The sequence below is a fragment of the Ruegeria sp. THAF57 genome, from assembly GCF_903914075.1.
Taxonomy (GTDB): domain Bacteria; phylum Pseudomonadota; class Alphaproteobacteria; order Rhodobacterales; family Rhodobacteraceae; genus Ruegeria.
Map to the genome: position 1 here is coordinate 1 of NZ_CAIWNQ010000011.1, position 115,343 is coordinate 115,343.

84 protein-coding genes, 1 tRNA gene and 3 pseudogenes (1 of these 88 running past the window's edge) are annotated in these 115,343 nt (G+C 56.4%); 57 read left to right on the plus strand and 31 right to left on the minus strand.

Translation table 11 applies throughout. The annotated features are described in order from the left end of the window. Positions 1 to 72: 72 nt before the first annotated feature. On the minus strand, positions 73 to 960 hold the full coding sequence (locus RUESEDTHA_RS19345; protein WP_180888308.1) for an FAD:protein FMN transferase: 888 nt from the start codon (positions 958 to 960) through the stop codon (positions 73 to 75). Further along, on the minus strand, positions 960 to 3,023 hold the full coding sequence (locus RUESEDTHA_RS19350; RefSeq protein ID WP_180888309.1) for a 4Fe-4S binding protein: 2,064 nt from the start codon (positions 3,021 to 3,023) through the stop codon (positions 960 to 962). Before RUESEDTHA_RS19350 ends, RUESEDTHA_RS19345 begins: the two co-directional genes overlap by 1 nt. A 198-nt stretch (positions 3,024 to 3,221) precedes the next feature. On the opposite strand from RUESEDTHA_RS19350, the gene pqqA reads away from it, so the two are divergent. Genes pqqA through pqqE form a run of 5 tightly spaced genes read left to right on the plus strand, consistent with a single transcriptional unit; the run spans position 3,222 to position 6,328 of the window. Continuing rightward, positions 3,222 to 3,329 (plus strand): pyrroloquinoline quinone precursor peptide PqqA, encoded by a 108-nt coding sequence (gene pqqA, locus RUESEDTHA_RS19355; RefSeq protein ID WP_170537497.1) that lies wholly within the window; start codon positions 3,222 to 3,224, stop codon positions 3,327 to 3,329. 26 nt (positions 3,330 to 3,355) lie between these two features. Next, positions 3,356 to 4,243 carry a pyrroloquinoline quinone biosynthesis protein PqqB gene (pqqB, locus tag RUESEDTHA_RS19360; protein WP_180888310.1) on the plus strand — a complete coding sequence of 296 codons (888 nt, stop codon included), beginning with the start codon at positions 3,356 to 3,358 and terminating at the stop codon, positions 4,241 to 4,243. Continuing rightward, positions 4,240 to 4,968 (plus strand): pyrroloquinoline-quinone synthase PqqC, encoded by a 729-nt coding sequence (gene pqqC / locus RUESEDTHA_RS19365; protein ID WP_180888311.1) that lies wholly within the window; start codon positions 4,240 to 4,242, stop codon positions 4,966 to 4,968. The genes pqqB and pqqC overlap by 4 nt, the downstream gene beginning before the upstream one ends. Continuing rightward, positions 4,965 to 5,252 carry a pyrroloquinoline quinone biosynthesis peptide chaperone PqqD gene (gene pqqD / locus RUESEDTHA_RS19370; protein WP_180888312.1) on the plus strand — a complete coding sequence of 96 codons (288 nt, stop codon included), beginning with the start codon at positions 4,965 to 4,967 and terminating at the stop codon, positions 5,250 to 5,252. Before pqqC ends, pqqD begins: the two co-directional genes overlap by 4 nt. After that, positions 5,249 to 6,328, plus strand: coding sequence for a pyrroloquinoline quinone biosynthesis protein PqqE (pqqE, locus tag RUESEDTHA_RS19375; RefSeq protein WP_180888313.1), 1,080 nt, complete (start codon positions 5,249 to 5,251; stop codon positions 6,326 to 6,328). The genes pqqD and pqqE overlap by 4 nt, the downstream gene beginning before the upstream one ends. 21 nt (positions 6,329 to 6,349) lie before the next feature. On the opposite strand, the gene RUESEDTHA_RS19380 is transcribed toward pqqE, so the two are convergent. Further along, a complete protein-coding gene (locus RUESEDTHA_RS19380) occupies positions 6,350 to 7,699 on the minus strand; it encodes a tetratricopeptide repeat protein (protein ID WP_180888314.1) in 1,350 nt (449 codons plus the stop codon). A gap of 169 nt (positions 7,700 to 7,868) precedes the next feature. On the opposite strand from RUESEDTHA_RS19380, the gene gntH reads away from it, so the two are divergent. Genes gntH through RUESEDTHA_RS19400 form a run of 4 tightly spaced genes read left to right on the plus strand, consistent with a single transcriptional unit; the run spans position 7,869 to position 12,509 of the window. Continuing rightward, entirely contained in the window at positions 7,869 to 9,203 is a 1,335-nt protein-coding gene (gene gntH, locus RUESEDTHA_RS19385) for a guanitoxin biosynthesis MBL fold metallo-hydrolase GntH (protein WP_180888315.1), read from the plus strand. A 46-nt stretch (positions 9,204 to 9,249) separates the two neighbouring features. Then, on the plus strand, positions 9,250 to 9,588 hold the full coding sequence (locus RUESEDTHA_RS19390; protein ID WP_180888316.1) for a hypothetical protein: 339 nt from the start codon (positions 9,250 to 9,252) through the stop codon (positions 9,586 to 9,588). Next, complete coding sequence (locus RUESEDTHA_RS19395) at positions 9,569 to 11,242, plus strand: hypothetical protein (protein WP_180888317.1); 1,674 nt, start codon at positions 9,569 to 9,571, stop codon at positions 11,240 to 11,242. Before RUESEDTHA_RS19390 ends, RUESEDTHA_RS19395 begins: the two co-directional genes overlap by 20 nt. A gap of 4 nt (positions 11,243 to 11,246) precedes the next feature. Beyond that, positions 11,247 to 12,509, plus strand: coding sequence for a HupE/UreJ family protein (locus RUESEDTHA_RS19400; RefSeq protein WP_180888318.1), 1,263 nt, complete (start codon positions 11,247 to 11,249; stop codon positions 12,507 to 12,509). 2 nt (positions 12,510 to 12,511) lie between these two features. Here the strand turns inward: RUESEDTHA_RS19400 and RUESEDTHA_RS19405 are convergent, their stop codons facing one another. Then, on the minus strand, positions 12,512 to 13,360 hold the full coding sequence (locus tag RUESEDTHA_RS19405; RefSeq protein ID WP_180888319.1) for a Rossmann-like and DUF2520 domain-containing protein: 849 nt from the start codon (positions 13,358 to 13,360) through the stop codon (positions 12,512 to 12,514). A gap of 209 nt (positions 13,361 to 13,569) precedes the next feature. Here RUESEDTHA_RS19405 and paaA point away from each other — a divergent pair, with 209 nt between their 5' ends. Genes paaA through RUESEDTHA_RS19430 form a run of 5 tightly spaced genes read left to right on the plus strand, consistent with a single transcriptional unit; the run spans position 13,570 to position 17,173 of the window. After that, a complete protein-coding gene (paaA, locus tag RUESEDTHA_RS19410; RefSeq protein ID WP_180888320.1) occupies positions 13,570 to 14,565 on the plus strand; it encodes a 1,2-phenylacetyl-CoA epoxidase subunit PaaA in 996 nt (331 codons plus the stop codon). Between the two features lie 4 nt (positions 14,566 to 14,569). After that, positions 14,570 to 14,860 carry a 1,2-phenylacetyl-CoA epoxidase subunit PaaB gene (gene paaB / locus RUESEDTHA_RS19415; RefSeq protein WP_180888321.1) on the plus strand — a complete coding sequence of 97 codons (291 nt, stop codon included), beginning with the start codon at positions 14,570 to 14,572 and terminating at the stop codon, positions 14,858 to 14,860. Continuing rightward, complete coding sequence (paaC, locus tag RUESEDTHA_RS19420) at positions 14,860 to 15,630, plus strand: 1,2-phenylacetyl-CoA epoxidase subunit PaaC (protein WP_180888322.1); 771 nt, start codon at positions 14,860 to 14,862, stop codon at positions 15,628 to 15,630. Before paaB ends, paaC begins: the two co-directional genes overlap by 1 nt. Before the next feature lie 5 nt (positions 15,631 to 15,635). Then, positions 15,636 to 16,094: a 1,2-phenylacetyl-CoA epoxidase subunit PaaD gene (gene paaD / locus RUESEDTHA_RS19425; protein WP_180888323.1), complete on the plus strand. Its 459-nt coding sequence runs from the start codon at positions 15,636 to 15,638 to the stop codon at positions 16,092 to 16,094. Positions 16,095 to 16,105: 11 nt separating this feature from the next. After that, on the plus strand, positions 16,106 to 17,173 hold the full coding sequence (locus tag RUESEDTHA_RS19430) for a ferredoxin--NADP reductase (protein ID WP_180888324.1): 1,068 nt from the start codon (positions 16,106 to 16,108) through the stop codon (positions 17,171 to 17,173). Here the strand turns inward: RUESEDTHA_RS19430 and RUESEDTHA_RS19435 are convergent. Genes RUESEDTHA_RS19435 through paaI form a run of 3 tightly spaced genes read right to left on the minus strand, consistent with a single transcriptional unit; the run spans position 17,170 to position 19,530 of the window. Beyond that, on the minus strand, positions 17,170 to 17,778 hold the full coding sequence (locus RUESEDTHA_RS19435; protein WP_180888325.1) for a TetR/AcrR family transcriptional regulator: 609 nt from the start codon (positions 17,776 to 17,778) through the stop codon (positions 17,170 to 17,172). The genes RUESEDTHA_RS19430 and RUESEDTHA_RS19435 overlap by 4 nt on opposite strands. A gap of 4 nt (positions 17,779 to 17,782) precedes the next feature. Continuing rightward, complete coding sequence (gene paaK / locus RUESEDTHA_RS19440) at positions 17,783 to 19,093, minus strand: phenylacetate--CoA ligase PaaK (RefSeq protein WP_180888326.1); 1,311 nt, start codon at positions 19,091 to 19,093, stop codon at positions 17,783 to 17,785. Between the two features lie 11 nt (positions 19,094 to 19,104). After that, positions 19,105 to 19,530 carry a hydroxyphenylacetyl-CoA thioesterase PaaI gene (gene paaI, locus RUESEDTHA_RS19445; protein ID WP_180888327.1) on the minus strand — a complete coding sequence of 142 codons (426 nt, stop codon included), beginning with the start codon at positions 19,528 to 19,530 and terminating at the stop codon, positions 19,105 to 19,107. Positions 19,531 to 19,717: 187 nt separating this feature from the next. Between paaI and paaZ the strand changes: the two genes are divergently transcribed. From paaZ to RUESEDTHA_RS19470, 5 genes are all read left to right on the plus strand, one after another. After that, positions 19,718 to 21,763, plus strand: a complete 2,046-nt coding sequence (gene paaZ, locus RUESEDTHA_RS19450; RefSeq protein WP_180888328.1) for a phenylacetic acid degradation bifunctional protein PaaZ — start codon at positions 19,718 to 19,720, stop codon at positions 21,761 to 21,763. A gap of 81 nt (positions 21,764 to 21,844) precedes the next feature. After that, positions 21,845 to 22,582: a hypothetical protein gene (locus tag RUESEDTHA_RS19455; protein ID WP_180888329.1), complete on the plus strand. Its 738-nt coding sequence runs from the start codon at positions 21,845 to 21,847 to the stop codon at positions 22,580 to 22,582. Between the two features lie 112 nt (positions 22,583 to 22,694). Next, a complete protein-coding gene (locus RUESEDTHA_RS19460) occupies positions 22,695 to 23,708 on the plus strand; it encodes a TRAP transporter substrate-binding protein (RefSeq protein WP_180888330.1) in 1,014 nt (337 codons plus the stop codon). Next, positions 23,705 to 24,211: a TRAP transporter small permease gene (locus RUESEDTHA_RS19465; RefSeq protein ID WP_180888331.1), complete on the plus strand. Its 507-nt coding sequence runs from the start codon at positions 23,705 to 23,707 to the stop codon at positions 24,209 to 24,211. The genes RUESEDTHA_RS19460 and RUESEDTHA_RS19465 overlap by 4 nt, the downstream gene beginning before the upstream one ends. 5 nt (positions 24,212 to 24,216) lie before the next feature. Further along, on the plus strand, positions 24,217 to 25,554 hold the full coding sequence (locus tag RUESEDTHA_RS19470; RefSeq protein WP_180888332.1) for a TRAP transporter large permease: 1,338 nt from the start codon (positions 24,217 to 24,219) through the stop codon (positions 25,552 to 25,554). A 63-nt stretch (positions 25,555 to 25,617) separates the two neighbouring features. Here RUESEDTHA_RS19470 and RUESEDTHA_RS19475 read toward each other — a convergent pair whose 3' ends face one another. The 3 genes and pseudogenes from RUESEDTHA_RS19475 to RUESEDTHA_RS19485 form a co-directional block, all read right to left on the minus strand. Beyond that, positions 25,618 to 27,366, minus strand: coding sequence for a SulP family inorganic anion transporter (locus tag RUESEDTHA_RS19475; RefSeq protein ID WP_180888333.1), 1,749 nt, complete (start codon positions 27,364 to 27,366; stop codon positions 25,618 to 25,620). Positions 27,367 to 27,374: 8 nt separating this feature from the next. Then, positions 27,375 to 28,043: pseudogene (locus RUESEDTHA_RS19480) on the minus strand (FAD/NAD(P)-binding oxidoreductase); the annotation flags it as partial. Positions 28,044 to 28,168: 125 nt separating this feature from the next. Next, positions 28,169 to 28,321, minus strand: a pseudogene (locus RUESEDTHA_RS19485) (MBL fold metallo-hydrolase); the annotation flags it as partial. A gap of 476 nt (positions 28,322 to 28,797) precedes the next feature. Between RUESEDTHA_RS19485 and RUESEDTHA_RS19490 the strand changes: the two are divergent. The 7 genes from RUESEDTHA_RS19490 to RUESEDTHA_RS19520 all read left to right on the plus strand — a co-directional run bounded on the left by RUESEDTHA_RS19490 (position 28,798) and on the right by RUESEDTHA_RS19520 (position 42,101). Beyond that, on the plus strand, positions 28,798 to 29,886 hold the full coding sequence (locus tag RUESEDTHA_RS19490; RefSeq protein WP_180888334.1) for a glycosyltransferase: 1,089 nt from the start codon (positions 28,798 to 28,800) through the stop codon (positions 29,884 to 29,886). A 95-nt stretch (positions 29,887 to 29,981) separates the two neighbouring features. Further along, positions 29,982 to 31,142, plus strand: coding sequence for an acyl-CoA dehydrogenase family protein (locus RUESEDTHA_RS19495; RefSeq protein ID WP_180888335.1), 1,161 nt, complete (start codon positions 29,982 to 29,984; stop codon positions 31,140 to 31,142). After that, positions 31,135 to 32,385, plus strand: coding sequence for a HupE/UreJ family protein (locus RUESEDTHA_RS19500; RefSeq protein ID WP_180888336.1), 1,251 nt, complete (start codon positions 31,135 to 31,137; stop codon positions 32,383 to 32,385). Before RUESEDTHA_RS19495 ends, RUESEDTHA_RS19500 begins: the two co-directional genes overlap by 8 nt. Continuing rightward, positions 32,385 to 33,902 carry an amino acid adenylation domain-containing protein gene (locus tag RUESEDTHA_RS19505; protein WP_180888337.1) on the plus strand — a complete coding sequence of 506 codons (1,518 nt, stop codon included), beginning with the start codon at positions 32,385 to 32,387 and terminating at the stop codon, positions 33,900 to 33,902. Before RUESEDTHA_RS19500 ends, RUESEDTHA_RS19505 begins: the two co-directional genes overlap by 1 nt. Beyond that, complete coding sequence (locus RUESEDTHA_RS19510; RefSeq protein WP_180888338.1) at positions 33,883 to 34,149, plus strand: acyl carrier protein; 267 nt, start codon at positions 33,883 to 33,885, stop codon at positions 34,147 to 34,149. The genes RUESEDTHA_RS19505 and RUESEDTHA_RS19510 overlap by 20 nt, the downstream gene beginning before the upstream one ends. A 4-nt stretch (positions 34,150 to 34,153) precedes the next feature. Beyond that, positions 34,154 to 38,266, plus strand: a complete 4,113-nt coding sequence (locus RUESEDTHA_RS19515) for a non-ribosomal peptide synthetase (protein WP_180888339.1) — start codon at positions 34,154 to 34,156, stop codon at positions 38,264 to 38,266. A gap of 1 nt (position 38,267) precedes the next feature. Next, a complete protein-coding gene (locus tag RUESEDTHA_RS19520) occupies positions 38,268 to 42,101 on the plus strand; it encodes a non-ribosomal peptide synthetase (RefSeq protein WP_180888340.1) in 3,834 nt (1,277 codons plus the stop codon). 24 nt (positions 42,102 to 42,125) lie between these two features. Here the strand turns inward: RUESEDTHA_RS19520 and RUESEDTHA_RS19525 are convergent, their stop codons facing one another. The 4 genes from RUESEDTHA_RS19525 to RUESEDTHA_RS19540 form a co-directional block, all read right to left on the minus strand. Beyond that, the gene (locus tag RUESEDTHA_RS19525) at positions 42,126 to 43,985 is read right to left on the minus strand and encodes an adenylate/guanylate cyclase domain-containing protein (protein ID WP_180888341.1); all 1,860 of its coding nucleotides are present in this window, start codon (positions 43,983 to 43,985) and stop codon (positions 42,126 to 42,128) included. A gap of 150 nt (positions 43,986 to 44,135) precedes the next feature. Then, a complete protein-coding gene (locus RUESEDTHA_RS19530) occupies positions 44,136 to 44,612 on the minus strand; it encodes an invasion associated locus B family protein (protein ID WP_180888342.1) in 477 nt (158 codons plus the stop codon). Positions 44,613 to 44,631: 19 nt separating this feature from the next. After that, complete coding sequence (locus RUESEDTHA_RS19535) at positions 44,632 to 57,777, minus strand: autotransporter outer membrane beta-barrel domain-containing protein (protein ID WP_180888343.1); 13,146 nt, start codon at positions 57,775 to 57,777, stop codon at positions 44,632 to 44,634. 405 nt (positions 57,778 to 58,182) lie between these two features. After that, positions 58,183 to 59,001, minus strand: a complete 819-nt coding sequence (locus tag RUESEDTHA_RS19540) for a DUF2189 domain-containing protein (RefSeq protein WP_180888344.1) — start codon at positions 58,999 to 59,001, stop codon at positions 58,183 to 58,185. Between the two features lie 173 nt (positions 59,002 to 59,174). Here RUESEDTHA_RS19540 and RUESEDTHA_RS19545 point away from each other — a divergent pair, with 173 nt between their 5' ends. From RUESEDTHA_RS19545 to RUESEDTHA_RS19555, 3 genes are read left to right on the plus strand one after another with little or no spacing between them, the layout of a single operon-like run. Then, entirely contained in the window at positions 59,175 to 59,999 is an 825-nt protein-coding gene (locus RUESEDTHA_RS19545) for an ABC transporter substrate-binding protein (protein ID WP_180888345.1), read from the plus strand. Further along, the gene (locus tag RUESEDTHA_RS19550) at positions 60,000 to 60,860 is read left to right on the plus strand and encodes an amino acid ABC transporter permease (RefSeq protein WP_180888346.1); all 861 of its coding nucleotides are present in this window, start codon (positions 60,000 to 60,002) and stop codon (positions 60,858 to 60,860) included. Then, positions 60,857 to 61,588 carry an amino acid ABC transporter ATP-binding protein gene (locus tag RUESEDTHA_RS19555; RefSeq protein WP_180888347.1) on the plus strand — a complete coding sequence of 244 codons (732 nt, stop codon included), beginning with the start codon at positions 60,857 to 60,859 and terminating at the stop codon, positions 61,586 to 61,588. Before RUESEDTHA_RS19550 ends, RUESEDTHA_RS19555 begins: the two co-directional genes overlap by 4 nt. A gap of 90 nt (positions 61,589 to 61,678) precedes the next feature. Here RUESEDTHA_RS19555 and RUESEDTHA_RS19560 read toward each other — a convergent pair. Further along, a tRNA-Leu gene (locus RUESEDTHA_RS19560) sits at positions 61,679 to 61,763 on the minus strand. Between the two features lie 376 nt (positions 61,764 to 62,139). On the opposite strand from RUESEDTHA_RS19560, the gene RUESEDTHA_RS19565 reads away from it, so the two are divergent. The 12 genes from RUESEDTHA_RS19565 (at position 62,140) to RUESEDTHA_RS19620 (ending at position 77,861) form a co-directional block, all read left to right on the plus strand. After that, complete coding sequence (locus tag RUESEDTHA_RS19565) at positions 62,140 to 62,547, plus strand: hypothetical protein (RefSeq protein ID WP_255431832.1); 408 nt, start codon at positions 62,140 to 62,142, stop codon at positions 62,545 to 62,547. A gap of 2 nt (positions 62,548 to 62,549) precedes the next feature. Beyond that, positions 62,550 to 64,562, plus strand: a complete 2,013-nt coding sequence (locus tag RUESEDTHA_RS19570) for a dynamin family protein (protein WP_180888349.1) — start codon at positions 62,550 to 62,552, stop codon at positions 64,560 to 64,562. An 8-nt stretch (positions 64,563 to 64,570) separates the two neighbouring features. Beyond that, positions 64,571 to 66,256 (plus strand): dynamin family protein, encoded by a 1,686-nt coding sequence (locus RUESEDTHA_RS19575; RefSeq protein WP_180888350.1) that lies wholly within the window; start codon positions 64,571 to 64,573, stop codon positions 66,254 to 66,256. A 30-nt stretch (positions 66,257 to 66,286) separates the two neighbouring features. Further along, entirely contained in the window at positions 66,287 to 66,688 is a 402-nt protein-coding gene (locus RUESEDTHA_RS19580; protein WP_171123262.1) for a hypothetical protein, read from the plus strand. A gap of 25 nt (positions 66,689 to 66,713) precedes the next feature. Next, the gene (locus RUESEDTHA_RS19585; protein ID WP_180888351.1) at positions 66,714 to 67,559 is read left to right on the plus strand and encodes a hypothetical protein; all 846 of its coding nucleotides are present in this window, start codon (positions 66,714 to 66,716) and stop codon (positions 67,557 to 67,559) included. Between the two features lie 67 nt (positions 67,560 to 67,626). After that, positions 67,627 to 69,669, plus strand: a complete 2,043-nt coding sequence (locus tag RUESEDTHA_RS19590) for a dynamin family protein (RefSeq protein ID WP_180888352.1) — start codon at positions 67,627 to 67,629, stop codon at positions 69,667 to 69,669. Next, a complete protein-coding gene (locus RUESEDTHA_RS19595) occupies positions 69,666 to 70,952 on the plus strand; it encodes a dynamin family protein (RefSeq protein ID WP_180888353.1) in 1,287 nt (428 codons plus the stop codon). Before RUESEDTHA_RS19590 ends, RUESEDTHA_RS19595 begins: the two co-directional genes overlap by 4 nt. Before the next feature lie 338 nt (positions 70,953 to 71,290). After that, on the plus strand, positions 71,291 to 73,465 hold the full coding sequence (locus tag RUESEDTHA_RS19600; protein WP_180888354.1) for a protein kinase: 2,175 nt from the start codon (positions 71,291 to 71,293) through the stop codon (positions 73,463 to 73,465). A 208-nt stretch (positions 73,466 to 73,673) separates the two neighbouring features. Then, a complete protein-coding gene (locus RUESEDTHA_RS19605) occupies positions 73,674 to 74,669 on the plus strand; it encodes an FHA domain-containing protein (RefSeq protein ID WP_180888355.1) in 996 nt (331 codons plus the stop codon). A gap of 3 nt (positions 74,670 to 74,672) precedes the next feature. After that, positions 74,673 to 75,461 (plus strand): PP2C family serine/threonine-protein phosphatase, encoded by a 789-nt coding sequence (locus tag RUESEDTHA_RS19610; RefSeq protein WP_180888356.1) that lies wholly within the window; start codon positions 74,673 to 74,675, stop codon positions 75,459 to 75,461. 19 nt (positions 75,462 to 75,480) lie between these two features. Next, positions 75,481 to 76,710 carry a transporter substrate-binding domain-containing protein gene (locus RUESEDTHA_RS19615; RefSeq protein ID WP_180888357.1) on the plus strand — a complete coding sequence of 410 codons (1,230 nt, stop codon included), beginning with the start codon at positions 75,481 to 75,483 and terminating at the stop codon, positions 76,708 to 76,710. Positions 76,711 to 76,754: 44 nt separating this feature from the next. Beyond that, complete coding sequence (locus RUESEDTHA_RS19620; protein ID WP_171125077.1) at positions 76,755 to 77,861, plus strand: transporter substrate-binding domain-containing protein; 1,107 nt, start codon at positions 76,755 to 76,757, stop codon at positions 77,859 to 77,861. A gap of 163 nt (positions 77,862 to 78,024) precedes the next feature. On the opposite strand, the gene RUESEDTHA_RS19625 is transcribed toward RUESEDTHA_RS19620, so the two are convergent. The 7 genes from RUESEDTHA_RS19625 to RUESEDTHA_RS19655 form a co-directional block, all read right to left on the minus strand. Continuing rightward, the gene (locus RUESEDTHA_RS19625) at positions 78,025 to 80,238 is read right to left on the minus strand and encodes an NADP-dependent isocitrate dehydrogenase (RefSeq protein WP_180888358.1); all 2,214 of its coding nucleotides are present in this window, start codon (positions 80,236 to 80,238) and stop codon (positions 78,025 to 78,027) included. A gap of 207 nt (positions 80,239 to 80,445) precedes the next feature. Next, positions 80,446 to 81,471 carry a proline racemase family protein gene (locus RUESEDTHA_RS19630; RefSeq protein WP_180888359.1) on the minus strand — a complete coding sequence of 342 codons (1,026 nt, stop codon included), beginning with the start codon at positions 81,469 to 81,471 and terminating at the stop codon, positions 80,446 to 80,448. A gap of 9 nt (positions 81,472 to 81,480) precedes the next feature. Beyond that, positions 81,481 to 82,719, minus strand: coding sequence for an FAD-binding oxidoreductase (locus RUESEDTHA_RS19635; RefSeq protein WP_180888360.1), 1,239 nt, complete (start codon positions 82,717 to 82,719; stop codon positions 81,481 to 81,483). Then, complete coding sequence (locus RUESEDTHA_RS19640; protein ID WP_180888361.1) at positions 82,716 to 83,648, minus strand: proline racemase family protein; 933 nt, start codon at positions 83,646 to 83,648, stop codon at positions 82,716 to 82,718. The genes RUESEDTHA_RS19635 and RUESEDTHA_RS19640 overlap by 4 nt, the downstream gene beginning before the upstream one ends. Next, positions 83,639 to 84,598: a dihydrodipicolinate synthase family protein gene (locus RUESEDTHA_RS19645; protein ID WP_180888389.1), complete on the minus strand. Its 960-nt coding sequence runs from the start codon at positions 84,596 to 84,598 to the stop codon at positions 83,639 to 83,641. The genes RUESEDTHA_RS19640 and RUESEDTHA_RS19645 overlap by 10 nt, the downstream gene beginning before the upstream one ends. Before the next feature lie 162 nt (positions 84,599 to 84,760). After that, the gene (locus RUESEDTHA_RS19650) at positions 84,761 to 85,819 is read right to left on the minus strand and encodes an ABC transporter ATP-binding protein (protein ID WP_180888362.1); all 1,059 of its coding nucleotides are present in this window, start codon (positions 85,817 to 85,819) and stop codon (positions 84,761 to 84,763) included. Then, complete coding sequence (locus RUESEDTHA_RS19655) at positions 85,816 to 86,622, minus strand: IclR family transcriptional regulator (RefSeq protein WP_180888363.1); 807 nt, start codon at positions 86,620 to 86,622, stop codon at positions 85,816 to 85,818. The genes RUESEDTHA_RS19650 and RUESEDTHA_RS19655 overlap by 4 nt, the downstream gene beginning before the upstream one ends. Positions 86,623 to 86,761: 139 nt before the next feature. Here RUESEDTHA_RS19655 and RUESEDTHA_RS19660 point away from each other — a divergent pair, with 139 nt between their 5' ends. The 10 genes from RUESEDTHA_RS19660 (at position 86,762) to RUESEDTHA_RS19705 (ending at position 98,015) form a co-directional block, all read left to right on the plus strand. Then, entirely contained in the window at positions 86,762 to 88,021 is a 1,260-nt protein-coding gene (locus RUESEDTHA_RS19660; protein WP_180888364.1) for an ABC transporter substrate-binding protein, read from the plus strand. Between the two features lie 94 nt (positions 88,022 to 88,115). After that, complete coding sequence (locus RUESEDTHA_RS19665; protein ID WP_180888365.1) at positions 88,116 to 89,039, plus strand: carbohydrate ABC transporter permease; 924 nt, start codon at positions 88,116 to 88,118, stop codon at positions 89,037 to 89,039. Between the two features lies 1 nt (position 89,040). Beyond that, a complete protein-coding gene (locus tag RUESEDTHA_RS19670) occupies positions 89,041 to 89,889 on the plus strand; it encodes a carbohydrate ABC transporter permease (protein ID WP_180888366.1) in 849 nt (282 codons plus the stop codon). Positions 89,890 to 89,911: 22 nt separating this feature from the next. Beyond that, on the plus strand, positions 89,912 to 91,252 hold the full coding sequence (locus RUESEDTHA_RS19675) for an alpha-glucosidase/alpha-galactosidase (protein ID WP_180888367.1): 1,341 nt from the start codon (positions 89,912 to 89,914) through the stop codon (positions 91,250 to 91,252). 13 nt (positions 91,253 to 91,265) lie between these two features. Continuing rightward, complete coding sequence (locus RUESEDTHA_RS19680) at positions 91,266 to 92,975, plus strand: IlvD/Edd family dehydratase (protein WP_180888368.1); 1,710 nt, start codon at positions 91,266 to 91,268, stop codon at positions 92,973 to 92,975. Continuing rightward, entirely contained in the window at positions 92,975 to 93,742 is a 768-nt protein-coding gene (locus RUESEDTHA_RS19685; RefSeq protein ID WP_180888369.1) for an SDR family NAD(P)-dependent oxidoreductase, read from the plus strand. The genes RUESEDTHA_RS19680 and RUESEDTHA_RS19685 overlap by 1 nt, the downstream gene beginning before the upstream one ends. 4 nt (positions 93,743 to 93,746) lie before the next feature. Next, the gene (locus RUESEDTHA_RS19690) at positions 93,747 to 94,640 is read left to right on the plus strand and encodes a 2-dehydro-3-deoxygalactonokinase (RefSeq protein ID WP_180888370.1); all 894 of its coding nucleotides are present in this window, start codon (positions 93,747 to 93,749) and stop codon (positions 94,638 to 94,640) included. Continuing rightward, positions 94,637 to 95,242 carry a 2-dehydro-3-deoxy-6-phosphogalactonate aldolase gene (locus RUESEDTHA_RS19695; protein ID WP_180888371.1) on the plus strand — a complete coding sequence of 202 codons (606 nt, stop codon included), beginning with the start codon at positions 94,637 to 94,639 and terminating at the stop codon, positions 95,240 to 95,242. Before RUESEDTHA_RS19690 ends, RUESEDTHA_RS19695 begins: the two co-directional genes overlap by 4 nt. Continuing rightward, positions 95,239 to 96,099: an SMP-30/gluconolactonase/LRE family protein gene (locus RUESEDTHA_RS19700; RefSeq protein ID WP_180888372.1), complete on the plus strand. Its 861-nt coding sequence runs from the start codon at positions 95,239 to 95,241 to the stop codon at positions 96,097 to 96,099. The genes RUESEDTHA_RS19695 and RUESEDTHA_RS19700 overlap by 4 nt, the downstream gene beginning before the upstream one ends. Continuing rightward, positions 96,096 to 98,015, plus strand: coding sequence for a beta-galactosidase (locus RUESEDTHA_RS19705; protein WP_180888373.1), 1,920 nt, complete (start codon positions 96,096 to 96,098; stop codon positions 98,013 to 98,015). The genes RUESEDTHA_RS19700 and RUESEDTHA_RS19705 overlap by 4 nt, the downstream gene beginning before the upstream one ends. A gap of 38 nt (positions 98,016 to 98,053) precedes the next feature. Here RUESEDTHA_RS19705 and RUESEDTHA_RS19710 read toward each other — a convergent pair whose 3' ends face one another. From RUESEDTHA_RS19710 to RUESEDTHA_RS19750, 9 genes are all read right to left on the minus strand, one after another. Further along, entirely contained in the window at positions 98,054 to 99,313 is a 1,260-nt protein-coding gene (locus tag RUESEDTHA_RS19710; protein WP_171123311.1) for an ABC transporter permease, read from the minus strand. Beyond that, positions 99,310 to 100,230 carry an ABC transporter permease gene (locus RUESEDTHA_RS19715; protein ID WP_171125111.1) on the minus strand — a complete coding sequence of 307 codons (921 nt, stop codon included), beginning with the start codon at positions 100,228 to 100,230 and terminating at the stop codon, positions 99,310 to 99,312. The genes RUESEDTHA_RS19710 and RUESEDTHA_RS19715 overlap by 4 nt, the downstream gene beginning before the upstream one ends. A gap of 12 nt (positions 100,231 to 100,242) precedes the next feature. Next, positions 100,243 to 101,355 (minus strand): ABC transporter ATP-binding protein, encoded by a 1,113-nt coding sequence (locus tag RUESEDTHA_RS19720; protein WP_180888374.1) that lies wholly within the window; start codon positions 101,353 to 101,355, stop codon positions 100,243 to 100,245. Between the two features lie 118 nt (positions 101,356 to 101,473). After that, the gene (locus RUESEDTHA_RS19725; protein WP_171123318.1) at positions 101,474 to 102,598 is read right to left on the minus strand and encodes an extracellular solute-binding protein; all 1,125 of its coding nucleotides are present in this window, start codon (positions 102,596 to 102,598) and stop codon (positions 101,474 to 101,476) included. Positions 102,599 to 102,914: 316 nt separating this feature from the next. Beyond that, positions 102,915 to 104,003: an ABC transporter ATP-binding protein gene (locus RUESEDTHA_RS19730; RefSeq protein ID WP_180888375.1), complete on the minus strand. Its 1,089-nt coding sequence runs from the start codon at positions 104,001 to 104,003 to the stop codon at positions 102,915 to 102,917. A gap of 3 nt (positions 104,004 to 104,006) precedes the next feature. Next, complete coding sequence (locus tag RUESEDTHA_RS19735; protein WP_180888376.1) at positions 104,007 to 105,662, minus strand: alpha-glucosidase; 1,656 nt, start codon at positions 105,660 to 105,662, stop codon at positions 104,007 to 104,009. 9 nt (positions 105,663 to 105,671) lie between these two features. Next, complete coding sequence (locus RUESEDTHA_RS19740; protein ID WP_180888377.1) at positions 105,672 to 106,820, minus strand: carbohydrate ABC transporter permease; 1,149 nt, start codon at positions 106,818 to 106,820, stop codon at positions 105,672 to 105,674. Between the two features lie 4 nt (positions 106,821 to 106,824). Beyond that, the gene (locus tag RUESEDTHA_RS19745) at positions 106,825 to 107,832 is read right to left on the minus strand and encodes a carbohydrate ABC transporter permease (RefSeq protein ID WP_180888378.1); all 1,008 of its coding nucleotides are present in this window, start codon (positions 107,830 to 107,832) and stop codon (positions 106,825 to 106,827) included. 63 nt (positions 107,833 to 107,895) lie between these two features. Beyond that, positions 107,896 to 109,164, minus strand: a complete 1,269-nt coding sequence (locus tag RUESEDTHA_RS19750; RefSeq protein ID WP_180888379.1) for an ABC transporter substrate-binding protein — start codon at positions 109,162 to 109,164, stop codon at positions 107,896 to 107,898. Between the two features lie 219 nt (positions 109,165 to 109,383). Here RUESEDTHA_RS19750 and RUESEDTHA_RS19755 point away from each other — a divergent pair, with 219 nt between their 5' ends. From RUESEDTHA_RS19755 to RUESEDTHA_RS19775, 6 genes and pseudogenes are all read left to right on the plus strand, one after another. Continuing rightward, positions 109,384 to 110,415 carry a LacI family DNA-binding transcriptional regulator gene (locus tag RUESEDTHA_RS19755; protein WP_180888380.1) on the plus strand — a complete coding sequence of 344 codons (1,032 nt, stop codon included), beginning with the start codon at positions 109,384 to 109,386 and terminating at the stop codon, positions 110,413 to 110,415. A 2-nt stretch (positions 110,416 to 110,417) separates the two neighbouring features. After that, positions 110,418 to 111,719 (plus strand): annotated as a pseudogene (locus RUESEDTHA_RS20965) (GH1 family beta-glucosidase); the annotation flags it as partial. A 42-nt stretch (positions 111,720 to 111,761) separates the two neighbouring features. Next, positions 111,762 to 112,742 (plus strand): ROK family protein, encoded by a 981-nt coding sequence (locus RUESEDTHA_RS20970; RefSeq protein ID WP_255431833.1) that lies wholly within the window; start codon positions 111,762 to 111,764, stop codon positions 112,740 to 112,742. Positions 112,743 to 112,780: 38 nt separating this feature from the next. Next, complete coding sequence (locus tag RUESEDTHA_RS19765; RefSeq protein WP_180888382.1) at positions 112,781 to 113,707, plus strand: carbohydrate kinase; 927 nt, start codon at positions 112,781 to 112,783, stop codon at positions 113,705 to 113,707. 17 nt (positions 113,708 to 113,724) lie between these two features. Continuing rightward, on the plus strand, positions 113,725 to 114,390 hold the full coding sequence (locus RUESEDTHA_RS19770) for a D-lyxose/D-mannose family sugar isomerase (protein WP_180888383.1): 666 nt from the start codon (positions 113,725 to 113,727) through the stop codon (positions 114,388 to 114,390). Positions 114,391 to 114,796: 406 nt separating this feature from the next. Further along, positions 114,797 to 115,343, plus strand: partial view of an extracellular solute-binding protein gene (locus RUESEDTHA_RS19775; protein ID WP_180888384.1) — the beginning only. It continues 758 nt past the right edge of the window; 547 of the gene's 1,305 nt are visible here — the first part of the coding sequence; it begins with the start codon at positions 114,797 to 114,799; its stop codon lies beyond the right edge, outside the window.

The window sequence follows — 115,343 nt, forward strand, 5'->3', positions numbered from 1 at the left end:
ATGACTAAACGCGCAATCAACGCCTGCTCGTAACACACCAATAAGCCAAGGCCCGGAAACAAAGGGCCTTGGTTAAGCGGTCAAATGTCTGACCCTACCGCCAGAGGACAAGCAGTAGGCGGACGGGTTTCCGTTTGTTTTCGCAAGTGTCCGTTCGATTCCATCCACACTCAGGTAACAAAACGCTGTGGACAGTGCATCGGCGGTTGTTGCATTCGAAGCTTCAACGCTGACAGTCGACCACACCGGCGCGCCGTGGTTTCTGGGATCAAGAATATGGGTGTGCTCTGCGCTCAACCTCATCGCTTGCGGGCTGGATGTTGCGATCGCTCTGTCCTTCAGTTGGACAGTCTGAACTATGCCATGACGAGGGTCGGAAATTCCCAAAGTCCATACCTTACCACCGGCGTGAAACTCTCCGACATTGACCAAAACTTTGGTCCAGCCTGACTGTTTGAGGGCACTGGCAACCATATCTGTCGCATAGCCCTGCGCGATGCCGTTCAGTGTCAATTTCTGACCACGGCCAAGAATAATTCTGTCTGGAGAAATCTTCACACGGTCCCAGCCAATTAAGCCTTTTGCCGCGTCCAGATCTCTGCCCTTGGCCAATGCTTCCCACAACGGTTGAACCGTTGGATCAAATTGGCCACCTGTCAAAGTGTGCGCCTCTTGGCAGGCCAAAAGTAGCTGAAAAAATTGCGGTGATGGGTTGCGCAGGCTGCCTTGGCTGTTCAACTGCGACAAGGCTGAACTGGGGCGATACAGGCTGAATTGGTCCTCACAATCTTGCAGCAACGCGGTCACTTTTTCTATGGCTGCGGCGGCCGTGGCAGGGTCTGCGGCAAAGGTCAGGCTGACTTCGGCACCCAAGGCGTATCCGCGCCAGGTCGTTGTCTGAGCGCCAGCAGGGGCGGCAATTGCAGCGGCAGAGATTGCTAGAAAACGGCGGCGTTTCATCACTTGGCTGCAACCTTTCGTTCCTGGCGGCGGGCGGCAATGATCAATGGGACGCAGCGCTGACGGTCGTCGTGAATTGCGACGCAGTCCAAACATTGGAAGCATTCATCGTACTGGATTTCTCCAGTCTTTTTGATTGCGCCGTATTTACACTTTACCCGGCAAAGTTGGCAGGGTGAACCACAATCAGCCCTGCGGTCGATCCAATCGCGTCCACGTATGAGCCCTCCGATTGCCAGAAACGCGCCTAACGGGCAGACATAGCGGCAAAACCCTTTGAACATGACCATGCCCAGGAACAGCCAAAAGGCGGCATAAGCGACGTAGTACCATTCGCGCACGAAGAAAGTGGTAATAGCGGTTTTGAAAGGTTCGACCTCGGCGGCTTTGTCGATCTGGTCGGGGATCGTAAAAACGACGACGACAAGAGCCGCGAGCACCACGTATTTCAACCATTTCAAACGCTGGTCCCATTTGTCGGACGGTTCTATTTGCGGAATCCGCAGAGCCCTTCCTACATGGTGCGCAAATTCCTGCAGCGCGCCAAATGGGCAGAGCCAGCCGCAAAACAGCCCCCTGCCCCACGCGCCAAGACCAACAATCGAAACCGCCCAAATCAGGAGCGAAAAGGGATCATAGAGAAGAAACGCAAAGCTGCCTCCCTCAAGTGCGGCGCGAAGGGAGCCGAGAACCGTCACGATTGACAATTGCCCCTGACCCCACCACCCGACAAATCCAACGACAACCGCCAGAATGCCCAGGCGGTACGGAGTGAACATTGGCTGGGCGGCAAATGAATTCATTCGGAATCCAAGCGTGGACACCAGCCCAACCAAAAATACCGACAGGATAATCATGTCGGATTGGCGGCTTCTCAGAGCCTCCAACCACGGGGGTGCAGGTTTGATCTGAACGGGCCGGGAAAAGAAACGATCAGGGGTTGTGTGTGAGATTTCGAGTGTTACCGACCCGGTTTCCGGTTGGAATATGCCATGTTCCCGCACAGCCAATACCTTTAGAATCCAGTCCCGCGACGGATCAAAACCCAATCGCCGGTCTGTCCGCAGGATCATGGCAGTGCCATCTGGCGCGCCATCTGCCAATTCAACAAGCAGGTCGGCATCGCGCAGGGCCACTGGCAATCCATCCTGCTCCGCTGAAATCCAATCTGGCGCTGTGTTTCGAACGAATTCATCACTGACAAGGCCGTGTCGGGCGGTTTCGATCAGAAGGATCGGCTCGTCATTGTCCGAAATCTCCATAAAACCCTGCAATTCTTCGAAACTGCCTGTTGAAAGCGCAGCACGGGCAATTGATTTAGGACCCAAGTCCACGATCCACAGGTCGAGATACGGCTCATCCGGGTAATCCTGCGCCTCGGGGTCGTCATCTTCCCACAAAGTGCCAGCAAAAAGTGCTTCCACTTCGGAATTTGACAGCGTTTTGTGGGTTGCGATCCCGGTGGCGATCAAGTCATCCCAAGTCAGGTTTTCGTCATGATCCGGGTTCGGGAAGGCGGGCGGTGACGTTGCCAAGCCCTGCATCTTTTCCCGTGCCACCGCAAGAGCAGCGCCCATGACCGATTCATGCGCGATGCGGACACTGGCCGTGGCCTTGGTCACGCCGTCTAGGTAAACAAGCTGTGATCCCGACGCGGCGTCGCCGTACTGTGTGCCGACCACGATTGAGTCCGAGATCGAATGTCCCCCATACTGCTCAAAGAACTTGTGAAAGGGCGCTTGTCCCAAACCTGAGACAAAGATCGGCTCATTATGCTCAATCAGTTGGACGTCCATGAACCGCCCTTCCAGGTCCAAAACAACCAACATATTGATCGGCGCTCCGGAAAATCCCGGCAAGGGCGCTAAGGGCTCAGTTTCAAAAACAAATCCGGCCTCGATACCGCCCGAATTCAGCAGCGCGTAAACCCCCTTGTCATTCAAGGCATCCCCAAGGGAAAACGGCGCACGAATAAAATCCTCGAGTTTTTCCCGCGGCAGCGGCTCAGCCGCAGCCATCAGGCTGCCGAATAGCAGAATAACAATTGCAACCAGCTTGCGCATGGGCTGAACACTATATTTCCCATCACACTCAGGACATTCGACGAAAGTCCTAAAACGCAGTTTGCCTATCGAGGACCATTGACGATGTGCGTAATGGATCAGACAATGAGATTACAGCCTTACGACCAAAGCAGCATTTTCCCGATAAGGTGCCGGTTGTAGGTTTTTTGCTGTAAGCACCCAGCTGTGGAGGAATCAATGACCTGGAGCACGCCGAAACTGAAGGAAGTGAATTGCGGCATGGAGATCAATATGTATTCTCCGTCCGAGGACGAAGGCCGCGAGCACGAGCGCGACCTGTTCTAATTACTTAAGCTCAGCGGAGGCCCGAGGTGCGATTTTTGGTTCTTGGGGCTTCTGCTGGTGGCGGACTGCCGCAATGGAATTGCGGTTGCCGGAATTGCCGGGACGCTCGTAGCGGGCTTATCCCTCCATCGGGTCAGTCTTCATTGGCTGTGTCACCTGACGGTGAAAGCTGGAGCATTCTGAACGCGTCACCAGACATCCGGCAGCAGATGCTGGACAATCCTCAACTGCATCCCCGATCAATTCGCGACGCACCTGTTGCGTCGGTTCTGCTGACGAATGGGGACATTGACCACATCGCGGGCCTTCTCAGCCTGCGCGAGCAGACGCCGTTTTCGCTGTTTGCCACCGGAGATATTCTTGATGTTTTGGCAGCAAACAGAATTTTTGACGCCGTGAACCGAGAAAAAGTAACACGTTCCCGCATAGCCTTGGACAAAGACTTTGCCCTACAAGACGGTCTGCAGGCACGGTTGTTCGCTGTTCCGGGAAAGGTTCCCTTGTTCATGGAAGGCGAGGCCGTAGACACCGACCTGATGGGCGAACAAACCGTAGGGGTGCGCCTTTCGACAGGTAACAAAGTGGCTTATTATATTCCCGGCTGCGCCCGGGTAACGCCAAAGCTGCTGGATCAGCTTCGTGACGCGGATCAGCTCTTCTTTGACGGAACATTGTATGAAGACGACGAGATGATCCATACAGGCACCGGGGTGAAAACCGGTCGGCGTATGGGACATATCTCGGTCAACGGACCTGAGGGGTCGATCGCGCAACTGGCCGGAGTGACGGCTGCCAAAACGTTCATCCATATCAACAATACAAACCCGATGTTGCAGCCACACAGCCCCGAGCGCGCTGCCGTTGAAAAGGCTGGTTGGTCAATCGCGTTTGATGGGCAGGAGATCGCAATATGAGCCGAGAGACCCTGGAAGCCCGTCTGCGGCAGATCGGACAAGAACGGTATCACGACAAGCACCCCTTTCATCACCGTCTTCACAGCGGGCAGTGTTCACCGGATCAAGTGCGCGCCTGGGTGATCAATCGCTGGGCATATCAAGCCGCAATCCCTTTGAAAGACGCAGCTTTCATGTCGCGTTGCGCGGACCCGGACATTCGCCGTGAATGGCGCTCACGCATCGAAGATCATGACGGCGGCGTTGAAGAAGGTGGCGGCATCCGACGTTGGTTGAAACTGGCCGAAGCCGTGGGGTTGGACCCCGACTATGTTGCATCGGGCCGTGGAGTGCTGCCCGCAACTCAGTTCGCTGTCGATGCCTATGTCCATTATGTCCGTGAACGCCCGATGCTTCAGGCGGTCGCGTCATCTCTGACCGAGTTGTTTGCGCCCAAAATCCACGAACAGCGGATCGAAGGACTGTTGGCTCATTATGAATTCGCAAACGCGGATAGCCTGTCCTATTTTCGTAAACGCCTGACACAGGCACCCAAAGACGTGGCCTTTGGCCTCAACTGGGTGTTGGATCATGCGGATACAGCCGAAAAAGAGGATATGGCCTGCGACGCGCTGATATTCAAAACCAACGTGCTTTGGGCCCAGTTGGACGCGCTATGGGCAGCTTATGTCACGCCGGGCTCCGTCCCTCCCGGTGCGTGGAAGCCCGGAGAAGGCATGGCATGACCCTTACGCTGCGCAAAACCGACCGTCCTTACCTGCCCCGCGGGGTGCGCGTACAACGAGACGAGAAACGCAACCGAACCGTTTTGATGGCGCCCGAAAAAGTCATCGAGTTGGACGATATCGGAGTTGCGATCCTGTCACGGATCGACGGCATAACCAGACTTGAAGACTTGGTTCAGGATTTAGCCGCCACCTACAACGCGCCAGCCGAACAGGTGGAACCTGATGTCCAGCGATTTCTGCAGGCCTTGCGCGGCCGCCTTTACGTAATGGTGCAGGAATGACCCCATCTGCGCCAATAGCCCTGCTTGCCGAGCTGACACATCGCTGTCCGCTTAGTTGTCCCTATTGCAGCAACCCGGTCGAGTTGGAGCGTAAAGAAACCGAACTGGATACGGAAACGTGGAAAGAGGTCCTGGGACAAGCGCGCGACCTTGGTGTTTTACAAGTGCATCTGTCCGGTGGAGAGCCTGCTTCGCGCCGCGACCTCGAAGAACTTACGGAACACGCGGCGGGGCTTGGACTTTACACAAATCTTATCACATCGGGCATCGGATTAACACCTAGGCGTCTGGACAATCTGGAAGCCGCAGGACTGGATCACATCCAATTGTCGCTTCAGGGCACAAACGCCAACCTTGCAGATATTATCGGCGGGTATCGCGGTGGTTTCGATCGCAAGATGAGCGTTGCCAAAGACATCCGCGAAAGGGGCATTCCGCTTACGCTGAACGCGGTAATGCACCGGAAAAATCTGGATGATCTGGACCGGACCATTGAAATGGCCGTCGAACTTGGCGCGCGGCGGCTTGAGGTTGCTTGTGTCCAATTTCACGGCTGGGCGCTGCAGAACCGCGCCGCTCTTCTGCCGACTCGGGAACAGACCCAGGCCGTGAAGGAAACAGTGGCCGAGGCCGCCCGTCGGTTGCAGGGGGTTCTGGCCTTTGACTTCGTCCCACCAGATTACTATTCCGATTTTCCCAAGGCCTGCATGGGCGGGTGGGGATCAACCGGTTTAAACATCACGCCCAATGGTACGGTTCTGCCCTGCCACGCAGCACAGACGCTGACCCATCTCAGGTTTGAAAACGTACGCGACATCGGGCTTGAAGATATCTGGTACAATAGCCAAGCCTTCAACGCCTATCGCGGAACAGATTGGATGCCCGAACCCTGTCAGAGCTGCGACCGAAAAGAGCTGGATTTTGGCGGCTGCCGGTGTCAGGCCCTTGCGTTGGCTGGCGACGCCGGAGCAACGGATCCCGTATGCAGGAAATCGCCCCTTCACGCGAAAGTCACTGAAATTTTGCATCAGGAACCAAACGCGCACGATAGCGACCTAGTTTACCGAAAACTTTGACCCTTGATAATTGGCGGGGCTTTATTGCGACGCCGCTGTTTCTTGCGACGGTCCAGTCCACCCTAATGCGACCAGCCTATCAATGACCGCCGCTGCATGTGCGTCATTCCTGTAGATACTTTTCAACATCGCATCGACCGGCACTTCCGGCCAGGCAAGCTCCAACTCTGCCAGTTTCGCGCGCGCCTCTGACTCGCGCCCCAAAGCCGCTAACGAAGCGGTCACATAAGCCAATGACGGCGCGCTGAGAGGGTCGCCTAGCTCCTTCGCCTCTTCAAACCTTGCGATCGTCGTTTCAAATTCACCTAGATGAAAATGTGCGGCTCCAGAGATGTTGCGATTGGCAAACCGTTGATTGCTGGACTCCAGCAAAGACAGACGATCCGCAATTTCGACCGCTTCTTTGAAGTCACCCGAAAACAGGGCAACGGCACCCAGAAAATCCAGAATGGCACCGTCCGCCGGGTCAAGCTGGGATGCACGCCGCCCAAGCGTCAAAGCCGCTTCATAATCGCCATTGGCAAAATAGGCCCAGCTTTTTGCCGACTGGCTCCACCCTTGCTCGGGTGCCAGTTGCATCGCTTTGTCCGCGAAATCCATAGCGGCCGTCGCATAGTCAGCTTTGGCCTGCAACTCGGGGATCAAGATGGACAGCGTCGCCAGAGTCTGTGCCGCCCCAGCGTACCCTCCGAAATAGGTTCCATCCATTTCGATGACCCGTTCAAACACCGAAAGGACCAGTATCTGTCTTGGCAAATCAAAAATCGGGAAAGTCATAACGCGCGCCTGTTGTGCCAGGTTGTAGGCCTGCAAAGCGGACGGAGACTTTTCATAAATCGCGGCATTCCGTAGCAAGTCGGGCTTTCCCACCGCAACACTATCAGGCTTTGAACCGGAACCCCGCTCCGACGTTACAGGCAAAAAGCTGACCGCCAAGACCGCGCCCAAAATCGCACCTGCGGTAAACGCCGCAAGTGGCAGCCAGAGTGCTTTTTCTGACTTACGGGGATCGGGCTGAATACGTTTCGTCGCAGGTTCAAACCGTGGGCGATACCCTCCTGTGTCGATGTACAATCGAACAGGGTCAAACTTGCCGACACCCTCGTAATACAGTTCCAGAAGCTGCCGAAGTCGCCGTGCGTCTACGCGGACGACATTTTCCGGGTCTATGCCTTCTGTCGTGTCGCGGTCATAGACATCCTGCGCGACCGTCTTTCCGCGAATATCGGCCCCCCGCCCCGCGATCTCTTCCTCAACCACATAGGTTAGAAACGAACGCAACCTATCCGCGCCATCGAAATGCGTATCGTCCAACACGTTGGCAAGCGCACGACGCTTGTCTTGTTCCGAGATTCCATCTGAAGCGGCCATCACATTCAGATAATTGCAATTAATTCGACGTGAGTCACCCGGATTCTCACCGTGAGTCACTTACGTGGGGTGCCATTAAGGTGCAGAATTAAAAGGCTACACCCCGCAGATAAGCCTAACTGGTCTGCGATCCGAATTGCATTGTCATTTGATCACAAAGGGGAAATCCATGTCACGGCGCACACGTTTTTCACATCTCGGCAAACACTTTTCGATCGGGCTGGTCTTTGGCGCGTGGGCCATAGCGCCCCAGACTTTCACCGACGCCATAGAGGCTTTGTTCGTACCAGGTGCCGCCTATGCACAAGAAACCCAGGAAGTTTCGCCAACAATGGTGCGCGACCGCCCGCGTGACGTTTATTACCCGAACACCGAAGATCTGGCTGAAGACGAGATGCGGGTCATCGCCTGCGGCACCGGGATGCCAACCACGCGTGCAGCACAGGCTGCGGCGTGTTTCCTTGTTGAATTGGGGAACGGCGACAAGTTCCTGTTCGACATCGGATCAGGTTCAGCGGAACGGATTTCTTCGTTGCAAATCCCCTACAACTATTTGGACAAGGTCTTTATCGGGCACCTCCACACTGACCATTTCGGGGCCTTGCATGACCTCTTTATCGGCGGGGCATTGATGGGGCGAAACGTGCCATTGCGCGTGTGGGGGCCAAGCGGCCCGGTCGAGGAACTCGGCACGGCATATGCGTTGGAGAACATGCGCAGGATGCTGACATGGGACCTTGCAGCAAGGGCGGGAAACACGGATTTCCGAGGCTATAGCCTCGAGATAAACGAGTTTGACTACACCGGCGAGAACCAGATTGTTTATGAAAGCAACGGTGTGACCATCCGTTCCTTCCCGGCAATTCACGCTATTGATGGGTCAGTCAGCTATTCATTGGAATGGAACGGTCTGAAGTTTGTTTTTAGTTCTGACACGTATCCTAACAAATGGTTCAAGGAACACGCGCAAAATGCCGATCTTGCGATCCATGAGTGTTTTATTGCGGTGCCTGAATTGGTCACGAAAATGAAATTTACGCCCGAGTCCGCCCTTCTGGTGGGAACCCAAGTTCACACGGCGCCCGAAGCCTTTGGAAAAGTAATGAGCGACATAAAACCCCGCATGGCCGTCGCCTACCACTTTTTCAATGACTTCGACACGGCCAACGGTGTCTATGAAAGAATACGCTCCACTTATGACGGACCGTTGACCCTTGCAGACGATTTCATGGTCTGGAACGTCACCAAGGACGACATCTCAGTTCGCATGGCGGTCACAGAAGAACACACATGGGCGCCGCCACTGGCCGCACCCGCACAGGCGCCCGATATGCAAGACCGTATCAATTTCTCGGAAAAAGCAGGCGTACCACAAGAGGTCATGACGTTTTCACAGTTCACTCTGGACGGGATCGACGATGTGGATGATGTGCTCCGCCCAATCTACGAAGAAGCGTCAGAAGTATTGGGTCAAACGTTCCCCTACCCCGGAGATGAACAGTAAATCGACATCGCCGGATTCGGGGCGGGTATGACCGTGGGTGGAACCGATGGTTGCCATTCGCCACGTGTCAGACATAAATGAACGGTGGAACCTCACCGCCCGAGGTGGACTGATCAGGTTCGACGTGAACGGGGATGATCAGCGATACCTCGTTCTGGCCGGGTTTGACTGGGAAGGTTGGGAGGACACACAACTTCGCTTTGGGTATCAGTTCCATGTTGTCGACTTTTCGGCAGATCGGTCTGACGGAGAGTTTGATTATGACGTCGGTCAAAACGGTCTTTATGCAGCTATCACTTTTCGTTTCCAAGACGCTCGCACGCTCGGTGAACTGGTGTTTTTGGGCATTGTTTTTGGCCTGCGTGTTGACCAGGCCCAAGGATAGTGCCGCAGACCTCGTGTCCCCTTATGGCGGCGAAACCGCTCCCAATTTTGCAGAGCTGTTGGTCGAAGCCGACCGCGTTCGCGTCGTGCTGGAAATAGATCTTAGCGACTATCCGTTTTTTGTTGCGCCTGATGACGGAACAGGGCGCACGCTGGCCGCCCGGACGGGGCGGACATTTGGTGTGGCAGCAGACGGCAAAACTCTGACCCCAGTGGTTCGGTCGATAGATGTTCGCAGCAGAACACCCAGATTGACCGCCGCCAGCAAAGTCATAGCCCCGCGCCCCCGAAGCGAAGACGTTGTGTTTGTTGAAATGGAATTCCAATTCCAAGGCCAGCCGACACAGATCACGTTTACGCCGCCACTAAATGAAAACGGCATTCCCTTGGCCTCAATCGGTATGGTCGCCGAACATCTTGGGGTCCCCGTTACCGATTACCGGTACCTGTCTCGCCCGGAAACAATGCTGCCCAACTGGGAAGACCCATGGTTTACAACCTTTGAAAACCCGAATCTGACCCGCCATCACAAATCCCCGCTCATGTCGTTCCTGTCGATGGAGCCCCGAGAGGTTCGCCATGAAATTATCTTTCGACTGAAGGACTTTGAAGCATGGGCAGATCTGAATTTGGGCGCGGCGGAACGCCTTTCACCGGATCAGGTTGCGCAGGTGAAATCGGAAGCTGCATCCTTTTTTGAACAGCACAACCCCCTGTCAATCAACGGTACAAGCGTATTGCCCCGCGACGTTCAGGTCTCGCGGATCGCGGTCGGCGCGGACGGGTTGCGCGTATTACCCGACGAAGCCGAGGCGCAACGGACAACCATGTTGATGGGCGCTGTATTGTCCTATCCACACGCAACGCTGGCTGATCGCGTAGAAATGACCTGGCAACTTTTCCCTGACGGGACCGACATCATTCCTATAACCCTGAGCGATCCTGCCGGGGCCGTCCCCTCGCAAATCTACAAGTCGGACCCGACCGTGGTCTGGAACAATCATCTGACGTCTTGGGAAAACCCCAAAACGCGGCCCGTTGTCGTAAATTCCGCTGGTTTGATATCCCTTCCCATGGTTTCGATCGGCTTTGGCTTGGCTGCCCTAATTTGCGCGGTGCTTGCGCTGCGCGCTGCCGATAGTCGACGAACCGTTTTTGCTGCCATGCTCGGTGCCTTCGCAACGGCGGCTCTGCTGACCATACCAATCCGCTATGCCGTGCCAATGGTGACGGCCACTGCACCTGATGACGCGACCACTCATCAAGTTGTGCAGGGTCTATTGGGCAACCTGAGCGTCGCGATGCTGGAACCCGATATAAAAGGTGTGGAAGCGGCGTTAGAGCCGTTTGTCACACCCGACAATCGCGATCAAATTCGCGATGAGCTGCGTCGAGGCCTATCCGTAAGCCTACCCTCGGGGGCTTTGGCAAAGACCGACAAGATCGTCGATCTGCGGATTGAGGGGCTGTCGTCCGGCGAAGACAGAAACTCGCACCAGATTATCGCGAATTGGACAGCAAGGGTCAGCGGCGGCCATTGGGGACATCTGCATCAGCAATCAGTGCTGTTTCGCGGATTGATGAACGTATCGCGGCATGGCGACCAATGGCATCTGGATGGGCTGACCGTCCTGAACGCGCAGAAGCAAGGATGACATAATGCGATTTGCAATACACTTTGCGGTTCTGGTTTTATCATTTCTGCCTGTCGCAGGTGGGGCCTGGGCGCATTTTAACCTGAACCAGAATGTTCGCATATTTCATATCGTCCAGGACGACAGCGGGCTAAATGTGATGCTGCGCACGCCGATGGCTTATATTCTGGCGGATAAAGTTGGGCCTGCCGGGGCAGACGGCCTGCCCCGCCCTGCACCTTTCACAACCAATGAATTGCAAGACGGTGTTGTCATGCACCTGGTCGATGTTGAGGCACTCAGGCGCGCGCCATTTGCCCTTGCGGATATTGTCCTCGACGAGCTTGTAATCGAGCAGGCCGATGGTCGGCTCCAAGGTCATATCGTCAATCTGAACGTCTATCCCATCGGCCAAGAGCCAGGATTTGCGACAAAAGCCGAGGCAACAGAAGCCTTGGCAGCGACTGCCATCAACATAAGTAGCGATCAGCAAGTTTACGTGGGTGATGCCGTCGTTGATATATGGCTGACGTTCGGGGATGCGTCAGATGCCGCCTATGCGCTGTCGATGTTGTCAAACCCCGGTCTGGCGGGTCAGGACGAGACCGCCAACCTTATACTGAATTATCACAACGGCGAAACGCGAACCTACCGCGCCAAGGGCTTGCTGGCCGAACCTATCGAAATCACTGGAACAGCATCCTCTGCCGCTGCGACTTTTGTCGTTGAAGGCGTCCGGCACATAATTGAGGGCATTGATCATGTTCTGTTTGTCCTGTGCATGGTAATCGGATCGCTGAACTTAAAGGCCCTGCTTGCGCGGGTGACAGGTTTCACGCTGGGCCACAGCGTTACGTTGATCATGGGGTTTTTCGGTCTGGCACCTTCTGCCCCTTGGTTCATTCCGGCCGTTGAAACGGCAATCGCCATGACCATCATTCTAGCGGCCGCCGACGCCGTGTTTCAAAGATCGGGGGGCAAACACTCATATCTTGTTGCGGCTGGCGTAACGGCTGGTGTCGGGCTTTTGCACGGGTTTGGGTTCTCGTTCATGCTGCGCGAAATTCTGAAAGTTGACGCGGACAATGTTTGGCAAAGCCTTCTGGCCTTTAATGTCGGCGTCGAGATCGGACAGTTGATGATCGTTCTGGTGACATGGCCGTTGGTAGTAATCCTCAGGCGAATGCCAACATCCGTTTGGATCGGGGCCCGGGCTTTCATTGCCGCCTCGATTTCGGTTGTTGCATTGATCTGGGTTGTTGAGCGCTTTTCCCTGCTGATCGCTTAAAATCAGCCCCCTGCTGAGCGCGTTTTTCCACCTTTGCTCAGGGACTTTGCCAACGCGCTCAGATCGCCGTAAATGCGCCCAGCCACAGGGTGCCAGTCGCCGACATCCCGGCCTTGCGTTTCGACCACAAAATCATCGCCCCTTGCCGCCGGACCTGTCAGAGCGGCCTTGGGTCCTTGCGCGCAGACATTTTCGCACGTCCCGCTCAGCAGCGTTTCGTTCAACTGTTGGGCGACGTCATCCGGAACGCCAGCCGCGTCCCATGCTTCACGTGCAATCGCTTGCAAAACGACCGTGAAGTTGTTCGAAATGACCGCCGCGGCGTGGTACAGGCTTTTACCTTCAGACTTGATAGGAAAGCACTTGGCACCAAGTGCTTCAAACATCGTTGTCGCCACTGCCGTCGCTTCGGGATCACCTTCAACACCGCAAAGCACCCCATCGAACTGACGCGCGGCGGCACTTTGATCAGCAAAAGACAGAACCGGGTGAACACTGGCCAGCCGCCAGTTCAAGGATCGCAGTGGTGCCATCTGATCGGCAGGAAAGAATCCGCTGCAATGCAAGGCCACCGAAGGCGTCGGGCTGGCTGAATAAGCCTCGGCAATCTGCTCGGCAACGCGATGAATCTGAGTATCCGGTACGGTCAGTATCCAAACATCCGCCGGACGCAACTCAGCAAAATTATCAACGGCCCTGCCCTGACCGATCAGCTCAACAAAATCCTGCGCAGATTGCATACGCGCATTCAAAACATCTTGGAGAATGTAGCCGTCTTTGGCCTGCATAAGCCGGGCAATCGTTTGACCCACCCGCCCGGCACCAATGATATTCACCGTTGAACTGTGCATGCCGGTCACCTCCTGTTCTGGTCGGGTATTTTATTGATTAGGCGTAGAAATATCTCAAGCAAACCCGCGGAGAATTTAATGTTACAAAAACATTGTAACTTTAGTATTTCCGTAACATAATAGGGTCAACAAGACCCAGTTCTGATCCAAAACAGGATCAGACGCGACCTCCGCATATGCGGATTTTTGCGTTTGAGGAGGACGCAAGCATGTATGCACAGATGGTCAAGTCCACCGGTAAGGGCGTTCAATCTCGGGACGATATGAGCCCCGAGGACAAAGCCTTTCAGGATCGTATCGACCGGGGGGAAAAGATTGAGCCAAAGGACTATATGCCCGAGGCCTATCGTAAGACACTGATCCGGCAGATCGGTCAGCACGCCCATTCCGAAATCGTTGGCCAACTGCCCGAGGGCAATTGGATCACTCGTGCACCGACACTTGAACGTAAGGCCAATCTGCTGGCCAAAGTTCAAGACGAGGCCGGGCACGGGCTTTACCTTTATTGTGCGGCTGAAACACTTGGCGTCAGCCGGGATGAGTTGGTTGAAATGCTGCATTCCGAGCGGATGAAGTATTCGTCCATCTTCAACTACCCCACCCTCACATGGGCCGATATGGGCGCGGTCGGCTGGCTGGTCGACGGGGCTGCGATCATGAATCAGGTTCCGCTGCAGCGTACCTCTTATGGGCCTTATGCCCGCGCAATGGTTCGTATCTGCAAGGAAGAGAGCTTTCACCAGCGTCAAGGCTATCACATCATGATAAAAATGGCGAAAGAGGGCACCGCTGATCAAAAACGCATGGCGCAGGATGCGTTGAATCGGTTCTGGTATCCTGCGTTGATGATGTTCGGTCCGTCAGATAAGGACAGCGTGCATTCCGCACAGTCGATGGCCTGGAAAATTAAAATCAACACCAACGACGAGTTGCGACAGAAATTCGTCGATGAAACCGTTCCGCAGGCCGAGTTTCTAGGCCTGACGATCCCCGATGAAAACCTGCGCTGGAACGACGAGACCGGCCATTACGAATTCAGCGAACCAGACTGGTCGGAATTCTTCGAAGTGATATCCGGCAACGGCCCCTGCAACGCCGAGCGCCTGAGCACACGCCGCAAGGCGTGGGATGACGGCGCGTGGGTGCGCGAGGCGATGCTTGCCCACGCGCGCAAATCCCAGAAACGCTCTCAAGCAGCGGAGTAACCCGATGACGCACGAAAACGAATGGCCCTTGTGGGAAGTCTTTATCCGTGGGCAGCATGGCATGAGCCATCGCCACGTCGGATCGTTGCACGCCGCAGATGCCGAGCATGCAATCCGCAATGCGCGCGATGTTTACACGCGCCGCAACGAAGGCGTCAGCATCTGGGTTGTCGAAGCCAAAGAGATCACAGCGTCCAACCCCTCGGACAAAGGACCGCTATTCGATCCGGCCCGTGACAAGGTCTACCGGCATCCAACGTTTTACGACATCCCCAAAGAAGTTGGGAAAATGTGATGACACTCTCTGCTGCTGAAAACCCTCTGTTCGAGTTCCTTCTCAGGCAGGGGGACAATGCCCTGGTGCTGGGGCATCGAACGTCGGAATGGTGCGGGGTCGCTCCGGTTTTGGAAGAAGATATCGCGCTGGCGAACATGGCTCTGGACCTGATCGGCCAGACCCAGTTGTGGCTGGGATATGCCGGTGAGGTCGAAGGCGCCGGGCGAACCGCCGATGATCTGGCCTTCCTGCGTGAGGTCTACGATTATCGAAATCTTCTGATGCTCGAAGTGCCAAATGGCGACTTTGGGCGGACGCAAATGCGCCAGTTCCTGTTTGACGCCTTTCAGGTACCGTGGCTGACACGCTTGCAGGACTCGACAAACACGCGCGTAGCCGAGATCGCAGCCAAATGCTTGAAAGAGGCGCTGTACCACCTCGATCGATCCTCTCACACGGTGATTGCCTTGGGGGATGGCACGGAAGAAAGTAACCGCCGCATGTCGGACGCGTTGACGTTCCTTTGGCCCTACAGCGGAGAAGTTTTCAAAGTCGATGCCACGGATCACGCCATGGCCGAAGCAGGGGTCGCGCCGCTGCCCTCGGACTTACACTCCGTCTGGCTGGAAACGGTTGAACGCGTGTTGACCGAAGCTTGCCTGACATTGCCCGAGGGAACATTTGCCCAATCAGGTGGGCGCACCGGGTTTCGACACACCGAGCATCTGGGACACATGCTGGCGGTTATGCAAACCCTCCAACGCTCTTACCCCGGAGCAGCGTGGTAGCTGCAATGCCTGTGACCGAAGCACAGATTTGGAACTGGCTCGAAGGCGTCCCCGACCCTGAAATCCCAGTGATCTCGGTGGTCGATCTTGGGGTCATTCGGGACGTGTCGGTGTCCGGCAACGCAGCGACGGTGACCGTTACGCCAACGTATTCCGGTTGTCCTGCGATGGCGGTGATAGCAATGGACATAGAAACAGCACTGGCCGCCAACGGGGTTGAAAACCTGCAGATCCAAACCCGTATCGCGCCACCATGGACGACCGACTGGCTTTCGGAAAAAGCCCGCTCTCGACTGGAGGAGTTCGGCATTGCGCCACCGCAACCCGCGGGTGGACCAACGCGGTGCCCGCATTGCAAATCCGACCAGCTTGAGAAAATCAGCCAATTCGGTTCAACCCCCTGCAAAGCGCAATGGCGTTGCCAGAGCTGTCTTGAACCATTCGACTATTTCAAATGCATCTGAGGTCTTGAGCTATGGCGACGTTTCACCCCCTGACCGTGACGGACATCCAAAAAACCATCCGCGACGCAGTTATTGTGACCCTGAACCCCGAAAACCCGGACAGATTTGCCTTTGCGCCGGGCCAGTACCTAACGTTCAAACGGGACTTCGATGGTGAGGAATTGCGGCGCTCCTATTCTATCTGCGCTGCACCGCATGAAGGTGTTTTGCAGGTCGGGATCAAAAGCGTTGATGGCGGCGCGTTTTCCAACTGGGCCAACACTGAATTGCAAGTGGGCGATGTCATGACTGCAATGCCGCCCATGGGTAATTTTCATGCGGCGTTGGATGCTGATGCCCCGCACTATCTGGGATTTGCGGGGGGATCGGGCATCACTCCGGTTCTGTCAATCCTGAAAACCGCCCTGTCCGAAGACCCCTCTGCCCGGTTTACACTTGTCTACGCAAATCGAACCCCAAACACGATCATGTTCCGGGAAGAACTGGAGGACCTTAAAAACCGGTACCTGCACCGGTTGAACATCGTCCACATACTTGAAGATGACAGTCAGGAGATTGACCTGTTCCGGGGGAGGGTCGACGGCGAAAAATGCGCGGCTCTGTTTCGGCATTGGATCGACATAGGCTCTGTCTCGATGGCGTATATCTGCGGGCCGGAGCCCATGATGCTGGCGATTTCGCAATCGCTCAAGGATCATGGTTTGACAAAGGACCAGATCCGGTTCGAGTTGTTCGCCTCATCCCAACCGGGCCGGGCCAAAACCCGCCCAACGTCAAAAGCCATTGACGATGCAGGCATCAAGGGGCGGGTTACACTGGGCGGCGTTAGCCGCAGCCTGACCATTCCAAAGGATACCAGCCTGTTGGAAGCCGCGCTTGCTGAAAACCTCGACGCGCCTCACGCCTGCAAAGCAGGGGTGTGTTCCACCTGCAAAGCACGGGTGATCGAAGGCGAAGTAGAAATGGTGGCAAACCACGCACTGGAAGATTACGAAGTTGAAGCTGGTTTTGTTCTGACCTGCCAGTGTTTCCCAGTCTCAGACAAAGTAGTGTGGGATTACGATGAGGCAGGCCACTAACTGCCGGCCTGAACCCCGGGCAGACCTGCAACAGTGAATTGCGTGACAGTTTTTGCATAACCCTCGCGATCCGATCGCGTCGCCTTTGGGTGCCACATGTAATACCAATTCAACATGCCAAAAACGGACATCGTCAATTCGCGCAACAACCGGGGCTGCGAACTCAACTTGCCGCCGCTCACCGCATCCAGAATACCGCTCATCTGAGTGACCATATCCTTTTGATAGGCTTTCAGCACCGTCTGCATGGCGTCGGGCAGCAGTGAAACTCCTTCGCTCTGGATGTTGTGTTCATAATCCATCCCTTCATAAGCCAGAAGGTATTCGCGCAAGACCAGATGCAACTGTTCTTCGGGCGGTTTGCCTTCCAATTCGACCGAAGAGACGCGGTCGTTCAATTCGGAGAGATAGGAATCCAGAATATCGAACAGCAACGCCTCTTTACTGTCGTAGTAGTGATAGATGTTGGCCTTCGATATGCCCGCGCTTTTTGCCACCTGGTTCATCGAGGCACGTGCAATCCCTTCGCGGGCAAAAACACTGGCCGCAACCGAAAGGATGCTCTGCCGTTTTTTATCGTGGTCTTTTGCGATCGTACGCGCCACGGGCTCACTCCTTTGGTCTGTTGTCAATGACGCGTCGGGCCTTGCCCTGACTGCGTTCGACAGTGCCGGGCACACCGACACTTACTGTGGTTCCGATCCCTATCGTATCTTTAATCTTCTTAGACAAGGCCCCGGCCATGGTATCCCGTGCGTCATCCGCTGCTGCATCAGGCGCGGCTTCGACATGTACGGTCATCGCGTCCATCCGGCCCGAGCGAGACAGTTCAATCTGGAAATACGGCGCGAGTTCGGGGGTCGCCAGAACCAGTTCTTCGATTTGGGTCGGAAAGACATTCACGCCGCGCAGGATGATCATGTCGTCGGAACGTCCGGTAATCTTCTCCATCCGCCGCATCGACCGCGCCGTTCCGGGCATCAACCGGGTCAGGTCGCGCGTGCGGTAACGTACCATCGGCAGCCCTTCTTTGGTTAGCGTTGTAAAGACCAACTCTCCGATCTCACCGTCTGGCAAGACCTCGCCGGTCTCGGGGTCGATGATCTCGGGGTAGAAATGATCCTCCCAGATGTGCAGGCCGTCCTTGGTCTCGACGCATTCATTAGCCACACCGGGACCCATGATTTCCGACAGGCCATAGATATCAACCGCATGCATATCGAACGCAGCCTCGACCTCAGCCCGCATCGCGTTCGTCCAGGGTTCGGCACCAAAAATACCAACTTCCAGCGAACTGTCCCGCGGGTCTATTCCGGCGGCATGAAACTGTTCAAGGATGTTGAGCATGTAGGACGGGGTCACCATGATCGTACTGGGTTTGAAATCCTGTATCAGCATCACCTGCCGTTCGGTCATCCCACCCGAAACAGGTACGACGGTGCAATTCAATTCCTCAGCCCCGTAATGCGCGCCAAGCCCGCCGGTGAACAGGCCATAACCATAAGCAATATGGACGATGTCACCGGGCTTGGTTCCGCTGGCACGCATCGACCGTGCGACCAGTTTTGCCCAGTTGTCGATATCACCGCGCGTATACCCGACAACCGTTGGTTTGCCCGTTGTCCCTGATGATGCGTGCACACGCACGATCTGTTCACGCGGGACAGCAAAAAGGCCAAAGGGATAGTTGGCCCGCAGGTCATCCTTGTAGGTGAACGGGAACTTCGACAGGTCCGCCAGCGATTTCAAATCATCCGGGTGCACCCCTGCGGCATCAAACCTTTGGCGATAAAAGGGGACGTTTTCATATGCGTGCTTTAACGACCATTGCAGCCGTTGCAGTTGCAAGGCGCGAATTTCGTCGGTGGATGCTATTTCGATCGGGTCGAGCCTGTCTCGGGCTGGCGTCAGGTCTTTCATGGGCTCCTCCCCTATTCCTCAAAAAGCTGGCCCGGAATGGCGCGGGAGCAGCCTCGGAATTCTGCGATCACTGTGTTTTTTTGGTTGGTGACGGTGACGTCATAAATGCCGTTTCGTCCGGTCAGACTGACTTCGCGCGCCTCGGCGAAAAGCCGGTCACCCAATCGGCCCGGCGCAATGTATGAGATATCGTTGTGCTGCGCGACGGTGGACTGATTTTTGCTGTTGCAAGCAAACGCAAAGGCGCTGTCGGCCAGCATGAAGATCACACCGCCATGGCAGATACCATGTCCGTTGGTATGGTGTTTCTCGATCATCATGGACAGTGTCGCCCTGCCCTCATCCACGTCGTCAATGCGCATGCCAACCCAACGGCTGGCGTTGTCCTCGCGCCACATGGCGTGCGCCGCACGTTCCGCGCGCTCTTTAGGCGTCATGCTGGCGGCCTTTGGAATTGAACAAACAAACGACCAACTTTCGCTTCACCCGGCCCGTGCTTCCCACCGTCATGGACACCACATTCTCCTTGATCTTCCTCCGCCCTGTACTTAAACATTTCATAAACCGACCGGTAGGTCAATTAATGAGTTGAGTCACACCGAACCCAGACGCAAGGACGGCCTCATGACTGTACAAAATGTTGAAAGCTACATCGCCGGACAGTGGATCGGATGCGACAGTTCAGCCCGCGATATCCACTCGGCCGTAACCGGTGAGTTGATTGGAAGGGCCGGGAACACTGCGCTGGACATTGGGGCCATGTTGGACTTCGCGCGTTCAAAGGGCGGGCCTGCCCTGCGCGGGATGACGTTCCATGATCGTGCGCGCATGCTCAAGGCGTTGGCGGCGCACTTGGGACAACACAAACAAGCCCTTTATGACATTTCATTCGCGACGGGCGCGACGCAGAAAGATCACCTGATCGACATTGACGGCGGTATCGGCACATTGATGGTCTATGCCAGCAAAGGTCGCCGTGAAATGCCGGACGACACCATCTATTTGGATGGTGAGGTCGAACGGTTGTCCCGGCACGGCACGTTTCTGGGGCAGCATATCTGCACCTCGCTGACCGGAGTGGCCGTTCACATCAATGCCTTCAATTTTCCTGTGTGGGGTATGCTGGAAAAGCTGGCCCCAACGCTTTTGGCCGGGGTTCCTGCAATCATAAAACCGGCAACGGCGACATGCTATGTCACCGAACACTGCGTAAGGATCATGCTGGCTAGCGGCCTGCTGCCAGAAGGCGCCATTCAGTTGATTTCCGGCGGGCTCGGAGACCTGCTGGATCATTTGGGCGGGCAAGACATCGTCAGCTTCACCGGTTCGGCTGCAACAGCAAAAACGCTGCGCGGCGCATCATGTTTTCAAGGAAATGCAACGCGGTTCATTGCCGAACAAGACAGCCTCAACGCGTCGATACTCGGCCCAGATGCCGTGGCAGGCACGCCCGAATTTGATCTGTTCATCAAAGAAGCCACCCACGAAATGACCGCCAAGGCAGGCCAGAAATGCACCGCCGTTCGCCGCATCATGGCCCCGGCTTCTCAGGTCGAGGCCGTAATTGACGCCCTAAGCAGACGGCTTGGATCGGTCATCATTGGGGACCCCGCGGCCAAAGAAACACAAATGGGTGCCCTCGTGTCTCAGGCCCAAAGACGGGATGTTCTGGAAAAGGCCGCCCTAATCGGGCAAGAGGCGGACCACGTTTTCGGAAACCCCGATGACTTCGTGGTGCTCGGAACGGACCGAGACAAAGGTGCCTTTGTCCCGCCGATGCTGTTTCATTGCGCGTCGCCGGACACAGCCAACCTGCTGCATTCGGTCGAAGCGTTCGGCCCCGTTTCAACCGTGATGCCCTATCGCGATCTGGAACACGCGGTCCACATGGCCAACCGGGGTGGCGGTAGCCTCGTGGCATCGGTCATCACGAACGATCCCGACGTCGCCAGAACTGTCGCTTTGGGCGCCGGGCCGTTCCACGGGCGACTGTATTTCAACAACCAAACCTCGATGAAAGAAAGCACAGGCCATGGGTCACCCCTGCCGCATATGGTGCATGGCGGGCCCGGTCGCGCGGGCGGCGGCGAAGAGATGGGCGGTATTCGCGGCGTGATGCACTATATGCAGCGCACCGCCATTCAGGGCAGCCCCGACATCCTGACGGCCATTGGCCGTAAATGGGTGCCGGGTGCCACCGAAATCACTGATCACGCCCATCCGTTTACCCGTACATTCGACGCCCTTGAAATCGGGGAAACACTGTATACTGCGGAACGTGAAATTACGCTGGACGACATCGAAACCTTCGCTCATTTCACCGGCGACACGTTCTATGCTCACATGGATGATGCCGCGGCCAAGCGGAACCCGTTCTTTCCGGGCCGTGTTGCGCACGGCTATCTGTTGCTGAGCTTCGCCGCCGGTCTGTTCGTTCAACCCGACGAGGGGCCCGTTTTGGCTAATACAGGACTGGACAATTTGCGGTTTCTCAAGCCAATTCAGGCCGGAGACAGCATTCGCGTTCGTCTGACCGTTATGCAAAAGTCACCACGAAATCAGGACTATGGTGAGGTCCGGTGGAAAGTCACCCTTCTTAACCGCGACAGTGATCTTGCTGCCGAATATGAGTTGTTGACCATGAACGCCTATCATCGCGATGAGCCTTAGGGTTTTCTCATAGCCACATGGCGCGATGGCGTGATAACTAGGGGGTCAACTTCCATTTATCCCCTTTGGAAAGACCCGAATTTGACAGCCGCTGACGCCCTGATTGACGACCTGTGCAACCTTGAGCCGATCAAGACATGGTCGCTGATTGTCACGCTGTTTGGCGATCTCAGCGACCACCACATCACGGGCAAGGAACTGGGCCTGCTGATGGGACATGTTGGCATAAAAACCGAGGCCATACGGGTCGCGCTGCACCGGCTTAGGAAAGACGGTTGGATTGTGTCGACAAAATCAGGGCGGGAAGTGACCTATAGCCTTTCGGATGTTGGTCTGGCCGAGACACGCGCCGCCTACGAAGACGTTTACAGGCGGGACGTAAAATACCCACAAGGATGGAAGTTGCTTTTGACCAAAAGCGATTATGCCGCCCCAGACCCCGCAATCCGCATTGAAAGATCATTGCTGCTGGTGCCTGTCGAAGCTGTCCTACTCGACGGTGCGGCGCTTGGGCTGCAGGCAGATACGGACCATATACCGGACTGGTTTTCTGATCGCATTGTTCCCTCTCAAACTTTGGTTCTGGCGCAAAAGCTTTGTGAAATTGCCGAACGTCCGGGCATCGGCGACCTGTCTCCCCTTTCCTTGGCTGCGGTTCGGCTGCTGCTGCTACATTACTGGCGCAAAATAGCCTTGCGCAATTCCAGTTGGGCGCACATTTCGATGATCCCGCAAGGACCACTTGCACAGTGCCATCATCGCGTGACGCAGGTGATGGCTGATCTGCCCAGACTGGATCCCGCTGCATTCGCCAATTGACACGAGGGCGATTGTTTTTCGGAAAACCCACGTGCCAGTATAGTTGACCGACCGGTTGGTTTATGAAACTGTAGTCCAAAGCTGCACGCAGCTTTTGTTATGGGAGGATAACATGAAACAGACGCTTGCTGCCTTTGGGCTGGGGATTTCCGCGTTGCTGGCAGGAACTGCTGCCTGGGCTGAAAAAACAATGGTGGTTTCCTCGTGGTTGCCACCCAGCCACATCGTGAACGAGATCATCTGGCCAGAGTTCATTTCACGCATCGAAGAAGCAACCGATGGTCGTGTAACCGGTGCCATCGAGTATAATCTGGCCTCACCCCCGGCGCAGGCCGACCTGATCGAAGACGGTGGCGCGGATGCGGCCTGGATTTTCCACGGGTATAACCCCGGCCGTTTTGTCACCACCAAACTGATCGAAATTCCGGGTCTTGAAGGTAACTCTGCTGCTGCATCTGCGGCCCATTGGCGTGCGCACGAGCAATATCTGGCCGCGGCAAATGAACATGACGGCGTTGTTCCGGTTGCCATGATGGTCCATGCCCCGGGTATGTTGCACCTGTCCAAGGAAGTCAGCTCACTTGATGATGTCGCGGGCCTCAAGATCCGTTCGGGCGGTGGCGTTATGGGGGATGTCCTCAAAGGTCTGGATATGGCGGGCGTTCAGGTTTCCGCGCCAAAGGTATATGAAACCGTTTCAAACGGTGTTGCAGACGGAACATTCTTTCCGGGTGACACGATTGCCATTCTACGCCTGACCGAAGTTCTACCCTACACCTATCGCGTACCGGGCGGATTCTATCGCGGCTCCTTCTCGATCATCATGAGTGAAGAGTTCCTTGAGTCTGTTGGCGAAGAGGACGCCGCAGCCATCCGCGCGGCATTGGGCGAGGATTTCTCGGCCTTCGCGGGTAAGGCCTGGGACGTCGGCAACCAAAGAGGTCTGGATGCGCAGGCTGCTTCGGGGCAGATCATTGACCTTGAAGGTGATGCAGCCGCCCCATTTGAGACACTGGTGCCGCAGATACAGGCATCGGTGCTTGAGGAAGTCTCAGGCAAAGGCGTCGACGCAGAAGCCGCGATGCAACTGATCCGGGACACCATGTCCGAATACAGCGCGAAATGAGCGCACAATCGAACCTAAAACGGGCAAGCCACTGGTTTGCCCGCTTTTGTCTATTGGGCAGCGGCCTTTGCCTTATGCTCGTTATGGGCCTGACAGTTGTCGAGGTTATTGGTCGCTATATTTTCAACGCACCGATTTTCGGGCGTCAGGATCTGGCGCAAATCCTACTGGCATTGTCTATCTTCTTCGCGTTTCCCGTGGTCACCCTTCGGCGTGAACAGATTGACGTCGACCTGCTTGACCACCTCTTCACACGTCGCGCTGCATTTTGGCGAAACCGTTGTATCGACGCGTTGACTTCGCTTTGCCTGCTAACAATGGCAGTGTGGCTGTTCGCGCGCGCGGACAAAGCGCTTGAGCGGGGCGTTACCAGCGAGTTGCTGTTCATTCCAAAATACCCTCTCATATATTTCATAGCACTCGTCGTGGGTTTGACCGGCGTGCTGTTGGCAGTCAGTGCCATTCTCAAAATCATACGGCCGACCGACCCCGAAGGACTCTGACCCAAATGGAAGTCTCACTGATTGCTTTTGCGCTGGTCATCTTTCTTGTGCTGCTGCGCGTTCCGATCGGCATCGCAATGGGATTTATCGGGGCTGTCGGGTTCGTTTATCTGAGGGACGGGCGCTGGTCTGCAGGGTTGGGCCCGGCAGCAGATTCGATACTGGACGTAACGCAGAACGACGCGCTGTCGGTGATACCGCTGTTTATCTTCATGGGAATGATCGTCGCACAAAGCGGTATGGCACTGGATTTGTACCGCGCCGCCTACACGTTGGTCGGGCGGTTGCCGGGCGGTTTGGCGATGTCGACGATTTTGGCCTGCGGTGGCTTTTCTGCAGTATCAGGCTCGTCGCTGGCCACGGCTGCAACCATGTCCAAGGTGGCTCTGCCGCCAATGCGCAAGTTTGGCTATCACGATAGTCTGTCCACCGCATCCGTCGCCGCAGGCGGTACATTGGGCATACTTATCCCACCCAGCATCATCCTGATCATCTACGGCTTCTTGACAGGTCAATCTATCGGGAAACTTTTTTTGGCAGGCATTTTGCCCGGCCTTCTGGGCATACTGCTTTATCTTGGCGCAGTCGCCTTCGTCGTCTGGCGCAAGCCCGAGTACGGTCCCGCCGGAGAAAAAAGCTCGTGGACCGAAACACGGCAGGCTTTGCTGCGTGTCCTTCCGATCCTTGCCCTGTTCACGCTGATCATTGGCGGATTATACGGCCGCGTCTTCACCGCAGACGAGGCGGCGGGCGTCGGTGCATTTGGTGCGATTGTCATTTCAATTTTGATTGGCCGATTCACGTTCAAGGGGCTGATTGAGGCGCTGGTTCAGACGGTGAAAACATCCGTTGGTTTGTTCGTCCTACTGATCGGCGCGGATATCTTTAACCGGTTGATTACACGCGCAAGACTACCGGATGATCTGCTGGCGCTGGTTCAGGGGGCCGGGTTAGAGCCATTCACAATTCTGCTGATCATAATTTTGATCTACATCGTTCTGGGCGCCGTGTTTGAAAGCTTGTCCATGATCACACTGACCGTGCCGGTCTTCGCTCCTTTGATCGCATCCTTGGGTTTTTTTGAAGGCGATATCACCGGAGAAACCGCCCTGATCTGGTTCGGGATCATTGTCGTGGTGGTGACGGAAATCTCGCTTATTACACCACCTATCGGCCTGAACGTGTTTGTCCTGAGGTCCGTGGTACAAGACGTATCAACCGCAACAATCTTCCGAGGTGTGACGCCATTCTGGGCTGCCGATATCGTAAGGCTGGCCCTTCTGGTGGCGCTTCCTGCCTTGTCGCTGTTCCTGCCCTTAGGCGTTTTCGGGTTCGGACCATAGCTTGTTTGCCCGAACCCTCAAACCCGGCACCGCGCTGTTACGTTCCCGACAGTGCTACGTGGTTCAGGCCGCCGCATTCGGCTGCGGGGAACGGACAAGGTGATCCCAGGCGTCGAATTGCGACAGGAAAACCTGCCCATTCAGACCCTCAAGAAAACGGGATCGCCTCAGCCGGTCCATCACAGGTCCTTTGACCTCTGACAAATGCAGGCCAACATCCATATCGGTAAGGCGGAGGTTGATGGAATCCAGACTTTCCAACGCTGAATAGTCAACCTCGTTTACAGCCGAGCACATCAGTACAACATGTCGTACCGTACACCCCTCGGTTACTCTGCTTTGAATGTAGTCCTCCAGAAACCTCGCGTTCACGAAATACAGGCTTTCATCAACCCGCAGGTTGACGACCCTTGGATCGGTCAGAACCGCGTGCCGGTCGATATTTCTGAAATGCTGGGTGCCGGGAACCAGGCCCACCTCGGCCACATGGGGTTGGGACGTCTTGTAAAGGTGCAACAGAACAGAAAGCACGACACCCGACGCCACGCCAACCTCGACCCCAAGAAGAAGGGTCAACAAAATAGTGGCCGCCACAGCCACAAAGTCGGCGCGCGAATAGGACCACGTCTTTTTCAGGATCGACAGGTCCACCAGCCCGAGGACTGCAACAATGATCGTGGCCGCCAGAGTCGCCGTCGGCAGAAAGTAGACCAACGGTGTCAACGCCAACGCTGCAACCGCCAAACCGATTGCTGTAAACGCGCCGGCGGCGGGTGTCTCAGCACCGGCATCAAAATTCACCACCGAACGGGCAAAGCCACCCGTCACCGGAAACCCCCCGGTAAATGCAGCACCCAGATTGGCGGCGCCCAACCCGATCAGCTCCTGATCCGGGTCGATCCTTTGTCTTCTTTTTGCAGCCAGTGTTTGCGCAACAGAAACGCTTTCGACAAAACCGATGATCGAAATCAGGATTGCCGGAAAGAACAGCGCCTCAATCAGATCGAAAGACAGGCTTGGCACCGTCAAAGGCGGCAAGCTTTGCGGGACCGCGCCAACAATGCGCACACCTTGATCTGCCAGATCAAATGCCCAAACACTGACAGTCGTGGCCACAACAGCGAAAACCGGACCCGCTTTCGTCAAAATATCAGCCAAAAGCGGAGGCGTTCGCAATTTGGTCAGTGTCGGTCTCAGGAAGCTGCGCACCCAAAAAAGAAATAGGGTTGCGCCCGTCCCAATCGCCACCGTTACCCAGTTTGTCTGGCTCAGGTGCGACAGGATTGAGCCGAGCATCTCGGGCAGAGTATGACCATGTGCCTCAATGCCCAGAATATGCTTTAGCTGGCTGGTCGCGATCAGAATGCCCGAGGCAGTGATGAACCCGGCAATCACCGGGTGGCTCAGGAAATTGGCCAGCAACCCCAGCCGCAGCACACCCATGAGCACCAGAAACCCACCAGACAGCATAGCCAATGTCAGGGCGGCGGCAGCGTATCCGGCGGTGCCCTGCTGCGCGACCTGCCCGATAACTGAGGCCGTCAAAAGGGACACAACAGCCACAGGTCCAACCGCCAGCGAACGGCTGGTCCCGAAAATCGCATAAAGCATAATCGGAACAATCGAAGCGTAAAGCCCGGCCTCGGGCGGCAGCCCGGCCAGCATCGCATAGGCTAGCGATTGCGGGATCAACATAATCGTGACGATCACCGCGGCGATCAGGTCGTTTGACAGGGCCGAACGCGAATATGTTCGGCCCCAATCCAATACCGGTAAGTAGCGCCCAAAACCGCGGCCCAAGTTAATTTTCATTGGCATCAGTCTACAGCGATCAGATTATGAAAGAAGTTCAACGCGGCATCGTATTTCTCAACATACCGTTCAAGCGCGGGCACATAATCTTTCACGCCGAACAATACGCAACCTGCGTTCATAAACTGGACGTCGATATCCTTAAGCACACCCCGGCAGAACCACGCGTCGCCCGACAAATACATCGCCTTTTGCGGCGCACCGGCGCATTTGATTGGCATTGGCAGCTGGGTTAACAACGCCCTGCCCTTCCGCATCTGCCGCACCAGTTTCCACATGTAAGGTGCAAGATCATAATGGCAGTTCGAAGTGACACCTTTGCGGCCCAGCGTTTCTTCCAAACCCTTCACTTTGCCCCAGTCAAGCTTGAGGCCCGGGCAAACAAACAACCGGCGGTATTTGACCACGCGGCAGCCATCTAAGATCACGGCATCATTTTCGGGTTCAAAGGCTGCTAAGGCTGACTTTAACCAGTGCACGCCTTTCGAAATGAGGCTGCCCATGGTTCGGGCTGCGCTCTGAGCGTCAAAAATTCCACCGCCGACCATGGTCCAGCCGGGTTGATCATAGAGGATATCGGCAGGGCCGATCACAGCAACATCCAGATCGGAATCTCGTGACTTCAAGCTCGCCGCGACAGCGATACCACCGGCACCGCGACCCACTATAGCAACGTCAGCATCACAAAGTTCGCCCCCTGACCCAGCCCCGGTCGCCTCGGCATCCACGACCGTGATCTGCGGACTGACCGAAAGCTGATCCGTAATGTTGCTGATATCCACCTGTCTCATCCCTTTCGCCGTCACAGAGTATTCACCGGTACTTTGAGCATGGGATTTCCGTCGGACTCCCGAGGTGCTTGGTCCGCCCACACGTTGACCCGTAGCGACGGAATGATGAGCTTGGGCATATCCAGACCAGCGTCACGCTCGGAGCGGAATTTGAAGAACTCCTCCAGTCGCGCGCGAATATCGGCTGGCAGTTGGCTCAGCCCTTTGAACCTATCTAACCACGAAACGTCCATAATTCTGCTCCAGCCTACCTGCTTAGTCGCATTTCGAATGGCAAGATACATCTAATTTATAGAATATAACAGAGATTCGAAACTGACAGTCGGGAAAACCAGATCAAATCTTGACTGAAAACAGCGCCAGAATACCTCCAAGTAAATTCACAGGCGCGCGCCTACCTAATGACAGAAGGCAAAACATGTCCAAGCGGCTAGCCATTATATCCAGCGGCTTGAACAGCCCCCTAAGCAGCGCCGTGGAGTTTGCACAACGCGCCAGAGACACAGGGCTCGAGATAACTTTTCTTGCTCCGGAATCCTCAGCGTCGATTCTTGCACATGCGGGCTTGGAACATTTCGTAATTCCAAACCCGAAATTTGATGCGTTCACGCCGTTAGTTCCCGCCGAAACGGCCCGGTCAATGACCAGGCAAGAGCGCCTGAAATCCGCCGTAGCTGCATTTGAAGTTGATAAGCTACAGCGGGACTTGGCCCGTATTTCTGCCGATGCGATATTCGTCGATTGCGAGTTACATGCGCATATCATAGTTGCGATGACGTTGGGTGTTCCGGTCGTTCAATTCAGCAACATGTTTTTGTCACCCCCCAGCCCGCAAGCCCCCCCGCTGAACAGGCGTGGCATACCGGGGCAAGGAGTTCGCGGCAGCAAGCTTGGGATCTGTTTGCTGTGGGTGCAGTTTCTTGCGTGGAAAAACCTCAAGATTCTCAGGAACCGGATTTCCAGCAAAAGTACGGATTATCCGACGGCTGTTCTGGAACTGGCCCGGCAATACAATGTGCCGATTTCCAAACTTAGGCGGCGTGTATGCTGGCAGATGCCGTGGACCTACAAAATCCCGACGGCTTTGTTTTTGCCCAAAGCGTTGGACCTGCCATCCAAACCCTATGAATACATGACGTACCTTGGCCCGATGATCATGAAAAATCGGCCACAGAAATCTTACGATGCAAATACGGTTGCCCAGTTTTGCGATCTCGATTTGGGACGCGGGCGTATCTTCGTCGGGTTTGGCACCATGATGAAAACAAAGGGCGACTTGATCTCCAAACTTTTGACGGTGGCCGAGCGTCATCCGGAATGGCACTTCCTGTTCACCGCTGGCAAAGACTGGGACCGCGCCTCTGAATTGCCCGCACCGGAAAATGTCGACGTTGTTCCATGGGTCCCCCAACACCGTGTTTTGGAACACGCTGACATGGCCATTATGCATGGAGGCACCGGCGGTTTGGTCGAGGCTGTTGAGACCGCGACCCCGCTTTTGTTATATCCTCATGTCAACGACCAGAAAGGCAGCGCCGCGCGGGTCGTGTTTCACCGCATTGGGCGCGCAGGAACGCCCAAAGACCCCATCGACAAGATTGAAGAAGATATCCAAGCCGTGCTGGAAGACAAAGACATAGCCCAGAGGTGCCGTGATATGCAGGCCGAGTGCCGAGCAGAACAGTCCGGTGACACACTAGAGCGGTATTTGCAAACGCTCGTGGGCTGAGGCAATCACCCGCAATGCTAAGGCACAGCACTTTTTTTGATCCTATCGGGACTTGGGCACGTAAAGGATTCAGAAGCAGTCGATGAACCCTCAAAGTGCACTACAAATCTCAGATCAACGACTTAGGCTCTGACGCCAAAAGCTTTGCGGTTACGCTTCCGAACGTTACCGCAAAAAACCTACGTGGGGTCTGGCAGACGATTGCCGAGTTCGGAAGTTTCGACTTTGCTGTCCCGTCCGAGTTCGGCGGCTCCGGCAGAACGGCCCAAGAGTTTTGCAGCCATTTTCTGGGGTTCGGCGAAGGATGTCGTGACAACGGACTGGCAATGGCCGTGATCTCGCAGATTTGGACCATGCAAAAACCGCTGACCCGCTTTGGTAGTTCTCAGGTTAAGGCCGCGTATTTGCCTAAATTGCTGGCTGGCGAAACCCTCAGCGCTTTTGCTTTGACCGAATTGCAGGCAGGGTCCGATGCTCTTGCGCTCAGGACGCGTGCTGATCGTGTGGAAGGCGGCTATGTTTTGAATGGTAGCAAGGCTTTTGTCGGTATGGGGCCGATCTGCGACATCGCAATCGTCTTCGCTCAGACCAACCCGGAAAAAGGCCGCTGGGGGTTATCAGCCTTTGTCGTCCACGCCGAGGACAAAGGGTTTATCCGGCATCCGGCTCAGGGCAAACTGGGCTTGAACAGCGTTCCTCTGGGTGAACTGGAGTTTCGGGAATGCCACATTCCCGAGGACCGCCGACTGGGCCCCGAAGGCGCAGGGGCCGCTATCATTCAAACGACCCTGGACTGGGAGCGTTGTTTCATCCTGACATCGCAGGTGGGCGCGATGCGCAGACAATTGGCTGAGTGCGCCGATTTTGCAGCGACCCGCAACCTGTTTGGACAATCCATTTCCGAGTTCCAGTCCGTCGCTAACCGCATCGCGGATATGCGGGTGCGTTTGGAAACGTGCGAGTTGATGCTGGAACGCGCTGCCGACCTTTACGACGCTGAAAAACCCCTCACCCAATTTGCGGCCATGGCAAACCTTCACATTTCCGAAGCCTTCCTCAGTTCCAGCCTGGACGCTCTCAGGACACATGGCGGGCGCGGATATCTGGCGGGTACGCCAGCTGAACAAGACGCAAGGGACGCGCTGGGTGGCGTGATCTACTCGGGCACCTCGGACATTCAGCGTCAGATCATTGCCAAAATGGAAATTGGACAGCGGTCCAAACCAAACAAACTGGGAGACTCAACCAATGGTTAACGGCCTTGTTTCAAGCCATATCCATCCGTCGCCGCGCCGATCCGTAATGTGCAGGATACATCAACAAGTAGTGGCGTTTGCGGGCCTTTTCCTGATGATGCTGGCGTCTGTGGCTAATGCCCACAGCTTTAACGAAAGTTACGTGTACTTTGACGTCACCGACGACAGTCTGAGCGGGCGCATCGAAGTAACTCTGACGGACCTGACCCGCGTGCAGCAGGGAACCGCAGAAATCGAAACCTCTCTGACCGAGGAGGAAGTCACCGCCGCGCAGCAGGCTTTCTTCGACTACTTCGAAGAGCGCATGAACCTGTCTTACGAAGGACGTCCATACGAAGTTGAATTTGATGATATTTCTTTCTTTGGCACGTCCGTAGATACGTTTGCCCAACTTCACTTTATCGTTCAAGACATCACAGAGACACCTACAACGATCCAAATGTCGTATGACGGGTTGTTTTCAGATGTCGACCCGACACATCGGGGGTACGCCCTGATTGGAAGCAATACGCGCAACGGGATGGACGAAAACGAGGCGTATATTTCACTGATCTTTGCGCCCGGGGAAGGTCAAAAAGACCTGTATCTGAATGACGAACCCACCAAGGATATTGCGCTCACCTTTTTCGAACATGGCGTTTGGCATATCTGGCTGGGGTTTGACCATGTCCTGTTCCTGATCACGCTGTTGCTGGGTGCGGTCATGCGGATCGAAAACCAACGTTGGGTTCCATCCGAGAGCATTCGGGACAGCCTGCGTGAAACCGTCAAAATCGTCACGGTTTTCACGATCGCACACACAATCACCCTCTGCCTTGCGACATTCGAGGTCGTCACCCTGCCGGTTACGCTGGTTGAGGCGGTCATCGCATTCTCGATCGCGGCCGTGGCGATTGGTAACCTGATCCCGAGGTTCCACGCTGGATCGTGGAAAGTCGTGTTCCTGTTCGGTATCTTCCACGGCTTTGGCTTTGCAAACGTACTGGAACCGCTTGGACTTGATCCCACCCGCAAGGCGCTTGGATTGGCGACATTCAACATCGGGGTCGAGGTCGGGCAGCTTGCAATCGTCCTTGTCCTGTTCCCGATCTTCTTTGCCTTGCGTCGTCTGACTGCTTATCGCGTGATTGGCCTGCAATTCGGCTCGGTCGCGTTAATCGCAATCGCGGCGTTCTGGTTCTATGAACGAACCGTGGGCTGGTTCCCCGTGTTCGATGAAACAGTGGCAAAGGTTGCCTTCTGATGATCAACCCGCTCCTCCTCGACCACGCTGTCAGGCATCACGCCCGACACACTCCGGACGCTCCGGGTCTGAGTGTGTTGGGCACGGTGACAACCTATGAAACCTTGAACAGCGAAATCGACAGGATAGCGGCCTGTTTGCTGGACCGCGGCGTTCAGATCGGCGACAGAATTGTTTTGTGCACGGCCAAGGGCTTAAAAGCGATTGCGGCCTTGCACGCGATTCTTCGTGTCGGCGGCGTATATGTTCCACTTGACCCGACAGCCCCGGCAAAACGTATTGCAGAGCAAGTTTCAGTGGTTTCTCCAAAATATGTCCTCGCGGATACGCCTCGACTCGCCCTTTTCGCAGGGGTGTTTGCCGCACCTCAGCTCATTGATATTTCTCAGGATTTCCCTGAGGCAAATATGAATGACGAGATGGCAGATCGTCAGGCCCGGCGATCGGAATATGACGCGGCCTATATCCTGATGACATCGGGCACGACCGGCACACCGAAAGGAATTGTTCACACCCACAAAAGCGGCCTCGCCATCACACAAATGGCTGCCGCACGGTGCCGGCTGACATCAAGCGATCGGATCAGTCACCACACTCCGCTGCACTTCGACATGTCGATTTTTGACATTTTCTGCACGTTCCTGTCCGGGGCCTGTTGTGTGGTGATCCCGGAAGCCTATACCAAGCTGCCCGCTTCGCTGTCCCAGCTCACGGAACAGGAACGTATTTCGGTTTGGTATTCCGTCCCTCACGCCATAATTCAGTTGGTCGAACGGGGCGCTTTGGCAGACCGCAATCTACTAGCCCTGCGCATCGTGATGTTTGCAGGAGAGGTTATGCCGCCTTCTTCCCTCAGGTCATTTTCAAAACATGCGCCAAAAGCAACTTTTCTTAACGCATACGGGCCGACCGAGACTAACCACTGCACCACCGCTGAGTTCACGCATGCCGACCTGGACGGCACCACCCCTTTGCCAATCGGCTTTCCGGAACAAGGGGTCATCGCCCGCATCGGGACAGAGGCAGACGAAGCAAGCACAGGCGAGCTTCTGATAGCCTCCGATCAGGTAATGTCGGGGTACTTGAACGCGCCAGACCTGAACCGGGCAGCCTTTTGTACCTTGCCGGACGCATCCGGGCAGCCAAGGCAATTTTACCGAACCGGTGATATCGTCCGCCGCGCGCAGGACGGTCAGCTATTTCTGGTCGGGCGCAAAGACCGTCAGATCAAGCTGAGGGGCTATCGCATCGAATTGGACGAAGTAGAGCTTGCCCTGGTCAACTGTGCCCAAATCACCGAAGCGGCGGTGATCTTTTTCGAAGACAAAATCCAAGCCTTTGCAACAGGGCAAACCGGCGTTGATCTGAACGAAATCCGGTCCAATCTGGAGACCGTGTTGCCGCACTATGCTGTCCCAAGCCGGATAGACCTGCTTAGTTCAATGCCGCGCACCTCGACCGGAAAGATTGACCGTCAAAAGCTGATAGGAATTGCGAATGCGCAGCGAGCAGCCTGAAACGCATGATCATGCATTGCGCCACTTCGTTCAAACCACCCTTCTGGGTGGTCGGTCGGTGACAGATGATGAAGAATTGTTGCTGAGTGGAATGATCGACTCTTTGGGGGTGATGTCGCTGGTTTCGTTCATTGAGCAAACCTATCAGATCGAAGTGCCGTTTGTGGACGTCACCCTTGAGAATATGGGCACGATCAAAGCGATCATGGATTTTGCGGAAACGCGGCTAAAAACACGTGCGGACTGAAAGAATGTCGTATCCTCTGACCGAAAGCCAAACGCTATTTTGGAAGGGCCACCAGCTTCAGCCGGACGTACCCTTGTACAACATGGCCTGGAGGTTCGATCTGCATTTCGCCGTTCAACCCGAGGTGTTCAAGGCCGCATTCCTTGAAACGCTTGAGCTTAACCAAGCACTCAGAACCGCAATACGTGATACACCCGAAGGTCCTGTCCAATTTGCCGTCGAGATGTACGAAAATCTTCTCGAGATCAAAAACCTCAGCGATAATGAAAATCCGCAGGAAACGCTAACTTCGGGATTGGCGGACTGGGTCCAAACCCCTTTTGAACTGACCGCAGGAACGATGCGCAGCCGGTTAGTGAAGTTGGCGAATTCACACTGGGTTTGGCTTGTGTGTCAGCATCACATCGCCTGCGACGCGCAATCAGGCGCACTCATGTTCGAGCAGGTCTCGCAGCGCTACGAACGTCTCCAAGGGTGGCGTACCGAAAAAGTCGAGAACCTGCCCAACTTTTTTGAACGTCAGAATTTGCAATCTTCCTCGATGGGCGCGACACCTGTCGCTGCGCCAACGGCCAAAACACCTGCGTACGGCAGCGATCCGCAGCGAACCTTCCCTTCGAAGCGTCTTCGCATACCAGTTGATCCGGCACTTTTCGGTGCTTTGGAGAATGCAATTGCCAGGCCGGAATTCAGACTTTTCACGCCCGAGCTGTCGCGGTTGGCCATCTACCTTACGGCTTTTTTCGCCCATCTTCACAGGATAACGGGCGACGAAGAGATTACGATTGGTCTGCCATCGCACAATCGACTGACGCCGGATGATCGAAGAACGATTGGACTGTTTGTCGAAGTCTTGCCCCTCTCAATCCAATTCGATGCGTCGGACACCCTGCTTGACCTTCACGGCAAGGTAAGAAAAGGGCTGGGCGTTTTCTTGAAACACGCTAAGCCGGGAGCGGTTTCAAAGATAGACACATCTGGTGTAAGTGCGGTCTGCAATTATATTCAGGCCCGCTTTGATGCGTTTGCCGGCCACCCTGCCTCGGTCGAATGGCTGCATAGCGGCGCACATGACGCAATCCATGCACTCAGGCTTCACGTCATCGACTTTGAAGGAAGTGGCGTTCCAAATCTAAGCCTGGACGTTCAGGATAAAATTCTTGAATCAGTATCAGAGACCAGCCTTTGCGCACATTTCGTCAAGTTTCTGACCGCCGTAGTTTCAACCCCAGAAAGCCTCGTGACGGCCGTTGCATTCTCGGCCGGACCCGAGGATCTGTCACTTGTTCAAGGCCCGGCAGAACCTCAATCCGCACAAATCTCCGTACTGGAAAGGTTCAAATCACATGCAAGAAACACGCCTGACCAGATTGCCCTATCCCAAGCAGAACACGGGCTAAGTTACGGACAGCTTGACGAACACAGCGACCGCATTGCGGCCCATTTGACAAGGCTTGGTGTTTCCCGCGGTTCCTGCGTAGCGGTCCATCTACCTCGGTCCATGGACTTTGTGATTGCCGTATTGGGCGTTCTGAAGGCCGGGTGCGCGTTCGTACCAATTGCGACCAACATACCCCCGGCACGCGTGGAAGAAATTCTACTCGGGAGTCGTGCATCCGCTGTATTTGTTACCCCAGAAGACCAGCGTAAGTACCCTTGTAAAAGCATTGCGGTCGAGGCAGCCCGCCACGACGACACTGTTGTCAGCGAGGCAATCGAACCCGACGACACTGCATACGTTCTGTTTACATCAGGGTCGACAGGTGTACCCAAGGGCGTCGAAGTAAGCCACGAAAACCTGACGCGATATATTGACTGGGCGGCTCGGTCTTTTGCTAACGACCGTCCTGCTCATTTTGCGTTCTTTTCGTCCGTGTCGTTTGATTTGACCCTGACGTCGCTGTTTGTCCCTTTGATCACTGGCGGGACGATCAGGGTTTATCCCGAACGCTCTGACCCGGACCTGGCCATCCTTGACGTCTTTGCCGAGGATAACGTCAACATCGTGAAACTGACCCCGTCGCATCTGGCTTTGGCCTGCACGCAAGCGCAATCCGTCCGACGCATCGAAACGCTGATACTTGGCGGTGAAAACCTGACTTCCGCGCTTTGCCGTCGTGCGCTCAACACCCTGTCACCGTCATTGAAAATCATCAATGAATACGGCCCCACGGAAGCCGTCGTTGGGGCCATGCACCATAGGTTTAACCCCGACGCGGATACGCAGTCGTCAGTTCAGATTGGCCAACCTGCAGCGGGGATCACACTGTCTGTTCGGGACGCGGCGCTAAATATCTGTCCCTTAGGAGTGACCGGAGAAATCTTGATCAGCGGTCGGCTGGCTGACGGGTACCTGAACAGCCCGTCCCTGACTGCTGAAAAGTTCATCGACGATCCTTTGAACCTACAGGATAAGCTATATCGGACCGGCGATCTTGGTCGCATCACGAAGGATGGGCGTTTTGAATACCTTGGACGCGCGGATCAACAGATCAAGAAAAACGGCGTTCGCTTCGAGACTGCGGAATACGAACAGATTCTGCGCCATTTGCCTGATGTCGACGCGGTGCATGTCACCTTTACTTCAACCGATCACACCATCGTATCAACGCAGCAGTGCAAGAAATGCGGGCTGACGGACGCTGTTCCCGGGGTGCATTTTGACACGCAAGATATGTGTACGATCTGTGCCGAATTTTACACCTATAGAGACCGCGCCGGGGCCTATTTCCGCGCCGAACCCGAACTTGAGGACAAGATTGCCCAAGCCCTTCGCGCCAGCACTGGCAAATACGATGCCGTCATGATGCTGAGCGGCGGTAAAGACAGTACCTATGCAGCCTATCGTCTGGCCGCTTATGGGCCCCGAGTGCTCGCAGTAACTTTGGACAATGGGTATATCTCGGACGAAGCCAAAGAGAACATTCAAAGGGTGGTTGACGACCTGAACTGGGATCACAGGTACCTGTCCACGGACAAGATGAACCAAATCTTCGTAGACAGCCTGAAAACGCACTCCAATGTCTGCCAAGGATGTTTCAAGGCACTTTACACACTGGCCTTCCGAACGGCCCTGTCCGAGGGGGCGGCAATGGTCGTCACTGGCCTGTCGCGCGGCCAGTTTTTTGAGACGCGGCTGACGCCCGACCTGTTCCGCCACTCAGCGCCGACCTGCGCGCAACTGGACGATATGGTTACGCAAGCCCGCAAGACCTATCACGCAGAAGACGACGCAGTATCGCGGCTTTTGCAGACCGACGACCTGAAGGATGGCCAGTTTCTGAGTCAAATCGACGTGCTGGATATCTATCGCTATGTCGATGTGCCTGTCTCGGACATTTATGAGTTCCTCGACACACAAACCGCTTGGAAACGCCCAAGTGACACGGGACGATCGACTAATTGCCTGATCAACGATGCCGGAATCCACGTTCACAAAACGCGGGAAGGATTTCACAACTATGCCCTGCCCTATTCCTGGGACGTACGAATGGGTCACAAAACACGCGATCAGGCGCTGGACGAGTTGAACGATGAAATCGACACGCAAAGAATAGAATCGATCCTGGAAGAAATCGGATTTGACGAACCTGTTACGCGGGCGCCTGCGCTGACGGTTTATGTGGCAGGTCATGATCTGAATGGGTCGCAGGTCTGGGATATCCTGCGCGAACACCTGCAACGCGAGATGTTGCCGGATCAGGTAGTGATCCTGGATGAAATGCCCCTTAACGCCAACGGCAAGGTAGATACTTCTAAGTTGCCCAAGGTCGCGCCAAAAAACCCGCCCCCGGGCAATCACGTCGCACCAGAAACCGAAACGCAACGCCGATTGGCTGCAATCCTTTCTGGTGTTCTGGGCGAAAAAGACATCAGCGCGACGCGAGATTTCTTTGACTTGGGCGTAGACAGCATCGCCGCAATCGAAGTTGCAATGAAAGCCAATGAGCAAGGCATCAACCTGCCTGCGACTGCGTTGTTCGAGTATCGGTCACTCAGGGCATTGGCCTCTTATGCGGACACGTTGCCAGATGCCCACGGCAGCGATGACGAAGACGCTCATCTGATCGACTTGGACGACGATGATCTGTCGCGCATAACTGAGGCTTTGGACTGACATGGGGCTGCCCAAAGGCGTTGCAGATATCCTGCCGCTGACCCCGGCCCAGCAGGGAATGCTGTTTCATACTGTGGGTGAGGCAGCCCTGGGCGGACAGTATGTTGCAGTCATCAGTTGCGCCTTGAACGGCCCGCTGGATCCGAACCGCTTTAAACGTGCCTTCAAAGCGATGCTGGCAGGGCGTGATGCGCTTCGTGCCGGTTTCGTTTGGGAAGGCGTGAAACAACCCGTGCAAGCCGTACGGGAAGAGATCAACCTGCCTTGGACCGAACTTGATTGGAGCGGCGTCAGGAATGTCGATCAGCGGTGGGATGATCTGCTGCGGCTGGAACAAATTCGTCGCTTCGACCTCAAAAAACCACCTTTGATGGCAGTAACCCTGATCAAGTTATCTGACTCAGCGTGGCGACTGGTCTGGACGGCTCACCATTTGATCAGCGACGGATGGTCAACAAGGGTCGCGCTTCAAGATGTGTGTGCATCCTACAGGAATCCAAACGCTGTGCGCGACCAGGCGCCCAGCTTCAAAAGCTACCTCATTTGGCGGCGAAACCAGAAAAATCTAACAAATCGAGAGTTTTGGACCGACCAGTTTTCAGGCCTCACAGAACCCAGCACCTTGCAAACCACGGCGACCAACCCGGAAGGGGTGCTTCAGGAAAGGCGGGCGGAAGAACTGGGTCATGAGCTGATGAGTTCGATCGAGAATCTGGCACGTCAGCTTAAGGTGACTTCAAACGTTATTCTGTCGGCCGCATGGGGTTTGACGCTGCGGCGACTGCTGCAACAAGACGATGTGGTCTTTGGCACGACAACTGCGGGCCGACCACCCGAAATCCCCGGAATTGCAAAGGCCATAGGCGCATTCGTCAATACTCTGCCCGTGCGGTGCAAAATCGACCCTGCGCAGCCGGTTGAGAACTTCCTGCTTGATCACGCGCGCTCAGACCTTGCGCGTCGCAAGCACGAATATGCGTCGCTTGCCGAGGTACAATCCTGTGCGCCGTTTGCCAGTGGCACGCCTTTGTTCGATACACTGTTCGTCAACGAAGGGCTTGCACAATTGAACATGGATTTGGGCGATGTCGACATGACCAGCCTGAAGACGACACAATTCAGCAACTACCCACTTACCCTGTTGGTGACGCCAAAAGACCGACTGACTGTCGAACTTTATCATGATCCATCGAGACTCAGCTCAGAAGACGTGGAGTCCGTGATCGCCGATTACAAAGATATCTTGTCAGCAATCACAAATGACCCAAAAGTCGCGGTCAAGAATCTGTTGCGACAGGCGCAAAACGCCATGAAACCTTCGCCGGAACCTGACAGCGAAGATGTCATTGAACGATTTCTAAATTGCGCCCGAAACTCGCCCCAAGCAGCAGCGATATCTGACGGCGAGGCTACGCTTACTTATGAGGAACTTTCGCTTGGCGCGCGGAAGATTGCACAGGCTTTGGTGGATGCCGGGGTCAAAACAACAGACATTGTGCCGGTGGCGTTGCCGCGTGGAGCCGAGGCAATCTCGGCCTTCTTAGGCGTTATGATGTCCGGCGCGGCCTATGTCCCTTTGGACTTGGACTACCCTTCGGAGCGTATCTCGCAAGTCCTGAACGCAATCGAAGCCCGTCACGTCGTCACCGACCAGATCGGACGCACCAAGCTGCCTGAAACCGGCGCTCACCACGTTTTGCTAAACTCTTTAGGCAATCCAATGGACAGTGTGGACGTCAGGCGCGGTGAAAGAGCTTACGTCATGTTCACGTCCGGGTCTCAGAGCTTACCCAAAGGGGTCGAGATTACGCGTCGGGGATTGGCACTATCAACCACCGCAAGAGACACGTACTACAAGGGACGGCCAAGCGTCTTTCTGCTTTTGTCTTCGCTGGCATTCGACAGCTCTGTGGCCGGCATTTATTGGACCTTGTGCTCAGGCGGGCAACTCGTGATCGCGCCAAGGCGTGCCGAACAGGAACCGTTAAAGCTTGGCAGGTTGATTTCGCATCACCGGGTGACACACACGCTTTGCCTTCCGGGATTGGCGCAGGCACTTTTTTCGGCGGTTCCAAGTCACGATCTTGAAAGCTTGAGAACCGTGATCACAGCCGGAGAGCCCTTGCACCCAGCCATCGTCAGGCAATTTCGAACGGTTCTTCCCGGTCGCCGATTGGTGAACGAATATGGCCCAACCGAAGCAACCGTCTGGTGCACAGCCTATGATGCGACCAGCCATGTTGAAGATGCGGACATCCCGATCGGCTCTGCAATCCCCGGTACTTGGGTCGGAGTTGTCGACGCGGACGATTGCCCTGTCAGCGCCGGTAAGATTGGCGAAATCGTTGTGGCCGGTCGAACAGTTGCGCGCGGCTATCTGAACAATGCCATTCAAACTCAGGAACGCTTTTTTCATACTGGCTTGAAGGACATACAAGCCTACAGGACTGGAGACTTGGGAATAGCAGATGCGTCGGGGCACATCACATTTCTGGGGCGCAAGGACTCACAGGTCAAAATTCGCGGCCACCGCATTGAGCTTTCCGAAATAGAAACCGCAGCCAGCACCGTGACACCCAATCAACCCGTCGCGGCTGTCGTGCTTGATCAGGCAGGTTCCAAAAGTATCGGGATCGCAGTCGAAGGTCGGGCTGATGAGGCTCTCTGTCAGACGGTCAGGGGGCACATCGAGGCAACCTTACCAAGTCCATTTCATCCAAACCTGGTCGTGAACATCGAAAGGTTCCCGCAACTTCCGAACGGCAAAACAGACCTAAAGAAACTGGCCCAGATGGTCTCAGACGTCAGGCAGGTACAGCTCGGCAACCCGCCCGAGGGGGAATTGGAAGGGCTGCTTGCTGAACTTTTTTCCGACGTGTTGCGAACAGCTTGCACCACGCGGGACGCAAATTTCTTTGATATGGGAGGTGACAGCCTGACGACCATCGCCGCCTATGCGAAGGGTCAGGAAATGGGATTGGAGTTTGAACCGACTGACCTGTTCAGTTGTCCCACGGTCGCCGAACTGGCAAAGCGCATCACGGACCGGATGACGAACGTCACATTTTCTGAAAACGACAGTACAATGCAGGTGTCAAACCCCGGACCCGGTAAGAATACCGTTGTCATCGCGCATTGTTCGGTCCAATTCAGCCGCTATATGGCGCGCAGCCTTGGCCCGGATTATTCCGTTGTCCTGATCCGCAGTCACCGGACACTGGGAATGGACATTCCAGTTGGCAAAACCTTCGATGATCTGGCGGCAGACGCTAAATCCTACTTGGGTCAATCGGAAAACACGGGGCCGATCGTTTTATGCGGATATTCAGCCGGTTGCCCGTTGGTCATGGAACTGGCCCAACAGTTGGGGCACGACAGGGTTAAAGGCTTGGTGCTGCTTGATCCTCCGATAAAAATGGTGGGCGAAGAACCAAAACTGCAGCCGATATTTTTTCGAACATATAAACGCTGGCGATACCTGTTTCGGAATTTCAAACGAAAAGCCAAGGCAAAACACACCCTGCCTGCGACCATGGCCGCGCTGCATGAGCAACCGGATTCAATAGATCTCCATATCGAAGCTGTAGAAATCTCTCATGGGTTGGCGATCAGTGACTTCCGCGTGCCCAGACTTGACCAACCGGCCCATGTGTTCTTGACGCCCGGCAATCCGTCGCTTGCAACTGGCGATGTTCTGGACACGCATTTGCGCCGCAAAACCTGTCACATGCTTGAAATGAAGCACGAAGAGCTCATGCAGCGGCCAGATGCATTTCTGAACATCGCAACCGCGCTGAAGGATCTTCTGGATCAAGGCCCGCCCGGGTCGGGCTAAGAACGCCTGCGCCCCTTTTGCCTATCAATCCTCAAGACCAAGTTCGCGCAACACCTCATACCTGCGTTCAGGTATCGACTGTTCGATATAGGCCAGATCAAAAGGGTGGATACTGGCGATAGAAATCCCCGGCTTTAGCCTTCTTGCCTCAGAAATAAGTGCCTGTGCTCTTTCAGTATTGCCACTCTTCCACGCGGCGACGGCAGGCCAGGTCAGAAATTCAGCCCGGTAAGTTTCGGGTAATACTTCCAAGAAAGCGTCGGTCAAAGCGTTGGCGCGCTCAAATTCGCCAGCGTCAATCAGCGCACCGTATTCGTCCACGATCAGCCACCACAGGGAAACGGGAGTCATGCGCTTTGCTCTGGTAAAATACGGAAGAGACTCTTCGGAAGCACCTGCATATTTTAATACCCAAGCGGCACTTCGAATGACCCTGGCGTCACCCATCCCCCCCTCCAACGCGAGATGGGCGTATTCCTGCGCCTCTTCCCCTCGCTTCTGCACGACGCGTAATACAGCCAGGTTGGACAGAGTGGCCGGACGTCCGGGATCGATGTCGAGCGCCACTGCAAGATGATCTTCGGCAAGGGCAAGCGACTCTTTCGGGTCCCCGGAAAATCCAAGCCTAACATCCATGATATGTGTAAATGCCATGCCAACCAGCGCATCAACATATCTTGCGTCACGTTCAAGCGCCGCCTGATAGTGCTTACGCGCCGTCTTGTTGTCTTCGGCGGTGAAGCGAACCCGATGCGCGCGCCCCTTTGAGTTTTCCGCAAATGCCACAAGGTCATTTGTTTCGCGCAGCGTCACCCTGTCGCCGTCGACAGTCCCACGGTAAACCTGCTCTAGCACGGTCAGTGTAATTTCGTCCTGAATATCAAAGAAATCACCCGATTTTCTGTTAAATGTCTCGGACCAAAGGTATTTTCCGGACGTGGCATCCAATAGCTTGGCCAATATCCTTAGGTCTTCGCCAGATTTCTGGACGCTGCCCTCAAGCACATAACGAACGCCATAACGCGCCGCGATGTCGCGGCTACTAAGGCCCTCACCGCTGTCTTTCGCACTTGTATCCTGACCGATGACCAGCAAATCCGGTAACTTGGCAAGGTTCGTCGTGATATTCTCGCTTAATCCGTCGGCCAGATACCCATTTTCAGCCTCTCCAGGGCCGATATAGTCAAACGCCAAGACCGCCACAGAAGAGTCGTCAGGCATGGTCTGCACATACCCGTCCACATCCTGTTGCGCCAAGTTCCCTCGCTGAAACCACCACCACGCGCTAGCGGTAATGAGCAGAGCGATGCCCGCGACAAGCAAGATTGCCGGGCTGATCTGTTCGGACTTGGGCCGCGATGCTGCTTCAGCCCCATTTTCAATTTGGAATGCCCTGATGGATCGAGAGAGGTTCTTGACCCGAACTTCACCCAAATCCATCAGGTTGACATCCAGCTTGTCTCTCACCTGATCCCGTACCGCACGGCTCAGCAATACTCCGCCGGCCGGTGCCAATTGCTCAAGCCGCGCCGCGACGTTGACCCCGTCGCCAAGCAGGTCATCGCCATCAAGCACGACATCGCCGACGTTTATCCCAATCCGGTAGGCAATACGCCGGTCCGGTGGAATTCTTTCGTTTCGCCGCGCCATCCCGGTTTGCGTATTAATGGCAAACCGAACCGCCTGCACCGCTGAGGGAAACTCAATCAGCAAGCTGTCGCCGGCAGTATTCGCAACGCGACCCGAGTATTTTTCGATCAGGGGATCAAGCAACGCGTCACGGTGAGAACGCTGTGCCGAAAGCGTTCCCTCTTCGTCTGCGGCGACCAATCGCGAGAATCCAGCGATGTCCGCAGCAACTATCGTTGTAAGCCGACGTTCCATATGGGTTTCTCACCCCAAAGGCTAAGCGAGAACCCACAATCGGTCTATACTGTGCGCTGGACGTCGGCTGAAACATGACAAAACGCTACTGCGAACGCTTGACAAAGCTTTGTTTATTAAAATCTATTTCCTTCCACCGACCTGGCGGCTTCAGGGTAACAGATCAAAAACCTGACTGAATCCGCTCAAGTCAAACCCAAAAGATATTGGTTCCATAGCCGTATTTTTGGCCTCAACAGTAAATTGCTTTCCGGCACGCATGGACGCCAACCAGTCCGACGAAACATCAGAACGAACGAAACACCCCTGCGCCTCACAAGTCAGAAACTCCAGCTTGGCGACCTCGGCCGTATCCACCTTTGCGACCAAACCCTCGTTGAAAAGAAGTCCAAAAGGCAGAGTCAGAACTATTTCAGTATCCTCGCCACCGGCAGGCTTGACCATCGCCACCGATGCCAGCCGTTGATTGTTTTCGCTCAGGACGATGCTTTGGGTCATTTCACAAATCAGCTCAGTCCCACTGACCAGATTGCTACAGTTGATGGACCACGGGGGCGCCGTTTCCTGTGCTGTAGCTGCATGAACCAGCCCAAGCGTCATCACGGTTGCGCTTACCCAGATTTTCATTCTGCTTTTCCCCATTTTCTTAGAATTGGATTCCGACCCCAAGACCAACCTGCAAACTTTCAGTAGAGTCGCCGAACAGGTGATCAACGTTCAGGTTCACAAAGCTGCTGTCATCGATAGCGTAAAGCCCAAGCTCGGCCGAGACCAGCCCGTGTGTATCGCCGACGTAGCTGGTATTCGTAAACCCGCCGTCGGCTGCGCTGGCACCCGCGAAACCCGCACGCACCGACACAACATCATCAGATGAGATGATAACACCCGCCCGCAGACTTGCCCGCAGCTTTTGTCTGGGTGTCAGATACTGCTCGGTTCCGATCTCAAGCGACGGAGTCATCGAATAGAACATCTCGTTCGTATCTTGCAGAACGATACCAGAGAGGGTCGCGTCTCCGTTGCTTTCCGTTGCCAGCCGGGTCGCGTCCAACGCGAGTTCCGGTCTCAGGTAAGAATTCCCACCGGCAAACCTGTAATCATATGCAAAGCTTAGACGTAGGTTCACGTGGTTCATCTTGTGCTTGATCGAATTGACCCCGGTTGTATCTACCACCGTTCCATTCGGCAGCGTGCCGCTAATTCCACCCGGCCGCTGGGTGTCATAGTCTGACCAACCGCCAGAAAGCATCGCTGCGAGTTCCCATGAACTGATATATTTGGTCAACGAAGCGCCAAGGTTGTAACGGTCGCCGGTGGCGTTGTAGTCCGCGCCATTCCGAAGGCTGATCTGATCATACCCCAATGCGAATCCTGCGTAGAGTTCATCGCCAACCGGCAGACGCATACCCGCAGTCAGATTTGTGTTGTTTATATCCAGTTCTTCATAATAGCGGATCGCACTACGATCCACGAATGATCTACCGCCCGAGAACCAGACGCACCGGCGCGGATCGTCTCCGGTTTGATAATCCGTGTAACGTTCGCAATTGTGAAGAACATCGGCAAACTGACGCGTGCCATAATAGGCATCCACCGCGTCCGCTGCATAATCAGAAGTTGTGAAGCTGTCGATCGCGGCGATGACTTCGGCCTCTGTTTGCATATTGCCAATCAAGGCGAACATTTCACCCTGTGGCGCGGAACCCTGCCCGTTCAGAACCTGAGTGATATAGTCGCCTACGGACGCCTGATTTCGGTTCATTCCGGGGGTCGAATAGTCGGGCGTGATCACCAGATCAACCGAGCTGCCATCCGAGGTAGACCCATTCAGCCCGATGGAATAGTCCAGAACAACCGTGTCCTGAATTGTGGTTCCGGCATCCGCTGCCGCGCCGACGGGATCGATAATGACCAGCGGCAAAGCACGCTGCAACGTGTTCAGCCGCGGTGACAGGGTTCCACCTATCGTCGCATCCCCAGTCGCGGTGATAAGATCGCTCTGACCGCCTGATGCACCGGAGGTCAGGAAATACGCATCAAACACCGAAGACGCCGTAGGTCCAAACGCAATACTACCGTTGAGGTTTGTTGTCTGACTTGCATTTTCAGTGAACGTAAATGCGCTGGCCCTGACATTGGGCGACAATGCCGCGTTCATGTTGGCCTCTGCACCCAAAACAAGGCTACCATTCACCTGCAACAGACCATCTGCGCCCAGATCAACCGTGTCCAGAGCGTAGAACGATCCGCCCTGTTCAACCGTCAAACCGTTTGTTCCACCGCCTAGGTTCAAGTTACCCAAGGCCGCACCGGCAAGCGAAATCTGATCATTGCCTTCCCCGGCATTAACGATCTGACGGTTTCCGGCCAGCAGGACTGACTGATCCGAAAGCATCAGCGCGTTGTTTGTTCCCCCGGCCATGACAACCGAAGCCACCGTGCCTGCATCTCCGGTCCCGCCAATGACGACACCGTTCAGACCAAGCGTCAAAGCATCCGCTCCATCCCGCCCTTCGGATTGGGCAAAGACTGCAATGCCGCCTTCGCCAACAGACAGGGCATTCCCGTCAAAACTCAGATCAACAGCACCACCTACACCAGCGCCCCCTGCCGCGCCACGGAAGACCGAGTCGACGATACCTCCGCCGCCACCAAGGGACTGTGCGATAACGCCGATCGCGTTCTCGCCGGTGGTCATGATGTCGCCGGTCTGAGCAAACGAGATATCGCCACCATCGCCGCCGTTACGTGCCGAGAGTGTGACGGACACCTGACTTGCATCAAGGTCGGTCGACACAAGACCACCGCCGCCGCCGATGCTTTGAAGAACGAAGCCATGTGATCCAGCGCCGCTGGTTGTCACGTTACCAACGTTGGCAATGTCAACGGCGCCGCCAGCACCGGTCGAGTCATCCTGCGCGCCCAATGTCACTTCTGCGCGCCCCAGACCAGCAATTACGACCTCGCCACCACCGGCACCGATGCTTTGAACGCTTTGACCAAACGAGGACTCTCCGCTGGTAAACACGTCGCCATTCAGCGAAAGACTGATGTCCCCGCCATTGTTTCGGAAACTTGGATCAGCGCCAAGGATGACCGATGCGATGCGGTTGTCGCCAGCATTTCCGCCACTTTCACTGTTCAGCAAAAGCTTTCCGCCACCGCCGCCAATGGACTGCGCCGAGCCCGCGGACGAGAACGCCCCGTCCGTCCCGACGTCGCCATCGCGGTTACTGTTGATATCACCTCCACTGGCGTCATCAGTGTTGATTGCGCCCAGACGTGCTGACAGGTCGATCCCGTCGCCGTCATCAACCCCGACTGTTGTTGACGACGACCCACCGCCACCCCCGACACTTTGCAGCATCAAGGCCGTTGACCGGTCGCTGCGGGTTGCAAGGTTACCGGTATGAGATTGCTCAATGTCGTTGCCCGCCATCCCGGACACTTCCGTCCCGCCCAAGGCAATATCGCTGCTGACGACCGTGCCGGTCCCAACAGATCGCGCCCTAGCCACAGAAGGAGCTTTGAAGTCCGTGAAGGTATCAACGTTTCCGCCGCCTCCGTTAACCGTCTGGACAAAAATTGCCTCACTGCCCGCGCCCGTTACTAGAATGTCACCGGTTGAATTGACGGTGGCCGAGCCCGCTGTTCCGGTTGACCCCTCCCGTGCCCCCAAAACCTGCGAAATCGTGTAGTCAAGCACTGAAACCAGTGGGGATGAAACCGAATACCCAGCAGTACCGCCGCCGCCGCCGACGGATTGCGCATAGATTCCATATCCGTTTTCGGCGTTTACGACGATGGTTCCCGTGTGGTTGACCACGACGTCTCCGCCATCGGCCCCAGAACCTCCAGACCCACCCAGCGCGATCTTTGAGAACGACTTGCCGGTCATGGTGTTTTTTAGATCGTTCACGTCCATAGAGACGGCAAACCCACCATTGCCGCCGCCACCGCCGACCGATTGCGCCAGAATGCCATAAGCACCTTCACCATCAACCTGAATATTGCCGTTATTCGTGACCGTTACGTTTCCGGCTTTGTGTCCTGACCCACCAGATCCGCCGATGTTCAACTGAGCAGTGGGTGAGCTGCTGTCACCAGTTTTCAGGCGGACTGTGCCTGTGATCGAGCTGCCCCCATTGCCACCGCCTCCGCCAATCGACTGCGCGAGGATTGCATGAGCCCGTGCACCGGATGTCATGATCGTGCTGGCGTTCGTGACCGAAACGTCGCTTCCGGTTCCGCCGTCGCCGCCAGAACCGCCCAACCCGAACTGGATCGCCCGCCGTGTGCTGGCTTCGGCACCGCCGTAGCGCCCGTCGACCGAGATCGTCGAACCACCATTGCCACCGCCGCCGCCGACAGATTGAGCAAAAATGCCGTGGCTTTCTTCTCCCGACGTGACAATCGAAGCATCTGTTTCGTTAACCACGGTGACAGTGCTGGCCGTCGCGCCGGATCCGCCGGTACCGCCAATCAATATCGCATTGGTAGTCGCACCATCAGAGGACCGGCCAAGCACGATGTTGCGAACCTGCTGCGCATCCCCGCCGCCGCCGCCGACAGACTGAGCGTAGATACCAATCGACTTGTCTCCGGTTGTTCTGATCGCGTCCCGGTTTGTGACAGAGACCGCGGCCGAGGACGCGCCGGTTCCGCCGTTACCTCCGATAGACAAGGTTGCGGTGTTTCCGATTTCCTTGCGCAAGTTGATGATGCGGTTTTCAACCAGTCCGCCCATACCGCCACCGCCGCCGACGGATTGCGCAAAGATCGCATGTGCCATCGTTCCGGAAGTCCTGATAAAGCCTTCGCTGACCACAGTCACGGTATCCGATGTCATTCCGACACCGCCGGTTCCACCTATGTTGACCGAAGCAGCCGTGCCCACGGTCGAGGGTTTGACGAAGGATTTGATTGTGTCGAGGTTCGATTGGCCGGCCTGCACCATACCCCCGGTGCCACCCGCACCGCCAATAGATTGTGCCATGATCCCAACCGAGCGATCTCCGAAGGTTCCAATGTCTGCCAAGTTGGTTACATCGACCTTGCCGCCAACACCGCCAGTGCCGCCAGTGCCTCCAATCGACAGCGACGCCGAAATACCGCCACCGGCCGAGTTGCTGGCTTTGCCACCATTGCCTCCGCCGCCACCGACAGACTGCGCGAAAACTGCATGGGCATCGCTGCCCTGAGTGACCACAAGGCCCTGGACCGACGCCGTCACGTCGCCGGCCGCACCACCCAGGCCACCTTCAAGACCGACAGAGACGCTGGCCTTGTTGCCCTTGCTGTCTCCGGTTTTGGGCGTTCCGATACTTGCAGAGATCGAAGACGAGTTACCACCACCGTTTCCAATGGACTGCGCAAAGAAGCCGTATGAACGGTTGCCCGAAGTACTGATCACCCCGTCCGAGCTGGCATATACGTCACCGCCACTGCCGCCGGTGCCGCCGGTCCTGCCGATCTGAATGTTGATATTCCCACCGTCAACAGCCGTAGAGGCCGAGTTATACCCGGCATTACCGCCGCCGCCGCCCACCGACTGCGCAAACAATCCATGAGAATCTGCACCGCTCGTAGTTATATCGCCGGTATTGCGGACATCAACCGCACCGCCAACACCACCTTCTCCGGTGCCGCCGCCTACGGCAATACCAAATCCCTTGTTTGTCTGGTCGGATGACAGCTCATAGGTCATTCCAAGATTCAGCGCCGCATTACCGCCTCCGCCACCGATGGACTGGCCGAACACACCATGGCTGCCGTCTTGCAAAGTAACAACATCGCCATAATGGTCGATGTCCACTTCGCCACCATCTCCGGCCGTTCCGGCGTCTCCGCCGATTGCTACCACCGCCGAGACACCGGTTTTGTTCCCCGAAGAATCCGCCGGGTTGGTTTTGCCTTCAAGCTCGTCCAGGACCTTGTTGTAGTTGGCAATCACCGAGTCATCGACGCCGGTGTTAGTCGGCGTTTTTCTGTCGGTGGAATCTCCGGTTCCACCATTGCTTTTGTTGCCGTTCGTCTTGCTGATGCCGACAACTGCGTTGATCCCGGCATCCCCACCGCCACCGCCGATGCTCGAGGCCTCGATCCCGTGCGACCCTGCGCCGTCAGTCGTGATAGTCCCCGCAGCCGCACCTGCTGTTCCACGCGCAACAGTCACATCGCCTGCGTCACCTCCGCCGCCACCAAAGCCACCGATACCCATCGCGATCGGAGAGCTGTCCTTGGTACCAACAAAGGTGGCGTTGATCCCGCCTGTGCCGCCGCCGCCGCCAATGCTCTGGGCAAAGATTCCACGCGCATGATAGCCATTGGTTGTTATTTCGCCGGTTTGGGTGACAGAGACGTCCCCCGCATCCGAACCAGTACCACCATGGCCACCAAGCCCGCCGACAATGCTAAGGTCTGTCTTGCCGTCCGAGTTATTGGAGTCGCCATAGTTCAGTTGCCCCGTCACGTTCAGTGCACCGTTACCACCGCCACCAGCGATCGACTGGGCCAGAACACCATGTTTCCAATTGCCTGCTACAGTGACGCTGCCCAAGTGATCAACTTCTACGTCGCCGGAAATATTGCCATCCCCGCCAAAGCCACCAACGCCAAATGTGACAGACGGAATTTTGCCGTCCTTGCTCAGCGCAATGCCACCAGACACGTTAAGACCGCCATTGCCGCCGCCGCCGCCGATAGACTGCGCCATCAGACCGGCAGACCCGTCAGTATCCGGTTTTTCTTCGTTGAAAACACCCATGTCGATGAACAGACGCTCCAACCCATAAGTCGAGGCAAGTTCCTCGGTGTCGTCAACGATTGTATCGCCAAGGAAATCCCGCAGCTTGGATTCAAACGTGGTGTCGTCCGGGATCGAGATATCGTCAGGGTTGGTCGTGACTATGATATCTGCCTGTGATGTAACCGTGACATCACCCGCCTTACCGCCGTCACCTGCAAAGCCGCCGACACCTACGATCAGCGAACTGTCCGAAACTATTCCGCCAGATACGTTCAGACCGCCATTACCACCGCCGCCTCCAAGAGATTGAGCAAGCAAACCGGATTGCCCTGTGCCATGTGCCGTGATCGTGCTGCCCGCACCAATATTGACGTCGACGTCACCGGCATCACCGCCGCCACCGCCAAATCCGCCAACGCCAACTACAACCGCGTAAGACTTGCTGCTGTCTGTCTGACCTGCGCCCGGTTTTCCGCTGATCGCGATCCCGCCAGAAACATTCGTTCCGCCATTGCCACCGCCGCCACCAAGGGATTGGGCAATGATGCCACTGGCACCAGACTGCAGGTCAGCCTCGTACGTGCCATCGGATTGCAGCGTCATGGGGACAGTCTCAATGTTTCCGGTGTAGTCCAGATCAACAGAGCTTGCGTCGCCGCCCGATCCGCCAAATCCGCCAACACCAGCAGCAACTGAGAAAATCGTGTCAGACCCTGAAGGTTTGGTGAGCGCCAGAGAGCCCGAAATGTTCACCCCTCCGGTGCCGCCGCCTCCGCCGAGGCTTTGAGCGAACAGGCCATGCGACCCATCACCAGCCGTGGCCACGTCACTGGCCACGTCCAGAGTTACGGCACCAGCATCGCCGCCGCCTCCGCCGAAACCGCCAAGACCCAATCCAACTGCTGCGCCGGATTTGCCGGTCAGATTAACCGCACCCGATACGTTAAGGCCGCCGTTACCGCCGCCGCCGCCAATGGATTGCGCCATCACACCGATGCTGTCCGCACCGGTTGTGACAATCGAAGTTGTATCGCTAGCAACAGTGGCGGACCGCAATGTGCTAACCACATCGCCGCTATTTCCCGCTCCACCACCAAAACCACCGACACCCAAGCTAATCGCGCCGCCATTCTGCTGACTGATGCCCAATGATGCGGAAATATTCGTCCCGCCATTGCCGCCGCCACCGCCGAGGCTTTGCGTCAGAATTGCTGTGCTTCTGTCTCCGGTAGTTGTTACGCCTCCGGTTACTGTCGACTGAACCAATGACCCGGCATCTGCGCCGCCGCCGCCAAAGCCGCCGACGCCAATCCCCACCGCAGCATTGGTAGACCGTGACAAGGATAGTGCCGCCGAAATATTCGTCCCGCCGTTACCGCCGCCGCCGCCAAGACTCTGCGTCAAAATCCCGACCGAATCCGCACCGGTTGTCATCAAATTACCGGTCACCTGCTGCGTAACATTGTCCGCTGCGCCGCCGTCACCTCCAAAACCACCAACGCCGATCCCCAGCCCACCCGAGAAGTTGCTGGCAACCGAGATGGCTCCCGAAATGTTGGTCGCGCCGTTGCCGCCGCCACCGCCAAGGCTTTGGGCAATAATCCCGGCGGAACGTGCCCCGCCGGTGCTGACGTTGCCCGCAAATGTGTTACTAACCGCTGCGCTTGTACCGCCGCTGCCGCCAAAGCCGCCGACACCGATACCGGCAGCACCGGAACCCGTGCGTGCAATACTGATTGCACCCGAGATATTGACGCCGCCATTGCCGCCGCCGCCACCAACGGACTGAACCAGAACACCAGTCGCGTTTTCGCCTGCGGTCACCACGTCGCCGGTAACTGATCCCGTGGCCGTGCTTGCATTGCCGCCGTCGCCGCCTGACCCGCCAATGCCAACGGCGACCGCGCCACCTCCAGTTCCCGAGAAATTCACGGCTGCTGAGACATTGAGCCCCCCGTTACCGCCGCCTCCAGCAGCAGATTGCACCACAACGCCGCCAGCGTTGTCTCCGGATGTTGTAACATTGCCCACCACGGTACCGGTTGCAGCGGCAGAATTTCCGCCACTGCCGCCGCTGCCGCCCAGCCCAACCGATGCACCGCCACTGCCTTTGCCAGCAGCCGTGACGGTTGCCGAAACATTCAAGCCGCCATTCCCTCCGCCGCCGCCGAGGCTTTGAACAACAATCCCTGTGGACTCGTCTCCTGCGGTCAGGACGTTTCCGGTCAGGGTTGCTTCGGCCGTGCCACCGTTGCCACCTGTACCTGAAGCACCGCCCAATCCAACTGACGCACCCCCTGATCCTGTACCCGCCGCAGCTACCGCGACCGAGATGTTCATCCCACCATTACCGCCGCCGCCGCCAACAGATTGTGCCAGCAGACCAGTTGAACCGTCGCCGCGTGTTTCAAGGTTGCCGGAGATATCTGCAGTAACAGCCGATGCGTTGCCGCCCCCTTCGCCACGTCCGCCCAGACCGACTGCGGCACTGCCCGACCCTGTACCGGCACCTCCGACTGAGGCCGAGACGTTGAAGCCCCCGTTACCGCCACCGCCGCCAATGGACTGGGCAACGACAGCGCTTGAGTGTTCTCCTTCCGTGCGGACGCTGTTTGCAACCGTCAGGTCGACAACACCGCCAGTTCCACCGCCACCGCCGGACCCACCTAAACCAACGCTGATCGCCCCGGACCCGGTTCCCGCGCCAGCCAAGGCCGGCGAGACGTTAAAGCCGCCGTTACCGCCGCCACCACCAACAGATTGCGCAAGAATGCCCACTGATGAGGCACCTTTGGTCACCACATCGGCCGAAGTGCTGGCAACCACCTGGCTTCCATCACCGCCACCTTCACCAGAGCCTCCTAGCCCGACGGACAAAGCGGCGGCCCCGGTGCCCGCGCCTGATACCGACGGCGAGACATTGAAGCCCCCATTGCCACCGCCGCCACCGATGGACTGAGCGACGAAGCCACTGGACGCAAACCCGTCGGTTAGAATGGTACCGCTGGACGTCAAAGAAACGGTTCCACCAGCCCCTCCGGTACCGCCCGACCCACCCAGACCGACGCTAACGGCGCCGCTAGCCGTACCTGCTCCAGACAAGGCGGGCGCCACGTTAAACCCTCCGTTACCGCCACCACCGCCGATGGATTGGGCGACGACGCCGGATGAATGATCCCCTTGGGTTTCAACGGAATTTGTCGATCGTCCGACTACGGCACTACCGTCGCCGCCACCTGCACCCGAGCCACCCAAACCAACAGAAACGCCTGCGCCGGCAGTCCCTGATCCTTGAACCGAGGCGCTGACGTTGAATCCTCCTTTGCCGCCGCCACCGCCGACGGACTGAGCAACAACACCGGATGAACGATCACCTGTTGTAACCACCGAATTTGTGCTGGTCAGGTTGACCGTTCCACCTGTTGCGCCGGTTCCACCGTCACCGCCCAAACCAACGGATACGGCACCGCTTCCAACGCCTGCTCCGGCGATCGACGCGCTAATGTTGAAACCACCATTGCCGCCGCCGCCGCCGACAGACTGGGCAAGTATGGCCGTTGAATCAGTGCCACGGGTCGTTACCGTTCCCGTCACGCGCCCCGTGACGGCCTGGCCAATACCACCGCCTGAACCACTACCACCAAGGCCAACGGAAACAGCGCCGCCACCGGCGCCCGCGCCGGCGATTCCGGCAGTAACGTTGAAGCCACCATTGCCGCCACCACCGCCAATAGATTGGAAAACTACGCCGCCTGAGCTGTCAGCGAACGTGGATACATTGCCTGCAACCTGACCCTCGACAATTCCCCCGTTGCCCCCCGCGGCACCACTACCGCCCAGACCAACGCCGATAGTCCCGGCCCCTGCGCCACCGCCTGCAACACCTGCGGTCACATTGAAGCCACCATTGCCGCCGCCGCCGCCAATCGACTGCACGACAACACCGGTCGAGCGCTGACCTTCTGTCTGCACATCGCCATTTACTCGGACGCCCGTAACGGTTCCACCGGCCCCGCCCGTACCACCAGATCCGCCAAGGCCAATATCCACGGTTCCGGCACCGGCCCCACCTGCGGCCAGTCCTGCGGCAACGCTGAAGCCGCCGTTTCCGCCACCACCGCCAATCGACTGTACGACGACTGCACCCGAGTCATCTCCTCGAGTCGTTACATCCGCGTCGACCTGAGCTTTTACGGTTCCACCTGCGCCGCCGACACCAGCCTGACCACCCAACGCGACGCTAACGGATCCTGCTGCCGCGCCGCCAAAATCTGCACTGGCCCCGACGCTGTACCCGCCATTGCCGCCGCCACCGCCAACGGATTGGGCAACCACACCACTGGAAAATGCACCGCTTGTCTCAATTGAATTTCCACCGGCAACCAAAGTGACATTGCCACCGGTGCCGCCACCGCCGCCGTCACCACCAACGCCGACGTTGATTCCGACCGCGGCCCCAGCACTTGCGCTGATGCCCGCAGCAATACTGCCGCCACCATTGCCGCCGCCACCGCCAACGGATTGAGCGATCATCGCGGTAGAGCTGGTTCCAGTCGTGGTTACGTTCGCGTCAGTGTAAACCCGAACAACCCCGCCATTCCCTGCACTTCCGGCTTGGCCGCCAATTCCCACCGAGACGTTTCCGGAAAACAGGGCAGACGCCCCACCTGTTGCCGCGACCGCCAAGCCGCCATTGCCGCCGCCACCGCCAACGGATTGAAACAGCATACCGGTTGACCGGTTTCCGGTCGTCACAACAGTGCCTTCAAAACCCGCGGCCGTAGCCACTCCGCTGCTGTTAAATTGCCCAATAGTCACGGAGCCGCCTTTGCCGCCGGTTCCACCTTCGCCGCCAACACCAACAGCAATCGATCCCGAAACGGGACCACCTGAAGCCGCAACCGAGACTGCATACCCGCCATTGCCACCGCCGCCACCGACCGACTGGAGCATGACACCGATTGCATCGTCGCCCCCGGTTTGCACCGAAGCTGATCCACCGCCGCTCAGGGTGACGTTCCCCCCGTCTCCTCCATTGCCGGCAGAGCCTCCAACAGAAACTGAAGCAGCACCAAATGCACCAACCGCCACAGATACGGCACCGCCACCATTGCCGCCGCCGCCGCCAACGGACTGCGCGAACACACCTGTCGAGCGGTCGCCTGATGTCTGAATGGCAGAAGGCTGGCTGTTGTTGGTGTCCGACAAGGTGACGTTAACATTTCCGCCAGCGCCACCAGACCCGCCGTCGCCTCCGATTGCGACGCCCACAAACGCTCCGACGGCTCCGGATGAACCGCCATTGCCGCCGCCGCCGCCGATGGACTGAGCCAAGACACCCATGGCGTCGTCTCCGGTCGTGGTGATAATTCCGTCGTTGACAATCGTCACGGTCGAGCCACTGCCACCCCCGTTACCTTTGCCGCCAACCGACACCATTCCACCGGACGATCCGCCGTCACCGCCGCCGCCGCCAATGGATTGAGCGATTATCCCGCGCGCACCGTCGCCTGTCGTAACAATGCGCCCAAAGTTGCGGACACTGACCGCAGCACCCGTGCCACCTTTCGATCCGGTTCCGCCAATGGCGACCAAACCAAACGAATTCGCGCCGGTGCCTCCGCTACCTCCGATGGACTGGGCCATCACGCCGTCAGACCCTTTGCCCAAGGTCAATATGCTACCCGTTCCCTGAACAGTGACGCTGACTGCGCTGCCGCTGCCACCATTCGATCCGACGCCTCCCAAGGAAAGAGAGACAAGCCCGCCCGACGTTCCCCCCGAACCGCCGCCGCCACCAATGGACTGGGCGACAATCCCACGGGAAAAGTCGCCTTCTGTTTCAATGGCTCCGCCATGAGAAACTGTGACACGGCCACCATTGCCACCATTATCCGCGCCACCAATCAACGATACCAATAGGTTACCACTGGTACCGGCTGACCCCCCTGAGCCACCGATTGACTGAGCGTAGATCCCGTTCGCGTAGTCGCCCGTTGTCAGAATGCTAGCTGACGACGTAGTATTGACCACCACATTGCCGCCGCTGCCACCAAAGCCACCGTCACCGGAAGCGCCGACCAATCCCCATTGCGAACCGCCATTGCCGCCGTTGTTCGAAACGCTCAACGCGTAAATGCCATCCGCCTCATTGCCGCTGGTTGAAATCACTCCCCGCTGTGTGACCGTGACATTACCACCATCTGCCGAATGACCGCCCGTGCCGCCGCCCGGCGCGGCAAAACCGCTTCCGCCGTTTCCGGCTTCACCACTTCTGCTAAAGGCGAAAATTCCCTCGTTTCCTGTTCCTGATGTCTGGATCGTACTGCCTTGGGCCTGGGTCGCATTCACGGTGCCACCTTTGCCTCCATCGCCACCATCTCGCCCATCCCAGAAGCTGAGGTACGAGTCACCACCCTGCCCGCCGTCACCACCGACGCTTCCCACTTTCCAGCCAATATTGCTGGTTGCATTGACGTTCCCCGAGAGGGTTTTTGTCTGCGTCGGGCCGGTTGCTCCGTTGCCGCCGGAACTGGGTGGCACCACAACGGCACCGTCCCGGCCATTTCTTCCATCACGGCCGTAGACAACCTGACTTACCCCATTTGGCCCTGACACGTCTTCCGGTGGGGTTACAGCACCAGGAGTTCCAGAACTGTTGAAGCTGTCATTGTATTGAGCAACGGTCAGTCGCGTGGACAAGCTGGCGGTGCCACTCGCGCCAGAGTTGCTAATCTGGGCAGTCGTTCCAGAAATGGAAACAATTTCGAAAGCAAGTGGGGGATTGTCAGAGTTATAGATGGTGTCGCCAACGTCTTTCACCAAAAACACATAACCATCAGCCGTTTCCACAAAAGCAGTTGTACCGGCGGTTGGCGTTGACGCCGGGTCAACAATTAACTCGACGACGGTTGTTTCCTTATCCGTTTCCGGGTTGGTAACAATATCATCAACTTTTGAATCAGCCGTCGGAGTTGCATGTGAAGCTGTTGAAATAAAGGCTAGAAATGCGGATACACTCAGCAGACTTGAAACTCTATTCACCCGCAAACCCTCTACCAAAACACCCAGTCTTACACAGGAAGAGGAACCACTCTGTCGTAAAGACAAAGCGTGATCTGCGTCCTCCCCATCACCTTGAAATGCACTCTACGCACTCGCCCAAGGACAAAAAACTGACAAAAAGTTAACACCTCTCAGTTTCGTGAACTGCATGGCGGAAATGCAACATCTAGGATGAATCTATTAAATTATCCGAATATTATGGTGAAAAAAGGTTCGGCGAAGCCGGCTTGGCTTGATCAAACTTGCCGCCACTTCACAACCTAAGGGTTTTAATCCAATATGGCGGGTTTCAGCGTCTGTCGCAAGGCAAGTGGGACCTGGAACTTTGCTGAGAAATTGGCAGCCACGCCTTAAGAAAGGATACCTCAGCCCGACTTGACGACCTCATTCACCTGCCGGAGGCAGAGCCTTTTGATAAAGGTGCCAGGTCGTGTGACCAAGGATGGGCAGGGTTAAGATCAGCCCCAGAAACGCTGGAACCAACGACAACAGCATAGTGACCGAAATGATCGCCGCCCAACTGAGCATGACCAGCGGGCTTTCCGTCACCACGCGGATTGACGTCAGCATTGCTGTGACGAAATCGGTTTCCCGATCAAGCAACATGGGCATGGCCACGACCGTCACTGAAAATAGAACAGTCGACAAAAACGCGCCTGCGCAGGTCCCGATTACAAGAAAGGTCCAGCCTTGCGGCGTAAAGAATATGGTGTTCAGGAACCCGTCAAAATTCGAAAAAGAGGCATCTTTCAGAATAATCGCCAGCCATAGCCGTATCTGATATATCCACACCCAGAAGATGAACAGGGTGACAAAGGCCATCCAACCCATTTCACGTTTCCGCTGATTGGCCATGACAGTGAGGATTTCAGACCAGCCAAAGCTCTGACCCTTCTGCAACCGTCGCGACATCTCATATAATCCGGCCGCCGCGAAAGGTGCGACCAAAGGAAAGCCGACGGCGGCGGGTATAATCATCCAGATCTTACCCAGCCAGACCAGGCACCACACAAACAGAATTCCGAAAACCGCGTAGAACAGACCAAAAAAACCGCTCATCACAGGGCGCGCAAGAAAGTCTGAAAATCCAGCTTTCAATGATGCTGAAACATCCTGCGCAGTCACCTTCCTGACCGCTTGTATGGACGGTTGGGACTGGGCCGGGCTATCCGGCGGTGTGGAACCTGCAGTTTTAGGTGCCATGTCACACTCCTTCCAAGCCATGATACTGCGCTCAAGCTTTTGCTTCCAGCCTGTGCGTTGAAATTGACGTCTGTCTTGGAAGCCGGGCACCCAAGCCCATACGACTGTTGCCCTAGACAAATCCGCCTGCCCGTAAGAACCTGTGCGCAATCAAAAAATAGGGAGTCGTTTAGATGAAACTGATTGCTTGCACGGCTTTGACCGCAATTGTCTCTGCAACCGCAGCGTTTGCTGCAGGCGACGGGACGTGCGCGGCAGGGAAAACACTGACCGAAGGCACGCTGACGATCGCGACCGGAAACCCGGCCTATTATCCTTGGGTTATGAACGACGCACCAGAAAGCGGGGAAGGGTTTGAAGCCGCTGTCGCCTACGCCATCGCCGAAAAAATGGGTTTCGGGAAAAACAACGTCACGTGGGTTCGCACAAGTTTTGACGAGGCGATCCAGCCCGGAGCCAAAAACTTTGACTTCAACATGCAGCAATACTCGATCACGCCTGAACGCGAGGAAATGGTCGATTTCAGCTTGCCTTACTACACGTCTGCCATGGCAGTTCTGACCACCCAGAATGTTGTCGATGCAGGTGCTCAAGCAACCTTGGACAGTCTCAAGGGGCTGAAATGGGGCGCGGTGGCCACCACCACGGCGATTCCCATGTTGAACGAGGTGATCCAGCCCTCGGATGAGCCGCTGCTTTACAACGACAACGCCGATGTGAACGCCGCCATCATGGCGGGCCAGATTGATGCCGCACTCTATGACTTACCGACTGCGCTGTATCTGTCGGCCGTTGTGGTGGAAGGTGGCGCCTTGCTGGGACAGTTCCCTCCGGATCAATCAGAAAGTCCCGACCAGTTCGGCCTTTTGATGGAAGACGGCAGCGCGCTGAGGGAATGTGTCGATGCGGCCATCACGGAGCTGACCGAAAGCGGTGAACTTGCGGCCATAGAAGCGCAATGGCTGTCCGAGGCGACGGGTGTGCCGGTCATCAAATAAATGGACGAAACATCGTTGCAAAAAGGCGTAGCCGAGCGTTCGGCTACAACACCCACGCGGCGCGAGGTCTACGAGGCCGGGATACGGCGCCGATCCAACCGGATCGCGCTGATCTCGACGGTCAGCGTTGTCCTTGCGCTGTTCGTTCTGGTTCCTCTCGCCCCCGGTTGGGAAGCGGTTCAGCGCGCCTTTTTCAACGGCAGGGTGTTCACGGCAACATTTCCCGGGTTACTTGAAGCCTTTCTTCTGAACGTGATGATCTTTGCGTGGTCCGCGCCGCTGATCGCGATCACTGGCCTTGCCATCGCGCTGTGTCGGGACGCCCGCGCGCCCGCGTTGTTTCCACTGCGATTATTCGGGATCGCATATACCGACATCTTCCGCGGCCTGCCCGTGGTGCTTGTCATCTACATTATCGGCTTTGGCATACCCGGTCTGGGCCTGCCAAGACCTTGGAACAGCCCGTATATCTGGGGAACCTTGGCGCTGGTTCTGGTCTATTCTGCGTACGTGGCCGAGGTGATCCGTTCGGGCATCGATTCGATCCACCATTCACAACGCGCGGCGGCGGCTTCACTGGGCCTCAGCGATCGGGACACCATGCGCTATGTCGTGCTGCCCCAGGCCATTCGCAATGTGGTTCCCGCCAATATGAACCTCTTCATCGCCTTGCAGAAAGACGTGGCACTGTTGTCCTTTATCGGCCCGGTGGAGATTTTTCGTCAGGCAGGTGTCTATAAATCGCTCTACGCCAATTTCACGCCCTATGTCGGCGCTGCGCTGATCTTTCTGGCATTGACCATACCTGCGACACGATACGCGGATTACCTGATGAACAAACAAAACAAGGCGCGCACATGACGGCGAAGTTATCCTTGCGCGGGGTACGAAAGCGATTCGACGACCACGAAGTCTGCAAAGGCATTGATCTTGATATCGCTGAGGGTGAGATGGTGTGCCTGATCGGCGCCTCTGGCTCAGGCAAGTCCACGCTTCTGCGCTGTATGAACCTGTTGGAACCGATTGACGATGGTTCGATCTGGCTGGACGGGACAGATATTTCCGAGCCGGGCCTGGACCCTCAGCCTGTACGCCAGCAGATCGGCATAGTCTTTCAAAGCTATAATCTGTTTCCGCATATGACAGCGGCGGAAAACGTGATGCTTGCCCCGCGTCGCGTGCGTGGGCTGAGCAGAGAAGACCTTCGCCCGCGGGTCACGCAACTTTTTACCCGTTTCGGTCTGGGTGAACGGATGGATCACTATCCGGATCAGCTGTCAGGGGGGCAGCAGCAACGTGTGGCAATCATCCGGGCGCTTGCGATGGAACCGCAGATCATGCTGTTTGACGAGATTACAAGCGCGCTGGACCCTGAACTGGTCGGCGAAGTTCTAGACGTGCTTCGCGACCTGCGAAAACAGGGGATGACCATGGTTCTTGCCACGCACGAGATGGGCTTTGCACGTGAACTGGCCGACAAGGTGTGTTTCCTTGACGCGGGCCGAATCCTGGAACAAGGCCCGCCAGAAACGCTTTTCTCCAACCCCAGCGAGCCCAGAACCAAGGCCTTTCTTGCCCGCGTACTTTAACACGGCAATGTGCGGTCTTTCATACTGAGCATTGAAGTTCACCGGACCACGCGTCCTCGCAAACACAACTATTGTCGTTTGATTTCAATTTGGTGCGGGTGGAGGGACTTGAACCCCCACGCCTTGCGGCGCCAGAACCTAAATCTGGTGCGTCTACCAATTTCGCCACACCCGCACGATGACCGGGTCAATAGCAAAGCTTGAAACTAAGTGCGAGGGGGAAAGTGCAGCCTTTCTCAATATTCTTTGCAACCTGTCTGCACCCTTTCTTGGCTTCACACAAATCGCTGCACGAAGAGCCGTCTAAAAGTGGGGAAGCAGTCAATAAAACCAGTTTGAAAACATGCAATGCCTTTCTAAGTGAAAGCGCGGCACAGCCACCGCATCACAATTGCGCCACAATTCAAACGCCAAAAAATCTTATTCGCGTCAAACAAATTCCGCCTTGGGGGTCATTGATGTGCGTGTGGACTTACTGAGTCTTTTTGCCTTCGGGCGCTGTACGAGTTCTATCTGCTCAACTCAAAAACAAGGGCTTAACCGTGACCAATATGATGACTTCCGCTGCTGCCGAGCAAGACGCAATTGGTCTTGCACGCGAGAGCTTTCTCGGTGAACTCAAGACCCTGAGCCGCGACCACCCCGACACGGGATTTGGTGTCGCGCTTCGCACACATTCGGGTGGCCACTATTTACTTGCTAACTCGCGTATGCCGCTGCCAGAAACCAAATCCGCCGGGTTCCCGACCGGACGCAGCGTAGCTTGTCTTGAGAACAGCGAGCAATTCAGCTCTATCGAAGTTCTGGCTGATGAGACCGCCTTCGACAAGATTTCCCCCAGCGCCGAGGCCGCAATTTTGGGCAACGCCCTGAATTTGATTGCCCGCATTGATCTGCTGACCAGCACCCAAGCCGATCAGGTACAGCATCACATGGCGGCAACAGGAACCGGAGGCTAATCATGGCGCGCAATGACCATCTTCTGTCCGTCGGAAACGAGGCGCTGACGCCCATGACATCGGCGATGGCGGCCCTGACCACGCAGATCGACCAACTGACAGAGGTGGCCGACGCGCGCTCTTCCGCCCGTCTTGCCACGCTCAAGACTCGTATGGAAAGTTTTACCGCCAGCGTGACGCTGGTTGGGCAGGTCAAGGCCGGTAAGTCCTCGATCGTGAACATTCTGGCCGGGCGCCCTGCCCTTTTGCCGTCTGACGTGAACCCGTGGACGTCGGTTGTCACGACGCTGAACATCAATACGCGTACCGAAGGTGACACGAAATCCAAGTTCACATTCTTTGAGCAGGAAGAATGGGATAACCTGATGGTCGGCGGTGGGCGTCTTGGCGAATTGGCCAACCGCGCCGGCGCAGACGACGAAATGGACGACATTCGTCGCCAGATCGGAGAGATGAAGGAGAAGTCCGAAGAACGCCTTGGCAAACACTTCGACCTGATCCTTGGGCAGAGCCATCAGTATGACTATTTCGACGAAGAACTGATCCAGCGTTACGTGTGCCTTGGCGATCAGGATGATCCTGACATCAACCCCAAAACAGGGCGGTTTGCAGATGTTACAAAATCTGCGGAACTGTACATGGATATCCCGCAATACCCGATATCCCTGAAACTCTGCGACACGCCGGGTGTCAACGATACCTTCATGGTGCGCGAGCAGATCACCCTGCGCAGCCTGCGCGGATCCGAGGTGTGCGTCGTTGTTTTGGCTGCAAGTCAGGCCCTGACGACCATGGACATGGCCCTGATGCGGATCATTGCGCAGTTCGAGAACCGTCAGATCATTCTGTTCGTAAACCGGATCGACGAACTGGCCGATCCGGTTAATCAGGTCCCTGAAATTCGCGACCGGATTCAGGACACGTTGAAACAAAACAATATCGACGCAAACACTAGCGTCGTATTCGGCAGCGCGCTTTGGGCCGAAGCCGCGCTTACGGGCAATCCTGACATTTTGAACGAAGATTCCCGTCAGGCGTTGAACACCTTCTATCTGGCGGCCGGGTTTGGGGATCAGGCCCCGTCTTTGGACAAGATCTGGGCGCTGTCCGGGTTGCCGGATCTGTTGCTGGCAATGAACGAACGCATAGCCGAAGGCGCAGGACACCGGCTGCTGGAGCGGGTGCGCCACAAGGCGAGAAATATCGCAAGCCAAATCCGCGCAACGGCGGTTGCCAAAACACTGTCTGGCGGCGAAGGCGTTGTCCGCGATCTGGATGGCGTTTCAACCGAAGAGGCCATCGAAAAGGTCACTGAACAATACGAAAAGAAGGTGGCTGAACTGACCTCGTCCCTGCGCGACAAGGTCTTGGAAAGGCTGAAATCTGCTGAGACAAATTTTGTCAAGCGCGCGACGGACTCGCTGATCGCGCATCTTGAACAAAACGGTGAAGAAGGGACGTGGCAATACGATCCTGCCGGGTTGAGAACCCTGCAAAAGGCGGCGTATTTCAGCTTTGCACGCTCCATGCGCAAGGATGCCGGGGCGCTGTATGCATCAGCGGCTTCAGACATTGAGGCACTGTATCAAAAGTTGTTGGGCAACCATTTGGGCGAATTCACGATTGAAGCACCGATCGTGCCCCGGGTGCCACCGCCATTGGGTATCGGGCGCACCATTGCCCTGGACCTTCAAAGCACATGGTGGCGACGGTGGTGGCAACGCCGAAAAGGGTTCGAAGCATATGCTGCAGATTACACCCGTCTGATTGCATCCGAGGCGAACTCGATAACCAAGGATATCGAAGAAAACCAGATTGCAGCGGTTTTGGAAAACGTACGTGCCAGCCTGTCTGACTTTATGCGCGAGCAAAAAGAGACATTGCTGAGCATTTCGGCAGCCGCCGAGAATGATCCCAACCGGAACGCAGCGATGATGGCTGGAATGGTGCCGCAAAAATCCCGCGACGACATTCTGGGCGACATTCTCAAAGATCTAAGCAACGAGGCAGCATGAGTATCACCATGGCAAAAGATTCACAAACCCGCTTCGTTTCTACCAAGGCCTGGAATCGTATCGAACACTGGTCAAGGCGCAAACCCATTTTTGCGCTCATGGGAGAGTTCAGCGCCGGTAAATCGACCTTGATGAACTTTCTGCTGCGCTCGCACGCTTTGCCGACGCAGGTGACGGCGACGCAGTTGCCCCCGGTTTGGTTTAGCTGGGGTAAGCAGTCGGCCTATGTGCAACGTCATGACGGCACCCGTCAGGCTATCGGACTGGATCAGTTGGAAACGGTTGGCGTCAACGACGTCCAGTTCATCCGCATTTACCTTGAATCCGATATTCTGGAAGCTGTTGACCTGATCGACACGCCCGGAATTTCCGACCCGAAGATTTCGGACGACGTCTGGCGCCGCGCCGTCGGGCAAGCAAATGGGGTTCTTTGGTGCACCCATGCGACGCAAGCCTGGCGCGAAACCGAACGTGCGACTTGGGTGTCCCTGCCCGAGCGGCTGCAAAACAACTCGTTGCTGTTGGTAACGCGGGCCGATGTACTGGCTTCGAAGGACCGCCAGAAAGTTCTGCGTCGGGTCAATCGTGAAGCAGGCCACCTGTTCAACCGCTCAATCCTATTTTCCGCACGCGACGCTATTACCGCACGCGACAAAAGCGGTGACGCTGATCTTTGGGCGCGCAGTGGCGGCGGGAAAATGGTCGATAGCTTCCTGGAGATCACCGAACAGATCATGGACAATCGCGCCGAATTGCTGGCGCGTTACCAGGTCGACAGCAGCCTCGCGATCACGGAACCCGTGCAACCGCTGCGGCCAAGAAAGGCAGCAGAAAATGCCGAGCAATCAAGGCCGTTGAAACTGGTCGATCCGGTCATCGCCGATAGCGAAGCTGGCAACGAAGTCGTCACAAACTTCCCTGTGCGCCCGGCCCGTGTAGAAGCCAGAACAGAAGAGACCGCCCGAGCATCCAGAATTAACTCGGATGAAGCGGATCGCCTGCGGGCTGAAATGGAAACCTCGTCCGAGGTGGCCCCCATCGCTGAAACGCAAGAGCAAGAGGATGACTTGCGCGCCTTTTTCAAGGAAACGCCAAGCCAGAATTTGAACCTGTCCGAAATCCCTTCCGAGTCTTTCGAAGAGGACAGCCCTGAGTTGGCTTCAGGGCCTGAAATGGATCACCCGGAAGAAAGTTCGATTGAACCCGACGGGTTCATGGTGTCGCTGGAAGATCGATTGGCGGATACCCCCGAGCAGGCAGAGGACACTGAGGGCGCAAGCAGCGAACTGAGTACAGATGACTCGGTGTCGTCCATTACGGCCCTCATGGCAGAGCAGACGACTGACGGGGAAGATGAATTCGAACCTGAGCCCGAAAGCAACGGTTTGATAGACATGCAGGTTGTTCCACTGACCAGTGGTGGTGCCCCTGATGCACCCGCTCAGAACGAAAGGCTGGAAGATCTGCTAAGTGCCCCGGCGGGATCACCCCTAAGTGCGGCTGCCATGTGGCGCGAGGTTACAGAAGATGAAGACCTGCCAGACGATGCGGAAGGTCTGAAATCAATGTTCCGGTCCTTCCTTCAGGAGTTCGACCAGATTGCGGCAGAACACAGCGCCCGCAAGTCCAAAGGTTCGGTGTCCTCCATCCCGAAGCCAAATGACAATAACGGCGCAGAGTGGCATGTGTTGTAGAAATAATAGGGCAGAAAAACAGGGCACAAGATGTCTATCGAAGCAGCTTTAAATACCGCAATTCATACCATACCCGACTGTATTGCAGCCGGGTATGTCGATATGGAGACCGGGATGTTGCTGGGAACAAGTTTCGCCAGCCCGGAAGACGCAACCGCACTGGACAGCTTGGCCATAGCGGTAGCCAACCTGTTTCAGGGCCGCGGTGTACGCGGCTTTGAAGAGCTGTTGCGCGCAAACGGAACCGAGGAAGCCGGGCAATCGGGATTTGGCGAGATCGCCGTGTTTTCAAAAGATCGTCTAAATATCTTCCTTCGGACACAAGCTTACCCGGATCACGTGGTCTGCTACACCTGCCGTAACAGCGCCAATGTTGGGTTGGCGCTGACCAAATCGCATCTCAGCCTCGGGCCGGTTGCGGCTGCAGTTTAAGCGCGGATAAAGAGGTCTCGATACTATGGATACAGCGATACTCGATCTGCTCGAAGATATTGGACGCACCTCGGTCGCGCGCCTGAATCCTGCCGTAACGCTTACGGCAGAGACAGCAACCGCCCGTCGTGAGCAAGTCCTGCGCACAATTCGTGGCACGGTTCTGCCCCGTCGTTTGGAATTCACCGCAGCAAATGGCGATTGCCTTGCGATCGAAGTCAACAGCTCTCGGGTCACGGATGTGTTTCGTGTGCGCTCGGGCCTTGTTCCTGACTTTGAAACGGAAGCACGCGAAAATCTTGCGGAAAAGCTTGCCCAACTTGTATCCGATATCGCTGCTGCACCGGGGCCAATGGAGCTGATTTCTCTGCAACCCGATATCGCGTTGGAAGCTGATGATGTCGGGATCACCTTCAGCGAAATCTCGGACGCGTGCCATTCGATCGAGTTGCCTGCGGAACCTGTCGTCTCGATCGTGCCGGATCAGGAAGAAGACGATGTAACCGACACCTCGGACGGGTTGGCCAGCCAATTCTATGCCGGTACCGAGCGTTTCGCGCAGGGACGTGTTCAGGTAGACATGTCTGATGGTGAAGCCATACAAGCGGACGGAGCCTGTGCCCCGAAACAGCCCATGTATGCCGGCAGCGACCTGCTTAAACAATTCGCCGCTGATCTGGCCGGCTGGGACAAGGATACGTCGGCGGAACTGGATCATCCCCAACTGATCGTCCTGAGACCCTCGGGCGGGAAGGGAACCGCACTGGCAGTCCTGCATGACGGCACCCAGATCTCGGCTGCCGTGCATGAGGCACGTAAATTGGGCGCGGTTGTCAATCTTTGGAAAACTCTCACCGAGGCCGACGCATGAACCGGCCCCTAACATTCAAATTTTCAACGAATTCAATCCTTGATTAGGATTAGCCAGGGTAAGTTTTATGAGTGAAAATCAACGACGTGAGTTGATACGCATCGCCGAAGAGATGAACGAGGTCAGCAATGAAGAGACCCAGCAGTTCATCTCGCGGATCGTCAGCGATCTTTCTAACCTGAAGCCGTCTATCGCGTTTGTCGGGCAAATCAAGGCTGGTAAATCCCGGCTGATCAATGGATTTACCGCGCAGGCTGGGTATTTGCCCTCGGACGTAAACCCATGGACGACTGTCATTACCGATATGCATTTCGGTCATCCGTCCGGGCGAACCGACGGAGCAGAGTTCCATTTCTTTGACAATCGCCAGTGGCAGGCCCTCATCGCTGAGGGCGAAGAGTTGCGCAACATGTTCCCCGATGACGAGGACAGCTATAAGCGCGAGATGATCGAAGAGCAGGTCGACGCGATGAAAACCCGCGCCAAGCTGCGTTTGGGCGAAAGCTACAAACATCTGCTGGGCCAGCATCACGATCTGGAAAAACTCACATCCGAAGACTTGGCGCGCTATGTCTGCGCGGGCGACGATCCCTCAGAGGATGGCGTGTATGATCCCGGTTCAGATCGTGGGCTGTACAGTGACATCACGCGCAAGGCCGAAGTATTTTTTGACATCGGTCATTTCCCATTTCCAGTGACGGTCACAGACACGCCGGGCGTTAACGATCCCCTTCTGATCCGCGAAGAAATTTCGCGCCAGTATCTTAAGGAATCCGATTTCTTTGTTGTGGTTCTGTCAGCGCATCAGGCACTGTCACGAGCGGACCTGAAACTGTTCCGCCTGATGCAGGCGCTTGAACTAGGACAGATCGTTGTCTTCATCAACCGCGTCGATGAACTTGGCGGGGGCGCAGATGACGCCACCAAAGTACGTTCCGATGTGATGGACGGGTTGGATAAAGCACTGGGCAACTCTGACATTGATGTTCTGATGGGCAGCGCGCAATGGGCGCATTATGCACTGACCGGCGATGAAACGGGTATTAACCACGACGATGTCCTAGCGTGGCTTCGGGCCCACCCCGAACAGATGAAACAATATCTGGACGGCGTGGAAGAGATCAAACAGGGCCCCGGTCCAATCAGTCGCGAGGGCGTGCTGCGCTTTGCGGCGATGATCGCCTCTGGCCTTCCGGATTTGCGTCGGCACGTGACCAGCGCCCTGAATGACGGACCCCGGAACGAACACCTTCGCATGGCCTGGCAGCACCTCAACGGTTTTGCCCAAGGTGAAGTTGAGCGGTCCAAAGCGCATCTGCGTGCCATTGACGATGAAACAGCAGACAGCCCGAACTCAGCGTCTGAAAACGACAAGACTTTGGCAAACCTTCGGGAATTGGTCAGCGATAAAACCGCCGGAATCGTCAATGATATGGACGAAGTGCTGGCAAATCTGCGTGGCGTCATGGACGACACGGTGGCCGAGGCTGTCTCGGGCGTCGTAAGAGGGCCCGGTGGGGCATCACCACTGCTGGCCAAGGGCGGTGAAACGGAACTGAACTTTGGACCGCTGCGCGATCGCATGCGCGAACTGGTGCAAGGGGCAACTCAGGTTGTGCGGCAAAGAATGCTTAGCGAATTGTACGCTGTCGACATGCAAAGCAATGCGGCCCTGCGCTCGCTTCCCGGCTGGCAGGACACGACGGACAATCGTATGAACACCAGCGCGGTCAGGTGGTTCCGTCCGGACACAACAGCCCTGACACGGGGCATCACGGTGGAATTGCGCGTCACTTGGTTATCGCGTCTGATTTCCAGAAAAAGTGTCGTTTCGCGGGCTGAACAGATGATCGTTCAGGAATTCGAGATGATTGGCGACGATCTGGTGGACACTGCGCGAGCAGACCTGCTGGAACGGTTGAATACTGTTCTGGATCACTATCTGGCGTTGTTGGCGGGCCACCTTGAACACCGCTCTGGTACTGGTGAGACAAACGCCAGAACCGAAGCACAGCACGCGTTTGACAGCGCCCAGCGTGTTGCAGATGAACTGGAAGCCGTCTTTGGCCCCGACTCCTCTAACAAGATACTACCCGAGGCTGCGGAATGATCGAATTTCCCCGAACCGAACAGGAAGTGCGCAAACTCGAGCACTTTCTGACCGTCACTGAAAAACTGCCGTCGGATCCGGTGCTGAACGACCTGCGCGAACGGGCACTGGCCCATGCCGAGCGGCTTTCAAACGCGGTGAATATCGGTTTTGCAGGGGAATTCGGGGCTGGTAAGTCCAGCCTCGCGAATATGTTGGCCGGGGCGGATATATTGCCGACCGGGCCGCAGCATCTGAAACTGCCGCTGGTGATCGTGGCCTATGCCGAAGCACCAGAAACCACCGTCGGGTGGTGGGGCAAAGAGCCCAAAGTTTACTCAGGCATCGCGTTGGAAAAGGCGGCGGCAGACAATCCTGATTTTATTTCCGTTGGTCTGAACACGCCCGCCCTGCAAGAGATTTCACTGTTTGACCTTCCCGGCGCAGGCGCGTTGGACGAATCCTACAAGCCTACGCTTGATCTGTTAAAATTCGTCGACTGTGCAATCTGGTGCACCAACGGCACCAGCGCGTGGCGGGAGACAGAGCGTCATCTTTGGTCACAGGTCCCGCAGGAACTTCGGGCTAACAGCCTCTTGGCAGTTACTCATGCCGATCTGCCGCCCGTCAAAGAGGCAATGGATCGGATACTGGCGCGCCTGAACAAGGAAAAGGGCGACATGTTCCGGTCCGTGGTTCCGATTGGAACCCCTGTTGCTGTTCGTGCCATGTCGCAGGAACCTGAACCTGATTTTGCCCTGTGGGAGACCTGCGGGGGCCAAAACTTGGCGGAGCATATTCTGGAAATCGCCTCGAACCGGCGCCTGTCGGACATCGAAGCCGCGCGCAGTGATCTTGAGCAGGACCTGATGCCCTATCTGGATACGCTCGAACCACCCAAGACAGAACAGAGCCTAACCGAAATTTCGCCAATTCAAACGACGCTGGAAGCCGCAATGCCGGCGTTGGAAAACCCGATCCTCGAAGACTGGCTGGCCGCGATTGCAAGCATCTACGAAGATCTGAGGGAAAGCTCGGACATCGAACCATCTGCCTTCCTGCATAGTTGTCAGGAAATCGTCGAAGACTTTGCCGAGCGTCTGGAGCAAGGTGGGGAAATCAGTTCTGAGGCCGATTGGATTCCGGGTGAGTTTGAAAAGGCCACTGACCTGTTGCTGTTGCTCCAGTTTGAGTCCGGTGACGCCCCGCTCAGGGACGCGATCAGCATTCTGGCTCAGCTCAGCGACAACCTTGCATGGGCCGGTAGCCGCGCAGACTCTGTACAGTCCAAGACCGGCACCTGACCATTTCGCGCTATAATTGAGCAGCAAGGCGGCGATTCGAAGACCATAGAATCGGGCCGCTATTGTTTCGGAATCGGCCACCAATCATTGCAAAATCGCGATTCAGTCCGCAATTAATGCGCCCCATACATCAATATTTAGACCGTTTGTAGAACCTTACTACAATATATAGTTTTTCCGCAATTCCAGTTCTCAGTGAAGCCATGAGGCGGCCCCAATAAAGTCAAATTTGAAACGTCTAACAGTCTCAAGTGTCCTGCGGTTGTGTTTGGTTGTGAGTTGTTGGGCTGTTTGCCCCGTTAAATGAACCGCAAAATGATTAGAACGGGCGGGAAGAAATGAGCCACAACCAGGCTGTCGATGCGACGCACGACGAACCGAAAATTGAGGGACTTCAACCGGGCGCCAAGCTTTTGCGTGGGCAGTATGAGATCCTGCGCTTTCTCAGCAATGGCGGCTTTGGTATCACCTATCTAGCGCGCAACAGCCTTGAGCGGGAAGTCGTCATCAAGGAATGCTATCCGGGGGCGTTGTGCCGCCGAAACGGCGATCTTGTAGAACCTGTCGAGCCTGGACTTGAAAGCGACCTACGCTCGATCATTGATCTGTTCATTCAGGAAGCCCGCAATCACGCGCGCCTTGTCCACCCCAACATCGTCGACGTTCATCAGGTGTTCGAGGACAACAATACCGCCTACATCGCCATGGACTTCATCCAGGGATCCGATCTTCTGGATTATGTCGAAAACCCAGACAACGACGCAGGCCCTGATTTTATCGTTCAGGTGACCGAGAAAATGCTGTCTGCTGTGTCCTTCATTCACCAAAGCGGCATGTTGCACCGGGATATCTCGCCCGACAACATTCTGATCGACGAGAATGGCGAGCCCGAGTTGATCGACTTTGGCGCGGCACGAGAACAGGCCGCCAACCAATCCGCCGCCCTTCTGACGCTGCGCGTAATCAAGGATGGCTATTCGCCACACGAATTCTACGTCCGCGGTGCCGAGCAAGGGCCCAGCAGTGATTTATATGTTCTGGCAGCGACGCTGTATCATGCGATCAGCGGTGAACGCCCGATTGACGGACAAACACGTCTGAACGCCTTCAACAACAGTCAGGATGACCCGTACGAGCCTTTGAGCGGTCGATTTGACGGGTATCCGGAAGGCTTTCTGGAAGCGATCGACAAGGCGATGGAAGTCCACGCAACGGATCGTATGCAAAGCGCGCTGGATTGGCTGCGTATGTTCCGTGGTCCGGGCGTGATGTTTGACTCGTTCGATTACCGGCCCGTTTCGGTGATCGTCGCAATGGACCGCAAGGATGAGGCTGAAGAAAAAGCCCGCATCAAGGCCGAAAGCGAAAATGCTGAGGCCGTTGTAACGGCATTGTTGGCCGGAAACTCGGACATTGTTCTGGGCAATGAAGACAAAAAAGAAGATGAGCTGGCCCAGTTCACGCCAAAAGAAGAACCTCCGGTCGCAGTGGACACTGTCGTTAAAAGCGGATCGGGCGGCAGCGGCAAACTGATTGCAGGCGTCGCGGTCGTCGCTGCAGCGTTGGCCGCCGGTGGGTTTTTCCTGATGTCCGACACGGACAATGCGCCCGCACAAGATACAGAAGTATCGCTGGCCCCCAGCACAGAAAATCCCGAGCCCGCAGTTGAAGTATTGTCAGAAGACACTCAGGACGCACCTGAGGTCCAGGACGCACCTGAGGTCGCGACAGAACAGACACCCAAGCAGGTAGAACCCGAGCCAGAACCTATTGAGCAGACCCTGGTTCAACCGGCTGCCATACAAGAGGCAGACGCCCCGGCAGCCGGAACCCCAACCGAAGCAACCCCCGCCCCGGTGGAAACCGATACACTTGCGGAAACCAGCACACCCGTGGAAACCGGCACACCTGCGGAAACTCAGGTCGCGTTTTCCCATTGGGACGTTGAAATTCCGTTTCAGACCTCCAAGCGCCGGGCTTCAACGGGCAACGTGATCGCAGTCACGGGCGTAGATGCAACCCGCGACATGTCGATCATCGGCGAATGGGTTCAGCGCGGGGCGGCTATTTACACCTTGAACGGCAAGCCGGTTCAGGCTGACGCCACCTTTGCCGCGCAAGTTTTGAACGACCTGAACGTCGATCCCGACGGATATATCCGTACTACCGCACGTTATCGCGCGTTGGGTAAGACACGGGCCCAGAACGGGTTGCTGGCATTGCCTGCAATTCGCATGGTCGGCCTTGAAAACGGGTACGGGTTCAAAATCCGCAATTCCGACGGCGCTTCGTGGACGACAGTCACCGAAACCGTTCCGGCCGATGCGGCAGGCGGTTTGCGGGAAGGCGACGTTTTGGTCTCTGAGGCGCAAACCGGAACTGCAATCGACGGACCGGAAAGCTTGGATACCGTCCTGAGCAGCCTTGTTTCTGAAGACAAATCTCAGGCCCGTTTGACGGTGCTACGAAATGGCGCCGAGGCAGAAGTTGTCATGCAATTGGTGCAGGAGTGATCAGACCGGTTCGATTGTAGTCCGCCAGTGTGTGTTTGCTGAGGGTCGCGCAAAAGTCAGCGCTACCCCGACGGGGACCGGCCCGCCGCGGAAAGTATGAGTGACAAGAGTTTTCAATCATCAGTACCGCTGCGCGATCCTGCGCAGAGGTGAGTAGCAGCCCCACAGGTCAGAAAGCCTGTGCCCAGTAACAAAAGGTGTCGTCACCATGTTCAAATACAAAAGCCCTCTCAGCCGGCTTCTCGAAGGTGCCGGCAAACCTAAAGAAGCAGAAACCGAGGAAGCCACGGCCCCCGAGGCGGAAAAGCCCGAGCCGATTGCAGATTTCAACGCTCTGCGCGAGGCGCTGGCTGGGGGCAATATGTCGTCGTCTGAAACCTACGAAGACAGTGACGAGTTGCTGCCCGAAGACGAGATGCCAGAGTTTACGGAAGAGGCAGACGCCGACGCCGCCGACGATACGGCCGAGGACATGGATGAAATCGTGATGACCGAGGTCATCGCCGAGGTTCAGGAAACGCCTGAAGACGAGATGGTATCGGAAGAACCCGAACCAGAGCAGGTTGTGACACTGCATGTCGCGACCGAGGAAACTGTGGTCGCGGAAGAGATCGTCGTCGTTGATGCAACTCCGGAAGACACGGTTGTCGAAGTCGTTGTGGAAGAGCCCGAGGCGGCAGTTGAAGAACCTAAGGTGGACGAAATCAAAACCGTCGCTCCAACGCCTGCGCCCGAACCTGCCTCGGATCGTCGCGGCCGCGTCAAGACAACCTTCCTTGGGTTCGAACGTGCCGATACGCATGTTCAGGACTTGATTGAAACCGCAGAACCGGTCGCCAAAACCGAAGCTGCTGAGCAGACATTTCCCGTTGGATGGCTTGTGGTGACAAGCGGTCCGGGCCGCGGAACAAGCGTCACCTTGTCCGAAGGTCTGATGCAGATCGGTCGAAACGATGATCAGGCCATCCAGCTTGATTTTGGTGACACCGGCATCTCTCGCAGCAATCACGCTGTGATCGCCTACGACCCGGAAGATCGCAAATGCTATCTGGGACATGGCGGCAAGGCCAACCTTGTCCGCCTGAACGGTAAACCGGTTCTCAGCACCGTCGCCCTGAACAGCGGAGATCTTATTCGCATCAGCGAAACCACGGTCCGTTTTACCGCCTTCTGCGACGACGGCTTTGATTGGCGGGATGCCTGATTTATGCTGGCGAACCCGGCATATGACGTAGCGCTGATCCTGGATCAGGGTCAGCGCGAAACGCAGGAAGACGCTGTCGCATCGCGTATGTTCGACGCGTCAGACGCTGCCTATGTTGTCGTTGCAGACGGTATGGGCGGGCACGATGCCGGGGAAGTCGCGGCAGAGTTCGTAATCAATGCCTGGCGCGAAGCACTGGACCCCGAACTTGAAACAACAACCCCGTCAGAATCCAACCTGATAGACGCTTTGCCGCTCGCGGCAATGCTGGCCAACGCCGCGGTCTCCAATCACTGCGAGGAACAAGGCCAGGGTCTCCAGATGGGCTCGACGCTTTTGGGCGTTTTGATCCTGGGTCGACGGGTATTTTGGATCTCGATCGGTGACAGCCCTCTTTACCTGTACCGGGATGGGACCCTGAGCCAGATCAACGAAGATCATTCCATGGCGCCACTCATTGATGCTCAGATCACTGACGGCACACTGACCGAGGATGAGGCCCGAACACATCCCGACCGCAATCAACTGACATCGGTGATCATGGGCCGGGCCATCCCAAAGGTAGACTGCCCTGAAGACCCCGTGGCCTTAAAAGGCTCTGACGTTCTGATCGCAGGCAGCGACGGGCTTCAATACATCACCGATGCCGAAATTCTGGCGGTTCTTCAGGCCAACTCTAATGCGCTGGCGCAGGACATTGCCGACGCCTTGTTACAGGCGGTTAAGGCCAAGAACGACCCTGATCAGGACAATGTCTCGATCGGTGTCGTGAAACTCACAAAAAACGAATGAAGGCAAAGCGACAGGAAAAATGAGACCTAATCTTATCATATCCAGCCTGGCACTTGCTGCCGCCGCTGGTGCGGCCTCGGCGCAAGAGGCGTGCTCCACCTATGAAATTCAACGCGGCGACAGTCTTCGCGAACTGACCATCGAGGTCTATTCCACCGAGGACTTTCGCATCATTTTCGACGCCAACCGCGATGTGATCGGTAACAATCCGAACATCATTCGTGTGGGCGATGTGCTGACCTTGCCTTGTCTCGAAGATATTGGCCGCGCACCAGCCGAACCTCAGACTGAGGCCGAAGCAATGGCCGCAGAGATGGCTTCTGAGCTGGTCAAAGCCGCTGAGGACCGCGCAGCCAAAGCCATCGCCGAAGCGAAAAAGGCCAGCGATGACGCCGTCATTGCAGCCCGCGCCGAAGCGAAAAAGGAAATCGAAGCCGCGCGCAGCGAAGCTGCCGCTTTGATCCGCAACGCGGATGCTGCCGAACAGCCGGAAATTCGTGACCGTCAATTGTTGCTGATCACCGGCGGCAACTATGCCCCGTTTACGGACGAGGCCCTGCCCCATCGCGGCCTGTATACAAACCTGGTCGAAACGGCGATGCTGCGCGCAGCACCCGAACAGGCCTATAAGATTCAATTCGTAAATGACTGGTCTTCGCATCTGGATCTGCTGATGCCGACACTGGCTTTTGACGCAACCTTCCCTTGGTCGCGCCCCGTTTGCGAAGAACCCGCGGCCTTGTCGGAAAAAGACCGCAACCGCTGCGAAACCTACAACTTCTCGAACCCTTTTTATGAGGTCGTCGATACTTTCTTTGCGCGTGAGGGGTCGGGTTATGAGCAAACTCTGACTTACGCCGACTTCGCCGGAACTACGATTTGCCGCCCTGAAGGCTGGTCGCTGTCGCACATGGACTCGGTCGGTCTTTATGAGCCGGCGATTTCCCTGATGCGCCCGGTTTCCCCGGACGACTGCTTCCACGCCTTGATGGACGGCACTACCGACATCGTGGCGATCGAAGCCCATTTGGCCGTCGAAGCGATTGGCCGACTGGGGTACGAACACCGCATTATCGAAAACCCCAACCTGGCGGCGATCAAGTCGCTTAACGTCATGACCCACAAAGATAATCCGGATGGGGAAGCGATCCTTGAGACGCTCAACCAGGGTCTGGCGATCATGCAGCAATCAGGAGAGTGGCGCGACATCGTCTCAACCGCTCTGCGTCATCAAATGGAAAATGGCTAAGGCCCCGATCGGCCTGACAACACATTAGTCTGGAGGAAGTGGACATGTTTAGTTTCAACCTGAAGAAAGTCGCGCTGTCGGCAACTGCCGTCACCGCCCTGAGCGCCGGAGCCGCCGCCGCGCAGGAAGCTTGTACAAATTACACCGTCGAGGATGGCGACACGATGGCAACAATCGCCATCGCAGCCTACGGCACGTCGAACTATCAGCCGATCTTTAACGCGAACCGTAACGCGATCACGAACCCGAACGCGCTTGAGCCGGGTTTGGTTCTGGCGCTGCCTTGCGAAGACGGCAGCCTGCCCAACGGTCAGAGTGCGCAGGAAATCATCGCTGCCGAAGAACAACGTGCGGCAAGCATCAAGCGTTCGAACGTTTACGCACCGCCGATCAAACTGGTCGCGGGCAATGGTTGGGAACCCTTCACCAGCGAAGGCCTGAGCGGGGGTGGAATTATGACCCGTCTGGCAACAACCAGCCTGCAACGCGCTGGCAACAGCCGTGACTATTCGGTGAGCTTTGTGGACGACTGGGGATCGCATCTGGACACCCTCCTGCCGCTTGGTGCTTTTGACATTTCAATCGCCTGGACCATCCCTGACTGCACCAACCGCACGTATGAGTGGTCCGCTGAAACTGAGGCGCGATGCACCCAGTTTGTCGCCTCGGTCCCGGTGTATGATGTCGTTGGCGGATTCTACACTCTGCCGGAAAACGAATACACAAACGCAACGACCTTCAGCGATCTGGAAGGTGCCACGGTTTGCCGTATGGCCGGTTGGAGCATGGTCGTACTTGAAGAAATCGGTCTGAACCGAACCAATACGACTGTTGTTCAGCCCAACACCGCTCGTGAATGTCTGGATGCCGTCCTGACCGGGACTGCCGATGTTGCCGCGTTCGAAGTTGAATTGTTCGCAGCAACCATGAAGGACATGGGCCTGACGTCGGCAGATATTGTCGAGAACCCTTACGTTTCCACGCTGTCGTCGATGAGCTTCCTTGCGCATCGCACCAATCCCTTTGCTCGTGAATACATCGCGATGATGAACAAGGGTTTGAACGAAATGCGTGAAAGCGGCGAGTGGTACGCGATCATCTCGGATACTCTGCGCGAACAGAATGAAAAGCTGAACGCAGCATCGAATTAAGAAACTGTAACGGGGCTGGCATGTCGTCAGCCCCGTTACACAAACCCATTCGCTTGCCGGAGAGGCTATGCCCGCCCCGGCCACAAAAAAAGGGACCGACTTTCAAGGCCGGTCCCTTTTTTGATGTTTTCCTCTCACGCACTTGCATGAGGGATTCCAGATATCAGTCGATCAAAGCGTTCAGTGTCGCGCTTGGGCGCATGACCTTGGCAGCTTTGGCGGGATCGGTGTGATAGTAACCGCCCAGATCCGCGGCCCCGCCTTGAGCAGACGCCAGTTCGGACAGGATCTTCTCTTCTCCATCCGCCAGGGCTTTGGCCAAAGGCGCGAACTCGGCCGCGAGTGCCGCGTCATCGGATTGCGCCGCCAAGGCTTCGGCCCAATAGCGGGCAAACCAGTAGTGGCTGTCGCGGTTATCCGGCTGACCAACCTTGCGGCTAGGTGAACGGTTGTTGTCCAGAATACCCTGCGTTGCGGCTTCGGCTGCGGCGCCCAGAACGCCTGCTTTGGCGTTGCCTTTGCTGTCGGCCAGGAAGTTCAGCGATTCACCCAATGCGCAGAATTCACCCATCGAGTCCCAGCGCAGGTGGCTTTCCTCGACCAGTTGCTGCACATGTTTCGGGGCCGAACCGCCTGCACCTGTTTCAAACAGACCGCCGCCATTCATCAGCTTGACGATGGACAGCATCTTGGCCGAGGTGCCCAGTTCCAGAATGGGGAACAGGTCAGTCAGATAGTCCCGCAGCACGTTACCGGTGATCGCGATCGAATCCTTGCCCGCCGTGATCGTTTCAAGCGACTGACGGGTGGCTTCGCGCGGTGCCATGATCAGGAACTTGTCGGCTACACCTGCGGCTTCAAGCGCCGGTTTGACGTATTTGATCAGTTCGGCATCATGGGCACGGTTTGCGTCCAGCCAGAAGATCGCCTCGGACCCGGTCAGGCGCTGACGGTCCATGGCCAGTTGAATCCAGTTCTCGATCGGCGCTTTCTTGACGGTGCACGAGCGCCAGATGTCACCCTTTTCGACATCGTGCGAATGCAACACGTCACCATTGGCCAGCACGATGCGAATGGTGCCATCAGCAGGTGCCTGGAACGTCGTCGGGTGCGAACCGTATTCTTCAGCCTTCTGCGCCATCAGACCGACGTTTGCGACCGCACCGGCAGTCGCTGGGTTCAATGCACCGTTGGCTTTGAAGAAGTTGATCGTCTCGTCATAGACCGACGCATAGCAGCGATCAGGGATTACGCAGTTTGTGTCGCCCTTGGCGCCGGCCTCATCCCAGCCCTTGCCGCCTGCGCGGATCACGGCGGGCATCGAGGCGTCGATGATCACGTCCGACGGAACGTGCAGGTTGGTGATGCCCTTGTCGCTGTCGACCATATACATGGACGGACGGTCCGCCTTGATGGCGTCGATTGCAGCCATGATTTCGGCGTTGCCCTTCACGCGGTCCAGCAGGTCGCCCAGACCAGAGTTCGGGTTCACACCCAGCGCATCCAGTTCAGCGCCAAATTTCTCGAACACGGGGGCTAGCCACGCCTTGACCGCATAGCCAAAGATGATCGGGTCGCTGACCTTCATCATCGTGGCTTTCATGTGCAGAGAGAACATGGTGCCGTCGTTCTTGGTGTCTTCAATGGCATCCGCCAGGAAGGAAGACAGTGCCTTGACCGACATGAACGTCGCATCGGCCACGGTTCCCTCGGCCAGCGGCCAGCCGTCCTTCAGAACCGTCGTGCTGCCGTCTTTGCCGACGAATTCGATTTTGGCATCCCCGGCCTGAGCTGCCGTGATAGTGGCCGACTTCTCGTTGGCATAGAAGTCATTGCCCGACATGGACGAGACTTTGGTTTTGCTGTCCGAGGCCCACTCACCCATCGAATGCGGGTTCTTCTGAGCATAGTTCTTCACAGCACGTGCGGCGCGGCGGTCGCTGTTGCCTTCGCGCAGAACCGGGTTCACGGCCGAGCCTTTGATCGCATCATAACGGGCGCGGATCGCTTTTTCTTCGTCGGTCGAGGGTTCCTCGGGGTAGTTCGGAATATCATAACCCTGCGCCTGCAGTTCTTCGACGGCCGCAACCAACTGCGGGACCGAGGCTGAGATATTCGGCAGCTTGATCACGTTGGCTTCCGGCGTCTTCACCAATTCACCCAGAGCGGCCAGATCATCGGTAATACGCTGTTCGTCGGTCAAGTTTTCCGGGAAGGTCGCAAGGATGCGGCCAGCCAATGAAATATCCTTGGTGCCAACGCTGACGCCCGCGGCCGAGGCGAACTTGCGAATGATGGGCAGGAACGAGGCGCTGGCCAGCTCGGGCGCTTCGTCTACAATGGTATACAATATGTCGAAGTTCGATTTATCTGCCATATTCTTTTACCTTTTTTAAGCCTTTCGGGGCGTGCGATCCAAGAGTTTGCCACGTTCGCGTGGCGTGGGTGGGGCGCGTTTATCCTACCGCCCCAACGGTGACTCTGATTTGACAGGGCCTCCCTTAAATCACGAATGGCTTGGGATCAATCGCAACAAGCTGCGCATTTTGACACGTTTCGCCGAAAATCGTGAAGCAGACGCATGTCAGACACCCCAGGTATCGCTAAGCCTGTACCCGCCAGGCCATGGATCGTCAGGGTCCAGCATGTGTTGATGAACACCGGTTATCCAACCGCGGCCGCCAATTTCAGGAATGATTGCAGCCCGGTCACCAACCCGTGTTTCATCGACAATCTTGCCCGAGAACCGGGACCCGATAATTGAGATCGCCTCAAATGTCTGTCCTACGACCATTTGCCCTTTTGCCATCATCAATGCCATCCGCGCCGACACCGCGGTTCCGGTTGGAGAGCGGTCCACCTTTCCCGGTTGAATGGCCACGGCGGATTTACTGCGCAACCCGGTTTCGGTGGTTTCAAGCGAGCCGCAGAATGCGCAAAATGAGATGTGGTTCCAGTCTTTGTTTGTGGGATGGTTGAAACCAATCTGATCGTTCGCCGCATTCGTTATTGCCACACCCAAACGCGCGATGTCGCGGGCGGCATCTTTCTGGATATCTATCCCAAGCGCAGCCGCATCAACCACAACGAAACTGTCCCCCCCAAATGCGGTATCCACCGTCAAAGTACCGACTCCTGCCACCTCAAGAGGCACTGCAATCTTGTCGGCATAGCTGGGAAGGTTGCGCACGAAAATCCGCTCGGCTTTGCCGTTCCTGCAATCGGCGCGAACCTGCACCAATCCTCCGGGGGCTTCGAGAACAAGCTGAGTGACGGGTTCCCGCATCGGAATAATCCCGCTATCCAGCAGCACCGTGGCCACACAGATTGAGTTCGACCCTGACATGGGCGGCGTGTCTTCGGGCTCCATAATGATAAAGGCGGCGTCGGCGTTCGGATGTTTCGGCGGAACAAGCAGGTTCACATGGCGAAAGACACCGCCGCGCGGTTCGTTGAGAACAAAGTTCCGCAATGTCTGGTCTTGAGCAATAAACGACCGCTGATCCCACAAAGTGTCACCGGGTGGCGGTTGAACCCCGCCCACGATAACGTCGCCGACCTCACCTTCTGCATGGGCGGATATGACGTGGATCGTATTTACACTTCGCATATCACCTCCTCAGAACCGTTCCGGAGCGTACGGAGCCACTGAAATCGGCGCGTCCCGATCATCAATGAGTGCCGCGACAAGTTCAGCAGTGCCTGCCGATTGCGTCAGTCCCAGATGCCCGTGACCAAAGGCATAAAAAACCTTAGCCGCGTTTGGTGACCGTCCAATCACGGGCATGCTATCCGGTAAAGACGGTCGAAACCCCATCCACTGTGTGCCGCCCTCAGTGTTCAAGCCGGGAAGAAACTGCGTCGCCTTCTTCAGCAGTGTCTCCGCCCGTTTGAAATTTGGTGGCAAGTTCAGGCCCGCCAACTCGACCGCCCCGCCCACGCGGACGCCGCCGTTGATCCGGCTGGCCACAAAGCCGTGCCGAGAAAAGGTCAAGTGCATCCGAAGATCAAAGGCGCCTTTGGGCAAGGTCGTGTTGTAGCCCCGCTCGGTCTCAAGGGGTATGTGATCCCCAAGCGTCCGTGCAAGGTGATGCGACCATGCACCCGCCGCCAACACGAGTTTTGCGGTGTCAATCGTACCCCCTTGCGTAGTGATGCGCACTCCGTTTTCCAACGGTGTTAGCGCACGAATGTCCTGCTGTTCGATCCTGCCCTGTCGATCACGAAAGGCTTGCGCCAGATGCTCGACCCATTTCTTTGGTTCAATTGTGTTCAGCCAATCCGGCGTAAACCCGGCATGCGTGAAACGTGAACTGAGACCGGGCTGCTTTTCCGCGATCGCTTCCGGGCTTTCCAAAAGCTCGAACTTGATGCCATGGGCGCGGCGAACTTCCCACGCTTGCAGGCTGGCGCGGAATTCAGCTTCGGATTCATAAAGCTGCATCTGCCCGTCGCGCTGCATCAGCGGTTCGCCATTGACGGCAGGAAGCAGCCGCTCCAACGCCGCCGCTGACAGTCGCATCAGGTTGGCCTGCGCCTCTAGCAATCTGGTGTATTGCCCGGGCTGGCTCGCGCGCCAGAACCGGTACATCCAAGGTGCGATTTTGAACGCATAGGCCGGGGGAATGGACAACGGGCCAAGAGGGTCCAGTAGCCATTTCGGGGCTTTTCGCATGATGCCGGGTGTCGCCAACGGCTCGACCTCGGGGAACGCAAAAGCACCGGCATTTCCGGCCGAGGTTTCAGCCGCAACACCACCCTTGTCCAACACCAGCACCGAATGCCCGCGGCGCTGTAATTCCAGCGCGGTCGTGATACCGATAACACCAGCCCCAATGACAACGACCTGTTCGGTCACAACGCGATCCCAGCTTTAAATGGATCAGCCTTGTCAAAGATCAATGTCGCTTCGGCCATGATGAAAGCCTGCCCAGTAATCGAAGGGATAACACCGCCATTCAGGCCGGGTTGGTAGGACAGCCGATACGTACTTCCAATCACACTCTGCTGCACGATTTCCTCTCCCGGAGCCAGAACGCCATCTGCGGCAAGACACGCCAGCCGCGCTGAGCTGCCAGTTCCGCAGGGCGAACGATCGTAATTGTTGTCAGGGCAAAGAACAAAATTGCGACTGTGAACGCCTTGATCGGGTGAGGCGTCTTGAAAGATCACGTGATCTATGGGCTCGCCCTGCTCCCCTCCGATGCCTTGAGAAATTGAGGCGTTGCGGATCGCAATCGTCATATCTGTCAGCCTGCGGATGTTGCCGGGTTCAACCGGAATCGGGCTTGGGTCAACGATGAAGAACCAATTGCCGCCATAGGCGACATCGCCGGTTACGGTTCCATATTCGGGCACTTCGATGGAGATTTCGCGGTGGATCCGCCGACTTTCGATATTCGTAACGGTGACTGTATATCCGTCGTGCAGGTCAACCGTGACAATGCCGGCAGGCGTTTCGATCCGATGCGATCCAATACCTATGCGTCCCAGATGCCCAAGGGTCACGGTAAGGCCAATTGTACCATGTCCGCACATGCCAAGAACAGCATCGACGTCAAAAAAAATCACACCGGCAACACAGGTCTTGTCCACAGGCTCGACCAATAGCGCCCCGACCATGGCCGGTTGGCCGCGTGGTTCAAGCATGACCGACCGATAAAACCCTTCGTGATCTTCTGCCAACATTCGGGCGCGTTCCGACAATGCGCCCGTGCCCAGATCAGGCGCACCATCGAGGATAACCCGAGTTGGCTCTCCTCCGGTATGGCTGTCGATCACATGCATTCAGCGATCACCCCGCCCTGCTTTGACCAGTTGGCAAACCACGCCTGGAAAAGAGCATATTGCTGCTCGCAGTAATTTCGCTGCGCATCCGTCAATTCATCCGTTTCGTTAAAGTGCAAACGGTACTCCTGTTCGCCGTTCAGCACCAGTAAGTGCTTGTAATAAAGCACCAGATCAGGCCCTTCGTCAAAGCTGGACAAAACGTGAATCGCGTCGGTCAATTCCTGCGCGCGCATCCGCGCCTCAGCGTCCCCTTGCGCCGCTTTCTTGGACAGCGCCGCCAAAAGTAAGGCTTCGCGCGGCAGGGCCGTTCCGATGCCGGTGATTGACCCTGTAGCACCACAGTTTACAAACCCGTGATACACTTCGGTATCGACCCCAACCATCAACGTCACCTGATCATCCTGACTGGTGATGTTTTCAGCGGCATAGCGCAGGTCGTCCTTACCCCCGAATTCCTTGAAGCCGATCAAGTTTGGATGCTCTGCGCGCAGGGCAAAGAACAGGTCGGCCCGGGTCGCGAACCCATAATAGGGGCTGTTGTAAATAATCGCCGGGACGTCCGGCGCTGCGTTCAGGATCGCCTTGAAGTGGTTCTTCTGCGCGGTTGGAGAGCTGCCGCGCGATAGAACGCGCGGTATGACCATAAGGCCAACGGCCCCAACTTTCTGCGCATGGGCCGCGTGCGCAACGGCTGATTTCGTGTTTATAGCGCCCGTGCCGACGACAACTGGCAAGCCAGCCGCGATGAGGCGCTCAACACCTTCCATCCGCTGTTCGTCCGTCAACAAGGGCCAATCACCCATCGACCCACAATAGACGACTGCCGACATACCAACGTCGATCATCTGCTGCCCTTTGCGAACCAACGCGTCGAAATCAGGCGTGCGGTCAGCGTTACAGGGGGTCATCAGTGCAGGCATTGTTCCCGTGAACACATTGGTCGACATCCGTGTCATCCCTCCAATCAAACGGTATTCGGACGCTGTTTTCAGGCCCATTCACCCCGCCTTATCGGATATTGGATACAAAATCCAGCGCAATTGCGTGCGAAAAAACGCGCCGTGCTGGTGCATCGGCGCGTTTCTTTGCTGGACCCGACAATATGTATGTTACCGAAGTCTTCCACCCGTTTCGGGGTCAAACAACATGGCACGTTCCGGGCGAACTTTTATGCCGATCCGTTCGCCCTGCTTGCTGCGCTGATCTTCGCGCTCTTCGACGATCAGTTTGTCGCCATTCGGGGTCAACAGGTACGAATAACTCACGCCGCCCAGTGCTTCTGTCAGATCGACCGAGCAAGTATCACCCGACCGATCAACTTCGATATGCTCGGGCCGGATGCCCAAAGTGACCTTGGCCATACCTTGGGGCACAGCCACGCTCATCTCGAGTGGCTCGGCCAAAGCGGGATGCAGGATCTTGCCGTCCTTGAAGTCACATTCCAGAAAGTTCATGGCCGGAGAACCGATGAACCCGGCGACAAAGCGGTTATCCGGATCGCGGTACAAGTCCATTGGCGCGCCGACCTGCTCGATCCGGCCGTCGCGCAAGACCACGATCTTGTCGGCCATGGTCATGGCCTCGACCTGGTCATGGGTCACATAGATCATCGTCGCGCCGATCTCGTTGTGAAGGCGCGCAATTTCAACACGCATCTCAACACGCAGTTCCGCGTCCAGATTGGATAAGGGTTCATCAAACAAAAAGACCTCGGGCCCACGGACAATCGCGCGACCGATGGCGACCCGCTGACGCTGACCGCCCGATAGAGCTTTGGGCTTACGCTTGAGATACTGATCCAGTTTCAGGATGCCCGAAGCCTCCTGCACTTTCTGGTCGATTTCGGATTTTGCCACGCCATTCATACGCAGCCCGAACCCCATATTCTCGGCAACTGTCATGTGGGGGTACAAGGCATAGGTCTGAAAAACCATCGCAACGCCCCTCTTGGCCGGGTCCATATGCGTCACGTCCCGCGCACCGATATGGATTTGCCCTTCGGACGTTTCCTCAAGCCCCGCAATCATCCGAAGCAGCGTGGACTTGCCGCATCCCGAAGGCCCGACAAATACACAAAACTCACCATCTTCGATTTGCAGATCAATACCGTGAATAACCTGCGTTTCGCCGTAGCGTTTAATCGCCTGGTTCAGAGTTACACCCGTCATGTCGCTTGCTTCCTGTCGCTATCGGTGTTTGGGCCGGCTTCTGGGAACCGCCACGCTTGTACTTCGGCACCTATCTGTTCGGCCACGCGGCGAACTCGGGGTACCCATGTTTCCAGTTGGTTGAAATTCATGCGCTCGGTGCTTCCCGTCACCGAGATTGCCCCCAACATCCGTCCGCTTGCCGTTAAAATTGGGCAAGCGACGCAAATGATTCCGGGCTCGTGTTCTTCGTCATCAATCGCATATCCGCGCTCGCGTATCAGGTCGAGGTCGGCCCGCAAGGCATCTTCGGATGCCAAGGTTTTATCCGTGAACCTATGATAGCTTTGCTGTGAGACCGCATCATCCAATGCATCGCTTGCAAGATACGCCATCATCGCCTTGCCAACACCTGTGCAATAAGCGGGGCCGACCTTTCCGGCTTGTGAATACATCTCGATCGGCTGCGTTGCATTGCGTTTATCAACATACAGCACCTGACCGGAATCCATCTGGGCCAGATGCACGGTTTCGCCCGTCTCGCGGCTAAGAGCATCCAGAAACGGCCGCGCAATTGGCGCAAGCGAGCTTTGCGTCCATGCCGAATGGGCCAACCGGACCAGACGCAATCCCGGCATATAGGTTTGCCGGTCCGGGTCGTATGACAACATACCCTGATTGGTCAGGGATTGCAGAAACCGATATAAGGTTGCCTTGGGAAATTCACTGCTATCCAGCAGCTCTGCAAATCGAACAGGGCGCTGAAACGCAGCGACCTGATCCAGCACGTCACATGCTTTGCCTATTGTTCCGTCACCTGCCACGAGCGTTCTTTCTCCTCCCATTGATCCATCGGCATCCGCACGAGGGTCTTGACAAGGCTAACCGATTCGATGTGTAGTTTTCAATATATAAAACTAGGTTTCAATATTTGGAACCAAATGGAAGCTAAGGGAGGAAACTATGCATTCCATTTACAAGCGCACGACGGCTGCGCTGGCCATGAGCGTTGCACTCGTTGTTCCAGCCTATGCCGAACTGACTGGTGAGCTGCGAATCTTTCTTGATACGTCCAACCCTGCGCCGCGCGCGACGATGGAAGCGATGATCGACCGTTTCGCGGAACAACATCCCGGTCTGGAAATCGAAACCACGGTTATCGACCGCGAGGCATACAAGACCCAAATTCGGAACTTTCTGACCGCCGACACGCCCGATGTCGCGACGTGGTACGCCGCCAACCGTATGAAACCCTATGTCGAGGCCGGCCTGTTCGAAGATGTGTCCGACCTGTGGGCCGAGCCTGAGATCGCCGAAAACCTCGCATCGACCAAGGGTGCAATGACCATCGACGGCAAGCAGTGGGGCGTGCCCTATACCTACTATCAGTGGGGTGTATACTACCGCAAAGACATCTTTGATGAGCTGGGCCTGTCCGAGCCGACCACTTGGGAAGAAGAACTGGCAAACTGCCAGAAAATCGTCGATTCAGGCCGGGCCTGCTATACGATCGGCACCAAGTTCCTTTGGACCGCGGGTGGCTGGTTCGACTATCTGAACATGCGCACCAACGGCTTCGACTTCCATCAGCAACTGGCCAATGGTGAGGTGAGCTGGGAAGATGACCGCGTCAAACAGACCTTCGCGAACTGGAAGCAACTGATTGATATGGGCGCCTTCATCGACAACCACCAGACCTATAGCTGGCAGGAAGCCCTGCCCTTCATGGTCAACGGTGAAGCGGCCGCCTACTTGATGGGTAACTTCGCCGTCGCGCCGCTGCGCGAGGCGGGCCTCAGCGACGATCAACTTGACTTCTACCAGTTCGTGGCCATCAACCCCGATGTTGAATTGGCAGAAGACGCACCAACCGATACGTTCCACATCCCGTCGAACGCATCGAACAAGGAAGCCGCACGCGAGTTCCTGCGGTTCGTTGTTTCGGCTGATGAGCAGACCGAAATCAACAACGGCTCGAACCTTGGTCAACTTCCGGTCAATGCCAAGTCTTCGGTCGATAACGACAAATTCCTGAACCAAGGCTTCGAGATGCTTTCGTCGAACAGCCCCGGTGGTGTGGCCCAGTTCTGGGACCGCGACGCTCCGGCGGAAATGGCCAAGGTGTCGATGGAAGGTTTCCAGGAATTCATGGTCAAGCCTGACAACGCGGACAAGATCCTCGCAAAGCTCGAGCGCGCACGTCAGCGTATCTACGACAACTGATCCGGCATGGGCCGGGCGAACGCCCGGCCTGCGTCACCCTCAATTGTAGGGCGGGCTTCAGCCCGCCTTCACCCCACCAGACCCGAGATACCCCATGTCCGCTGTCGACACCCCGGAACAAGAAAGCTGGTTCCACCGAAATCAACAACGCATTGCGCCCTGGCTGTTTCTGGCCCCTGGCCTGTTGTTTTTCATGGTCTACGTGATCATACCGGTCTTTCAGTCCTTCAATTTGTCACTTTATGAATGGGACGGGCTTGGCTCGGCCGAATATGTCGGGTTTCGCAACTACGAAGACCTGTATTGGGAATGGGTCGACCGGGATGCGTTCTTTGTATCACTCAAGAACAACCTGATTTGGCTGATCCTCTATCTGGCGGCTATTCCCGCGGGTTTGTTCATCGCTCTTTTCCTGAACCAGACGGTTTGGGGCATCCGACTGTACAAGTCTTTGTTTTTCTTTCCCTTCGTCATTTCTCAGGTCGTTGTTGGGCTGGTTTTCACATGGTTCTATGACCCGACATTCGGGCTGTTGAACGAATTCCTCGGCGTCTTCGGCATCGAACCCCTGAATGTTCTGGGGGATGAGCGGTTCGTCACATACGGCATCATCTTCGCGGGCCTCTGGCCGCAGACGGCGTATTGCATGATCCTTTATCTGACGGGCCTGAACGCCGTGGACCCCGAACAGATCGAGGCCGGACGTCTGGACGGCGCTAAAGGCGCGCGCATGTTATGGCACATCATTCTGCCGCAACTGCGTCCTGCCACATTCATTGCCTTTGTAGTGACAATCATCGGCGCGCTGCGGTCCTTCGACCTGATCTCGATCATGACCCAAGGGGGGCCGTTCGGATCATCCCGCGTGCTGGCCTATTACATGTTCGAGGTTGCGCTGTCCGAATATGGTTTCCGTATGGGCTACGGCGCGGCCATCGCGGTGATCCTGTTCCTGATCATGCTCTGCTTCATCGCCTATTTCCTATGGTCGATGTACCGCGAAGAGAGAGGGCACTGAGATGTTTCCCAAACCTATCGAAAAGCAATCTCGCGCGGCGCAGATTTCGTATCAGGCCATGTTGCCGCTTGCCCTTTTGTTGTGGCTGGGGCCGTTGCTGGCTGTTGCTCTGTTCTCGGTCAAACCGGCTGCGGATTTTACCAATGCGAACTATTGGGGCCTACCGTCCAGCTTTGAAGGTGCGTTCAACTATGGGCAAGTCTTCTTCAACTCGGACATGCCGCGGTATCTGCTGAACTCGTTCCTGATCACAATCCCAACGGTGATCGGGGCCGTTGCTCTTAGTTGCATGACCGGGTTTGCGCTGGGGATTTACAAGTTCAAATCGAACCTATGGATTTTCTTCATGTTCGTGGCGGGTAATTTCGTACCGTTCCAAATTCTGATGGTTCCGGTGCGCGACTTGACGCTGCAACTGGGTCTGTACAACACCAAAACCGGCCTTGTCCTGTTTCACATCGCGTTCCAAACGGGCTTTTGCACGCTGTTCATGCGTAACTTTATCCGCGCTCTTCCGTTCGAGTTGATCGAAGCGGCCCGGGTCGAGGGCATCAGCGAATGGCGCATCTTCTGGTACGTCGTCCTCCCACTGATGAAACCGGCGATTGCAGCGCTCAGCGTTCTGATCTTTACCTTCATCTGGAACGATTACTTCTGGGCCGTCGTCCTGACTCAAGGCGCTGAAAGCCAACCGGTTACCGCAGGGATCACTAGCTTTAACGCCCAGTTTCGCGCCGCCTATCAATTGATGAGTGCCGGTTCCATCGTCGCGGCCCTGCCGCCGGTCGCAATGTTCTTTCTAATGCAGAAGCATTTCATCGCGGGATTGACCCTCGGTGCTGTAAAATAACGCCAAGCCAAAGGTTTGCAAAATGACCAAGATTGCATTCGTTGGAGCAGGCTCCACGATTTTCATGCAAAACATCGTAGGTGATGCGCTGCTTACCCCGTCCCTGTCGGACAGCCACTTTGCGCTGATGGACATCGACCCAGAAAGGTTGGCTGAAAGCGAAGCCGTAGCCAAGGCCATGATCCGGTCGGTCGGGACAGGCGCGACGGTCACCACGCACACAGACCGACGAGCGGCGCTTGACGGCGCAGATTTTGTGATCACCGCGTTTCAGGTGGGCGGCTACAACCCCTGCACGGTCACTGATTTCGAAATCCCAAAACAATACGGCCTGCGCCAAACCATCGCCGACACGCTGGGCGTTGGCGGCATAATGCGTGGTCTGCGGACCGTTCCTGTTCTCTGGGACGTCGCGCAAGACATGATGCAGCTTTGCCCCAACGCGACGTTGCTGCAATACGTCAACCCCATGGCCATCAACACCTGGGCGCTGGCCGAACAATTCCCAGCCTTAAAGCACGTGGGTCTGTGCCATTCGGTCCAGAACACGGTCGAGGAACTGGCCCATGATCTGGACCTGCCCAAGGATGACATCCGATACAAGGTTGCAGGCGTAAACCACGTCGCCTTCTTCTTACGGCTTGAACACAAAGGGCGCGACCTTTACCCGGCGCTTCGTCATGGCTATGCCGGAGGGCAGATTCCCAAAGGTCCGTTGTTGATGCCTCGGTGTCCGAACAAGGTGCGATACGAAGTGATGGATCACTTGGGTTATTTCTGCACCGAAAGTTCGGAGCACCTGGCCGAGTATGTCCCTTGGTTCATCAAAGAGGGGCGGCAGGACCTGATTGACCAGTTCGGGATTCCATTGGACGAGTATCCGACACGTTGCGAAGAACAAGTCGCCAATTGGAAGGAACAGGCCAAAACGCTTACCGATGGCCGCAACATCGAAGTAAAGCGCAGCCATGAGTTTGCCGCCGATCTGATGAACGCGATTGTCACCGACACGCCCTATGTGGCCTATGGCAACCTGCCCAATACCGGACAGATTCCGCAATTGCCGCTTGGCGCAGCTGTTGAAACACCCTGTCTTGTAGACAGCAATGGTGTTCAGCCATCCGTTGTGACGGATATACCGCCGCAACTAGTTGCCCTGATGCGCACTCAGATAAACGTGCAGGAACTGACCGTTCGGGCTTTGGTCGAACAAAATCCACAGTTCATTTATCACGCTGCAATGATGGACCCGCATACAGCCGCCGAATTGGATTTGCGCCAGATCCGCAATCTGGTCAGCGATCTTCTGACAGCACATTCCGATTGGCTGCCCGACTGGTGCCAACCCGCCAAAGCCGCTTGAAAGGGCAAAGCTAATGACCAAGAAACGCCGCTCGGAACACTGGTACGGAAAGCTGGACAAGGACGGATTCATTCACCGCTCGTGGATGAAGAACCAGGGTTTTCCTGATCACGCTTTTGATGGCCGCCCGGTCATCGGCATTTGTAACACGTGGTCCGAACTGACCCCATGCAACTCGGGCCTGCGTGATCTGGCCGAGGGTGTCAAACGCGGCGTGTGGGAGGCCGGGGGCTTTCCGGTGGAATTCCCGGTCATGTCGCTGGGCGAAACGCAGATGAAGCCAACCGCAATGCTGTTTCGCAACCTTCTGGCCATGGATGTCGAGGAATCCATTCGCGCCTATGGTATCGACGGTGTCGTCTTGCTGGGCGGCTGCGACAAGACCACGCCGGGGCAGTTGATGGGCGCGGCCTCGGTCGATCTGCCGTCCATCGTGGTCAGCTCTGGCCCGATGCTGAACGGCAAGTATCGGGGGCAAGACATTGGTTCGGGCACGGATGTCTGGAAGTTCTCAGAAGCCGTGCGTGCCGGAGAGATGACCCTGCAGGATTTCATGAACGCTGAATCCGGCATGTCGCGCAGCGCAGGTGTCTGCATGACAATGGGCACGGCCTCAACCATGGCTTCATTGGTCGAGGCGATGGGGATGAGCCTGCCCACCAACGCCGCCCTGCCCGCCGTTGACGCTCGGCGCATGGCGCTGGCGCATCTCACCGGCAAACGAATTGTCGAGATGGTGGACGAAGACCTGAAACCGTCGGACATTCTGACAAAGGAAGCGTTTGAAAACGCCATCTTGACCAACGCGGCGGTCGGCGGATCGACCAATGCGGTCGTGCACCTGTTGGCTCTGGCAGGTCGTGTCGGAGTGGACCTGACGCTGAAGGATTTTGAGATCGGGTCAGACATTCCCCTGTTGGTGAACTGTATGCCCTCGGGCCAATACTTGATGGAAGACTTCTGCTACGCAGGCGGTGTTCCGGTGGTTTTGAACGAATTGAAACCCTTCCTACGACCCGCGAAAACCGTGCTGAACAAAGATATCTCGGCTCATTACGAAGGGGCTGAGTGTTTTAACCGCGATGTGATCCGCGGCTTTGATGATCCCGTGAAACCCGCAGCTGGTCTGCGTGTACTGCGTGGCAATCTGGCGCCCAACGGGGCGATCGTGAAACCCTCGGCCGCAACAGATGAATTGCTTGAGACCGAAGCTGAAGCCTATGTATTTGAAAGCATCGAAGATCTGAAAGCCAATATTGACCGCGAAGACCTGCCGGTCACACCCGACACAATTCTGGTCCTCAAGGGGTGCGGGCCCAAGGGGTATCCGGGGATGCCCGAGGTGGGCAATATGCCGATCCCAGCCAAACTGGTGAAAGACGGTGTGCGCGACATGATCCGTATCTCGGACGCGCGCATGTCTGGCACGGCTTTCGGCACCGTCATTCTGCATGTCAGCCCCGAAGCACAGGCGGGTGGCACGCTGGCGCTGGTCAAAACCGGTGACCGCGTCCGTGTATCAGCCAGTAAGGGCGAGCTGGAACTTTTGGTTGACCAAACCGAGCTGGACGCACGCCGCGCAGCGTGGCAACCGGACGACCCGCACTACACCCGTGGTTACGCGAAACTTTACATTGACCACGTCTTGCAGGCCGATCAGGGCGCGGACCTTGATTTTCTAGTCGGCAAAGACACCCGCCTAGTTACCAGAGAGAGCCATTGATGGATCAACCAGCCACATTTCACGACCTGAACGGGGCCACTGTCTACATCACCGGCGGCGGATCGGGTGTTGGCGCGTCGCTGACCGACGGGTTTATGGCTCAGGGTGCAAACGTCGCCTTTATAGGCCGCTCAGACGCCAGCGAATTTGTCGAACAGATGCGCGAAAAACATGGCCGTGCCCCCTTGTTTATGCAGGGCGACATGACGGATACCGAGTTGCTGCACGCGACGATGAACAAAACGGCCGAGGCATATGGCCCGATCAGTGTTTTGGTGAATAACGCCGCGAACGACAAGCGCCACTCTCTTGAAGAAACCACAACCGAATTCTGGGACTGGATGATCGAGGTGAACCTGAAAGCATATTACTTTGCCTGCCAGGAGGCCGCCCGGCAGATGCAAAACAAGGGCGGGTCCATCATCAATTTCAGTTCGATCAGCTACATGATGGGCAACGCCGGTTATCCAATTTATACAACCTCAAACGCCGGTATTACCGGGATGACCCGGTCGCTGGCGCGTGAGCTTGGGCCGCAGAATATCCGGGTAAACGCCCTGGCACCCGGCTGGGTGCTGACGCAAAAGCAGTTGGATATGTGGGCAACCCCTGAGGATCTGGCCGCGCATCTGGACCGGCAATGCCTCAAGGAACACCTGACGCCAGACGACATGATCGAACCAACCTTGTTTCTGGCCTCGCGGGCCAGCGGTGCGATGACAGGTCAATGCATGGTTGTCGACGGTGGCGTGGTGGTGACGGGGTAATGCAATGAGCGTCGATTGGATCGCAGCAGACTGGGGAACCTCTCATCTACGGGTTTGGGCAATGCAGGGTGAAAAAATCCTGGATCAAGCCGAATCCGACAATGGCATGGGCCGTCTGAGAAAAACCGAGTTTCAGCCTGCACTGTTGGAACTGATCGAAGACTGGCTGGGCGGCACGACAACCGACGTTGTCGCGTGCGGTATGGTCGGGGCAAGGCAAGGCTGGGTCGAGGCCCCCTATTCCACTGTTCCTGTTGCCCCTCTTCCGTCGGCCCCAATCCGTGTGCCCGACACGGATCCACGCATTCGGACGTTTGTTGTGCCGGGGTTGAAACAAAACGCTCCTCCAGATGTCATGCGCGGTGAAGAAACCCAGATCGCCGGATTTTTAGCTGGCCGCCAAAACTGGGACGGCGTCCTCTGCCTGCCGGGGACCCATACCAAGTGGGTGCAGATCAGTGCCGATGAGGTCGTCAGTTTCCGAACGTTCATGACCGGTGAATTGTTTGAGCTTTTGCGCGGACAATCGGTTCTAAGGCATTCGGTCGGCGAAGGCTGGGACGACGTCGCCTTTGCCGAAGCGGTCACGGACACCTTGTCGAAACCGGAACAGCTTGCAGCACGATTATTTGGCTTACGGGCCGCTGATCTGTTGCGCGGTGAAGATCCCGGTGTGGCACGGGCACATCTTTCAGGGTTTCTGATTGGCGCGGAACTTGCGGCGACACGCCCGTACTGGCTGGGTCAGCAAATTGCGATCATTGGCGCGGAAGGCATCGCAAAGGTCTATGAAAGCGCCCTCAAGCAACAAGGTGCTCTTGTTGAGACTGTTAACGCAACCCAATCCACATTGGCGGGTCTGTTTCAAGCCCGCATGCTGACGAGGCAAACTGTATGAGCCGCCCTATCATTGCCATCCTTCGTGGACTGCAACCCACCGAAGCAGCCGAAATCGGACATGCCCTGATCGAAGCAGGCATTGACCGGATCGAAGTTCCGCTGAATTCACCCGACCCGTTAGACAGTATCTCAATTCTGGTTGAGAAGTTTGGCGATCAGGCATTGATCGGAGCGGGAACCGTTCTGACATCCCAGCAAGTAAACGATGTGGCCCGCGTTGGCGGAAAGCTTGTCGTATCGCCAAACTGCGACCCCGAAGTCATCCATCGCACGGTTGAACTGGGCATGCAGAGCTGGCCCGGAGTTTATTCTCCAACCGAAGCCTTCACCGCGCTCAAGGCGGGCGCGACAGGGTTGAAACTTTTTCCCGGTGTAATGGCTGGGCCCTCTGGCCTGGTGGCATTGCGTCCGGTCCTGCCTGCGGGATCGTTAATCTTTGCTGTGGGCGGTGCCGGCCCTGAAAATTTTGCCGAATGGATCAAGGCCGGTGCAGACGGTTTCGGCATAGGCTCTGCGCTGTTCAAGCCGGGTCTGTCGGTGCAAGAGGTCGCCGACCGGGCACGGCAGATCGTATCAGCTTATGACACGGCCGCCAGATGAGCCCGGTTTTTGACAATCGCCCCTGCGAATTGGGCGAGGGACCGTTATGGCACCCCGAAAGGCATCAGCTTTTCTGGTTCGACATCATCAACAAACGCATGATGTCGCAAGTGGACGGCGAACAACTTCGCTGGGATTTCCCGGAACATGTTTCGGCCGCGGGATGGGTGGATGAGAACACCTTACTGATTGCGTCTGAAACCGGGCTGTGGCGTTTCGATCTGTCATGTAACACGAAAGACCTTGTCATGCCGTTGGAGGCTGACAATCCTGTCACGCGATCAAACGATGGCCGCGCCGACCCTTGGGGCGGTTTCTGGATTGGCACGATGGGTAAAAGCGCCGAGCAGGGTGCAGGCGCGATCTATCGCTATTGGCAAGGTGAATTGCGACAGCTTGTTCCCAATATCACGATCTCGAATGCCATTTGTTTCGCACCGGACCGGTCTTATGCGTACTACACCGACACAGTGACCAAACAAGTTATGCGTTGGGCGCTAAATGCCGAAACCGGATGGCCCGAGGGCGAAAGCACTGTTTTCCTCGATCTGCGGGTGGACGGTTTGAACCCCGATGGCGCAGTTGTGGATACAGAAGGGAATATCTGGATCGCGCAATGGGGCGCGCACCGGGTGGCGGCGTATGACGCTGATGGGCAGTTCCTAATAGCCGTGGCCTTTCCCGCTGCACATGTCTCATGCCCGGCATTTGGCGGCGCAAACCTAACCACACTCTATTGCACAACCGCGCGGGAGGGTTTGGATCAAACCACTCTCTCACAACACCCCTCGAACGGAATGACCTTTGCCGCGACTGATGTCGCCAAAGGGCAACCAGAACACAGAGTCATCCTATGAAGCCAGAACTTGGCGTTTGTTACTATCCCGAGCATTGGCCCGAGGAAATGTGGGCGGACGACGCCCGACAGATGATCGAAACCGGGCTGAGCTGGGTTCGGATCGGTGAGTTCGCCTGGAGCCGACTGGAACCAACCGCAGGCGACCTGCAATTTGACTGGTTGGACCGCGCTGTTGAAACACTCGGGTCGGCCGGGCTTAAGATCGTGATGGGAACACCAACAGCGACGCCGCCAAGATGGATGCAGGAAAAACACCCCGACATGTTGGCGATTGACGCGCAGGGGCAGCCGCGGAAGTTCGGATCGCGCCGACATTATTGTTTCAGTCACAAAGGGTATGTTGCCGAATGCGCCCGTATTGCCCAGATCATGGGCGAGCGTTACGGGTCTAATCCCCATGTCGCCGCTTGGCAGATCGACAATGAATTCGGCTGCCACGACACGACACTCAGTTACAGCGACCCTGCCCTGCGCGCCTTTCAAAGCTGGCTTGAGGACAAATACGGCACCATTGATGCGTTGAACTCTGCCTGGGGTAATGTCTTCTGGTCGATGGAATATGACGGGTTCGATCAGATCGACCTGCCAAATCAGACCGTGACGGAACCAAACCCCGCGCATGTCCTGGCCTTTCGTCGGTTCAGTTCCGATCAGGTGGTAAAGTTCAACAAGGCGCAGGTCGATGCTCTGCGCCCTCTGACAAAAGCGCCCCTATTGCACAACTACATGGGGCGCACGCTGGAGTTTGATCACTTCAAAGTCGGGGCAGATCTGGATATCGCCACATGGGATAGCTATCCCATCGGGTTCCTGTCAGACAGGCTTGAGGCTGATGAGGCGCACAAAACCGCCTTTCTGCAGCAGGGTGATCCCGACATGCAGGCGTTTCATCACGACCTTTATCGCGCGGTCGGGCACGGGCGCTGGTGGGTCATGGAACAGCAACCGGGTCCGGTGAACTGGGCACCGTACAATCCGGCACCTCTGCCGGGGATGGTGCGGCTCTGGTCGCTTGAAGCGGTAGCTCATGGCGCCGAAGTGGTCAGTTATTTTCGGTGGCGGCAGGCTCCGTTTGCCCAAGAACAGATGCATGCAGGATTGTTAACGTCGAACAACAGACCTGCACCGGGCTTGTCCGAAGCACGGCAAACTTGTGATGTGTTGTCCCAACTGGGCGAAGTCCAACACTGCAAGGCCGATGTTGCCATCCTTTTCGACTATGCGTCTGACTGGGCGTGGGCAACTCAACCACAAGGCGCTGGGTTCGATTACTTCCGCCTGGTGTTCTCGGCCTACCGCACCCTTCGGCGCGCCGGACTTTCAGTCGATTTCCTATCCTCGGACAACATTCCCGAGAACGCTTACAAAGTGATCCTTGTGCCGGGTCTGGCCAGTGTGGACACCGACCTTGAAAGACGCTTGAGCAATGGATGTGATCTGGCCGTCCTCGGCCCGCGCACAGGGGCGATCACGCCGGATTTCCAAATTCCGAAAACAGGACGCCCAGGCTTGTCGGGTTTGGACTGTGATGTTGATCTGGTTGAGACGCTACCCCCGTCGATAAAGCGCAACGTCGACGGTGGCGGCGCAGCCCAGCACTGGGTAGACCGTTTGTCCGGGTCAGCGCCCGATCTGCTGACCTTTGAGGATGGCACCTCTGCCCTGAAAGGTGAAAATGGGTTTTGGTATCTGGCGGGCTTCCCGGACGAGGCGCTTTGGGATCGCGTGATCAATACGGCATCGCAACAGGTGGGATTGGCGCTGCACCCGATGCCCGACGGTCTTCGTCGGCGAGACACCAAGAGCCATACGTTCCTGATCAACTACAACGCAACACCCGTGGAATGGAACGGAATAAAGATCAACGCGTGCGACGTTGCCATACTGACAAAAAACGCGCCCGAAGAGGGGTAACCTCTCCGGGCGCAGTCGGCCTTTGTCAGGCTTTACAGTTATTCAGACTTAAGGCTGTTTGGGTCGAATACGCCACCAAATCCACCGTTATTTGCCGGTGGCGTTTCGGTATCCTGGCTTTCTTCTTCACCGCTGCCCAATGTGTTCGGCGCGAACACGTTGCCAAAGCCGCTGTTGTTTGAAGGTTTCGGCGCAGATTGCCCCGCATCGCCTTGTTCGGCCTCTTCAGCTTCGCGCTTCTTGCGCTGTTCCTCGCGCTGCTTGCGCAGCTCTTGGATACGCTGTTCGGCTTCCAGACGTTTTTCCTCTTTGACATTAGCAATGCACTGGGCCGGGTTGTACGCGGTTGCGGTGCCGACCACGGTAATCGTGGCGACGGCGAACACGACCAGAAGCACGGCGGCCATGTTGCCTGCAAAGAAGCTGGGCAGTTTGATTTTCCCCGCCAGTTCCTCGACCGTGGCATTCTTGCGCGCGGCTGCAACCAGTTCCTGCCGTTTCAGCTTGGCCTCGTTCAGCAGGGCAAAGAACACGGTCAGCGCCACGATGATGAAGGCCAGGGCCGAGATCGACGGCGTGATGCCATAGCGTACCTTCTGCGCCAGTTCGATCGTCAGTGTCGGGTATTCGCCAAAGGTAAAGGTGGTTGTGTTGTAGTTCTCGAACGATGCAAGGAATGCCAGCACAGCCGCCGATGCGATCGCAGGCCGCATGAAAGGCAGCAGGATCTTGCGAAACGCCTGTGCGTGGGTCGCACCAAGGTCCAGAGCGGCCTCGGTTAACGCCATGTCATAGCGTTGTAACCGCGCCACCAGAACCAGCATGCAGTAGCTTGCGATAAAGGTGGACTGACCGATCACTGTCAGGAAAACCCCGTTTGACAAAACGCTATCTGCGCCCAGCCCCAGCATCCGATTGATCCGGTCCCAGAATACAAGCGTCGAGATACCCAGAACCACGCCCGGTATCAGGATCGGGGCAATGATGATCGTGTAGTAGGTCGCGCGCAGCTTGGGCCATATCTGAGTCAGCATCAGCGCACCCGCCAGCCCCATCGCCACCGACAGAACGACCGTTCCTGCACCGATGATCAGCGAGTTCTTGATCCCGTTCAGGATACGCTGGTCCTGAAACAGATCCCCGAACCACTGAAAGGTCAGACACTCCCACGGCGTCATCCGCGGGAAAGCCGAGGAATTGAACGCCGTAACCGACATGATCACAAGCGGACCAAGCAGGTAGAGGAAGAAAAGGGCCAAGTAGACCCAGATGCTTACACGAAGGAAAGAGAGGTTCATTTCCCGATATCCCCCATGTTCACCTTGAACAGACGCATGACCGCCAGAACGAACAAGATGCAAGTCACAAGCAGCACAATCGCGTAGGCGGCACCTTGCGGCCAGTCATTGTTGTCATTGAACTGCTGATAGATCAGTTGCGTGAACCACAGGCTGGACGGGCCGCCCAGAATCTGCGGCGCAGCAAGGGCGCCAGCGGACAGCATGAAAACCATCGTACAGCCCGAACTGATGCCCGGCTTGGCGTAGGGAATGACCACGCGCCAGTGAATCCTCCACCAAGGTGCGCCCAGATCGCGCGCCGCCTCGATCTGGTTGTGATCGAGACTTTCGATCACGTTGTAGATCGGGAAGATCATCAACAGGATGTAGGCGTATCCAAGACCCGCATAGAGCGCGATGTCATTGCGGATAAAGTCAAAGGGCGTATCCCAGATCCCCAGCCCCATGAACAGGGTGTTCAGAACCCCGGTTTCGCCAAAGATGATCCGCAACGCAAAGGCCCGCAGGATTTCGTTGATCCAGTAAGGGATGATCAGCATGATCGCGAAAATGCGGATGTGACTGCCCTTGGATTGCCCCAGATAGTAGGCGATCGGATAGCAGATGATCAGGTTGAATATGGTCACGCAGACCGCTGCAAGCAGCGTCCTGAAGAACACCCTGAGGTCGACCGAATTGTAGTCCTGAGATCCCCCTTCCGGGCCATAAATCAGGTATTTATAGTTCTCGAGCGTGTAGACGTCCTTTGGTCCGCCAATTTCCGGCGGTGGCAGGTTCGGGCGGAACGAAAAGTCGAGCATCGACAATTGAGGCAGGATAATCAGGCCGATGGTCCAGAACAGGACCAGCCCCAATATCGCCAGCCCCATCCCGGTGCCGTTGCGATTGAAAAACTCTTTGAGGAACTTGGGCATGTGTCCGACCCTCTATTCCGCAGCCAGTTCACCCGCCGGGACCAGAACCGCGTTATGGGTCTCGTATTCCAGCGTGATGTTCTGTCCGGTGTGGTCTTGGAAGGACTGTCCGTGGTTCGGGATCGACACTTTGATCTCTTTGCCGCCTTCACCTTCAGTGAAGATGTTGAACACGTTGCCCTCGAACTCTTCGTGATTGACCCGCGCCGTCACGAAATGGTTGCCAGATGCACCTTCGGCCGCAATGGCAAAAGCCTCGGGGCGAATGAACATCATCGCCTCATCGCCTTCTTTCATCTTGCCTTGATTGGCCGAGGATATCCGCGCCACCAAATCGCCAGAGCGGTTGGTGGCGATCAGGGCCTCGGTCCCCATGATCTGTTTGATCTTTCCTCGGAACACATTGTTTTCACCAACAAACGAAGCTGCAAATGCCGTGTTAGGATCGTTGTAAATCGTCTTGCCGTCAGCGATCTGGTCAATCACTCCAGCCCGCATGACAGCAATGTTGTCCGACATGGTCAGAGCTTCGCCCTGATCGTGCGTGATGTAGATGAACGTGATGCCGACCCGTTGCTGAATCTCTCGCAGTTCCGTCCGCATGTGCTGGCGCAGTTTGAGATCAAGCGCCGAAAGGGGTTCGTCCAGCAACAAAACGTCAGGTTCTGCGCATAACGCACGCGCGATTGCAACGCGCTGGCGCTGTCCGCCTGACAATTCGCTGGGCAGCTTGTCGCCCTGACCGGGCAACGCAATCATGTCCAGCAATTCATCCGCGCGTTTGCGCCGCTGAGAAGCGCTGGCGCCTTTTATCTCCATCGAAAACGTTATGTTCTCCCAGACCTTCATCAAGGGAAACAGCGCAAGATTCTGAAAGATCAGTGCGGTTGGGCGTTTGTTCGGCCCGATGCCCCGCATGTCGTTGCCACCGATCAGGACCTTGCCTTCGCTTGGGTCCAGAAAGCCCGACACGGCGCGCAAAATCGTTGTTTTGCCACAACCAGACGGCCCGAGGAACGAAAAGAAATCGCCACCGTTGATATTCACATTGGCATCCCTAACGGCGACGAAGTCACCGAAACGGATCCAAAGGTTCTCAAGATCTACACCGACCCCAGCACTCATTTTTGGTATCTCCGTCTGGTGCGTTTGCTATGCGCACCCAATTAGCGTCCGCTGCACCTTGACGGTGCGCGGTTTGATTACCCTTCGCCGAGTGGCGAAGGGTATGGGTTCATCGCGATCAGGCGCTTTTGAACTTGTTGACGAACTCGGTCCGGGTTTCCGCGTACCATGGGGCCTCAGCCGGCCATGGGTTCAGATTGGCCAGAGAGTCGCCCGGATATGCTTCGGCGAAGTTCTTCTTGTAGGTGTCGCCGGAATACTGATCGGCACCCAGAACAGGCGAGTTATAGCCATGGCTGTCAATCGCGACACCGGCCGGTTTTGCCTGGTACGCAAAGTCGATAAAGGCGTAAACCTGTTCGATATTGGTCGCACCGGTCGGCATTGCCATCCCGTCAACCCAGGCCATCGCACCCTCGACCGGAGCCTGATAGTGCACCGGCTCACCCGCCGATTTCAGCGCCAGCGGCGGACCATCCCAAGTTTGACCAACCACTACGCCTTCGTTCAGCAGACCATTTTTCTGGGTATCCGCGTCGTTCCAGATCAGCTTGATCCGGTTCTTACGCTCAACACACCAGTCGGTGATCTGACCCCAGACTTTACGCATGGTGTCTTCGTCACCATAGGCCGCCCAGACAGAGCCCGGCTCCATCTCGCCAGCACGCTCCATATACAGACCCGCACCCAACATCATTGAGTGTGCGCGGCCCATGGTCTTGCCTGCGTTTTCTTCGGACCAGACGTCGCCATAGGACGGCGCGTCCCCTTCGGGCAGCCACAGGTCGGTGCGATATGCGATCCCTTCGGTGCCCCAGATATGCGGCAACCAGTGAACACCGCTATCTGCAAAGTTCCAGGCATCTGTGCCGATCGCAGCCATCGCCGGGTTGACCAGATCAATCGGCACCTTGTTCATGTCAAAGGGCTGCAACAGTTCCAGTGGCTCCCACTGCAGGGACCGGTTGTTGGTGGGCGAGACAATGTCAAAGCCCTGACCCTTGGTCGCCTTCATCTTGTTGATGATTTCTTCGTTCGACCCGATACCGGTATAGTTCACCTTGATCCCGGTCAGAGTTTCGAACTCTTCCAGGAAACTGGGCGGCAGGTAGTCAGACCACATCAGAATGTTGATCTCACCCGATGAGGCAAGCGCGCTTTTGCTGTAAAGAGGTGCCGCCAACGCCGCCGCGCCCGCACCTTTCAGTACCGTCCGACGGGACAGGTTTTGGTGTTTAGTCATAGTCATATCTCCCGTTGTAGATCCGTTTTTTTGTTTTTGTGGATACAGGCTAGACCTTTGCGATCCGGCTGTCAGTCCAAAAGTGACAGTTCCCAGTTTTCATAAGTCCAGTTTGAAAACGATGTGCCCCTCACATGCGGTGTATCGCAATGAAACAAAGGGGCTGATGCGGATAAATTAAAATAGCGTAATGCGCCCCCAAAGTGGGCGCACCGCGTGTTTGCCATTTATTTTGGCGACGACGGTTCTGGTGACCACTTGAACGGGATGGAACCGCGTTCTGATCGCAGGTGCGATTCTATAACCAGCACAGATATCAGGGCTTTTTCCGCATGGTTGAACCATTGTGGAACAGATGCACCTTGTTAGGGTCGGCTGAAAGGGCGACAATCTGCCCCCGCATGTTGCGCTGAATGCCTTGCAATTTTGCAATTACGGACTCGGCCCCTGTACGGTTTTCGAAATACAGCAAGGTGACCTCTCCCAAGGCTTCGGTGAAATCCACCACCCCCTGAAAGGCGGCATCCGCGTCGCTTGGAACAAAATCCTCGGGCCGGATGCCGACATTCACATGTTTGCCCAGATCCCCGGCTTCGGTCGCAATACTGCTGGTGACGGTTCCGCCAGCCTCCAACTCGACAACAGTTGTTTCGCCCGTTTGTGCAATGACGCCCGGCAGCAGGTTCATTGAGGGCGAGCCAATAAACTGGGCGACGAATTCGTTGTCTGGGGTCTCATACAGTTCCAACGGAGTACCGACCTGAGCAATCCCCTTGTTGGCCAGAACCACGATCCGGCTGGCAAGCGTCATCGCTTCGACCTGATCATGCGTCACGTAGATCATCGTACTGTCGGGCATCGCCTCTTTCAGACGCGCAATTTCGATGCGCGTGGCCACGCGTAGGGCCGCATCAAGGTTAGAAAGCGGTTCGTCAAACAAATAAACCTTGGGATCACGCACGATGGCCCGGCCGATGGCGACCCGCTGACGCTGCCCACCCGACAGCGCCTTGGGCAAACGATCCAGAAACGGTTCAAGCTGAAGAATACGCGCGGCGCGCTCGACAGCGGCATTGACTTCGTCGGCGGGCAGTTTCGCGATTTTAAGGGCAAAGGCCATATTCTCGCGCACGGTCATATGAGGATAGAGGGCATAGCTTTGAAACACCATTGCAATACCACGTTGTGCCGGTGGCACATCGTTCATGACCTGACCTTCGATCTCGAGCGTTCCGCCCGAGATTTTCTCCAGCCCCGCAATCATGCGCAACAAGGTGGACTTGCCGCATCCAGACGGTCCTACGAAAACAATCAACTCGCCGCGTTCGATGTCGAGATTGATATTCTTCAGGACATCAACAGTGCCATAGGTCTTTGCGACATCCGTGAGATTGAGCTCTGACATGACCTACCCCTTTTCCCGAGCCATCAGACAGAATTGAGCAGCGCCGAGAGTCAGATTTCCCGACCCGCCGACGCCGCCCAACTCCTCCCCGATAACGCGCCATTGGCCTTCGGGCATGACGACCTCTGCGGGGTCTGCGCCCAGATTGAAGGCACAGAACACCTGTTCCGCTTGATCTTCACGCACGAAAGTAAGAACCGAGCCGGACTGGACCATCTGAACTTGCGCCCCCGACATCAAAGCCGAATGCGCGTGGCGCAGCGCAATCGCCAGGCGGTAGTGGTGCAACATCGATTTGGGGTCCTGCTCCAACCGGTCCACAGCGCGCTCGGCTTGCGACGAACTGACCGGAAGCCAAGGGCGCCCTTTGCTGAACCCAGAGTGTTCGTCCTGCGCAGCCCAGACCATCGGCGTGCGGCACCCGTCGCGGCCTTTGAACTCGGGCCAGAATTCGATGCCATAGGGATCTTGCAGATCCTCAAAAGCCACATCCGCCTCGGGCAGGCCCAGTTCTTCACCCTGATACAGGCAGGCCGAGCCCCGCAGGCACATCATGAGAACCGCGTGTTGCCGGATGGCCGCGTCGCTTAGCCCCCAGCGCGAGGCGTGCCGCTGCACGTCGTGATTCGAAAAAGCCCAACAGGGCCATGCATCGCCGGCCTTGTCCTGTAACTGGTCAAAGACCTGTTTGGCGTATGACGCGGTCAGGGCGCGCTTTTCCAGAAACTCGAAGGCATAGCACATGTGCATTCGCTTTTCGCCGGTGGTGTATTCGCCCATGATCTCAAGCCCGCGCTGCGCATCACCAACCTCGCCCAGACAGGCGCGGCCGTCATATTGGTCGGTCAGAGCACGCAGGCGTTCAAGGAAGGCGATATTCTCTGGTTGGCTTTTGGAAAAAAGGTGATCTTGATGGTTATAAGGGTTCACCATCGGTGCGATTGAGGCATTGCGTTGATCCATCGGCAGGCCGGGATTGTCGCGCAACTGCTGATCGTGGAAGTAAAAGTTGATCGTGTCCAGCCGGAACCCATCGACCCCCAAATCCAGCCAGAACCGGGCCACGTCCAGCAAGGCGTCCTGTAAGTCAGGGCAATGGAAGTTCAAATCCGGCTGGGAGGTCAAGAAGTTGTGCAGATAATACTGCAATCGCCGCGAATCCCACTGCCAGGCCGAGCCGCCAAAGATCGACAGCCAGTTATTAGGGGGCGTTCCGTCCGGCTTCGGGTCGGCCCAAACATACCAGTCGGACTTAGCGTTCTCGCGGCTTGCGCGGCTTTCACTGAACCATGGATGCTGATCCGAGGTATGTGAGAGCACAAGGTCGATCATCACTTTCAAACCATGACCATGCGCCTGATCCAACAGGTCCTTGAAATCCGACATCGTTCCGAACATCGGGTCGACATCGCGGTAATCGCTGACATCGTACCCAAAGTCCTTCATCGGAGACTTGAAGAACGGTGAAATCCAGATTGCGTCGACGCCAAGCGAGGCGATGTACCCCAGCCGTTGCGTGATCCCCTTTAGGTCGCCAATACCATCGCCATTGCTGTCCTGAAAGCTGCGGGGATAGATTTGGTAGATCACGCCGCCGCGCCACCAGTCAGGCGGTGTTTGGGTTACTTTTGTTGTATCTACAGTGTTCTGCACGTTCATCAGGCGCCTCTATTTAACAGATCCGGCCAGCAGGCCCCGGACCAGATATTTTTGCATTGCAAAGAAAACGATCAGCGGCACCGCAATCGACACAAACGCCGCCGTCGCCAGAATTTCCCAGTTGCCGCCCCGCGTGCCCAACAACTCGACGATCTGGTTTGTCATGACGGTTGTCTGACCCGACGCGTCGATCAAAAAGACTTTGGCGACCAGCAGATCATTCCATGTCCACAGGAACTGGAAGATCGCGAAAGAGGCCAGCGCCGGGAAACTGAGCGGCAGGATCAGTTTGGTGAAGATCTGGAACTCGGTCGCGCCATCAACCCGCGCGTTCTCGATCAGATCACGTGGAAGACCGGCCATGTAGTTCCGTAGCAGATAAATCGCCAAGGGCATCCCGAACCCGGTATGGGCCATCCAGACGCCCAGATATCCTTTGCCGATCCCGATATTCAGATGGAATTTCAGCAGCGGGATCAGCGCCAGTTGCAGCGGAACCACCAACAAACCAACGACCGCTGCGATCAGCAAGGCACGGCCCGGGAAGTCCATCCACGCCAGCGCATAGGCCGCAAAGGCCGCCACCAGAATGGGAATGATCGTCGCCGGGATGGTCACAGTCAGCGTATTGAAGAACGCCCGCCCCATGCTGTCAGAGGAATCTTCGGCCAACAAAACCTTGTGGTAATTGGCCAACGTGAACTCGGGTGGCAATTCTGCGGTCACGAATACTCGGGCACCCCGGCTGCCAGTGAATTCTTCCGAATTCTCCATTCGGTAGTTACCTTGCGCATCCACGGTGATTGTTCCACCCCGACGCAGCTCAGCGGTATCACCCGGAACAAACGCATCCACGGCCCGAGAACTGACACCCCATTGAGAGATCATAGCCGACGTCCCCGCGTCGAACAGATTACCTTCGATCACGTAAATCCCGTTTTCCAGAACCTGTGTGTCCGGCGGGGCGGACCGCAAAGTCAGGTTCTGTTCGGACGGGAAAAGGGATTTCCACCAGCCGCTTGTGGCAATTTGATCGGCCGTGCGAAAAGACGAAATCAACAGCCCAAGTGTTGGCACAACCCAAAGTACGACCAGAAATATGACCGAGGCATGGACGACCCAGCGTAGCGCTGGTTTGGTTCCTGCAATATCGCTCATTGCCTCACTCCATCTCTTTGCGCGCGTTGCGCACGTTCCAGATCAGAATTGGCGTGACCAGCAGCATGATCACCATGGCCGAGGCTGACCCCACGCCCCAGTCGTTGGCGCGGAACAGTTTGTCATACATGTAGTTGGCCAGAACCTGTGTCTCCCACTGGCCGTTGGTCATGGCAAAGACGATGTCGAATACCTTGAGCACGGTAATGGTGATCGTAGTCCACACGACCAGAATGGTGGTTTTGATCTGCGGCACCTTGATCTTGAAGAAAATCTGGAACGGGTTGGCTCCGTCCAGAATGGCGGCCTCGATCGTTTCTTCGGGAATGCCGCGCAGGGCAGCAGATAAGATCACCATGGCAAAGCCGGTCTGAATCCAGATCAGCACCACCATCAGAAAGAAACTGTTCCAGAACGGGATGGTCAGCCATGTCTGCGGCTCGGTCCCGCCAAAGAAGATATACAGGGCATTCAGCATCCCGATCTGGTCCTGCTCGGCCGGACGGGTGTCGTAGACCAATTTCCAGATCACCGAGGCCCCGACGAACGAGATCGCCATCGGCATGAAAATCAGAGATTTGGCGACGTTACCCCAACGAATCCGGTCCGTCAGTTGCGCCACCAGCAGTCCAAACGCGGTCGACATGGCGGGCACGATGATCAGCCAGAACATGTTGTTGCGCATGGCTTCCCAGAATTTGGGTTCGTTGGCCATCTGGATGTAGTTTTCCAACCCAACCCATTCATACCCGCCGCCGGGGACACGATCGGTCAGCGACAGACGCAAGGTTTCCACCACCGGATAGGCCAGATACAGGCCTAACGCCGCCAACGCCGGAAACAAGAACAGCCAAGGCCGGATCATGTTCGCGCGGTTGATATTGCGCCCTGCATTCGGACCGCGCGCCGGAAACAGCACTTTGTCCAGAAATTGGTTGGAGAGGTAAAAATAGCCCACACACCCTGACACGCCGATGGCGATGGTCAGCAGGCCCTGTAATGCCGGATGCATGCCGCGTCTCCCTTGCGACGGTGGCAGGCAACCCAAACTAGCGGGTTGCCCGATCAGGAACGCTTAGTCCAGCGCGTCCCAGGAGGATTGGATTTCATCGGCAACCTCTTGCGCCGATGTCCCGCCGGTATAGTCGACCATGCCGGTCCAGAAGGTTCCAGCACCCACACCGCCCGGCATTAGGTCAGAGCCGTCAAACCGGAAGGTAGTCGCACCAAGAAGAATGTCGTTCATCTTCTTCAGCGTCGGGTCCGAGAACAGCGAGGTATCAACGCCCTTATGCGGCGTCAGGAACCCGGTTAGCTGCATCCAGGTCTCATGTGCTTCGGGGGTCTGAAGATACTCGATCAACGCATGCGCGCCGGGGCTGTCATTGGTGATCGCCCACAGGGTACCCGCGCCCAGAACCGGGCTGCCGAGGTCCTTGCCTTCATAAGCCGGGAAATAGAAGAAATCTGCGTCTTCACCTACAACAGTTCCTTCCGGGAAAAACGCTGGAATGAACGAGGCCTGGCGGTGCATGTAGCATTGTGGAGGTGAGCTAAACATTCCCTTGGGACTATCGCGGAAGTCCGTCGTGGCCACAGCCCCTGCGCCGCCGGCAACATAGTCGTCATTGCGGGCAAACGCGCCAAACTCCTCGATCGCAGCGATGACCTTGGGATCGTTGAACTTCATCTCATTGGCGACCCAGGCGTCATAATCCGCGGGCGACTGCGTGCGCAGCATCATGTCTTCGACCCAGTCGGTTGCGGGCCACCCGGTTGCACCACCAGAACCTAGACCGATACACCAAGGCGTCTCACCATCCGCCACAACTTGGTCGGTCAGCGCCTTGAGCTCTTCCATTGTGGTCGGTACTTCATAGCCGGCATCTTCAAAATTCTCAGGCACGTACCAAACCAGAGACTTCACATCGACCTTGTAGAAAAAGCCGTACAGATTGTCCGCGCCGTCAGGTCCGCCATATGTGCCCAGGTCAACCCAAGACTGCCCCGCGGCATAGTTGTCGCGAATCCAGTCACCCGTGCCATCGGCAAGCGGCGTCAGGAAGCCGGACTTAGCCATATCTGCCGCCAGGCCCGGCTGCGGAAATACGGCGACATTCGGTGCTGAACCCGCCTCGGCATCAATGCGGATTTGCTGCTCAAAGCTGTCTGATCCGACATAGGCGTATTCATGCCCGGTTGCTGCGGCAAAGCCATCTAGAACCTTTTCGACATTTTCCTGATCCGGCCCCAACCACGGACCGAACACGGTAACCTTGTCCGCCTGTGCAGCGCCCGACATCAGCGCGAACGTGGCCGCACCAGCGTAAAGCGAGTGTTTCATGAATTCTCCTCCCGTATCATCTCTCGCTTTGGAATTGTATCTTCAAAGCGCTTTGGATGACGAACCTTATCCGCTAACATTCAAGCTCTGTCAATGATTGGTTTGCCGTTTGCCTACTTTGTTAATATTTGCAGGCATATGTTTGAATCTTATTGACGCAAAGGTAAATTCCCCACAATACAGATGACAATCCCAATTTGAAGGCGCTTTGAATCGCATATGAACCTAAAGCAGCTCTCAGAAATTCTTGGCTTGTCCCAAACAACTGTCAGCCGTGCGCTGAACGGCTATCCCGAGGTGAACGAGGATACGCGCCTACGTGTGCAGGCCGCCGCCACGAAACATGGTTACCGGCCAAACAGCCGCGCAAAAGGGTTGGCTACAGGTCGGTCCATGGTCATTGGGCACGTGATTCCAAGTTCCTCGCAGCATGAAATGGTTAACCCTATTTTCGGCGACTTCGTTGCAGGTGCCGCGAAAAAATATGCGGAACATGGCTATGACATGATGTTCACGAATGCAGACGATACGTCGATCGAGCGGGCATATCGCGACCTGTTTCAACGCGGCGCTGTTGATGGGGTTGTCCTGCAGGGTCCGAAGGTTAACGAACCTCGGATCGGCGTACTTTCCCGCATGGGGGTTCCCTTTATCGTTCATGGTCGTGCGACCGGAGTTGATGGGCCCTACGATTGGATCGACGTGAACAACAAAAGTTCATTCCAAAGGGCCACCAAATTTCTGATCGACCTGGGGCACCGGCGCATCGCGCTGATAAACGGGTTGGAAGATATGGACTTTGCTCAGCGTCGCCGTGCCGGATATCTGGAGGCTTTGCATGAGGCTGGAATAGCGCCCGACCCGTGCCTGATGCGCAGCGCCGAGATGACCGAGGTTTACGGCCATCACGAAGCCCGCGCCATGATACAGATGGATAATCCCCCCACAGCCATTCTGATCTCATCCATGATTTCAGCGATTGGCGTGCGGCGCGCGTTGAACGAGGCTGGGCTGAAGATGGGACGCGACGTATCCGTCATCGCCCATGACGACGATCTTTCTTACCTGAAAAACGGGCAGGACGTGCCGATCTATACCGCAACGCGCTCATCCGTCCGGCAAGCTGGCGAAATAGCAGCCGAAATGTTGATCGAGCGGATAAAGTCACCCGACGGCCCGGTTCAAACTAGATTGCTGGAGGCCGAACTGGTAGTTGGCGGCTCGACCGGCCCCGCTCCTGACAGGTTCTGAACATGAAATATGCCCGCACTGATTTCCCCAAAGATTTCCTCTTTGGCGTTGCAACCTCTGCCTATCAGATCGAAGGTCACGGACAAGGCGGCGCTGGTCAAACACATTGGGACACGTTCGCCGCGACACCCGGTAACGTGGTGCGCAATGAAAACGGTGACCGCGCCTGTGATCATTTGAACCGCTTTAACGAAGACTTTGACCTTGTGCGCGACGCGGGGTTTGACTGCTATCGGTTCTCCACAAGCTGGGCGCGCGTTCTGCCCGAAGGACGCGGACCTGTTAACCAAGACGGGCTGGACTACTACGACCGCCTTGCCGATGCGCTATTGGAGCGCGGAATACGCCCCTGCGCGACGCTTTATCACTGGGAGCTTCCCTCGCCGTTGGCCGATCTGGGTGGCTGGCGCAATCGGGACATAGCCAACTGGTTTGCCGACTTTACCGAGATTATCATGGGCCGCATCGGTGACCGCATGTTCAGTGTCGCGCCGATCAACGAACCGTGGTGCGTAAGCTGGCTCAGCCATTTTGACGGCCACCACGCCCCCGGTTTGCGCGACATCCGTGCCACGGCGCGCGCTATGCATCACGTCCTACTTGCGCATGGACGGGCGATCGAGGCAATGCGCGGTCTGGGCATGTCCAACTTAGGTGCAGTGTTCAATCTAGAATGGGCAGAACCTGCGGATGACAGCCCCAAAGCACGCCGCGCCGCTGACCTGTACGATGGTATCTACAACCGCTTCTTCCTAAGCGGCGTATTTAACAAAACATACCCCCAGGTCGTTCTTGACGGACTGGAGCGTCATCTGCCAAGCGGCTGGCAAAACGACTTCGACACGATTGGTACCCCAGTCGACTGGTGTGGCTTAAATTACTACACACGCAAGCTGATCGCCCCCGCAGAAACCGCTTGGCCCAGCCTAAAAGAAGTCCCCGGCCCCTTACCAAAAACCCAGATGGGTTGGGAAATCGAACCCAGCGCCCTGACACGTTTCCTGACCCGCACAAGGCGCGACCATACCGGTGATCTTCCGATCTATGTAACGGAAAACGGCATGGCCAGCCCGGAACGACAGCAGGATGATGACCGGATCAACTATTTGAACCAACACCTTTCGGCCGTGCATGACGCGGTTGACCAAGGCGTGCCGGTCAAAGGGTATTTTATCTGGTCCTTGCTTGATAATTACGAATGGGCCTTGGGGTACGAAAAACGCTTTGGTCTTGTGGACGTTGATTTCGAGACGATGGAGCGCCGACCCAAAGCGTCTTACAATGCGGTGAAAACTGCGCTGTCCGGTGGCACCGTTTCGCTGCCGTTGGCGCAACCGGCGGGATGTATGCACGACCACTGGAACTTGGTTGCCGATATCGGCGGCACCAACACGCGATTGGGTGTGGTCTCAAACGGTAAACTCACCGACCTGCGTAAATACCCCACGGGGTCACTTCCGCAATTGCTCGATGCGTTTCACAGTTTGCGGGATGAAATCGGAACCGATCCGCGCGCCGTCGTCGCAGCCGGTGCGGGACCAGTGCAGAACGGTATGATCCGGCTTACAAACGCGCAGCTAGATCTGTCCGAGGCTGACATCGCGCGCGCGACAGGCGCGCAACACACATTTGTCATCAACGACTTCACCGCCGCTGCATGGTCTGTAGCTGAAATCACCGGCGATAACGTCGAAGTTCTGCAAGGCGCCGAAACGCCACCGATGGGAACACGGTTGGTTGTCGGACCGGGAACCGGGTTGGGCGTAGGCTCTCTGCTCTATTCTGACGGTCGGTTTCACACCGCGTCTGGCGAAGGTGGTCACGTTGGATTGTCGCCCCGTCACGAGGACGAGGTCGAAGTTTTCCGCGCCGCGCGCCAAGTTGTTCCGGACTGTTTTTTTGACGACACCCTGACGCTTGAGGCCGAAATGTTCCTAAGCGGTACAGGACTACCGATCCTGTATCAGGCTATTCAATTGGCGACAGGACAGGCGACTGCCGAAACGCGCAGCGCCAAAGACATTCTGGATGACGCCCGCGATGCCTCGGACCCGCTCGCGGTCAGGGCAGCGCAGATGTTCACCTCGCATCTAGGTGCCGTGATGGGCGACTTGGCCGTGGTCATGATGCCTACGGGCGGTGTTTTCCTTGTCGGTGGCGTGGCGGAAAAGAACCGCTGGCTTTTCGCCGACGCTTTCAAGGATGCCTTCAACGCTGGTGGGCGTTTCAGCGAATTGCGGCGGTCAATGAACCTGTACGTTTCAGAACAGGACGAATTTGGCATTGTTGGCGCTAACAACTTCTGTAAAAGTGCACTTGCGCGATAAACTGACCGCCTGACCCACTGATACAGAAAGGACCCGGCATGATCCTGTGCTGCGGTGAAGCCCTGATCGACATGATCGCCTCGCCCACCGTTTCGGGCGAACAGGGATTTGTACCCCATTCCGGAGGCGCGATTTTCAACACGGCGATTGCTCTTGGTCGGCTTGGTGTTCCATCCGGAATGCTGACGGGCCTTTCCTCAGATATGTTTGGGCAGCAACTCGGCAGGTCTTTACAGGCCAGCCATGTGGACACCAGCCATGTTATTGAAACGGACCGCCCGACAACCTTGGCGTTTGTGCAGCTAAAGGACGGGCACGCGACCTATAGTTTTCTGGACGAAAACTCGGCCGGTCGCATGTTGACGCCCGAGGATATGCCCAGCCAGTTGCCAGCGGTATCGGCATTGTATTTCGGCGGTATCAGCCTTGCCTGCGAACCCTGCGCCGACGCCTATGCATCCTTGCTGGATCAACACGGCTCGGAAAAGGCCGTTATGCTGGACCCAAACATCCGTCCCAGTTTTATCACCGATCAAACCCGGTATCGCACCCGGCTAAACGCTATGATCGCGCAGGCCGATATCGTAAAGGTTTCGGATGAGGATCTGGATTGGATCATTCCGGGGCCAGAAAGCCTGACTGACAAAATTTCGCTGTTGCTGAAAGAAGGCCCCGCTGTTGTCATCGTCACCAAAGGCAGCGAGGGCGCAGTCGGATATCTGGCGGATGGCAGGTCAACCTCGGTGCCTGTCAAAAAAGTTGAAGTTGTGGACACCGTCGGCGCCGGAGACACGTTCAACGCCGGCGTATTGGCCGAGTTGGAACGTGCCGGACACCTGAGCAAACAAGGGCTTCGCTCCCTCAACCCAGACCAACTGAAAGATGCTCTTGCCAAGGGTGCCGAAGTCGCTGCCGTGACTGTATCCCGTGCAGGGGCAAACCCACCTTGGGCAAATGAACTTTGACCCCGAAAGGGACCCCGATGAAACGATCAGAAATCAACGCAATCAAAACCGAAGCCGAGGCGTTTATTAGGTCGTTCGGAACGGTTTTGCCCCCTTTTGCCAACTGGTCGATTGACCAGATGAGAAGCGATCAGGCTGCGGTTATTCGCGAACGTGGATTGGGGTGGGATATCACCGACTACGGACAGGGACGGTTCGATGAACTGGGGCTGTTCCTGTTCACGTTACGCAATGGCGATGTCGCCGATCTGAACCAAGGACGCGGCATGCTGTACGCAGAGAAACTGCTTGTCTCACGGGACAAACAGCTTTCGCCGATGCATCGTCATATCATAAAGGCCGAAGACATTATAAATCGCGGCGGCGGCGATCTGGTGATGGAGATCTACGCTTCGGATCCCGTGGGCGGGATCGACCGGGAAAACGCTGTGATAGTGCCCAGCGACGGGTGCCCGGTGTCGATCCAACCCGGCGAGCTCTTGCGGCTTCGACCGGGACAAAGCGTAACGCTAATGCCGGGAATCTGGCACGCTTTCTGGGCCGAAATGGGCGATTGCCTGATTGGTGAAGTGTCAACTGTAAACGATGATCGAACCGACAACGTATTCGAGGACCCAATTCCGCGTTTCGCCACAATCGAAGAAGACGCGGCACAGGAATTCCTTTTGGTTGCGGATTATTGAACCAATAATCCGCTCGCAATCTGGACGCATCAAGCAAATGAAATAGGGCCGTGCGTTCCCAACGATCTGCTGAATTGCCATGCAGACAAGTCGCGTTCGCATGTTGATTGGCGCCGACGTCCCAACCTTCTTAGAAACAACGGCTAAGCGTTGGTTTTCGGTCGCGGTGCGTGTGCGACTGACACTTTGAAGTCGGCATTCCCTTTGGGAAAATATGTCAAAATTGCTTTAAAAAACATTCACCTGACTGTCACACGATCCACGTACCTGACGCTGAGTACGCATACCGTGTACAGCGTTCGGGGCCTTCCCTGATAGCGCTGCCATTCTTTTACCCCAAGGGGCAAATGCCCCTTAATTTGGTGAGCCTTTTTTTGAAAGGCCGCTGCTGAACCGGAGTTAATACATGACCAATCTGAAGCTCTGCGCAACCGCTGCTGCCATAGCCTTTAGCGCGACTGCAGCTTTTGCAGAAACCGAGATCACCTGGTGGCACGCCATGGGTGGTCAGCTTGGTGAAGCAGTCAACAAGATCGCCGAAGATTTCAATGCCTCGCAAAACGACTACAAGATCACTCCGGTCTATAAAGGCAGCTATGAGGAAACGCTGACCGCAGGCATCGCCGCCTTCCGCGCGGGCGAACAGCCCAACGTCATGCAGGTGTTCGACGCCGGTGCGGCCACCGTGATCGGAGCCAAGGGCGCGACCATTCCTGTGCAAGATCTGCTGGCCGACAATGGCGTGGACTTCGACATAAACGATTACATTGCCGGTGTGCGGTACTTCTATGCCGACAGCGACGACAAGATGATCGGGATGCCCTTCAACTCGTCCACGCCGATCCTGTATTACAACATGGACGCGCTGGAGGCAGCAGGCGTCACCCCGCCGAAAACCTGGGAAGAGTTCCAGTCGACCACCGCGCCGGCGCTGAAGGACGCAGGCTACATCG

What these genes read in the sequence shown, in the direction of transcription:
- RUESEDTHA_RS19715 (WP_171125111.1), bottom strand. Translation starts at nt 100,230, where the DNA reads ATGCCCAAGTTCCTCAAAGAGTTTTTCAATCGCAACGGCACCGGGATG.
- RUESEDTHA_RS19750 (WP_180888379.1), bottom strand. Translation starts at nt 109,164, where the DNA reads ATGAAACACTCGCTTTACGCTGGTGCGGCCACGTTCGCGCTGATGTCG.
- pqqD (WP_180888312.1), top strand. Translation starts at nt 4,965, where the DNA reads ATGACCCTTACGCTGCGCAAAACCGACCGTCCTTACCTGCCCCGCGGG.
- RUESEDTHA_RS19690 (WP_180888370.1), top strand. Translation starts at nt 93,747, where the DNA reads ATGAGCGTCGATTGGATCGCAGCAGACTGGGGAACCTCTCATCTACGG.
- RUESEDTHA_RS19610 (WP_180888356.1), top strand. Translation starts at nt 74,673, where the DNA reads ATGCTGGCGAACCCGGCATATGACGTAGCGCTGATCCTGGATCAGGGT.
- RUESEDTHA_RS19675 (WP_180888367.1), top strand. Translation starts at nt 89,912, where the DNA reads ATGACCAAGATTGCATTCGTTGGAGCAGGCTCCACGATTTTCATGCAA.
- RUESEDTHA_RS19510 (WP_180888338.1), top strand. Translation starts at nt 33,883, where the DNA reads ATGCGCAGCGAGCAGCCTGAAACGCATGATCATGCATTGCGCCACTTC.
- RUESEDTHA_RS19565 (WP_255431832.1), top strand. Translation starts at nt 62,140, where the DNA reads ATGATGACTTCCGCTGCTGCCGAGCAAGACGCAATTGGTCTTGCACGC.
- paaZ (WP_180888328.1), top strand. Translation starts at nt 19,718, where the DNA reads ATGACTGTACAAAATGTTGAAAGCTACATCGCCGGACAGTGGATCGGA.
- paaB (WP_180888321.1), top strand. Translation starts at nt 14,570, where the DNA reads ATGACGCACGAAAACGAATGGCCCTTGTGGGAAGTCTTTATCCGTGGG.
- RUESEDTHA_RS19710 (WP_171123311.1), bottom strand. Translation starts at nt 99,313, where the DNA reads ATGAACCTCTCTTTCCTTCGTGTAAGCATCTGGGTCTACTTGGCCCTT.
- paaC (WP_180888322.1), top strand. Translation starts at nt 14,860, where the DNA reads ATGACACTCTCTGCTGCTGAAAACCCTCTGTTCGAGTTCCTTCTCAGG.
- RUESEDTHA_RS19765 (WP_180888382.1), top strand. Translation starts at nt 112,781, where the DNA reads ATGATCCTGTGCTGCGGTGAAGCCCTGATCGACATGATCGCCTCGCCC.
- paaA (WP_180888320.1), top strand. Translation starts at nt 13,570, where the DNA reads ATGTATGCACAGATGGTCAAGTCCACCGGTAAGGGCGTTCAATCTCGG.
- pqqE (WP_180888313.1), top strand. Translation starts at nt 5,249, where the DNA reads ATGACCCCATCTGCGCCAATAGCCCTGCTTGCCGAGCTGACACATCGC.
- RUESEDTHA_RS19530 (WP_180888342.1), bottom strand. Translation starts at nt 44,612, where the DNA reads ATGAAAATCTGGGTAAGCGCAACCGTGATGACGCTTGGGCTGGTTCAT.
- RUESEDTHA_RS19405 (WP_180888319.1), bottom strand. Translation starts at nt 13,360, where the DNA reads ATGCACAGTTCAACGGTGAATATCATTGGTGCCGGGCGGGTGGGTCAA.
- RUESEDTHA_RS19625 (WP_180888358.1), bottom strand. Translation starts at nt 80,238, where the DNA reads ATGGCAGATAAATCGAACTTCGACATATTGTATACCATTGTAGACGAA.
- RUESEDTHA_RS19705 (WP_180888373.1), top strand. Translation starts at nt 96,096, where the DNA reads ATGAAGCCAGAACTTGGCGTTTGTTACTATCCCGAGCATTGGCCCGAG.
- paaK (WP_180888326.1), bottom strand. Translation starts at nt 19,093, where the DNA reads ATGAAAGACCTGACGCCAGCCCGAGACAGGCTCGACCCGATCGAAATA.
- RUESEDTHA_RS19640 (WP_180888361.1), bottom strand. Translation starts at nt 83,648, where the DNA reads ATGCATGTGATCGACAGCCATACCGGAGGAGAGCCAACTCGGGTTATC.
- RUESEDTHA_RS19685 (WP_180888369.1), top strand. Translation starts at nt 92,975, where the DNA reads ATGGATCAACCAGCCACATTTCACGACCTGAACGGGGCCACTGTCTAC.
- RUESEDTHA_RS19505 (WP_180888337.1), top strand. Translation starts at nt 32,385, where the DNA reads ATGATCAACCCGCTCCTCCTCGACCACGCTGTCAGGCATCACGCCCGA.
- RUESEDTHA_RS19745 (WP_180888378.1), bottom strand. Translation starts at nt 107,832, where the DNA reads ATGCATCCGGCATTACAGGGCCTGCTGACCATCGCCATCGGCGTGTCA.
- RUESEDTHA_RS19735 (WP_180888376.1), bottom strand. Translation starts at nt 105,662, where the DNA reads ATGAACGTGCAGAACACTGTAGATACAACAAAAGTAACCCAAACACCG.
- RUESEDTHA_RS19730 (WP_180888375.1), bottom strand. Translation starts at nt 104,003, where the DNA reads ATGTCAGAGCTCAATCTCACGGATGTCGCAAAGACCTATGGCACTGTT.
- RUESEDTHA_RS19755 (WP_180888380.1), top strand. Translation starts at nt 109,384, where the DNA reads ATGAACCTAAAGCAGCTCTCAGAAATTCTTGGCTTGTCCCAAACAACT.
- RUESEDTHA_RS19540 (WP_180888344.1), bottom strand. Translation starts at nt 59,001, where the DNA reads ATGGCACCTAAAACTGCAGGTTCCACACCGCCGGATAGCCCGGCCCAG.
- RUESEDTHA_RS19465 (WP_180888331.1), top strand. Translation starts at nt 23,705, where the DNA reads ATGAGCGCACAATCGAACCTAAAACGGGCAAGCCACTGGTTTGCCCGC.
- RUESEDTHA_RS19460 (WP_180888330.1), top strand. Translation starts at nt 22,695, where the DNA reads ATGAAACAGACGCTTGCTGCCTTTGGGCTGGGGATTTCCGCGTTGCTG.
- RUESEDTHA_RS19515 (WP_180888339.1), top strand. Translation starts at nt 34,154, where the DNA reads ATGTCGTATCCTCTGACCGAAAGCCAAACGCTATTTTGGAAGGGCCAC.
- RUESEDTHA_RS19630 (WP_180888359.1), bottom strand. Translation starts at nt 81,471, where the DNA reads ATGCGAAGTGTAAATACGATCCACGTCATATCCGCCCATGCAGAAGGT.
- RUESEDTHA_RS19400 (WP_180888318.1), top strand. Translation starts at nt 11,247, where the DNA reads ATGCGATTTGCAATACACTTTGCGGTTCTGGTTTTATCATTTCTGCCT.
- RUESEDTHA_RS19620 (WP_171125077.1), top strand. Translation starts at nt 76,755, where the DNA reads ATGTTTAGTTTCAACCTGAAGAAAGTCGCGCTGTCGGCAACTGCCGTC.
- RUESEDTHA_RS19615 (WP_180888357.1), top strand. Translation starts at nt 75,481, where the DNA reads ATGAGACCTAATCTTATCATATCCAGCCTGGCACTTGCTGCCGCCGCT.
- RUESEDTHA_RS19590 (WP_180888352.1), top strand. Translation starts at nt 67,627, where the DNA reads ATGAGTGAAAATCAACGACGTGAGTTGATACGCATCGCCGAAGAGATG.
- pqqC (WP_180888311.1), top strand. Translation starts at nt 4,240, where the DNA reads ATGAGCCGAGAGACCCTGGAAGCCCGTCTGCGGCAGATCGGACAAGAA.
- RUESEDTHA_RS19595 (WP_180888353.1), top strand. Translation starts at nt 69,666, where the DNA reads ATGATCGAATTTCCCCGAACCGAACAGGAAGTGCGCAAACTCGAGCAC.
- RUESEDTHA_RS19670 (WP_180888366.1), top strand. Translation starts at nt 89,041, where the DNA reads ATGTTTCCCAAACCTATCGAAAAGCAATCTCGCGCGGCGCAGATTTCG.
- RUESEDTHA_RS19430 (WP_180888324.1), top strand. Translation starts at nt 16,106, where the DNA reads ATGGCGACGTTTCACCCCCTGACCGTGACGGACATCCAAAAAACCATC.
- RUESEDTHA_RS19475 (WP_180888333.1), bottom strand. Translation starts at nt 27,366, where the DNA reads ATGAAAATTAACTTGGGCCGCGGTTTTGGGCGCTACTTACCGGTATTG.
- RUESEDTHA_RS19645 (WP_180888389.1), bottom strand. Translation starts at nt 84,598, where the DNA reads ATGTCGACCAATGTGTTCACGGGAACAATGCCTGCACTGATGACCCCC.
- RUESEDTHA_RS19380 (WP_180888314.1), bottom strand. Translation starts at nt 7,699, where the DNA reads ATGGCCGCTTCAGATGGAATCTCGGAACAAGACAAGCGTCGTGCGCTT.
- RUESEDTHA_RS19725 (WP_171123318.1), bottom strand. Translation starts at nt 102,598, where the DNA reads ATGACTAAACACCAAAACCTGTCCCGTCGGACGGTACTGAAAGGTGCG.
- RUESEDTHA_RS19605 (WP_180888355.1), top strand. Translation starts at nt 73,674, where the DNA reads ATGTTCAAATACAAAAGCCCTCTCAGCCGGCTTCTCGAAGGTGCCGGC.
- RUESEDTHA_RS19720 (WP_180888374.1), bottom strand. Translation starts at nt 101,355, where the DNA reads ATGAGTGCTGGGGTCGGTGTAGATCTTGAGAACCTTTGGATCCGTTTC.
- RUESEDTHA_RS19390 (WP_180888316.1), top strand. Translation starts at nt 9,250, where the DNA reads ATGGTTGCCATTCGCCACGTGTCAGACATAAATGAACGGTGGAACCTC.
- RUESEDTHA_RS19585 (WP_180888351.1), top strand. Translation starts at nt 66,714, where the DNA reads ATGGATACAGCGATACTCGATCTGCTCGAAGATATTGGACGCACCTCG.
- paaD (WP_180888323.1), top strand. Translation starts at nt 15,636, where the DNA reads ATGCCTGTGACCGAAGCACAGATTTGGAACTGGCTCGAAGGCGTCCCC.
- RUESEDTHA_RS19660 (WP_180888364.1), top strand. Translation starts at nt 86,762, where the DNA reads ATGCATTCCATTTACAAGCGCACGACGGCTGCGCTGGCCATGAGCGTT.
- RUESEDTHA_RS19680 (WP_180888368.1), top strand. Translation starts at nt 91,266, where the DNA reads ATGACCAAGAAACGCCGCTCGGAACACTGGTACGGAAAGCTGGACAAG.
- RUESEDTHA_RS19600 (WP_180888354.1), top strand. Translation starts at nt 71,291, where the DNA reads ATGAGCCACAACCAGGCTGTCGATGCGACGCACGACGAACCGAAAATT.
- RUESEDTHA_RS19500 (WP_180888336.1), top strand. Translation starts at nt 31,135, where the DNA reads ATGGTTAACGGCCTTGTTTCAAGCCATATCCATCCGTCGCCGCGCCGA.
- paaI (WP_180888327.1), bottom strand. Translation starts at nt 19,530, where the DNA reads ATGACGCCTAAAGAGCGCGCGGAACGTGCGGCGCACGCCATGTGGCGC.
- RUESEDTHA_RS19345 (WP_180888308.1), bottom strand. Translation starts at nt 960, where the DNA reads ATGAAACGCCGCCGTTTTCTAGCAATCTCTGCCGCTGCAATTGCCGCC.
- gntH (WP_180888315.1), top strand. Translation starts at nt 7,869, where the DNA reads ATGTCACGGCGCACACGTTTTTCACATCTCGGCAAACACTTTTCGATC.
- RUESEDTHA_RS19650 (WP_180888362.1), bottom strand. Translation starts at nt 85,819, where the DNA reads ATGACGGGTGTAACTCTGAACCAGGCGATTAAACGCTACGGCGAAACG.
- RUESEDTHA_RS19575 (WP_180888350.1), top strand. Translation starts at nt 64,571, where the DNA reads ATGGCAAAAGATTCACAAACCCGCTTCGTTTCTACCAAGGCCTGGAAT.
- RUESEDTHA_RS19580 (WP_171123262.1), top strand. Translation starts at nt 66,287, where the DNA reads ATGTCTATCGAAGCAGCTTTAAATACCGCAATTCATACCATACCCGAC.
- RUESEDTHA_RS19555 (WP_180888347.1), top strand. Translation starts at nt 60,857, where the DNA reads ATGACGGCGAAGTTATCCTTGCGCGGGGTACGAAAGCGATTCGACGAC.
- RUESEDTHA_RS20970 (WP_255431833.1), top strand. Translation starts at nt 111,762, where the DNA reads ATGCACGACCACTGGAACTTGGTTGCCGATATCGGCGGCACCAACACG.
- pqqA (WP_170537497.1), top strand. Translation starts at nt 3,222, where the DNA reads ATGACCTGGAGCACGCCGAAACTGAAGGAAGTGAATTGCGGCATGGAG.
- RUESEDTHA_RS19520 (WP_180888340.1), top strand. Translation starts at nt 38,268, where the DNA reads ATGGGGCTGCCCAAAGGCGTTGCAGATATCCTGCCGCTGACCCCGGCC.
- RUESEDTHA_RS19695 (WP_180888371.1), top strand. Translation starts at nt 94,637, where the DNA reads ATGAGCCGCCCTATCATTGCCATCCTTCGTGGACTGCAACCCACCGAA.
- RUESEDTHA_RS19350 (WP_180888309.1), bottom strand. Translation starts at nt 3,023, where the DNA reads ATGCGCAAGCTGGTTGCAATTGTTATTCTGCTATTCGGCAGCCTGATG.
- RUESEDTHA_RS19700 (WP_180888372.1), top strand. Translation starts at nt 95,239, where the DNA reads ATGAGCCCGGTTTTTGACAATCGCCCCTGCGAATTGGGCGAGGGACCG.
- RUESEDTHA_RS19570 (WP_180888349.1), top strand. Translation starts at nt 62,550, where the DNA reads ATGGCGCGCAATGACCATCTTCTGTCCGTCGGAAACGAGGCGCTGACG.
- RUESEDTHA_RS19770 (WP_180888383.1), top strand. Translation starts at nt 113,725, where the DNA reads ATGAAACGATCAGAAATCAACGCAATCAAAACCGAAGCCGAGGCGTTT.
- RUESEDTHA_RS19740 (WP_180888377.1), bottom strand. Translation starts at nt 106,820, where the DNA reads ATGAGCGATATTGCAGGAACCAAACCAGCGCTACGCTGGGTCGTCCAT.
- RUESEDTHA_RS19470 (WP_180888332.1), top strand. Translation starts at nt 24,217, where the DNA reads ATGGAAGTCTCACTGATTGCTTTTGCGCTGGTCATCTTTCTTGTGCTG.
- RUESEDTHA_RS19490 (WP_180888334.1), top strand. Translation starts at nt 28,798, where the DNA reads ATGACCAGGCAAGAGCGCCTGAAATCCGCCGTAGCTGCATTTGAAGTT.
- RUESEDTHA_RS19545 (WP_180888345.1), top strand. Translation starts at nt 59,175, where the DNA reads ATGAAACTGATTGCTTGCACGGCTTTGACCGCAATTGTCTCTGCAACC.
- RUESEDTHA_RS19665 (WP_180888365.1), top strand. Translation starts at nt 88,116, where the DNA reads ATGTCCGCTGTCGACACCCCGGAACAAGAAAGCTGGTTCCACCGAAAT.
- RUESEDTHA_RS19550 (WP_180888346.1), top strand. Translation starts at nt 60,000, where the DNA reads ATGGACGAAACATCGTTGCAAAAAGGCGTAGCCGAGCGTTCGGCTACA.
- RUESEDTHA_RS19525 (WP_180888341.1), bottom strand. Translation starts at nt 43,985, where the DNA reads ATGGAACGTCGGCTTACAACGATAGTTGCTGCGGACATCGCTGGATTC.